This window comes from Cognatiyoonia koreensis (assembly GCF_900109295.1).
Lineage (GTDB): Bacteria > Pseudomonadota > Alphaproteobacteria > Rhodobacterales > Rhodobacteraceae > Cognatiyoonia > Cognatiyoonia koreensis.
This window is the reverse complement of sequence record NZ_FOIZ01000001.1, coordinates 1,132,472-1,244,996: the sequence shown is the minus strand read 5'-3', so window position 1 is coordinate 1,244,996 and position 112,525 is coordinate 1,132,472. Positions and strand designations below refer to the sequence as shown.

Annotated in this window: 112 protein-coding genes, 2 tRNA genes and 1 other RNA gene (2 of these 115 cut by a window edge); 56 read left to right on the top strand and 59 right to left on the bottom strand. The window is 55.9% G+C overall.

Annotation, left to right across the window (positions count from 1 at the left end):
* The 6 genes from eno to tyrS form a co-directional block, all read right to left on the bottom strand.
* Nucleotides 1-36: the 5' end (the start) of a phosphopyruvate hydratase gene (gene eno, locus BMY44_RS06230; RefSeq protein WP_089991623.1), read on the bottom strand. 1,239 nt of this gene lie to the left of the window's left edge; 36 of the gene's 1,275 nt are visible here — the first part of the coding sequence; the start codon lies at nucleotides 34-36; the stop codon falls past the left edge of the window.
* 42 nt (nucleotides 37-78) lie between these two features.
* Nucleotides 79-969, bottom strand: coding sequence for a DMT family transporter (locus BMY44_RS06225; RefSeq protein WP_089991620.1), 891 nt, complete (start codon nucleotides 967-969; stop codon nucleotides 79-81).
* 241 nt (nucleotides 970-1,210) lie between these two features.
* A complete protein-coding gene (locus BMY44_RS06220) occupies nucleotides 1,211-2,176 on the bottom strand; it encodes a CorA family divalent cation transporter (protein WP_089991618.1) in 966 nt (321 codons plus the stop codon).
* Entirely contained in the window at nucleotides 2,169-3,017 is an 849-nt protein-coding gene (locus BMY44_RS06215; protein ID WP_089991615.1) for a PhzF family phenazine biosynthesis protein, read from the bottom strand. The genes BMY44_RS06220 and BMY44_RS06215 overlap by 8 nt, the downstream gene beginning before the upstream one ends.
* A gap of 87 nt (nucleotides 3,018-3,104) precedes the next feature.
* Nucleotides 3,105-3,857 (bottom strand): GNAT family N-acetyltransferase, encoded by a 753-nt coding sequence (locus tag BMY44_RS06210; RefSeq protein WP_165611791.1) that lies wholly within the window; start codon nucleotides 3,855-3,857, stop codon nucleotides 3,105-3,107.
* Between the two features lie 159 nt (nucleotides 3,858-4,016).
* Nucleotides 4,017-5,267, bottom strand: coding sequence for a tyrosine--tRNA ligase (tyrS, locus tag BMY44_RS06205; RefSeq protein ID WP_089991608.1), 1,251 nt, complete (start codon nucleotides 5,265-5,267; stop codon nucleotides 4,017-4,019).
* A 62-nt stretch (nucleotides 5,268-5,329) separates the two neighbouring features.
* Here tyrS and BMY44_RS06200 point away from each other — a divergent pair, with 62 nt between their 5' ends.
* Nucleotides 5,330-6,442, top strand: a complete 1,113-nt coding sequence (locus tag BMY44_RS06200; RefSeq protein ID WP_089991603.1) for an anhydro-N-acetylmuramic acid kinase — start codon at nucleotides 5,330-5,332, stop codon at nucleotides 6,440-6,442.
* 20 nt (nucleotides 6,443-6,462) lie between these two features.
* Here the strand turns inward: BMY44_RS06200 and BMY44_RS06195 are convergent, their stop codons facing one another.
* Nucleotides 6,463-8,025, bottom strand: a complete 1,563-nt coding sequence (locus tag BMY44_RS06195) for a trimethylamine methyltransferase family protein (RefSeq protein WP_089991598.1) — start codon at nucleotides 8,023-8,025, stop codon at nucleotides 6,463-6,465.
* Nucleotides 8,026-8,465: 440 nt separating this feature from the next.
* Between BMY44_RS06195 and BMY44_RS06185 the strand changes: the two genes are divergently transcribed.
* Nucleotides 8,466-9,092, top strand: a complete 627-nt coding sequence (locus BMY44_RS06185) for an outer membrane protein (RefSeq protein ID WP_341349646.1) — start codon at nucleotides 8,466-8,468, stop codon at nucleotides 9,090-9,092.
* Nucleotides 9,093-9,143: 51 nt separating this feature from the next.
* Here BMY44_RS06185 and BMY44_RS06180 read toward each other — a convergent pair whose 3' ends face one another.
* The 4 genes from BMY44_RS06180 to soxR form a co-directional block, all read right to left on the bottom strand.
* Nucleotides 9,144-9,938, bottom strand: coding sequence for an isocitrate lyase/PEP mutase family protein (locus BMY44_RS06180; protein WP_089991592.1), 795 nt, complete (start codon nucleotides 9,936-9,938; stop codon nucleotides 9,144-9,146).
* On the bottom strand, nucleotides 9,935-10,975 hold the full coding sequence (locus tag BMY44_RS06175) for a bifunctional transcriptional activator/DNA repair enzyme AdaA (protein WP_089991589.1): 1,041 nt from the start codon (nucleotides 10,973-10,975) through the stop codon (nucleotides 9,935-9,937). Before BMY44_RS06175 ends, BMY44_RS06180 begins: the two co-directional genes overlap by 4 nt.
* Before the next feature lie 88 nt (nucleotides 10,976-11,063).
* Complete coding sequence (locus BMY44_RS06170) at nucleotides 11,064-12,233, bottom strand: pyridoxal phosphate-dependent aminotransferase (protein ID WP_089994632.1); 1,170 nt, start codon at nucleotides 12,231-12,233, stop codon at nucleotides 11,064-11,066.
* A gap of 31 nt (nucleotides 12,234-12,264) precedes the next feature.
* Entirely contained in the window at nucleotides 12,265-12,696 is a 432-nt protein-coding gene (gene soxR / locus BMY44_RS06165) for a redox-sensitive transcriptional activator SoxR (RefSeq protein WP_089991585.1), read from the bottom strand.
* A 224-nt stretch (nucleotides 12,697-12,920) separates the two neighbouring features.
* On the opposite strand from soxR, the gene BMY44_RS06160 reads away from it, so the two are divergent.
* Entirely contained in the window at nucleotides 12,921-13,313 is a 393-nt protein-coding gene (locus BMY44_RS06160; RefSeq protein WP_089994630.1) for a VOC family protein, read from the top strand.
* A 26-nt stretch (nucleotides 13,314-13,339) separates the two neighbouring features.
* Here the strand turns inward: BMY44_RS06160 and BMY44_RS06155 are convergent, their stop codons facing one another.
* A complete protein-coding gene (locus BMY44_RS06155) occupies nucleotides 13,340-13,675 on the bottom strand; it encodes an MmcQ/YjbR family DNA-binding protein (protein ID WP_089991582.1) in 336 nt (111 codons plus the stop codon).
* On the bottom strand, nucleotides 13,672-14,553 hold the full coding sequence (locus BMY44_RS06150) for a DMT family transporter (protein WP_089991579.1): 882 nt from the start codon (nucleotides 14,551-14,553) through the stop codon (nucleotides 13,672-13,674). The genes BMY44_RS06155 and BMY44_RS06150 overlap by 4 nt, the downstream gene beginning before the upstream one ends.
* Nucleotides 14,554-14,653: 100 nt before the next feature.
* Here BMY44_RS06150 and BMY44_RS06145 point away from each other — a divergent pair, with 100 nt between their 5' ends.
* The 5 genes from BMY44_RS06145 (at nucleotide 14,654) to BMY44_RS06125 (ending at nucleotide 19,571) form a co-directional block, all read left to right on the top strand.
* On the top strand, nucleotides 14,654-15,172 hold the full coding sequence (locus BMY44_RS06145; RefSeq protein ID WP_165611790.1) for a DUF1697 domain-containing protein: 519 nt from the start codon (nucleotides 14,654-14,656) through the stop codon (nucleotides 15,170-15,172).
* Between the two features lie 136 nt (nucleotides 15,173-15,308).
* A complete protein-coding gene (gene cysS, locus BMY44_RS06140) occupies nucleotides 15,309-16,736 on the top strand; it encodes a cysteine--tRNA ligase (RefSeq protein WP_089991572.1) in 1,428 nt (475 codons plus the stop codon).
* Nucleotides 16,737-16,741: 5 nt separating this feature from the next.
* Nucleotides 16,742-18,358, top strand: a complete 1,617-nt coding sequence (gene cimA / locus BMY44_RS06135; RefSeq protein ID WP_089991569.1) for a citramalate synthase — start codon at nucleotides 16,742-16,744, stop codon at nucleotides 18,356-18,358.
* A complete protein-coding gene (locus BMY44_RS06130; protein ID WP_089991566.1) occupies nucleotides 18,355-18,804 on the top strand; it encodes a hypothetical protein in 450 nt (149 codons plus the stop codon). The genes cimA and BMY44_RS06130 overlap by 4 nt, the downstream gene beginning before the upstream one ends.
* Nucleotides 18,801-19,571, top strand: coding sequence for a squalene/phytoene synthase family protein (locus tag BMY44_RS06125; RefSeq protein WP_089991563.1), 771 nt, complete (start codon nucleotides 18,801-18,803; stop codon nucleotides 19,569-19,571). Before BMY44_RS06130 ends, BMY44_RS06125 begins: the two co-directional genes overlap by 4 nt.
* Here BMY44_RS06125 and BMY44_RS06120 read toward each other — a convergent pair.
* From BMY44_RS06120 to cobA, 4 genes are all read right to left on the bottom strand, one after another.
* Nucleotides 19,568-20,230 carry a hypothetical protein gene (locus tag BMY44_RS06120; protein ID WP_089991560.1) on the bottom strand — a complete coding sequence of 221 codons (663 nt, stop codon included), beginning with the start codon at nucleotides 20,228-20,230 and terminating at the stop codon, nucleotides 19,568-19,570. The genes BMY44_RS06125 and BMY44_RS06120 overlap by 4 nt on opposite strands.
* On the bottom strand, nucleotides 20,230-21,483 hold the full coding sequence (locus BMY44_RS06115; RefSeq protein WP_089991557.1) for an MFS transporter: 1,254 nt from the start codon (nucleotides 21,481-21,483) through the stop codon (nucleotides 20,230-20,232). The genes BMY44_RS06120 and BMY44_RS06115 overlap by 1 nt, the downstream gene beginning before the upstream one ends.
* A 40-nt stretch (nucleotides 21,484-21,523) precedes the next feature.
* Nucleotides 21,524-22,774 carry a cobyrinic acid a,c-diamide synthase CobB gene (locus BMY44_RS06110; RefSeq protein WP_089991554.1) on the bottom strand — a complete coding sequence of 417 codons (1,251 nt, stop codon included), beginning with the start codon at nucleotides 22,772-22,774 and terminating at the stop codon, nucleotides 21,524-21,526.
* Between the two features lie 64 nt (nucleotides 22,775-22,838).
* Nucleotides 22,839-23,690, bottom strand: a complete 852-nt coding sequence (cobA, locus tag BMY44_RS06105) for a uroporphyrinogen-III C-methyltransferase (RefSeq protein WP_089991551.1) — start codon at nucleotides 23,688-23,690, stop codon at nucleotides 22,839-22,841.
* Nucleotides 23,691-23,788: 98 nt separating this feature from the next.
* Here cobA and BMY44_RS06100 point away from each other — a divergent pair, with 98 nt between their 5' ends.
* The 9 genes from BMY44_RS06100 to pgi all read left to right on the top strand — a co-directional run bounded on the left by BMY44_RS06100 (nucleotide 23,789) and on the right by pgi (nucleotide 32,273).
* Nucleotides 23,789-24,832, top strand: coding sequence for a cobalt-precorrin-5B (C(1))-methyltransferase (locus tag BMY44_RS06100; protein ID WP_089991548.1), 1,044 nt, complete (start codon nucleotides 23,789-23,791; stop codon nucleotides 24,830-24,832).
* Entirely contained in the window at nucleotides 24,829-25,557 is a 729-nt protein-coding gene (locus BMY44_RS06095) for a cobalt-precorrin-6A reductase (RefSeq protein WP_089991546.1), read from the top strand. Before BMY44_RS06100 ends, BMY44_RS06095 begins: the two co-directional genes overlap by 4 nt.
* A complete protein-coding gene (locus BMY44_RS06090; protein ID WP_089991543.1) occupies nucleotides 25,554-26,183 on the top strand; it encodes a DNA-3-methyladenine glycosylase family protein in 630 nt (209 codons plus the stop codon). The genes BMY44_RS06095 and BMY44_RS06090 overlap by 4 nt, the downstream gene beginning before the upstream one ends.
* Nucleotides 26,184-26,251: 68 nt before the next feature.
* Nucleotides 26,252-26,920: an alpha/beta hydrolase gene (locus BMY44_RS06085; RefSeq protein ID WP_089994629.1), complete on the top strand. Its 669-nt coding sequence runs from the start codon at nucleotides 26,252-26,254 to the stop codon at nucleotides 26,918-26,920.
* A gap of 54 nt (nucleotides 26,921-26,974) precedes the next feature.
* Nucleotides 26,975-27,748, top strand: coding sequence for a GGDEF domain-containing protein (locus tag BMY44_RS06080; RefSeq protein WP_089991540.1), 774 nt, complete (start codon nucleotides 26,975-26,977; stop codon nucleotides 27,746-27,748).
* A gap of 135 nt (nucleotides 27,749-27,883) precedes the next feature.
* Complete coding sequence (locus tag BMY44_RS06075; protein ID WP_089991537.1) at nucleotides 27,884-28,468, top strand: HNH endonuclease; 585 nt, start codon at nucleotides 27,884-27,886, stop codon at nucleotides 28,466-28,468.
* A 72-nt stretch (nucleotides 28,469-28,540) separates the two neighbouring features.
* A complete protein-coding gene (zwf, locus tag BMY44_RS06070) occupies nucleotides 28,541-29,998 on the top strand; it encodes a glucose-6-phosphate dehydrogenase (RefSeq protein WP_089991535.1) in 1,458 nt (485 codons plus the stop codon).
* Between the two features lies 1 nt (nucleotide 29,999).
* Nucleotides 30,000-30,671 carry a 6-phosphogluconolactonase gene (gene pgl, locus BMY44_RS06065; RefSeq protein ID WP_089991532.1) on the top strand — a complete coding sequence of 224 codons (672 nt, stop codon included), beginning with the start codon at nucleotides 30,000-30,002 and terminating at the stop codon, nucleotides 30,669-30,671.
* Entirely contained in the window at nucleotides 30,672-32,273 is a 1,602-nt protein-coding gene (gene pgi / locus BMY44_RS06060) for a glucose-6-phosphate isomerase (protein ID WP_089991529.1), read from the top strand. It begins immediately after the preceding gene.
* Nucleotides 32,274-32,276: 3 nt separating this feature from the next.
* On the opposite strand, the gene BMY44_RS06055 is transcribed toward pgi, so the two are convergent.
* Nucleotides 32,277-32,744, bottom strand: coding sequence for an acyl-CoA thioesterase (locus tag BMY44_RS06055; protein ID WP_089991527.1), 468 nt, complete (start codon nucleotides 32,742-32,744; stop codon nucleotides 32,277-32,279).
* Complete coding sequence (locus BMY44_RS06050; RefSeq protein WP_089991524.1) at nucleotides 32,741-33,091, bottom strand: RidA family protein; 351 nt, start codon at nucleotides 33,089-33,091, stop codon at nucleotides 32,741-32,743. The genes BMY44_RS06055 and BMY44_RS06050 overlap by 4 nt, the downstream gene beginning before the upstream one ends.
* Nucleotides 33,092-33,329: 238 nt before the next feature.
* Between BMY44_RS06050 and BMY44_RS06045 the strand changes: the two genes are divergently transcribed.
* Nucleotides 33,330-35,663 carry a S8 family peptidase gene (locus BMY44_RS06045; RefSeq protein ID WP_089991521.1) on the top strand — a complete coding sequence of 778 codons (2,334 nt, stop codon included), beginning with the start codon at nucleotides 33,330-33,332 and terminating at the stop codon, nucleotides 35,661-35,663.
* A 67-nt stretch (nucleotides 35,664-35,730) separates the two neighbouring features.
* On the opposite strand, the gene BMY44_RS06040 is transcribed toward BMY44_RS06045, so the two are convergent.
* Nucleotides 35,731-35,804: transfer RNA gene (locus BMY44_RS06040), tRNA-Gly, on the bottom strand.
* 133 nt (nucleotides 35,805-35,937) lie between these two features.
* Here BMY44_RS06040 and BMY44_RS06035 point away from each other — a divergent pair.
* Nucleotides 35,938-36,450, top strand: coding sequence for a hypothetical protein (locus tag BMY44_RS06035; protein ID WP_131801581.1), 513 nt, complete (start codon nucleotides 35,938-35,940; stop codon nucleotides 36,448-36,450).
* Nucleotides 36,451-36,526: 76 nt separating this feature from the next.
* Nucleotides 36,527-36,778 (top strand): hypothetical protein, encoded by a 252-nt coding sequence (locus BMY44_RS06030; protein ID WP_089991516.1) that lies wholly within the window; start codon nucleotides 36,527-36,529, stop codon nucleotides 36,776-36,778.
* On the opposite strand, the gene BMY44_RS06025 is transcribed toward BMY44_RS06030, so the two are convergent.
* The gene (locus BMY44_RS06025; protein ID WP_089991512.1) at nucleotides 36,746-38,788 is read right to left on the bottom strand and encodes an ASKHA domain-containing protein; all 2,043 of its coding nucleotides are present in this window, start codon (nucleotides 38,786-38,788) and stop codon (nucleotides 36,746-36,748) included. The genes BMY44_RS06030 and BMY44_RS06025 overlap by 33 nt on opposite strands.
* A gap of 105 nt (nucleotides 38,789-38,893) precedes the next feature.
* Entirely contained in the window at nucleotides 38,894-39,583 is a 690-nt protein-coding gene (locus BMY44_RS06020) for a hypothetical protein (protein ID WP_089991509.1), read from the bottom strand.
* A 124-nt stretch (nucleotides 39,584-39,707) separates the two neighbouring features.
* Here BMY44_RS06020 and guaB point away from each other — a divergent pair, with 124 nt between their 5' ends.
* The 3 genes from guaB (at nucleotide 39,708) to BMY44_RS06005 (ending at nucleotide 44,798) form a co-directional block, all read left to right on the top strand.
* The gene (gene guaB, locus BMY44_RS06015; protein WP_089991506.1) at nucleotides 39,708-41,156 is read left to right on the top strand and encodes an IMP dehydrogenase; all 1,449 of its coding nucleotides are present in this window, start codon (nucleotides 39,708-39,710) and stop codon (nucleotides 41,154-41,156) included.
* A 28-nt stretch (nucleotides 41,157-41,184) separates the two neighbouring features.
* Nucleotides 41,185-42,366 (top strand): RsmB/NOP family class I SAM-dependent RNA methyltransferase, encoded by a 1,182-nt coding sequence (locus tag BMY44_RS06010; RefSeq protein WP_089991502.1) that lies wholly within the window; start codon nucleotides 41,185-41,187, stop codon nucleotides 42,364-42,366.
* 86 nt (nucleotides 42,367-42,452) lie between these two features.
* Complete coding sequence (locus BMY44_RS06005) at nucleotides 42,453-44,798, top strand: ATP-binding response regulator (protein WP_242650492.1); 2,346 nt, start codon at nucleotides 42,453-42,455, stop codon at nucleotides 44,796-44,798.
* A 57-nt stretch (nucleotides 44,799-44,855) separates the two neighbouring features.
* Here BMY44_RS06005 and BMY44_RS06000 read toward each other — a convergent pair whose 3' ends face one another.
* The 3 genes from BMY44_RS06000 to BMY44_RS05990 are packed head-to-tail and all read right to left on the bottom strand — an operon-like array spanning nucleotide 44,856 to nucleotide 48,208.
* Nucleotides 44,856-45,827, bottom strand: a complete 972-nt coding sequence (locus BMY44_RS06000; protein ID WP_089991499.1) for a glucokinase — start codon at nucleotides 45,825-45,827, stop codon at nucleotides 44,856-44,858.
* Between the two features lie 9 nt (nucleotides 45,828-45,836).
* A complete protein-coding gene (locus BMY44_RS05995) occupies nucleotides 45,837-47,162 on the bottom strand; it encodes a GH1 family beta-glucosidase (protein ID WP_089991496.1) in 1,326 nt (441 codons plus the stop codon).
* 14 nt (nucleotides 47,163-47,176) lie between these two features.
* Entirely contained in the window at nucleotides 47,177-48,208 is a 1,032-nt protein-coding gene (locus BMY44_RS05990; RefSeq protein ID WP_089991491.1) for a substrate-binding domain-containing protein, read from the bottom strand.
* A gap of 250 nt (nucleotides 48,209-48,458) precedes the next feature.
* Between BMY44_RS05990 and BMY44_RS05985 the strand changes: the two genes are divergently transcribed.
* The 5 genes from BMY44_RS05985 to BMY44_RS05965 all read left to right on the top strand — a co-directional run bounded on the left by BMY44_RS05985 (nucleotide 48,459) and on the right by BMY44_RS05965 (nucleotide 54,972).
* Nucleotides 48,459-49,724 (top strand): ABC transporter substrate-binding protein, encoded by a 1,266-nt coding sequence (locus BMY44_RS05985; RefSeq protein ID WP_089991488.1) that lies wholly within the window; start codon nucleotides 48,459-48,461, stop codon nucleotides 49,722-49,724.
* A gap of 101 nt (nucleotides 49,725-49,825) precedes the next feature.
* Nucleotides 49,826-51,055, top strand: a complete 1,230-nt coding sequence (locus BMY44_RS05980) for a carbohydrate ABC transporter permease (RefSeq protein ID WP_089991485.1) — start codon at nucleotides 49,826-49,828, stop codon at nucleotides 51,053-51,055.
* On the top strand, nucleotides 51,055-52,209 hold the full coding sequence (locus BMY44_RS05975; RefSeq protein ID WP_089991482.1) for a carbohydrate ABC transporter permease: 1,155 nt from the start codon (nucleotides 51,055-51,057) through the stop codon (nucleotides 52,207-52,209). The genes BMY44_RS05980 and BMY44_RS05975 overlap by 1 nt, the downstream gene beginning before the upstream one ends.
* 12 nt (nucleotides 52,210-52,221) lie before the next feature.
* Nucleotides 52,222-53,868 (top strand): alpha-amylase family glycosyl hydrolase, encoded by a 1,647-nt coding sequence (locus BMY44_RS05970; RefSeq protein WP_089991479.1) that lies wholly within the window; start codon nucleotides 52,222-52,224, stop codon nucleotides 53,866-53,868.
* Between the two features lie 12 nt (nucleotides 53,869-53,880).
* Nucleotides 53,881-54,972 carry an ABC transporter ATP-binding protein gene (locus BMY44_RS05965; protein ID WP_089991476.1) on the top strand — a complete coding sequence of 364 codons (1,092 nt, stop codon included), beginning with the start codon at nucleotides 53,881-53,883 and terminating at the stop codon, nucleotides 54,970-54,972.
* Nucleotides 54,973-55,057: 85 nt separating this feature from the next.
* On the opposite strand, the gene BMY44_RS05960 is transcribed toward BMY44_RS05965, so the two are convergent.
* From BMY44_RS05960 to BMY44_RS05950, 3 genes are read right to left on the bottom strand one after another with little or no spacing between them, the layout of a single operon-like run.
* Nucleotides 55,058-56,125 carry a methyltetrahydrofolate cobalamin methyltransferase gene (locus BMY44_RS05960; RefSeq protein WP_089991473.1) on the bottom strand — a complete coding sequence of 356 codons (1,068 nt, stop codon included), beginning with the start codon at nucleotides 56,123-56,125 and terminating at the stop codon, nucleotides 55,058-55,060.
* A complete protein-coding gene (locus BMY44_RS05955; RefSeq protein ID WP_089994625.1) occupies nucleotides 56,122-57,054 on the bottom strand; it encodes a methylenetetrahydrofolate reductase in 933 nt (310 codons plus the stop codon). The genes BMY44_RS05960 and BMY44_RS05955 overlap by 4 nt, the downstream gene beginning before the upstream one ends.
* Before the next feature lie 35 nt (nucleotides 57,055-57,089).
* A complete protein-coding gene (locus tag BMY44_RS05950) occupies nucleotides 57,090-57,386 on the bottom strand; it encodes a virulence factor (protein WP_089991470.1) in 297 nt (98 codons plus the stop codon).
* 238 nt (nucleotides 57,387-57,624) lie between these two features.
* Here BMY44_RS05950 and BMY44_RS05945 point away from each other — a divergent pair, with 238 nt between their 5' ends.
* Both BMY44_RS05945 and BMY44_RS05940 read left to right on the top strand, forming a co-directional pair.
* On the top strand, nucleotides 57,625-58,737 hold the full coding sequence (locus BMY44_RS05945; RefSeq protein WP_089994622.1) for a Ppx/GppA phosphatase family protein: 1,113 nt from the start codon (nucleotides 57,625-57,627) through the stop codon (nucleotides 58,735-58,737).
* Between the two features lie 15 nt (nucleotides 58,738-58,752).
* Complete coding sequence (locus tag BMY44_RS05940; RefSeq protein ID WP_089991467.1) at nucleotides 58,753-59,466, top strand: RlmE family RNA methyltransferase; 714 nt, start codon at nucleotides 58,753-58,755, stop codon at nucleotides 59,464-59,466.
* Here the strand turns inward: BMY44_RS05940 and BMY44_RS05935 are convergent.
* From BMY44_RS05935 to BMY44_RS05920, 4 genes are all read right to left on the bottom strand, one after another.
* Nucleotides 59,456-60,253 (bottom strand): ABC transporter substrate-binding protein, encoded by a 798-nt coding sequence (locus tag BMY44_RS05935; protein ID WP_089991462.1) that lies wholly within the window; start codon nucleotides 60,251-60,253, stop codon nucleotides 59,456-59,458. The genes BMY44_RS05940 and BMY44_RS05935 overlap by 11 nt on opposite strands.
* Nucleotides 60,250-60,993: an ATP-binding cassette domain-containing protein gene (locus BMY44_RS05930; protein ID WP_089991459.1), complete on the bottom strand. Its 744-nt coding sequence runs from the start codon at nucleotides 60,991-60,993 to the stop codon at nucleotides 60,250-60,252. Before BMY44_RS05930 ends, BMY44_RS05935 begins: the two co-directional genes overlap by 4 nt.
* The gene (locus BMY44_RS05925) at nucleotides 60,983-61,693 is read right to left on the bottom strand and encodes an ABC transporter permease (protein ID WP_089991456.1); all 711 of its coding nucleotides are present in this window, start codon (nucleotides 61,691-61,693) and stop codon (nucleotides 60,983-60,985) included. Before BMY44_RS05925 ends, BMY44_RS05930 begins: the two co-directional genes overlap by 11 nt.
* A 66-nt stretch (nucleotides 61,694-61,759) precedes the next feature.
* A complete protein-coding gene (locus tag BMY44_RS05920; RefSeq protein ID WP_089991453.1) occupies nucleotides 61,760-62,518 on the bottom strand; it encodes a DeoR/GlpR family DNA-binding transcription regulator in 759 nt (252 codons plus the stop codon).
* A gap of 161 nt (nucleotides 62,519-62,679) precedes the next feature.
* Here BMY44_RS05920 and glpD point away from each other — a divergent pair, with 161 nt between their 5' ends.
* The gene (gene glpD, locus BMY44_RS05915; protein WP_089991450.1) at nucleotides 62,680-64,227 is read left to right on the top strand and encodes a glycerol-3-phosphate dehydrogenase; all 1,548 of its coding nucleotides are present in this window, start codon (nucleotides 62,680-62,682) and stop codon (nucleotides 64,225-64,227) included.
* A gap of 20 nt (nucleotides 64,228-64,247) precedes the next feature.
* A complete protein-coding gene (gene glpK / locus BMY44_RS05910) occupies nucleotides 64,248-65,741 on the top strand; it encodes a glycerol kinase GlpK (protein WP_089991447.1) in 1,494 nt (497 codons plus the stop codon).
* On the opposite strand, the gene BMY44_RS05905 is transcribed toward glpK, so the two are convergent.
* Nucleotides 65,732-66,331 (bottom strand): sulfotransferase family protein, encoded by a 600-nt coding sequence (locus BMY44_RS05905; protein ID WP_089991445.1) that lies wholly within the window; start codon nucleotides 66,329-66,331, stop codon nucleotides 65,732-65,734. The genes glpK and BMY44_RS05905 overlap by 10 nt on opposite strands.
* A gap of 194 nt (nucleotides 66,332-66,525) precedes the next feature.
* On the opposite strand from BMY44_RS05905, the gene recA reads away from it, so the two are divergent.
* From recA to BMY44_RS05890, 3 genes are all read left to right on the top strand, one after another.
* Complete coding sequence (gene recA / locus BMY44_RS05900; RefSeq protein WP_089991442.1) at nucleotides 66,526-67,611, top strand: recombinase RecA; 1,086 nt, start codon at nucleotides 66,526-66,528, stop codon at nucleotides 67,609-67,611.
* 139 nt (nucleotides 67,612-67,750) lie between these two features.
* Entirely contained in the window at nucleotides 67,751-70,402 is a 2,652-nt protein-coding gene (alaS, locus tag BMY44_RS05895) for an alanine--tRNA ligase (RefSeq protein ID WP_089991439.1), read from the top strand.
* Entirely contained in the window at nucleotides 70,399-70,686 is a 288-nt protein-coding gene (locus tag BMY44_RS05890; protein ID WP_089991436.1) for a DUF1330 domain-containing protein, read from the top strand. Before alaS ends, BMY44_RS05890 begins: the two co-directional genes overlap by 4 nt.
* A gap of 12 nt (nucleotides 70,687-70,698) precedes the next feature.
* Here the strand turns inward: BMY44_RS05890 and BMY44_RS05885 are convergent, their stop codons facing one another.
* From BMY44_RS05885 to BMY44_RS05860, 6 genes are all read right to left on the bottom strand, one after another.
* Nucleotides 70,699-70,998, bottom strand: a complete 300-nt coding sequence (locus BMY44_RS05885; protein WP_089991433.1) for an SCP2 sterol-binding domain-containing protein — start codon at nucleotides 70,996-70,998, stop codon at nucleotides 70,699-70,701.
* Nucleotides 70,999-71,073: 75 nt separating this feature from the next.
* The gene (typA, locus tag BMY44_RS05880) at nucleotides 71,074-72,894 is read right to left on the bottom strand and encodes a translational GTPase TypA (RefSeq protein WP_089994620.1); all 1,821 of its coding nucleotides are present in this window, start codon (nucleotides 72,892-72,894) and stop codon (nucleotides 71,074-71,076) included.
* A 169-nt stretch (nucleotides 72,895-73,063) separates the two neighbouring features.
* Nucleotides 73,064-73,702, bottom strand: a complete 639-nt coding sequence (locus BMY44_RS05875; RefSeq protein WP_207510486.1) for a DUF4328 domain-containing protein — start codon at nucleotides 73,700-73,702, stop codon at nucleotides 73,064-73,066.
* A 166-nt stretch (nucleotides 73,703-73,868) separates the two neighbouring features.
* Complete coding sequence (locus tag BMY44_RS05870; protein WP_089991428.1) at nucleotides 73,869-75,077, bottom strand: NADP-dependent isocitrate dehydrogenase; 1,209 nt, start codon at nucleotides 75,075-75,077, stop codon at nucleotides 73,869-73,871.
* Nucleotides 75,078-75,183: 106 nt separating this feature from the next.
* A complete protein-coding gene (locus tag BMY44_RS05865) occupies nucleotides 75,184-75,483 on the bottom strand; it encodes a thiamine pyrophosphate-dependent enzyme (protein ID WP_089991425.1) in 300 nt (99 codons plus the stop codon).
* A 75-nt stretch (nucleotides 75,484-75,558) separates the two neighbouring features.
* Nucleotides 75,559-75,635: transfer RNA gene (locus BMY44_RS05860), tRNA-Ile, on the bottom strand.
* Between the two features lie 101 nt (nucleotides 75,636-75,736).
* On the opposite strand from BMY44_RS05860, the gene purM reads away from it, so the two are divergent.
* The 3 genes from purM to rnd all read left to right on the top strand — a co-directional run bounded on the left by purM (nucleotide 75,737) and on the right by rnd (nucleotide 78,650).
* On the top strand, nucleotides 75,737-76,780 hold the full coding sequence (purM, locus tag BMY44_RS05855; protein WP_089994617.1) for a phosphoribosylformylglycinamidine cyclo-ligase: 1,044 nt from the start codon (nucleotides 75,737-75,739) through the stop codon (nucleotides 76,778-76,780).
* Complete coding sequence (purN, locus tag BMY44_RS05850) at nucleotides 76,777-77,367, top strand: phosphoribosylglycinamide formyltransferase (protein WP_089991422.1); 591 nt, start codon at nucleotides 76,777-76,779, stop codon at nucleotides 77,365-77,367. The genes purM and purN overlap by 4 nt, the downstream gene beginning before the upstream one ends.
* A 125-nt stretch (nucleotides 77,368-77,492) precedes the next feature.
* Nucleotides 77,493-78,650 carry a ribonuclease D gene (rnd, locus tag BMY44_RS05845; protein WP_089991419.1) on the top strand — a complete coding sequence of 386 codons (1,158 nt, stop codon included), beginning with the start codon at nucleotides 77,493-77,495 and terminating at the stop codon, nucleotides 78,648-78,650.
* A gap of 7 nt (nucleotides 78,651-78,657) precedes the next feature.
* Here rnd and BMY44_RS05840 read toward each other — a convergent pair whose 3' ends face one another.
* Nucleotides 78,658-79,128: a hypothetical protein gene (locus tag BMY44_RS05840; RefSeq protein ID WP_089991416.1), complete on the bottom strand. Its 471-nt coding sequence runs from the start codon at nucleotides 79,126-79,128 to the stop codon at nucleotides 78,658-78,660.
* A gap of 121 nt (nucleotides 79,129-79,249) precedes the next feature.
* On the opposite strand from BMY44_RS05840, the gene BMY44_RS05835 reads away from it, so the two are divergent.
* On the top strand, nucleotides 79,250-79,660 hold the full coding sequence (locus BMY44_RS05835) for a SufE family protein (RefSeq protein WP_089994614.1): 411 nt from the start codon (nucleotides 79,250-79,252) through the stop codon (nucleotides 79,658-79,660).
* 7 nt (nucleotides 79,661-79,667) lie between these two features.
* On the opposite strand, the gene BMY44_RS05830 is transcribed toward BMY44_RS05835, so the two are convergent.
* The 3 genes from BMY44_RS05830 to BMY44_RS05825 form a co-directional block, all read right to left on the bottom strand.
* Complete coding sequence (locus BMY44_RS05830; protein ID WP_089991411.1) at nucleotides 79,668-80,294, bottom strand: DUF1638 domain-containing protein; 627 nt, start codon at nucleotides 80,292-80,294, stop codon at nucleotides 79,668-79,670.
* Complete coding sequence (locus BMY44_RS18165) at nucleotides 80,291-80,455, bottom strand: hypothetical protein (protein ID WP_165611789.1); 165 nt, start codon at nucleotides 80,453-80,455, stop codon at nucleotides 80,291-80,293. The genes BMY44_RS05830 and BMY44_RS18165 overlap by 4 nt, the downstream gene beginning before the upstream one ends.
* Nucleotides 80,456-80,518: 63 nt before the next feature.
* Nucleotides 80,519-81,223 carry a corrinoid protein gene (locus BMY44_RS05825; protein WP_089991408.1) on the bottom strand — a complete coding sequence of 235 codons (705 nt, stop codon included), beginning with the start codon at nucleotides 81,221-81,223 and terminating at the stop codon, nucleotides 80,519-80,521.
* 136 nt (nucleotides 81,224-81,359) lie between these two features.
* Here BMY44_RS05825 and BMY44_RS05820 point away from each other — a divergent pair, with 136 nt between their 5' ends.
* Complete coding sequence (locus tag BMY44_RS05820) at nucleotides 81,360-82,439, top strand: PA0069 family radical SAM protein (protein ID WP_089991405.1); 1,080 nt, start codon at nucleotides 81,360-81,362, stop codon at nucleotides 82,437-82,439.
* 5 nt (nucleotides 82,440-82,444) lie between these two features.
* Here the strand turns inward: BMY44_RS05820 and bmt are convergent, their stop codons facing one another.
* The 3 genes from bmt to BMY44_RS05805 all read right to left on the bottom strand — a co-directional run bounded on the left by bmt (nucleotide 82,445) and on the right by BMY44_RS05805 (nucleotide 85,701).
* Nucleotides 82,445-83,458 (bottom strand): betaine--homocysteine S-methyltransferase, encoded by a 1,014-nt coding sequence (gene bmt, locus BMY44_RS05815; protein WP_089991402.1) that lies wholly within the window; start codon nucleotides 83,456-83,458, stop codon nucleotides 82,445-82,447.
* Nucleotides 83,430-85,277: a phosphatidylglycerol lysyltransferase domain-containing protein gene (locus tag BMY44_RS05810; RefSeq protein ID WP_131801580.1), complete on the bottom strand. Its 1,848-nt coding sequence runs from the start codon at nucleotides 85,275-85,277 to the stop codon at nucleotides 83,430-83,432. Before BMY44_RS05810 ends, bmt begins: the two co-directional genes overlap by 29 nt.
* Before the next feature lie 109 nt (nucleotides 85,278-85,386).
* Nucleotides 85,387-85,701 (bottom strand): DUF1476 domain-containing protein, encoded by a 315-nt coding sequence (locus tag BMY44_RS05805; protein WP_089991396.1) that lies wholly within the window; start codon nucleotides 85,699-85,701, stop codon nucleotides 85,387-85,389.
* Nucleotides 85,702-85,833: 132 nt separating this feature from the next.
* On the opposite strand from BMY44_RS05805, the gene purC reads away from it, so the two are divergent.
* The 6 genes from purC (at nucleotide 85,834) to BMY44_RS05775 (ending at nucleotide 93,982) form a co-directional block, all read left to right on the top strand.
* On the top strand, nucleotides 85,834-86,595 hold the full coding sequence (gene purC / locus BMY44_RS05800; protein WP_089991393.1) for a phosphoribosylaminoimidazolesuccinocarboxamide synthase: 762 nt from the start codon (nucleotides 85,834-85,836) through the stop codon (nucleotides 86,593-86,595).
* Between the two features lie 14 nt (nucleotides 86,596-86,609).
* Nucleotides 86,610-86,843: a phosphoribosylformylglycinamidine synthase subunit PurS gene (purS, locus tag BMY44_RS05795; RefSeq protein ID WP_089994612.1), complete on the top strand. Its 234-nt coding sequence runs from the start codon at nucleotides 86,610-86,612 to the stop codon at nucleotides 86,841-86,843.
* The gene (gene purQ / locus BMY44_RS05790) at nucleotides 86,840-87,508 is read left to right on the top strand and encodes a phosphoribosylformylglycinamidine synthase subunit PurQ (RefSeq protein WP_089991390.1); all 669 of its coding nucleotides are present in this window, start codon (nucleotides 86,840-86,842) and stop codon (nucleotides 87,506-87,508) included. The genes purS and purQ overlap by 4 nt, the downstream gene beginning before the upstream one ends.
* Nucleotides 87,509-87,552: 44 nt before the next feature.
* On the top strand, nucleotides 87,553-89,307 hold the full coding sequence (locus BMY44_RS05785) for a sensor histidine kinase (protein WP_089991387.1): 1,755 nt from the start codon (nucleotides 87,553-87,555) through the stop codon (nucleotides 89,305-89,307).
* Nucleotides 89,308-89,317: 10 nt separating this feature from the next.
* Nucleotides 89,318-90,655 carry a sigma-54-dependent transcriptional regulator gene (locus tag BMY44_RS05780; protein ID WP_089991384.1) on the top strand — a complete coding sequence of 446 codons (1,338 nt, stop codon included), beginning with the start codon at nucleotides 89,318-89,320 and terminating at the stop codon, nucleotides 90,653-90,655.
* Nucleotides 90,656-91,411: 756 nt separating this feature from the next.
* Nucleotides 91,412-93,982 carry an Rne/Rng family ribonuclease gene (locus BMY44_RS05775; RefSeq protein WP_089991381.1) on the top strand — a complete coding sequence of 857 codons (2,571 nt, stop codon included), beginning with the start codon at nucleotides 91,412-91,414 and terminating at the stop codon, nucleotides 93,980-93,982.
* Between the two features lie 129 nt (nucleotides 93,983-94,111).
* Here the strand turns inward: BMY44_RS05775 and BMY44_RS05770 are convergent, their stop codons facing one another.
* Nucleotides 94,112-94,333 carry a sulfurtransferase TusA family protein gene (locus tag BMY44_RS05770; protein ID WP_089991378.1) on the bottom strand — a complete coding sequence of 74 codons (222 nt, stop codon included), beginning with the start codon at nucleotides 94,331-94,333 and terminating at the stop codon, nucleotides 94,112-94,114.
* 93 nt (nucleotides 94,334-94,426) lie between these two features.
* Here BMY44_RS05770 and BMY44_RS05765 point away from each other — a divergent pair, with 93 nt between their 5' ends.
* The 4 genes from BMY44_RS05765 to BMY44_RS05750 all read left to right on the top strand — a co-directional run bounded on the left by BMY44_RS05765 (nucleotide 94,427) and on the right by BMY44_RS05750 (nucleotide 98,425).
* On the top strand, nucleotides 94,427-95,182 hold the full coding sequence (locus tag BMY44_RS05765; RefSeq protein ID WP_089994609.1) for a cytochrome c biogenesis CcdA family protein: 756 nt from the start codon (nucleotides 94,427-94,429) through the stop codon (nucleotides 95,180-95,182).
* A gap of 58 nt (nucleotides 95,183-95,240) precedes the next feature.
* Entirely contained in the window at nucleotides 95,241-96,548 is a 1,308-nt protein-coding gene (locus BMY44_RS05760) for a hypothetical protein (protein ID WP_089991374.1), read from the top strand.
* A complete protein-coding gene (locus BMY44_RS05755; protein WP_089991371.1) occupies nucleotides 96,545-97,921 on the top strand; it encodes a cytochrome P450 in 1,377 nt (458 codons plus the stop codon). The genes BMY44_RS05760 and BMY44_RS05755 overlap by 4 nt, the downstream gene beginning before the upstream one ends.
* A gap of 225 nt (nucleotides 97,922-98,146) precedes the next feature.
* On the top strand, nucleotides 98,147-98,425 hold the full coding sequence (locus tag BMY44_RS05750; RefSeq protein ID WP_089991368.1) for a hypothetical protein: 279 nt from the start codon (nucleotides 98,147-98,149) through the stop codon (nucleotides 98,423-98,425).
* Here BMY44_RS05750 and BMY44_RS05745 read toward each other — a convergent pair.
* The 8 genes from BMY44_RS05745 to ssrA all read right to left on the bottom strand — a co-directional run bounded on the left by BMY44_RS05745 (nucleotide 98,407) and on the right by ssrA (nucleotide 103,800).
* The gene (locus tag BMY44_RS05745; protein ID WP_089991365.1) at nucleotides 98,407-98,640 is read right to left on the bottom strand and encodes a ribbon-helix-helix domain-containing protein; all 234 of its coding nucleotides are present in this window, start codon (nucleotides 98,638-98,640) and stop codon (nucleotides 98,407-98,409) included. The genes BMY44_RS05750 and BMY44_RS05745 overlap by 19 nt on opposite strands.
* Nucleotides 98,637-98,816, bottom strand: coding sequence for a DUF4169 family protein (locus tag BMY44_RS05740; protein WP_089991362.1), 180 nt, complete (start codon nucleotides 98,814-98,816; stop codon nucleotides 98,637-98,639). Before BMY44_RS05740 ends, BMY44_RS05745 begins: the two co-directional genes overlap by 4 nt.
* The gene (gene fumC, locus BMY44_RS05735; protein WP_089991359.1) at nucleotides 98,813-100,204 is read right to left on the bottom strand and encodes a class II fumarate hydratase; all 1,392 of its coding nucleotides are present in this window, start codon (nucleotides 100,202-100,204) and stop codon (nucleotides 98,813-98,815) included. The genes BMY44_RS05740 and fumC overlap by 4 nt, the downstream gene beginning before the upstream one ends.
* A 70-nt stretch (nucleotides 100,205-100,274) precedes the next feature.
* Complete coding sequence (locus tag BMY44_RS05730) at nucleotides 100,275-100,751, bottom strand: SspB family protein (protein WP_089991356.1); 477 nt, start codon at nucleotides 100,749-100,751, stop codon at nucleotides 100,275-100,277.
* 70 nt (nucleotides 100,752-100,821) lie between these two features.
* A complete protein-coding gene (gene chrA, locus BMY44_RS05725; RefSeq protein WP_089991353.1) occupies nucleotides 100,822-102,081 on the bottom strand; it encodes a chromate efflux transporter in 1,260 nt (419 codons plus the stop codon).
* Nucleotides 102,074-102,631, bottom strand: coding sequence for a chromate resistance protein ChrB domain-containing protein (locus tag BMY44_RS05720; RefSeq protein WP_089991349.1), 558 nt, complete (start codon nucleotides 102,629-102,631; stop codon nucleotides 102,074-102,076). Before BMY44_RS05720 ends, chrA begins: the two co-directional genes overlap by 8 nt.
* Before the next feature lie 106 nt (nucleotides 102,632-102,737).
* Nucleotides 102,738-103,391 carry a DUF1194 domain-containing protein gene (locus BMY44_RS05715; RefSeq protein ID WP_089991346.1) on the bottom strand — a complete coding sequence of 218 codons (654 nt, stop codon included), beginning with the start codon at nucleotides 103,389-103,391 and terminating at the stop codon, nucleotides 102,738-102,740.
* A gap of 59 nt (nucleotides 103,392-103,450) precedes the next feature.
* Nucleotides 103,451-103,800, bottom strand: a transfer-messenger RNA (tmRNA) gene (ssrA, locus tag BMY44_RS05710).
* Nucleotides 103,801-103,892: 92 nt separating this feature from the next.
* Here ssrA and BMY44_RS05705 point away from each other — a divergent pair.
* Nucleotides 103,893-105,896 carry a matrixin family metalloprotease gene (locus BMY44_RS05705; RefSeq protein WP_089991343.1) on the top strand — a complete coding sequence of 668 codons (2,004 nt, stop codon included), beginning with the start codon at nucleotides 103,893-103,895 and terminating at the stop codon, nucleotides 105,894-105,896.
* A 12-nt stretch (nucleotides 105,897-105,908) separates the two neighbouring features.
* Here BMY44_RS05705 and BMY44_RS05700 read toward each other — a convergent pair whose 3' ends face one another.
* From BMY44_RS05700 to BMY44_RS05685, 4 genes are all read right to left on the bottom strand, one after another.
* A complete protein-coding gene (locus BMY44_RS05700) occupies nucleotides 105,909-106,262 on the bottom strand; it encodes a DUF4345 family protein (RefSeq protein ID WP_089991340.1) in 354 nt (117 codons plus the stop codon).
* A 3-nt stretch (nucleotides 106,263-106,265) separates the two neighbouring features.
* Complete coding sequence (locus BMY44_RS05695) at nucleotides 106,266-107,093, bottom strand: aminoglycoside phosphotransferase family protein (RefSeq protein WP_089991338.1); 828 nt, start codon at nucleotides 107,091-107,093, stop codon at nucleotides 106,266-106,268.
* A gap of 61 nt (nucleotides 107,094-107,154) precedes the next feature.
* On the bottom strand, nucleotides 107,155-108,198 hold the full coding sequence (locus BMY44_RS05690; protein ID WP_089994607.1) for a type 2 periplasmic-binding domain-containing protein: 1,044 nt from the start codon (nucleotides 108,196-108,198) through the stop codon (nucleotides 107,155-107,157).
* A gap of 66 nt (nucleotides 108,199-108,264) precedes the next feature.
* Nucleotides 108,265-109,002, bottom strand: coding sequence for a FadR/GntR family transcriptional regulator (locus BMY44_RS05685; RefSeq protein WP_089991335.1), 738 nt, complete (start codon nucleotides 109,000-109,002; stop codon nucleotides 108,265-108,267).
* Between the two features lie 118 nt (nucleotides 109,003-109,120).
* Here BMY44_RS05685 and BMY44_RS05680 point away from each other — a divergent pair, with 118 nt between their 5' ends.
* From BMY44_RS05680 to acuI, 5 genes are all read left to right on the top strand, one after another.
* Nucleotides 109,121-109,813 (top strand): DUF2182 domain-containing protein, encoded by a 693-nt coding sequence (locus BMY44_RS05680; RefSeq protein WP_423219746.1) that lies wholly within the window; start codon nucleotides 109,121-109,123, stop codon nucleotides 109,811-109,813.
* Nucleotides 109,814-109,889: 76 nt separating this feature from the next.
* A complete protein-coding gene (locus BMY44_RS05675) occupies nucleotides 109,890-110,534 on the top strand; it encodes a DUF1326 domain-containing protein (protein ID WP_242650545.1) in 645 nt (214 codons plus the stop codon).
* Between the two features lie 23 nt (nucleotides 110,535-110,557).
* Nucleotides 110,558-111,034, top strand: a complete 477-nt coding sequence (locus BMY44_RS05670; protein WP_089994604.1) for a DinB family protein — start codon at nucleotides 110,558-110,560, stop codon at nucleotides 111,032-111,034.
* A 250-nt stretch (nucleotides 111,035-111,284) separates the two neighbouring features.
* Nucleotides 111,285-112,385 carry a dimethylsulfoniopropionate demethylase gene (locus BMY44_RS05665; protein ID WP_089991328.1) on the top strand — a complete coding sequence of 367 codons (1,101 nt, stop codon included), beginning with the start codon at nucleotides 111,285-111,287 and terminating at the stop codon, nucleotides 112,383-112,385.
* 17 nt (nucleotides 112,386-112,402) lie between these two features.
* Nucleotides 112,403-112,525: the beginning of an acryloyl-CoA reductase gene (gene acuI / locus BMY44_RS05660; protein ID WP_089991325.1), read on the top strand. 861 nt of this gene lie beyond the right edge of the window; only the first 123 of its 984 coding nucleotides appear in the window; the start codon lies at nucleotides 112,403-112,405; its stop codon lies off the right edge, out of view.

The window sequence follows — 112,525 nt, the reverse complement described above, 5'->3', positions numbered from 1 at the left end:
AATTTCACGGGCGTGGATATCGATAATTGTGCTCATGGGAGAGGCTCCGAATAATATTTGGCCGGGTGGTTGCAGCCCCTATAGCGTGGCTTTGCGGCGGTGTGAAGCGCGGCGCACACGTGCCTCGCGCCAGAGAGAGAACAAGCCAGATCCAACGATGATAGCTGCACCAAGCAGCATTAATGCATCAGGGCGTTCGCCAAAGGCGATGATGCCGACGATCAGCGCAAAGACAAGCCGCGCGTAGCGAAAGGGGGAAACGATTGCGACATCGCCGATCCGTGTGGCAGCAACAATGGCGTAGTAGGCGGCGATCCCGATGAATACTGCTGCAAGCAGGCGCAATCCATTGGCACTATCAGGACGCACGTTCGTTTCGCCAGTGATGGCCAATAGCAGAAAACCGGTCGGCACAAGCGCAAGAAATGCATAGGTCGATATTTGCACAGATGTCACACGCGGTGGAATTCGGCGGGTCAGCACGTCGCGGGCACCAAGGCCAATCACCCCCATAACTGCGAAAAGGGCGTTCGCATCGAAACCATCCAACCCCGGCCGCAAAACCAGAAGCACGCCGCCAAAGCCAATTACAATCGCAAGCCAGCGCTTCCATCCGACCGCCTCTCCGAGGAAAAGCGCGGCACCTGCGGTTACGACAAGCGGTGTCGCTTGCAAGATCGCAGACGCAACCGAAATATCGATCAATGACAAGGCCGTAACAAAACCGACCGTGCCGAAAATCTCGCAAGCGGTGCGCCCCAGCACGGCCCCATCCAGCAGGTCCCGCGACCACATTGCGTGGCCACGCACGATGCCAGCGAAACCGAACAAAAGGCCGCCACCAAGCCCAAGCACCCAGAGAATCTGCCCGATGGGCAGGGCACCGGACATCTGTTTGATGAACATGTCCTCGATTGCGAAACCGAGCATGGCAATGACCATCAGGATGCTGCCACGTGTGTTGTCCATTGGGTTCGCCTAATCTGCCTGCTTCGCGCATAGCGCGCTTGGCTCGTGATGAAAACAGGTCATGAATCCCTGACTATGCGCAGCGATCTGATTGCGCGAATGTTTGTGTATTATCAAAGGGGATTTGTCAGATGAGATTTGTGATACTGGGTGTTGGCTGGTGTGTAGCCACAATGCTTGCGGGAATGGTTGCTGCGGATTCTGCTGCGCCATTGGTGGCAGATTTGATCGTGACGCTGGACTAGAACCAGCGGATCCACCGCAAGATCAACATGAGGATCACGCCCAAGGCAACCATTCCGGCGCAAAGCGCATAAAACCCCCATTCCCACGTTTGCCCCGGCATACCGCCGAGGTTGACACCGAACAGACCGGTCAGAAAACCAAGCGGTAAAAATATCGTTGCGGCAACGGATAGCAGATAACCGTTGCGGCCCAACCGCACCGTCTGAACCATGTCGAGGTGGTCGGACAGGGCGTTCAGCCGGTCCCGGACTTCCGTCAATTCATCAACTGCCCGTGCGGCGCGGCTGGCACTATCACGAAATCGCAATGTCATGAGTGGCGGCAGCAATGGTGATTGGACTGCCGTCAGACCGTCCAGTGCATCCCTCAAGGGGCCCAGATGACGGCGCAGCTTAATCACGGACCGGCGCAAGGGCGCGAGATCGGACACAGCATCCTTCCCGCGATCATAGACGCCTTCCTCCATTTTGTCGGCGACGTCTTCTAATTCGAACGCGGCATCTTCGACACGTGACAGGTTCAATTCGATCACGCGCGCCAGCATCCGCGTGCTGGACGGGGGGGCATCGTTTTCGTCGATCTGACGCTGCACATCATCCATCAGAAAATTTCGTTGGCGGCGTACCGTCAGGATCAGATCAGCCGTCATCCAGATCCGCAGCGATACCATATCAGCAGGCTCGTCGCCGGCGTTCAGATTGATGCCGCGCAGTGTCACAAGCAACCCATCATCGTGACAGGCCACGCGGGGGCGCGTCTTCTGCGCCAGCAATGTGCGTGTTGCAGCAATTGGTAGATTGGCCTCGGCCCAGTGGTCCAGATGGCTCGAGGCCAGATCAAAATGCAGCCAGCGATAGGCCGCTCTGGCGGCAGGTTTTGTGTGCACGTCCGGCGCTTTGCGGGCCGTTCCGTCGGCGAAAACATCAAAGGCGCAAAGCGGGGTCGGGTCGGTGTCAGGCAAGGAAAGAACCCTTCATCGTCAGCACAGCCTGACCGCTGATCTCAACTTGCACCGGATTCCCGAACGTACGTGCAAGGATGCGCGACGGGCGTCCCATATCGACACCTTGTGTAATCGTCAGATCCTGATCCGCACCCAATGTTTCGTGCAAAAGCGCAGCTAATGTAGCAGCAGCCGACCCCGTGGCCGGATCCTCGGGGATATTGCTCAGGGGCGCGAACATCCGTGCGTCGATGTGGGACCCATTGCGGACATAGGCCAGCACTGCACAGCTATTCGTGGTCGCATTTTGGGCAACTGCCTGGCGCATTGCCCCGACGTCCGGTGTGCATGCGGACAGGGCCGCGAGGTCGGAAACCTCTACTAGGGTAAACGGCGTTCCTAAGCTGGCTTCGATGGGCGGATGGGTGGCAAACGTGATGTGATCACCCTCAAGTCCAAGACAGGCCGCGATCAGGTCTGAATGGGGCTCGCTAAGGCGCTGAAGCGGGGCTGAGGTCGTGAAAGTGATCATCCCGTCTGCGCTCGTGCAAGGGATCGGGCCGACACCCAATTCAAGGATCATGTCCCCTTGATGGCCAAGGTCAAGAAGGGCTTGGGCCGTTCCGATGGTCGGGTGTCCGGCGAACTGTAGCTCACTTGTTGGCGTGAAGATCCTCACGCGTGCCGTGTGCTCCGGCTGTTCCGGTGGATAGACAAATGTCGTTTCGGAAAAATTGAATTCGGCGGCTATGGCCTGCAACTTGTCATCGGGCAGGCCGGATGCATCAGGAAACACGGCAAGCTGGTTGCCGCCAAACGGGCGGTCAGTAAAGACGTCGTAAACGACAAAGGCAGTCATGGCGAAGTGTTCACACTGTTATTGGTTCTGCCATGACCTTGCACGATGGCACAGCAAATGACGAGTGGTCAGAGCGAAATTCCGACATCAAAGGAACGGGATCTTGATCCACGTGCCGTCTGTCATTGTGATCTGCGCACCGGCCCCAAGTTTGAAGCGGGCAAGACCTGGAAGACGTTGCCGATCGATCTGGCCCAGTTCAATCTGCGAGACGCCGAGCCTTGCAAACCGTTTTGCCGCCTGCATCAGCATGACGTGATGCGCATTCGCCTTGCGGCCGGTGTCTGACGTCCAGCCGACATGGTAGGTCGCAGCACTACCGTGCCGCAGAAACATCATTGCAGCGATCGGCGTCCCACGCTGTTTTGCCAAGCTGATGGTGACATTCTGAGGGTCAACCTGCGCAATCGCGTGAACCAGATCTGGCGGCAAGGCGCGGTAACCCTTTTGCTTTTGTGCTGCGCGATCCACAGCAAAGACCCAACAATCCTTGTCTGGCGAGAAACGCCGATGCGTGATGTCCATATCGCTACGGACGCCCTTGCGATATGCGTTACGCCATTTGCCGCTACATTGCGCCAGTTGCTCGTCAAGATCACCATGAGTTCCTAGAATTGCAATCTCGGCAGATGCCATCATTTGACGGAATCCAGCGCTTCGCAACACCTGCCGACCGGTGTTCTGTGCATTCATGATGTGCAGTCGGATATCACGCAAAGCGGCGATCCGTTCTTTTTCGGTGCTGTCACTCGCCCAGACAGGCCCGCGTGACGCAAAACCGAAAGGGCCGAACGGACCAAATTTGCGCCTGATGATCAACACCTCTCCTGCTGCGCCCATTGGCTCAACCGCAGCGTCCGTTCCTAGGTGGCGCAGGGCAGTCGCAAAAACATGTGATTGCCACAAGGGTACAGCGCGATTATCGCAAATTACGGAAGGACGCATTAGCATGATGGCAGGCTATTTGCCGGCTTGCTAATTCAAGGTTAATAAGTCGGCTTAATCCAGGCGCACCAATGCATGTCGTTTCTTGCCCGCACTCAGCTTGATCGGCTCTGCCAGCATTGCGGCATCGACCATCATACCTGCGTCAGAAAGCGCCTCGTCATTCAGCTTGGCACCGTTTTCCGCAATCAGACGCTTGGCTTCCTTGCCACTGTTGGCAAGGCCGGATTTAACGATCAATTGCACGATAGACATGCCATCACCAAGGTCGGCTGGCGAAAGGCTCAAAGTTGGCAAGTCGTCACCTATGCCACCTTTCTCGAAAACCTCGCGGGCCGTGGTCTCCGCCGCTTTCGCCGCTTCAACTCCGTGCAGCAACCCTGTGACTTCATTTGCCAAAATGATCTTCGCTTCGTTGATTTCAGACCCCTCCAGCGCGCCAAGACGATCGCATTCTTCAACCGGCAGCTCGGTGTAGAGCTTGAGGAACCGGCCGGTATCGGCGTCGGTTGTGTTACGCCAGAATTGCCAGAATTCATACGCGCTGCACATGTCCGCATTCAGCCAGACGGCACCTGATTGTGACTTGCCCATCTTCTTGCCATCTGACGTGGTCAAAAGCGGCGAAGTCAGCCCGTAGATTTCCTGATCCAGCACGCGGCGGGTCAGATCGATACCGTTGACAATATTGCCCCACTGGTCCGTTCCCCCCATCTGCAACAGGCAGCCATATCGCCGATTTAACTCGAGAAAGTCATAGGCCTGGAGAATCATGTAGTTGAATTCAAGAAACGACAGCGATTGCTCGCGATCCAGTCGCGACTTCACGCTTTCGAACGACAACATCCGGTTGATCGAAAAATGCCGCCCGATATCGCGCAGAAAGTCGAGGTAGTTGAGCCCGTCGAGCCATTCCGCGTTGTTGACCATCGTCGCATCTGTCGCGCCATCGCCATAGGTCAGGTAGGACGCAAAGACCTTTTTGATCCCTGCGATGTTGGCGTCAATCTGGGCCGCGTCAAGAAGCGGACGTTCATCCGCCCGAAAGGACGGATCGCCGACTTTTGTCGTCCCGCCACCCATCAGTGTGATCGGCTTGTGTCCGGTCTTTTGTAACCAGCGCAACATCATGATCTGGATCAGTGAACCCACATGGAGCGACGTCGCTGTCGCATCAAAGCCGATGTAGGCCGGAACAACGCCACGGGACAGCGCATCATCAAGCCCCTGATAGTCTGTGCAATCGGCCAGAAAGCCGCGTTGCATCATCACATCGATAAATTCGGACTTCGGGTGATAGGTCATGTCTTGTTCCTCGGCACGTGTCGATGCACTCTATACGCACCCCGCTTGAGAAGGGAAAGAGTATGAAAATAACAGGGCCGGTGCGGGCATTGGGGACGATGTCGGGCACATCACTTGACGGTGTGGATGCGGCAATCATCGTCACCAATGGAGTCACGATCGAAAGCTTTGGTGCATCCGATTATCGCCCCTACAGTGATACAGAACGCGACGTGATCCGGGCCGGTTTCGGACAATGGGGCGATCTACCGGAGGCAGCTGAAATCGTCGAAACAGCGCACGCGCAACTGCTGAATCGCATGGAACCATCCGATCTGATCGGGTTTCACGGTCAGACGGTCGCACATGATCCGGGCGGTCGCGGCACGCACCAGATCGGCGACGGGCAAGTTCTGGCAGAGATTTTGCAGACGCCTGTGATCTGGGACTTTCGAAGCGCAGACGTGCAGCTGGGCGGGCAGGGTGCGCCGCTTGCACCGTTCTATCACTTTGCACTGGCCAAATGGATGAAAGCGGATGCACCGGTTGCGTTTCTGAACCTTGGTGGTGTCGCCAATATCACATGGATCGATCCACGCTGCGCGCGCCCTGAACAGGACGGTGCCCTGTTGGCGTTTGACACAGGGCCCGCGAATGCACCGCTCAACGATCTAATGCAGAACCGTCTGGGGCAGGACTGTGACAGGGAAGGCGCGCTTGCGGCGCGCGGCAGTGCGGATGAATCGATCCTCAGGGATTTCCTTGCTGATCCGTTCTTCTATCGCATGCCACCGAAGTCGTTGGATCGAGACTATTTTGCGCATCTGTCGCGCGCTGTATCGGATTTGTCTGATGCTGACGCCGCAGCGACGCTCACGGCCGCCGTTGCGATGAGCGTGAGTGACGCCATGCAGCATTGTCCAATTCCGCCAGCTACCGTTTGGGTTGCAGGCGGCGGGCGCAAGAATCCCACCATGATGCAGATGCTGTCCGCAACGCTTGATATGCCCGTGCGTCCTGTTGAGGATGCAAATCTTGACGGGGATATGTTGGAAGCGCAGGCCTTCGGTTATTTGGCAGTTCGTGTGGCGCGCGGTCTGCCGACGTCATGCCCGGGCACTACAGGTGTCCGGGCGGCCGTATCGGGTGGGACAAAGTCCGTACCTGGCAAGCTGGCACAAGTTGTCGGCGGATAATGCCCAAACGGATCACATCGTCAGGTGGCAAGGTGGATATTGAACCGCTTCCGCAAGACCGCATCGGTTTCCGGATCGAAGCGGGCGGCTGATACCTGTGACAAGATCTGTTCCTTCTTCGATATCGCTTGTGCGATCAGGTCAGGCTTGCCTTTTTCTTCCCATTCCTTTGGCGAAGACCGATCGGCGGTTTCGGGATAGACATACTCTGTCTGCATCAGCGCCAGCGTTTGGTCCGAGCCAAGATAGTGACCCGGCCCGCCCATGCAGACAGACTTCATCGTCTCAAGACCCAACGTTTCCTCGTTGACCTCGATGCCGCGCACGCATCGCATCGCTTGACCCAAAAGGTCATCGCCAAGGATCAGGCTTTCCAAGCAGAACCCCAAAAGCGAGGCATGCATCCCCGCCGCTTCGTAAACCATATTCAAACCCGAAAGGCCCGCCATCACGTTCGAACACATCTGTTCCCATCCGGCTTGCATATCAGGCAGCTTGGCATCCGCAATTCCAGCGGCGGCACCGCCTGGTAGCCCGTAAAACTTGTGCATTTGCGCGCATCCTGCCGTCAGCAGCGCCTGTTCGCCTGATCCGCCTGACATGGCCCCAGTACGCAAGTCGGATACAAATGGCCACGTGCCGAAAATCGCCGTGTGACCGGGGGCGATACTGTTGACATAAACCACACCGGCCAGACATTCCGCCACGGCCTGGACGATTGCTCCGGCGATTGGGGCAGGGGCCGTTGCCCCGGCTTGACCGGCTGACAAAAGCAAGACTGGCATGCCTCCGGCGATGCAGGCCTCCATTACAAGGCAGGACTCTGTGGCAAACTTCATTGGCGGAACAACAAAGCAGTTGGAATTGCTCAGAAATGGGCGGGCACGCCAAGCAGCCTCTCCTCCGGCGATGACATGCAGCATCTCCAGACAATCGGGCACGAAATCCGGCTCTGTGAACGACGTGCCGACATGTTTCTTTGTCCCCGCACAGCAAGCATAGATCGTGTTGTAATCCATCTCACGATTTTCAGGGATATCGCGACAGACCATAGGGCGTTGCAGAAAGTGGATATTGTCGAGCTGATCGACGATGCGAGCAGCATCATGCAGGTCTTGCACCCCACATTCGCGGTAGTTGCGCCCTTGCACATCGACCAAGTGCACAGCCGCGCCAGCGGTGCCATAGTGCACGCGGTTGCCGGACAATTGCAGATCGTGTTTCGGGTCGCGCCCGAAAAGCGTGATGTCCTTGGCCGCAATGGCCAGCATGTCCTCGACGAGCGCGCGCGGAAAGCGGATGCGGTTGTCATCGCCAAGAACCGCCCCGGCTTTCGTCATGTAAGCGATGCCGGATGACGGGGCATCTGCAAGGCCAATCGTTTCAAGGGCGGTCAGCGCTGCTTCATGGATAGCGGCGACATTGGCGTCGGTCAGGGGCTTGTACCGCCCGCCTGACATGCCAGCCCGGATTGGGCGCATGTCCTCTGCCAGTGGGGCAGCCCGCGCTGCAGTGCGCGCGGCGCGACCGCCAGAGCGAACGGGGCGGCCTGCGCGTGGAGTCGGTGGTGTCTGGTCATTCATGGTCAGTCTCGGGGAATAGGAAGCGTGAAGGGTTCAGCACGCCAGTTGTGGTCGTCCCCGTGCAGCACGGCCCCTGCGCGCACCGATGGTGCGGTCGACACACGTGATCTTGATCAGGTCGATTTCCATCGCACCCCCGTCATTTGTTTTAGTGAACGGTAGCAGCATCCTTGCGTCTTGCCTGTTTGCGACGCGGAGTCGGTTTTGGCTGTTTTGTTTTCAAGGGCTGTCATGCGCGATGCGCGGGCAGGTGCCAGACGTAGATCACGCTGCGCGTAACATCGCTGATTGTGGTCGGTTTGGGCGTTGTTCCGCCGGTCAAGCCATTGCACCATAACATATTTTTGCCCGAGGCGTTCACGCCTGCGTGAAGCGGTTGAAGCCCAAGGGGGCAAGCCCATATGTCAGATCCGATGCAACCATCAACCTTGGAGTACACGATGAATATGCACGCAAAAACCCTGACTGCGACTGCCGCCGCGCTGGCGATGGTCGGTTTCGCTGGCGCAGCGAATGCGGGCGGCCTGGCCGAACCAGTGGTTCAACCCGCCCCCGCACCGCTGCCTGCACCTGTTCCGGCACCGGTGTCCTATGGCGGCGACTGGGGCGGCTTTTACGCCGGTGGCCAATTGGGCTGGGGACAACTTGATTCCGACGCCTTTGGAGACGCTGACCCTGACGGTGCGCTTTACGGTGTTCACGCCGGTTATAACTACGATTTCGGCAGCTTCGTTCTTGGTGCCGAACTTGATTACGATGCCACCGACATCAGCGATGATGCGACAGGCATTGATCTGGACAGCGTGGCCCGCTTCAAGGTGAAGGCCGGTTATGACGCAGGACGCTTCCTGCCATATGTCACCGCCGGTATCGCCCAAGCGACGACAAGCGGTGCACTGGATGCGGACGACGACGGGCAGTTTGCCGGTGTCGGCGTTGATTACCAGTTCAACGACAGCATCCGCGTCGGTGCAGAGGCGCTGCAGCACCAGTTTGATGATTTCGATGGATCCGGTGCTGACATTGATGCAACCACGATCGCCGCACGCGTGTCCTACACATTCTAACTACAAAACGCGCGGGAGGCCTGTATGCGCGTCCCGCGCGTTACCAATTTTCTAACTCAGAAACTGGTCGATCTCGTCGCCTGATACTCCATTGCTCAAGGGCGTGAAATCACCGCCAAGCATCGCCTGACCTGCGTCCTTGATGGCTTTGTGCGTCACGCGTGCAAGGGATGACCCAATCGACAGCCTTGCAACGCCTGCCGCGGCAAACGCCGCACGATCCTGCTGGCAATACTTCCCCGCAACAAGCGCATTGACCGGTTTGTCAGTCGCTTCAACGATCCGCTTCAATGCCGTCATATCGGGCGGTAGCGGCGCATAAAGGCAGTCTGCGCCTGCGTCGGAAAATGCCTGCAAACGCCTGATCGCCTCATCCGTATCATAGTGGCCCGTCATGATTCCGTCTGTCCTCGCGGTCAAGACAAAGTCTGCGGATAATGCGCGGGCGGCTGCAGCGGCAGCTTTGATCCGTTCCACTGCCAGATCAAACTCGTAAAAACCGCAATCCGGAAAGGTCGTGTCTTCGATGCAGATACCGGCAAGCTTGATTTCGGCAGCAAGCCGCACGGTTTCGGCGCAAGTTTCGGGGTCGTCACCAAAACCGTTCTCGAAATCACCCTGTACGGGAAGCGGCGTCGCGCTGACAATCTGTTCTGCGTGAGCAAGCGCTGCATCCCGATCAAGCGTGCCGCCATCCGGCAAGCCCAGCGTATAGGCATGTGCCGCAGAAGAGGTGGCAAGCGCCTGCGCACCCAGCTTATGCATCATCTTGGCAGTTCCCATGTCCCAGACGTTGATCATCAGGAGGGGATCGCCGGGGCGGTGAAGGTCGCGGAAGGATGTCATGGCTTTGCTTTCAGTTCGGTTTCAAGAAGTTTCTGTTTACGCCACAGCCCGCCGCCATAACCCGTTAGCGATCCATCTGCGCAGATCACGCGGTGGCACGGGATCAGGATCGCAATCTGGTTGGCACCGTTTGCACGGGCGACTGCGCGGGTTGCATTTGGCTGGCCGATATCATGTGCCAACTGACTATAACTGCGCGTTTCGCCAGCAGGAATGTTTATCAAAGCTCTCCAAACCGACTTGGTAAAGGCAGAGCCATGCAGTGCAAGTGGTATCGTTGGCAGTGCTTTGCCTGCGAAATAATCGGAAAGCGCCGCCTTCGTGGCTTCGGTTGGGCCCGGGGATCCGAAGCCAATTGTGCCTTTCGTCATCGACAACAGGCGCTTCATCTCGGTTGGCAACGCCTTGCGATCGAAGAATTCAAGCAAGTGCAGATGTGTCCGGTCGCTGACGGCGATCATCGCACCAATCGGTGTGTTGATGAAATCGGCTTGCAACAGGGCATCCTTGCGAAAAGTGGCCGGTGCCATCCCAAACCGTTTGGCAAAAGATGCGCGAAAGGCGGAACCGGACTCGAACCCGGCCAGAAGTTGCGCATCAATGACGCTGCCATTGTCCGCAAGTGCGTTGAATCCCAGCGCAAGGCGCTGTTGGCGGGCCATCTCAAGAAATGTCATGCCAAATGCGCGTTTGAAACCTTTACGGGCTGTTGATGGGTCCACATCCAGTGCGGCGATATCTGCTTCTGTCCAGCGATGCGCTGGACGGGCGTTCAGCGCATCAAGAAGCTTTTGCACGGTCGGGTCTGTGCTGGACAACGGATGACAGCGCTTGCAGGGACGAAACCCCGCGTCAAGTGCTGCGGCTTGGCTGTCAAAGAACGTGCAGTTTTCGCGTTTCGGTTTGCGTGCTGGGCAGGTCAGACGACAAAATACGCCGGTCGTACTGACACCGACAAATGCGCGTCCATCATAGTGATGATCGCGCGAAAGAAGTGCGTCGTATAAGGTTTGATCGGGCGGCAACTCAAAAAGCATGGTCAGAGTTTAGCCCGCATTGCGTGGTCCTGCCGCCTCAAATCGGGCATCGATTCCAAAAAAAATACGCGCAGAATGCGAAAAGCCGTCACGCAAGTGAATGCGCAAATCCGATCAGCGTGTCCAGCGCGCGTACAAAAGCCGCATCGTCGATGGTAAGCGCAACGCGGATATGGCCTGCCGCTGCTTGGCCAAAACTTTCGCCCGGCATAACCGCAATCTGGTGTGTATCAAGCAAGGCGTTGGCGAATTCCTCTCCCGAAAGACCAGTCGCCCTGATATCAAGCATGATATACATCGCGCCATCCGGCGGGACTGATTTCACGACATTCTGGTTGGCCAGCGCCTCGAGCGTCATGGCGCGCCGCCGCCGGAACGGTTCAGCGATCCTCTCTTCAAGTTCCGGACCCGCGTCCAATGCAAAAAGGGTGGCGTCCTGAATGAATCCCGGCACGCCATAGGTGGTGTGGGTGGCAAGTGTAATCAGATGGTTGATCACGTCTGCTGGGCCGCAGACCCACCCGCAACGACTGCCTGTCATCGCGTGGCTCTTTGACATGGAGCCGACGACTAACGTGCGTTCAGACATACTTGGCAGACTGCGCGGCGAAATGTGACGACCACGCCAGACCTGCGTGTCATAGACCTCGTCAGAAATCAGCCAAAGGTCATGGGCGACGCTTACTTGCGCGATATCCTGCATGGTCTCCGGCGTATATACCGCCCCGGTTGGATTGTTCGGCGAATTGATCAGCAACGACGTTGCAGCGGCGGCATATGGCGCGATATCGGTCGCCCGTGGCTGAAACCCGTTGATGGGATCGGTGTGAACGGCTTGTGGTCGTGCGCCGACGGCGCGAAGCGTGCCGGGATATGTGGCATAATACGGGTCAATGAACAGCGCAGTGTCGCCTTCATCGCAGACCGCATGGTGCGCGGCAAAGAGCGCTGCCTGACCACCAGGTGTAATCAGAATGTTGTCGCGCGTTGTTGGCACACCGGATTGCGCCGAAATCCTTTCCGCAACCTTGTCACGCAAGGCACCGATACCGGGTACCATGGCATAACCTGTGTGTCCGCCACGCGCACTTTGCGCCATGGCGTCAAGGATCGCCGGGTCTGTGCGAATGTCATGTTCGCCAATGGTCAGTTCGGTGACCTTGATCCCGTCAGCGATCATCTGGCGCGCCTTGTAAAAGACGTCCCATCCGTCGGAACCGCCGCCTGTAAGGCCGGTAATACGTGTCGATAGTTTCATGACCGCAGGGAGCATGCGCATGCCAGGAACGTCAACCCATCAGATTACGCGGACCTGGTCCATCTTGTCCCTTGATGTCGTCAGGATTGTAAAGCTTGCAGACCTGCAAAGACAAACACCCGCAACCGATACATCCATCCAGCGTATCACGCAGTTTCTCCAGTGCTGCGATCCGTGCGTCAATGTCGCTGCGGAACGTCTTTGAAATGCGGGTCCAGTCCGCCTTGGTGGGGGCCTTGTGAATGGGGAGTTTTTCAAGATGACCTGCAATTTCAGACAGTGGAAAGCCTAATTTTTGCGCCGCCATCACAAACGAAAGCCGCCGGATGTCGTGCCGACCATACCGCCGGTGCCCGCCTGCGTTGCGCAAGGGATGGACGATCCCGTGCTCTTCGTAAAACCGGATCGCAGACACCGCGAGTCCGGTGCGTGCCGCGATATCTCCGATGGTCAGACCCGACATGAAAAACCTCTTGATCTCAAGTTAACTTGAGGAATGAAAAAGGATTCGCAACAAAGAATCCAGAGGAGAAACACCATGTCACCCCGCTATTGCGCATCACCGTCAGTCATGAACACCTTGCGCCGTGATGGCATCGGCTGTGGGCACGATCTTGAATGCGGCTGCTTCTTCGCACCGCGCACAATTCGCCCGTTAATCTTCAAGCGTTTGAAAAGGAACACGAAATGAGTGAGCTGGAACACGTCAACGTCACCGTCCCCGATCCCAAAGCGACGGCTGGGATGCTGATCGACCTCTTCGGCTGGCACATCCGGTGGGAGGGGCCATCAATGGAAGGGCAGGGCTACACCGTCCATGTTGGAAGCGAGAAGAGTTATGTCGCGCTATATACCGGACCAGGTCCGCAAACAGTTCCCAAGAAAGATGCAAGCTATGTCACCCGCGGCGGGCTGAACCATCTGGGCGTTGTCGTGGATGATCTGGACGCGGTCGAAACAAAAGTGAAGTCCCTCGGTTTCGAACCAACATCACATGCTGATTATGAACCGGGTCGGCGATTCTATTTCACCGACGCGGACGGCGTCGAAATCGAAGTGATCAGCTACGACAAGGTGTAAGGTCCGAACCTGGCAGATAATAATACCTACGACGCCAGATTATCGCGAACCTTCTTTGGCAGGCTCTTCGCTATGATCTCGTATGAAACGCGAATCCGGTGTTTGAGTTCGTCGTCGGCCGCGTCAAAGCTCACCAATACCCAGCTTTTGTGGAAGTAGGGCGCTTTGGTCGCGGCCCCCGCGTCAATCAACATTCTGGCGGTATCAATGCTGTCGGTCTTGACGCAAACACCGTCGATCCGATCACCGAAACAGGCAAACATCTTGCCGCCGGCTTTCCAGCTATCAAGTTCGGTTGTCGGGTCTGATGCGGTCGCACCGGGATAGGCGGCACAAATTGAATCAACGGTTTTGCGGGTCATTGTCGCTGTCCTTTGCTGGGCCAAACCTCAAGAACGCCTGCCAGCAAAACCAGACCACCGCCTACGATTTCAAGCGGGGTGATGCGTTCCCCGGCGATGATCGCAGCCGAAGCAATGCCGACAAGCACTTCGCTCATCAATAGCATTCCGACACGCGCCGGGTCGAGCCGCGCGGTTGCCCACATCAAAAGTGGAATAGAAAACGCCCACCAGATTGCGCCGGTGATGGCCGACAGGGTGATGACCTGGGTCAGCGCGTTCAGTTCCATATGTGCTTCCGGTAAAATGGCTCCGCATGCGAGCGCGGCAACGCATCCGCCAAGCGCAAAAACGAAAGCGGCATCGACAGGCGCGACTTCGGGGCGGGCTCTGATTCCTGTCGACCCAAGCGCCCAAAACAAGCCTGACGCCAAGCCCAGCCATTCACCGGTGTTGCGCGGAATGGGCCAGTCGCCTTTCGCGCCTAGTATGACAAGTAACCCAAGCAGGCCGATGCCCATGGCGATGATCCGAAGGCGGGGCGTATCCCAGCCAAGCAGAAACCGTGTCAGCAGGGTGCTCCACACTGGCGTCAAATAAAATAGCAGCGTGACTAGCGCGACGCGCCCGTAGATGAATCCGACGGAATAAAGCGTAAATGCCGCCCCGCCGGTCGCAATGGCCAAAAGGGCGAGCAGATCGGTTTTGCGCCATCGTCCGTCCCGAAACGCAAACCGCATCAACACCACGACCGCACAACCAGTCGCAGCGGCTGTGCCCCAGGCCCCTTCCAAACCGGCCGCCGCAATTCCACGGACGGGCCACCAGTAAAATCCCCAAAGCACACCGATCGTCAGCACGATCAAGGTCGCGGTTGCGTCAGTGCCGTATCGCGTCATTGGGTGGTGCGGTATGTCACGGTGTCCGGCCAAAGTCCTTGATTGCCATGTATTCAGGTTGTCGGTTCTGTGCTATGCCGTCAATCAGAGAGGATGTTTAATGCAGACCTTTGTTGCGCTCTTGCGAGGGATCAATGTTGGTGGTCGCAATATGCTGGCCATGGAAGACTTGCGTGCGATTTGCGAAAAACTGGGCTGGCAGGATGTGCAAACTTACGTGAACAGCGGAAATGTCGTGTTCCGTGCCGAAGGCGGTGCCGAAGCGCTTGCCGCCAAACTGCACGCAGCTTTGCCCATCGATGTCGCTGTTCTGGTTCTGCGGGCCTCGGAATTAAAAGCCCGGCTCTCGCATTGCCCGATCAAGCCTGAATCCGGGAACCTGCTTCATGCCTATTTCTGTCTCGATGCCCCGGATGTCGATCAGGACGTGATCGCCCACTACAAACGTGATGAAAAGGTCGTCATCAAAGGCCATACCGTCTGGCTCTATACGCCGGGCGGCTTCAGCAATTCACTCTTGGCCGAAAAGTTCGACAAGGCCATTACCGGCACGACCTACACTGCCCGGAATCTGAACACGATCCGCAACCTTGTAGACATGTGTCCGGTTGAAGGTTAAAACGGTCGCATGAAAAAGACCTGCATCACCATTTGCTGCATTATTCCCTGCTGACATCCGTCGCGGGCCGCTTTTTCACGTTTCATCCCTGAACTGATCACGCTAAGCCCGCAGGCAAACCCTGTGCGTGAGAGCTATGACCACAATTCGATTTCAGAATACCAAGACCCGCCGCAAAGAAGACTTTGTGCCTTTGGACCCAACCAATGTGCGCATGTATCTCTGCGGGCCGACGGTCTATGACCGCGCGCACCTCGGAAATGCACGGAACGTCTTGCTGTTCGATGTCTTGTTCAGGCTTCTGAAAGAAGTCTATGGCGATGAACATGTGACCTACGTGCGCAACTTCACGGACGTGGACGACAAGATCAACGCTCGTGCAGCCGAAAGCGGGCGTGACATCGGGGACATTACGGCCGAAACGATTGGCTGGTATCATGCCGATATGGATGCGCTCGGGGCGCAGCGCCCGACCAATGAGCCGCGCGCAACCGCCTATATCGCACAGATGATTGCCCTGATCGAAGATCTGATCGCTGGCGGTCATGCCTATGAGGCCGAAGGTCACGTGCTTTTCGCTGTCGAAAGCTATGAAAACTACGGCGCGCTTTCTGGCCGTTCGATTGACGACATGATCGCCGGTGCCCGTGTCGAAGTAGCACCCTACAAACGCAATCCGATGGACTTCGTAATGTGGAAACCGTCAGGGGATGGCGTGCCGGGATGGGATAGCCCATGGGGTTATGGCCGTCCGGGTTGGCATATCGAATGCTCTGCCATGGCGTTCGACCTGCTTGGACCTTCCTTTGACATTCACGGCGGCGGGAACGATTTGATGTTCCCCCACCACGAAAACGAAATCGCGCAATCGGTCTGTGCCGGTCACGATTTCGCGCAGGTCTGGTTGCACAACGAAATGCTGCAGGTCGAGGGCAAGAAGATGTCCAAGTCGCTCGGCAATTTCTTTACCGTCCGCGACCTGCTCGATCAGGGTGTGCCGGGTGAGGTCATCCGCTTCGTTTTCTTGTCGACCCACTATGGCAAGCCGATGGATTGGACTGCGAAAAAGCGCGACGAAGCAGAAGCGACGTTGCGCAAGTGGTACGGCATTCTGCATGGCCATGGTTTCGGTCCGGACTTGATCCGCGCCTTGAAGGCTGACGGCAAGTGGCAACCGGACGGCGAGTTTATCGGCGTGTTGGCCAATGATCTGAATACGCCGGGTGCAATTGCGCGGTTGCATGTTTTGGCCAAAGGCAAGACGCCGGTCGATCTGGCGGGTTTTGCCCATGGTCTGGAAATGATGGGACTGGTCAACGATTGGGCCGCGATACCGATGTTCAACGGCGGTGAAGGCGGCGAAACTGTCGTTCCCCAAATCGCGGCAAAGGTCGATGCATTGCTTGCGGCGCGCGCAACTGCGCGGGCGGCAAAGGACTGGGGAGAGGCCGACCGTATTCGCGACATCCTGAATGCAGCAGGCGTTCAGGTAACCGATGTTGGCGGGCAGGCAGCGTGGTCACCGGGTCCGGATTTCGATGCGGCCCAGCTGGAGGAAGAGTAAGCGCGATGAAAGAAAGGCTTTCTCTTTTCGACACAACCCTGCGCGATGGCCAACAAACACAGGGGGTTCAGTTCTCGACAGCTGAAAAACACCAGATCGCGATGGTGCTTGATGAGTTGGGTGTTGATTATATCGAAGGTGGTTGGCCCGGTGCCAATCCCACGGATAGCGAATTCTTTGCCGATGCGCCGAACACCCGCGCAACGATGACGGCATTCGGGATGACCAAACGGTCTGGCAGATCGGCCGAAAATGACGATGTTCTGGCCGGTGTCATGAACGCAGGCACACCGGCTGTCTGCCTTGTTGGAAAGGCCCATCCGTTTCATGTGACAACGGCGCTAGGTATCTCGCTGGAGGAAAATCTCGACAATCTCGAAGCCTCTTTTGCCCATATCGTCAAAAATGGGCGCGAGGCCCTATTCGATGCTGAACACTTTTTTGACGGCTACAAATCTGACCCGGATTACGCTGTGAAATGCGTGCACCGCGCGTACACAGCCGGTGCACGGTGGATTGTGCTATGCGACACCAACGGCGGCACGTTGCCACAAGAAATTGGGGAGATCGTAAAGGCTGTCATCGCGTCCGGTATCCCGGGCGATCATGTCGCGATCCACACGCACAACGATACCGAAAATGCTGTTGCGGGTTCCTTGGCGGCGGTCCTCGCCGGAGCGCGGCAGATCCAAGGCACGCTGAATGGTCTTGGAGAGCGCTGCGGCAATGCGAACCTGACATCGATCATCCCGACACTCTTGTTGAAAGAACCGTTTGCCAGCCAATTCGAGACGGGCGTGACCAAGGACGCATTGAAGGGCATGCGCCGTGCGTCGCGTTTGCTGGATGACATTCTGAACCGGGTGCCAGCGAAACAGGCCCCTTACATCGGATCATCCGCATTCGCCCACAAGGCAGGTTTGCACGCCTCGGCAATCCTTAAGGACCCGACCACCTACGAGCACATTGATCCCAAGGCGGTCGGCAACAGCCGCATTGTTCCAATGTCCAATCAGGCCGGACAATCAAATTTGCGCGAACGGCTCGCGCAGGCGGGACTTTCGGTCGAAAAGGGCGATCCAGCGCTTGCGCGCATTCTGGAGCGGATCAAGGAGCGCGAAGCACAGGGGTATTCCTACGATACCGCCCAAGCGTCGTTCGAGCTGCTGGCACGTGAAGAACTGGATGAATTGCCGGCCTTCTTTGAGGTGAAACGCTATCGCGTCACGGTCGAGCGGCGCAAGAACAAGTATAACAAGATGGTATCGGTGACCGAGGCCGTTGTTGCCGTGAAAGTCGGCGGCGAACGGATGTTGACCGTATCCGATAGCGTCGGACCGGATGGATCGGATCAAGGGCCGGTCAACGCACTTGCCCGTGCCTTGGTCAAGGATCTGGGGCCTTACCAAGACATCATCGACGACATGCAGCTTGTCGACTTTAAGGTGCGGATTACAAACGGCGGTACAGAAGCTGTAACCCGCGTCATCATTGACAGCGAAGACAAGGACGGCAACGGCTGGTCCACGGTGGGTGTGTCTGCAAACATTCTGGATGCTTCGTTCGAGGCACTTGTGGACGCGATCAACTGGAAATTGATCCGGGACGGGGCGAAGGTATGAAGGGGGCGGTGTTTCTTGCCGTCCTGTCGCTGGGTGCCTGTCAGCAAACCGCCGAGATTCCATTGCGCCCAGAAACTGGGGGATCGCTGACATTTGGCTGGAGCGGTGCGTTTGGCGGAGGAGGTCTGCTGACGACGATCTATGAAAATGACCAGATGTATCGGCGCTATCCGGGGTCAGTTTCTCGGGATGGACGAACTGAATGGACACAACTTCCGGCCGGAAGCTTCAATCAGATTGCAAGTCTGGCGGAGGCCCAGCTTGCGGTTTTGGCCACTCTTGATACTTCGGGTGAGTGCATGGACGCAGGCATTGAACAGCTTATCCTGATTGCTGCCGATGGAACCAAAAACTCCTATGCAAATAGCTGCCCCGAAGATGCTGCACAAACGGCGTTTGGACTTCTGGACACAGGGATTCAAGAGATTGAGGGTGCCGATCGGTGAGCCTGAACGCCTGCGCGACCATCGTCGAGAAGGGCGATCCTGAACGGTTTCGCGCGGCCATGGCCGCCCCTGTTTCTGCACGGCGCCTTTTATTTCCCCTTTATGCCTTCAACATCGAAGTCACCCGCGCCCCTTGGCTGACGCAAGAGGCGATGATCGCCGAAATGCGCCTGCAATGGTGGCGCGATGCGCTTGAAGAAATCGGCGGTCAAGGCCAGCCACGCAAGCATGAAGTCGTTGATGCACTGGCCGAGGTTCTCGACCCGGAAGGGGCCGCGTGCCTTGATGCGCTGATCGCTGCGCGGCGTTGGGATGTTTATTCTGATGCGTTTGAGGATGAGGATCATCTGACACAGTATCTGGATGCCACGTCGGGTAACCTGATGTGGACAGCCGCCCGACTTCTGGGAAATGCGGACGAGGGTGTCGTACGGAATTTTGCATTTGCGAGCGGTACTGCGAACCTTTTGCGCGCGGTGCCGGATCTGGAAGATCGCGGTCGCAAGCCGCTGTTGGATGGCACGCCAGACGGTGTGCGCAGCTTTGCCAAGCAAGCTTTGACCCGATGGCGCAGTGCGACGGCAGAGCGCGCAAAGGTTTCATTCGTGTCCGGTGCTGCATTGCTTGCTGGTTATCGCGCCAAGCCCGTGCTGCAGCTTGCAGCCCGCGATCCAAAGAGCGTGGCTGACGGGTCGCTTGATGCCGGCAATCCTTTGGGCGATGCCTTGCGCTTTGCAAACGTGTCGCTGCGCGGGTGGTGGCGCTAAAGCTCTTTCAGCGCCCGTTTGAGGGCCTTTGCCGGACGCGCGCTAAGCCATTGCAGGGCGTCTTTCGGGTCCATGCTGTGTTTGTTTAGGAAATAGGCCAGCGCAAATGCCCGCGATTCCTGTGTCATGTAGCCTGACCATCCCATCTGCGCCGGACCTTCCAATGCGAAAATGCCAAAGCCGTGCGTGATGCAATGCAGGTCCGTCGAGAGTTCGTGCGCTGGTTCGCCGCCTGGCATCTCCGATATGAAAGGCCCAAGCCGGTGATGCATCAGTTCGTGCGTCATGGTGTTGATGAAGGCGAGGGGGCGATGCATCATCTCTGCGTCGTAGAGGATCAGCGCGCCATCGTCGTCTTCCAGATACAATCCGCCAGTTTCGCCCAGGCTTTGATAGCTGTGCCGGTATTCGCCCGACAGTCGGTTTAGCGGTTCGACAGGAATCTCACGCACGGGAATCTGCCTGCCGATGTCATTCGCGATGGTTTGCGCGACGGCCTGCGTCTGCCCACCCGGTGCTGAAAAGAAGGTTTTGGTTGGCGTCACCAGCAGTCGCGTCAGTGACCAGCTTGCGCCGAATTGTCCGTCTGCCCAGTCGAAACTGTCTTTGATCCAGTCGCGCAAGTCCGCGCTGATCGAGGGTTTGGCCCGCCCGAACATCAGGCAGTCTGGCGTGGCCGCAATGCAAGCCAGATGAGTGACGCTCCGGCAAGTGTCAGGAAAGGTAGCATCGCATAGTTTACTGCCGACCAGCCCGCAACGACGGCTTCGGTTCCCGTGGCGTCTGCCGCGCAATTCATCAGCCCGCCCGATGCAAGCGATGCAACCGTCACCATGCCGAAAACGATCAGATCGTTCATCCCCTGCACGACCCCGCGTTCGGATGGTGCATGGGCATTGGTCAGCATCGCAGTCGCACCGATAAAGCCGAAGTTCCAGCCGACCCCGAGGAGGATCAGTGCTGCATAGAAGCTAAAGAGCCCGGGAATGCCGTCTTCGCTGAATTCTACCCCCATGAGCGCCGCAAAGCCTGCAGCGGCAAGTATCAGCAAACCGATCGCGACGATTCTCTCGGTACCGAAACGCGCGATCAGGTGGCCGGTGAAGAACGACGGCAGGAACATCGCGATGACATGTGCCGAGACGATGTCGTTTGCCCTGTCCGTTCCGAACCCGCAGCCCACAACGGCGAGTGGTGTCGACGTCATCATCAGGTTCATCAGCGAATAGCTGACCATGCCGCAGATGATCGCGACAACGATCTGCGGGTCCTGCAGGAGTTGGCGGCGTGTGCGTGCTGGCGTGTCATAGGTGACGGGCGCGGACTTTGTCCCCTTGGGCAGGTCGAGTGCGAGGAACAGCAACATGCCGACAAGGTTCAGACCCGCGACCGCAATGTAGCTGCCCAAGAACGGCACGACGTAGGCATCCTGCACCAGTTTGTTCAGCTGCGGTCCGAGGATTGCGGCCATCAAACCGCCCGCCATGACATAGGAAATCGCTTTTGGCCGGAAGGCTTCGGTTGCCGTGTCTGCTGCGGCGAAGCGGTAAAAGCCCTGCGCCGACATATAAATTCCGGTCAGGTACGACCCGAGTAACAGGATCGGGAAAGACGCAACGAACAACCCGTAAGCTGCAATCAAGGCGCCGCCAGCGCCGGCCAGGGCACCGATCACAAAGCCCGCCCGTCGGCCGTGCCTTTGCATCAATGGTGACATCCACGGCGCCGTTGTCATTGATCCGAAGATGATGAAACTGATTGGAAGCGTTGCAAAACACGGGTTGCCGGCAAGTTGCGATCCGGCCAGCCCGCCAATCACGAATATCATCGGCATCTGCGCCCCGAGGATGGCTTGCGCCATCACCAGCACGGCGACATTGCGTTTGGCGCGGGTATCGTCGATTTCGCTCATGGAGAGTTGGGTAGCTATCTCGCCCGCCGCTGGCAATAGGCTAGCGCACGCGGTCGATAATATGGGCGAATGAGCCGCAGACTTTTCCGGCAATCAGGCCCATCGGGTCGCGTGCGGCACCTGCGGCATCCTGTGCCGTAAAGAGCGGTGTCCCGTTGGCCCTGAGCGTTGTTGCGTAGTGAAATTCGTGGCCGCGCCAGTTGCCCGCAAAAGGTCCGGTGGTTGCTTGAAGCTGGCGATACCCAAGATGACGGCGTGGTTTGGCAAACGAGGTTTCAAGATCAAGGAGCCCCGCCATCGCGTGGCTTTCCCCATTGGCGTCTGTCAGGGTTTTGCCGAGCACCATATACCCCCCGCATTCGCCGTAAATCTGCGTGGTCGCGGCGGCGTCTTTTATGCTTTGCAGGAAAGTGTGGTTCGTGGCGAGTGTTCCGGCATGGAGTTCGGGATAGCCGCCGGGAAGGTAAATCAGATCTGCCTGTGGGGCAGGATCATTGTTGAGTGGTGAGAACAACTGCAGCGTCGCGCCTGCATTTTGCCAATCGTGCAACAGATGCGGATAGCAGAAGGCGAAAGCCGCGTCTTGTGCGATGGCGATGATTTGTGCCGGTGGGTCTGGCGGCGTCTGCGGTGTCCCACTCGGTGCAATCAGCGCGGGCAGGGCAGCAAGATTGCAATGCGTCGTGATCAGATCGGCCGCTCTGTCGAGAAATGAGCCCAGATCAGTGTGCTCTTGCGCCTGCACAAGGCCCAAGTGGCGGGACGGATGGTGCAGCGCGGGATCGCGTGGCACGATCCCGATGATATTTGTGTCAGGTAAAGCTGCGCGCAGCATGTCAGCGTGTCGCGCGGACCCAGCGTTGTTCAGGATCACGCCTGCCACACGAGTCGCCGGATCGACAGTTGAAAACCCGTGGATGACGGCTTTGATCGATTGCGACATCCGCGCGACGTCGATCACAAGTACCACCGGAATATCGAGGATGCCTGCCAGCGTCGCAGCTGACCCTTCGCCATTTGCGGCACCGTCGAACAGACCCATGGCCGCTTCGACGATCAGCGGTGTGTCGCCTTGGGCCAAACTTCGGATCCGCGCGGGCGACATCGCCCAGGCGTCGAGGTTCAAGCAGGGCTGGCCTGTTGCTGCCGCGTGGAAATGAGGGTCGATATAGTCCGGCCCAGATTTCGCACCGCGAACAGCGATACCCGTTCGTGTCAAAGCGCGCAGGATGCCGAGCGTCACCGTCGTTTTGCCGCTGCCGGATGCGGGAGCTGCGATCAGAAAGCTCATCGCGGGTGGCCGGTGTTGGATGCCTCCGGCGGAAGTTTGATTGGACAAAGAAAGATGATGGCACTCACGCGGATTCGGCGGGCCGCCCTCTGTTGAGCGGGTCGAGGTTGCGGGGGGCCTGTCCGGCGGCCTGACTTTGCCAATCGAGCACTTGCCGCATCAGCACCGACCCACCGACGCAGATGATCGCGGGCGGTTCCATACCGGATTGCGCGATATCATCGACCACCTGACCGAGTGTTGTTTCGAGCACTTTCTGATCTGCTGTCGTTGCCGTTGTCACGACGGCAATCGGTTCGCTGAGCGGGCGGCCTGCGGCGATCAGTTTGGCGGCGATCTGGGCGATGTGTTTCATTCCCATGTAAATCACGATGACTTGCGAGCCTTTCGAAATGCTCGCCCAGTCGAGTGATCCGGGTGTGTTTCCGGACTGGTCATGGCCGGTCACGAATGTGACGGACTGATTCACGTCCCGGTGTGTAACCGGGATGCCGGCATAGGCCAGCCCGCCGATGCCCGCCGAGATACCCGGAATGATCCGGATCGGGATCTCGTGCTGGACCAGCGTTTGTGCTTCTTCCCCGCCGCGCCCGAAGACGAAAGGATCGCCCCCTTTGAGCCGCAACACCCGTTTACCTGCGCGCGCCAGATCCACCAATCGCAGTGATATGTCGCGTTGTTTGGCGGATGGTTTGCCACCCCGCTTGCCTGCGTAGATATGTTCTGCCTGCGGGGCCCATGAAAGGATGTCTTCCTGCACGAGCGCGTCGTAAATCACCACATCCGCCTGTTGCAGCGCATTGAGCGCGTGCAGCGTCAAAAGCCCAGGATCGCCGGGGCCGGCACCGCAAAGCCAGACCCAGCCGGGTTCCAGCCGGGGCCATATGCTGTGAGGAAGTGTCAATCCGCGTGTCATGCTTTCCTTATGGCGTTCTTCGCAGTCTATGGAAAGACGGCAAACGACCTGCGGTTTCGCATTGGCGGCATCCGATTGCGTGCCTATAGTCCGCCGCGATGACACGCAGACCTTCCGGCGAATTACGCCGTGGCTGGACCACGGGCGCATGTGCGACCGCCGCGACCAAGGCGGCGCTCATGGGCCTGTGGACGGGCACCATCCCGGATCGTGTCAGCATCACCCTGCCGCGTGGCGAATGCCCGCAATTTGAAGTCATACACAGCGCGCTTGGTGCAGATTGGGCCGAGGCGGGAATCGTCAAGGATGCTGGTGATGACCCTGATGTCACGCATGGTGCAACGATCATTGTTCGAGTCTGTCCATCCGATGGCGGTGTCGTCTTTCGCGCTGGCGAGGGCGTGGGCCGCGTTACCAAAGCCGGACTGCCCATTGCTGTCGGCGAACCAGCGATCAATCCCGTGCCCCGCGCGATGATGGACGAAGAAGTCGCGGCACTTGCCGCTGCGTTGGGCCGTGCACCTGATGTCGCCATTACGGTTTCTATTCCGGGGGGTGCGCAGATTGCGACCAAAACGTGGAATCCCCGCCTTGGTATCGAGGGTGGTCTGTCGATCCTTGGCACCACCGGCATCGTCCGCCCGTTTTCCTGTGCCGCTTGGATTGCATCGATTCATCGCGGGATCGATGTTGCCCGTGCGAATGGCTTGACGCATGTCGCAGGCTGCACCGGCGCCACGTCGGAGAAGGTTGTTCAGCAGCTTTATGGCCTAAGCGATCATGCCATGCTGGATATGGGCGATTTTGCGGGCGGCATGCTGAAATATCTTGCCAAACATCCGGTGCCGCGTGTCACCATCGGCGGCGGGATCGGCAAGATGACGAAACTTGCCCAAGGGGCTGTCGATCTGCATTCCGGCCGGTCCCAGGTTGATTTCGACCTGCTGGCTGACTGGCTGGAAATGCCCGCACTGCGCGATGCCAACACGGCCTTGGAGGCTGTCGGGATTGCCGGCGACCGCATGGCATCTGTCGTGGCGGAACGGTCCCGCGTTCACGTGGCGGCGATGGTCCCGCAAAGTGTTGTCGATATTGTCGTGATTGATCGTGAAGGTCGCATCTTGGCGAGGGCCGGCGGGTGACTTTGCTGCTTTTGGCCGGGTCGGGTGAGGCCAAACGTATTGCATGGGCGTTGACCGACTCTGGTTTGAACGTGATTGCGTCGCTGGCAGGGGCAACACGCTCACCGGACCCTTTGCCGGTGCCAACCCGTATTGGCGGGTTTGGCGGAGAGGCGGGCTTTCGTGCCTATCTTGCCGAAGAACGGATCACGGCTGTCCTGGATGCAACGCATCCGTATGCCGATCGTATCACAGAGCGCACTGCACGTGTCTGCAAGGACCTTGGTTTGCCCTATCTTTACTGCTGTCGTCCGGGTTGGGTGCCCGAGCCGGGGGATGACTGGACTGAAATTGCGCGTGAAGAAGATGCTGCTGCACATATTCCGGTCGGGGCGACGGTGTTTCTTGGCACAGGTCGCCAGACTTTGGAGCGGTTTGCGAATCTTGAAGGCCGCCGCGTGATATGTCGCCAGATCGATCCGCCAACTGCGCCGTTTCCATTCGAAGGCGGGGAATACCTGATTGGCCGTCCGCCGTTTCCTGTAGCCCGCGAAAAGGCGCTGTTTCGCGCGTTGGGCGTCGAGTGGCTCGTGGTGAAGAATGCGGGCGGTGTGCCAAGCCGGACAAAGCTGACTGCTGCGGGAGATCTGGGCATCCCGGTGCTGATGATCCGCCGTCCTGCATTGCCGGACGCGGATGTGGTGCAAACCGTGGATGCGGCCGTTGCGTGGGCGCGGGGCCGATGAAGGACCGTGTCATCAAGGGTGATGCTTGCGTCGCGGAAGGGGCGGCATGGCTTGCGCGGAAGGATCGCCGATTTGCTGCTGTTTTGCCAGCGCTTGCGCCGTTGCCATTACGACTAAGACCCGACGGTTTTGCGCAATTGCTAAGCGCGATTGTCAGTCAGCAGGTCAGCGTTGCATCTGCAAACGCAATCTGGGGCCGCTTGGAAGCCGCTGGTATGGTGACACCGGACGCTGTCGCCGCAACGTCGGAAGATGAGCTGCGCGCACTTGGATTGAGCCGCCAGAAGGCACGGTATGCCGCTGCATTGGCGCAGGCTGGGATATCATTTGACAAGCTACCGGAGCGCCCCACCAAAGAGGTGATCCAGACATTGACAGCCGTCACGGGTATCGGTGTCTGGACTGCCGAAATCTATGCGATGTTCAGTCTGGGGCGCGCCGATGTCTTTGCGCCGGGCGACCTGGCCTTACAAGAAGCCGCTCGCGTGCTTTTCGAACTGGAGCGGCGTCCGACGGAAAAGGAACTGCGGCATATGGCGCTTGACTGGTCGCCTTGGCGGTCAGTCGCGGCGCGTCTTCTCTGGGCTTATTACGCGGCGCTGAAATCGCGCGAGGGTGTGCGCTGAGGGACGCGATGATTGCAACCATCGCGGTCAGCAGATAGGGCTGCTTGGACGTTGGAAAGGATATCGAGATGACACGTGCTTTGGTCGCAGGCCGCAAGGAACCTTTGTCCGGTGAGCTGCGCTCTGCCGTCATTTTTCTGCACGGTTATGGTGCGAACGGGGCCGACCTGCTGGGGCTGGCGGATCCGCTGGCAGAACATATGCCGGACACGTTGTTTTTGGCCCCCGACGCGCCGGAGACCTGTGCAGGTGCGCCGATGGGATATCAGTGGTTTCCGATCCCGTGGATCGACGGGTCATCGGAAGAGGAATCACTGGCCGGGCTGCAGCATGCCGCGGACGATCTGAACGCATTTCTTGATGGTGTGATGATTGATGAGGATCTGTTGCCCGAACAGGTGATGATCGTGGGCTTCAGTCAGGGCACGATGATGGCGCTGCACGTATTGCCACGTCGCGAAGACCCGGTTGCGGGCATCGTCGCCTTTTCGGGCCGCTTGCTGGAACCAGAATCGCTGCCTGAGGAGGCCGTGAGCAGACCGCCGGTCCTGCTGATCCATGGGGATATGGACGACGTGGTGCCGCCACAGTCGTTACCCCAAGCAGCAGAGGCCTTGCAGCAGGCGGGTTGGAAAGAAGTTTATGCCCATATAATGAAGGGGACGGGCCACGGCATTGCGCCCGACGGCTTGCAAGTCGCGCTTGCCTTCATGCGCGACCGGCTGGGGCTGGGTTAACCAAATTTCAACATCGGTGCGCCATGTTTTCGTTCATCTTTTGAGGGAAAACATGTGGAACGCTTTGTCGGTCTTGTCGCGCCCATGGGGCGAATGGACTTTGCACTAAAGATGATCGTGATCATGTTGATATGCGGTGCCTTGAACTATCTGCGGGATATTCTGGCGCATCCGGTGACCCATGACGATTATTGGAACAATCTATTCGAGGCAACGTTCGTCGCCCTGCCAATGGCAACTTTGGGCCTGATGCTGCTTTCCCATATGAAACAGCTGCAAACGCAGCTTTATCGTGAAGCCACTACGGATTCGCTGACGCAGTTGCCAAACCGGCGCTGGTTTCTTGACCGAGTAGGTGCACTGCCCGTTGGCCAGCACGTATTTGTCATGCTTGATATCGATCACTTCAAACGCATCAATGATACCCACGGGCATGATCGTGGCGATACATGTCTGCAATTGTTCGCACGTCACATGTCAGCACATCTGAATGTGGGCGATTTTTGTGCGCGTTTCGGTGGAGAAGAGTTTGCTGTCTTGCTGAAGGACACAGAACTTGCAGAGGCTGAAATCATCGCAAAAGCACTGACGCAAGGGATTTTTCTGCAAATCGACCAAAGCACTTGCGAACGGGTGACGGCCTCTGCTGGTCTCGTAATCATTCAAACCGATTGCCGATTTGACGAGGCGCTGAAGCGCGCGGATCACGCGCTTTACCTGGCCAAAGCCAACGGGCGGGCGCGGTTCGAGCATCTGCGTGCGGGTGCCTACGAGGAAGCATGCCGTCAGGCACCTCGGTTGGAGCGACGAAAGGCCGTGTCGGCCTAGCCTTTAGAGTGCGACATCTCGCACAAAAATTGAAGATTGCCCTTTGGCAACCACCAGATATAGTCCTCTCAAGCGGTCGGAGCGGGGCTCTCGCTCTGATGCCTCATACGGCGACAGAGTGAGGACTTTTTGACGATGGACGGTGACTTTCGATCAGATTTTGTACGTGAACCGGGTGCGCTCAAACACTATCCCGCGCTTGTGTTGAATGCAGACTACCGGCCTTTGTCTTATTACCCGCTTTCACTTTGGCCCTGGCAGGATGCCGTAAAAGCGGCGTGGCTGGATCGCGTCGATATCGTCAGCGAGTATGACGAAGTGGTTCACAGCCCATCGACGACAATCAGAATTCCATCAGTTGTCGTTTTGAAAGACTACGTAAAACCACAAAAACGCGTGGCTTTTACTCGCTTCAACCTTTTTCTGCGTGATGAATTCTGCTGCCAGTATTGTGGCGCGAAGGGCGATTTGACGTTCGATCATGTCGTGCCCCGGGCAAGAGGCGGCATAACATCCTGGGAAAACGTTGTTGCGGCCTGTAGCCCTTGCAACCTTAAGAAGGGCAGCAAGCTTTTGCCCCAAACCAGCATGGGCCTGCGCCGCAAGCCGCGCCAGCCGCATGCGGAAGAGCTGCGCAACATGGGGCGCAAGTTCCCGCCCAACCATCTGCACGAAAGCTGGATGGATTTCCTGTACTGGGATGCCGAATTGCAGGCATAGTCGCCTTGGCGCTAGACTAATTCGGCGCGTCTGTTAGATAGGCGTCGTTAGCGCTAACGAAGGGGCTTTGCTATGGTCGCACGCGTCATACCTGTTGAAACGTTTGATCTTGTCATATTTGGCGGAACCGGGGATCTGGCGCGTCGCAAGATCCTGCCCGGTCTGTTTCGACGCTTTCTGGCGGGTCAGATGCCGCATGACAGCCGCATCGTCGGGGCTGCGCGGTCCGATCTGGATGCGGCCGGATACCGCGAGATGATCAAGGACGCGATCGCCGAATTCGGCGGCTCGGAAAAGAAGGAAACCGGCCAGATTGACGCCTTCCTTGCATGCCTTCAATACGTGCCGATTGATGCCAAGGGCGATGGCGGCTGGGACGACATGGCCAAACTGGTGCGCAAGGATGTGGTGCAGGCGTTCTATTTTTCTGTTGCGCCATCTCTGTTCGGCGATCTGGCCGAGCGTTTGCATAAATACAAGATTGCCAACAAGAAAAGCCGGATCGTCGTGGAAAAGCCGTTTGGTCGGGATCTGGAATCTGCCGAGGCGTTGAACGCAACCCTTGCCGATCATTTCCGCGAAGATCAGATATATCGCATTGATCACTACCTTGGCAAAGAGACCGTGCAGAACCTGATGGCTGTCCGGTTTGGCAATATCCTGTTCGAGCCGCTGTGGAACAACCACTATATCGACCACATCCAGATTACCGTCGCAGAAACCGTCAGCGTGGCAGGGCGTGGCGCGTATTATGACAGATCTGGTGCGATGCGGGACATGGTTCAAAACCACCTCATGCAGCTTTTGTGTCTGATCGCGATGGAACCGCCGAGCCAGTTCGGCGCGGATTCCGTGCGTGACGAAAAGCTGAAGGTCATTCGCGCTTTGCAGGGTGTCGATCCACACCATATTGTCCGTGGCCAGTATGATGCGGGCAAGGGCACCACGTCGTATCGTCAGGACGCTGAAAACGAACGCAGTTTCACCGAAAGCTTTATCGCCATGAAGTGCCATATCGCCAACTGGCGTTGGGCCGGCGTGCCGTTCTATTTGCGGACCGGCAAGATGATGAAGGCCCGCAGTTCCGAGATCACGGTTGTGTTCAAGGAAATCGGCCATTCGATTTTTTCGGAGAACGACAACGCGCATCGCAACATCCTGTCGATCCGGTTGCAACCTAACGAAGGTATGGACTTGCAGGTCACGATCAAGGAACCGGGGCCGGGTGGTATGCGCCTTGTAGATGTGCCGCTTGATATGACCTTTGCCGAGGCACTGGGAGATAGCGATGTCGAGGTGACCGATGCTTATGAACGTCTGATCATGGACGTGATCCGCGGCGATCAGACCCTGTTTATGCGTGGTGACGAAGTCGAGGCTGCATGGGCCTGGACAGACCCGATCATTGAAGGTTGGGAAGCACGTAACGATGTTCCGAAACTTTACGATCCAGGGTCGTCTGGTCCGGAAGATGCGCTAATGCTGCTTCACCGTGATGGAAGAAAGTGGCGCGAAATCAAAGGGGAATGAGATGAAGTTCATAGATTATCCCGATAGCGACATGATGATGATGGACCTTGCCAATGTCTTGGCGGGTGAGCTTGAGAATACGCTTCTGACTCATGATTTTGCGTCTTTCGCTGTACCGGGCGGTACAACTCCGGGACCGATTTTTGACGTCCTTTGTGCGGCAGACCTCGATTGGTCCCGCGTGCATGTCATGCTGACAGACGAAAGGTGGGTGCCTGAGACTTCAGATCGCTCTAACACGCGTCTGTTGCGAGAGCGGTTGCTGACAAACCGTGCGGCAAAGGCTGTCTATGTTCCGCTATATGCTGACGCGGAAACGCCGGAAGAAAAGCTATCCGAATTGTCCGACGCGCTGGCACCGGAGTTGCCGATCTCTGTTATGTTGCTGGGCATGGGCGCGGATATGCACACGGCGAGCATTTTTCCCGGAGCCGACCAGTTGGATCACGCGTTGAACGGCGACGATTTGTTGGTCGCCATGCGTGCGCCCGGCGCGCCCGAACCCCGCATTACCCTGTCAGCAAACGTGTTGCGGGGGGCGATGAGCCGTCATCTTGTCATCGTTGGCAATGAGAAACGCGCGGCGCTGGAGCGCGCGCAAGGCATGTTGCCCGAAGAGGCACCGATTGCAGCGATTTTACCAGGAACAACAGTCCATTGGGCGGAGTCTTGAATGCTATTTGATGCGCTGGAAAAACACCATGATACGGTTCGCGATCGCCGGTTCGAAACCCTTCTGGATGGCACCCGTGCAGAGGCGTTTTCTGCCACCGCCGGCGATCTGCGGCTTGATTACGCAAAGACGAATATCGACCCGACAGGGCGCGAACAGCTGATTGAGTTGCTGAACGCCACCGGCTTTGTCGCAAAGCGCGAAGCCATGTTTACGGGTGAGCCGATCAACGAGACTGAAAACCGCGCTGTCTTGCACACCGCGCTGCGTAATCTCGATGGCGACCCGGTCGTTGTGGATGGCGCTGATGTCATGCCAGAGGTGCTTGGCACATTGAATGAAATGCGCCATTTTGCGAAGGCTGTTCGGGAAGGCACGTATCAGGGGCAGGGTGGCAAGATCACCGATGTCGTCAACATCGGCATTGGCGGATCCGATCTGGGCCCGGCGATGAGTGTCAAGGCTTTGGCCCCGTATCACGATGGTCCGCGCTGTCATTTTGTCAGCAATGTCGATCCAGCCGATATCGCTGCGGTGCTACGCAGCTGCGATCCAGCTACGACGCTTGTGATCGTTGCATCGAAAACCTTTACCACAATCGAGACCATGACGAACGCGCGCACGGCGAAGGCATGGATGGCAGAGGTTGTTGCCGATCCGGGGGCGCAATTCGCAGCACTTTCCACCGCAGAAGACAAAACTGCCGCATTCGGGATCGCACCGCAGCGCGTGTTTGGTTTTTCGGATTGGGTTGGCGGACGTTATTCAATGTGGGGGCCAATTGGCCTGTCGATGATGATTGCGATTGGACCTGATGCGTTCGACGCTTTCCTGCGCGGCGGGCAAGCGATGGATCAGCATTTTCGCGCCGCAGAACCTGTTGAGAATCTGCCCGTCATGCTGGCGCTTGTTGGGTTGTGGCACAATCAGGTATGCGGTTACGCAACTCGTGCTGTTTTGCCTTATGATAATAATCTCAGTCGCTTACCGGCCTATCTTCAACAGTTGGAGATGGAGAGCAACGGTAAGGGTGTCAGTATGGACGGGGCCGATTTACCGTTTCATTCGGGTCCTGTCGTTTGGGGCGAACCGGGCACGAATGGGCAGCACGCGTTCTATCAACTGATCCACCAAGGCACCCGCGTGATCCCGTGCGAGTTTCTTGTTGCCGCGCGTGGCCATGAAGAAGCGTTGCATCATCAGCACCAATTGCTTGTCGCGAATTGCCTTGCGCAATCCGAAGCGCTGATGCGCGGACGCGATCTGGATGAGGCGCGCAGCAAGGTCGCCGACAAATTCGATGGCGCAGAGCTTGAGCGGCAAGCCCGACATCGCGTCTTTACCGGTAATCGTCCATCGGTGACGTTGGCTTATCCGCAGCTGACGCCCTTTGTTTTCGGTCAGATCATCGCGCTATATGAACACCGGGTGTTCGTGGAAGGCGTTGTACTGGGGATCAATTCATACGACCAGTGGGGCGTTGAATTGGGCAAGGAACTTGCCACCGCGCTGCAGCCTGTTGTCGAGGGTACACAAAGCGCTGATGGCAAGGACGGGTCGACCGCGGCACTTGTCGGTTTCCTGCAAAAGCACGGCGTCTGACGCTTAGGCCTGCACAGCGCCGTCGCGGTCGCGCAGACTGTTTTTCAGGTCATCCGTCAGCGGTCGTTTGCTGTTGTCATTGTTCAGCGAAACGATGACCGCATCGCCCGTCGTCGTCAGTTGCCCGTTCACCCAAACGCCGTAATTCATCGTGAAGCTGCTGGCCCGCATTTCGACCGTGCGGCCAGTGAGTATGTAGGGGTCATTCATCTTGACTTCGCGGTGGAATGACAGCCCTAGGCTGCGCAACACCAGTTTTGGCGGTTTGGTTGCGTAATCAAATAGCCCGTAGTCCTGAAAATAATTGATCCGCAGGTTTTCGAACCAACGCAGATAGGCGGCGTTGTTGACGTGGCCGAGCACATCAATTTCGCCGAACCGCACGCGATCCGAAAATCCATAGGACCATGGGGCAGGGATGTCGGCCGCCCGGAGGGCATCTGCATCAAGTGGCACGAGGAATGGCGTCATATCGCGGCGGTCACGATGATTTCGACCTTGTATCCTGTCGTGGCCAGCTTTGCCTCACCCGTCCAGCGGGCCGGGGCGTTTCCGGGGGCGACCCAAGCATCCCAGACGGCATTCATGTCCGCGAAGTCCGTGGCCATGTTCGCGCACCAGATCTGCGCTGTCAGCAGGCGGGTCTTGTCAGTACTGGCTTTTGCCAGAAGTGCGTCGATTTTTTCAAGAATAGCCTGCGTCTGGGCCGTCACGCTTCCGCCTTCGGCACCGACCTGACCGGCCAGATAGGCAATGCCATTGTGGATGACGCATTGGCTCATCCGGGTGCCAGAGTCGAGCCTTTTGATATCGGACATGAAGAGATTCCATCTGATGGGTGTGAGGTTTGGCGGACCGTATCGCTGCGACCGGCGCGTGACAAGCAGTGCCGCTGGCGGCTGTATCCTTTGTCAAGCCAGCGAACCATGACTTGCTGATTCGGGATTTGGGGCATAGTTTGGTGCTACTATTTTTGAACCTGCGTGCGCAGATTTTCTTTGTATTTTTAAATTTTTCCCAGGTCTGCGGACGCCTCTTTTTTTATTGGAGGCTTCAATGCCAGAGACACATAATGTCCATCCCCCACGCGTCATTCTACGCATGGACGACGAAATCGTCACAAAGACTCAGAAGAACCCTGCGAAGGTTCTTGCGGAGGCTCATCCAGCACGTTGGCGTGCCTTTACGAACAATTACGGTGAAGTCAGGCTGACCCGGTCCCTGCAGAAGATAAAGCCCGGCAAAATTCGAGAAATGCAGAAGATCGCGACCGCCCGTGATCCGATGTACAAACCCGCCAACTTCGAGGCGTTTTTTGATGTGACTGTCGAAAAGGTTGAGAATCTTGAAAAGATGGCCGAAGCCTTGCGCGGCTGGCCCGGTGTCCGGTCTGTCGACATTGAAATCATTGGCCCGGACCCGCTAGTCAATCAGGGTGATGATCCCCGCTTTCCAAACCAAGGCTATCTGGCTGCCGCGCCCAACGGCATCAATGCCCCGTTTGCATGGGCCTTGCCCGGCGGCGACGGTGCTGGCCAGAACTGGATCGATATCGAACGCGGCTGGACCCTGGATCACGAAGATCTTGTTGGCAATGCGCCGACCCTGATCCACGGCAACGTGCGAGACGGTAGCCGGGATCATGGCACAAAGGTTCTGGGCGTCGTCAGCGCGGTCGACAACACCATTGGCTGCGTCGGTATCGCCCCGAAAATCAACAGCGTGCAGGTGGCATCCTATTTCGGGTCGACCATTCCGGATGCGGTTCTGACGGCGGCGGATGCCTTGTCCTTTGGTGACACCATGCTGCTGGAAATCCAGACGACGGCCCAGTTCACCCCCGGTGGTCTGCCGACGTATGGCCCGACCGAAGTCATCGACCTTAATTTCGAAGCGATCCGTTTGGCGTCCGCAATGGGTATCATTGTCGTCGCTGCGGGTGGCAATGGCACTGACAATGGCGGGCTTCCGGCGCTCAATCTTGACACATACACGAAAGGTGGCCTGCAAATCCTGAATCCGGCCAGTCCCGATTTTCGTGACTCAGGCGCGATCATCGTTGCTGCTGCAACATCAGCGGCACCGCATACACGGATGTCATGGTCGACCTTCGGGGCGCGCATTGACTGCTATGGCTGGGGGCAGAACGTCAACACCACTGCATCGAACAGTTCAGGGGCGACAGACCTCTATTCGACATCCTTTGGTGGTACGTCTTCTGCATCTCCCATCGTGACGGGGGCCGCGTTGTGCGTTCAAGGTGTGTACGAAGCACAGAACGGGTTCCGCCTTTCGCCCGGCCAGATGCGCCGTATCCTGAGTGATCCGACAATCAACACGCCACCGGCAGCAACGGAAACCACAGCCATGGGTGTGCTGCCCGATCTTGCCTCGATCCTGGGTGGGCAATTGCAGCTGACCCCTGACGTCTACCTGCGCGATTTCGTTGGCGATCTGGGGGAACCTCACACGGGGTCAATCTCGGCCTCACCGGACATAATTGTCCGCAACGCCGCAGTCGCCAATCCACAGGCTGCTTTTGGTGAAGGCAGTGGTACGGAAATGCTGAACAACCTTGGCCATACTGTCACATCGGGACAGGACAATTTCATTTATGTCCGCGCCCAGAACCAGGGGAGCGCCGCGGCAACAGGGGCCAGCACTGCGATTTTCTGGTCTCCGGTATCGACGATGTTGACGCCTGATCTGTGGAACCCGGTCGGCACGATCCCGATGCCTGATATTCCGACGGGCGAGGTGCTGACCTGTGCCGATGCGCTGACTTGGCCTGCAGCACAGATACCGGGTGAAGGTCATTATTGCTTCATCGGTCTGCTAGACCATCCGCTTGATCCCGCACCCGTTCTGGCGGATTTCGAGGAATGGGACAATTTCCGGACCTTTATTCGCAACAACAACAATGCGACTTGGCGAAATTTCAACGTCGTGGATGTTGATCCATCATCGCCCAGCGTCGATCCGATGCCGTTCCTTGTGAACGGTTGGCTTGACCGGCCATTGCCGATGCGCGTTGAGATGCAGGTGAAAATGCCCCGCAAGGCGGAGCTTTTGCTGGAATTGCCCCTGCGGTTCCTGCGCGATATGAAGGCCGATCTGAACATTGTCGACGTCGATCAGCGCAAAGGTCTTGTCCTTGCCAAGTTGCCCAACAGTGGGCGTTTGCTGCTTGGGATCGGCGACATTCCTGCCAAAGAGCGCTATCAGATGAAGCTGAGTGTGAAGCTGCCCAAAGGTGCCAAGGGCCGCATAGGCCAGGTCATGGTGCGCCAGCTGTTCAAGGGCGAAGAGGAGGTCGGCCGCGTCACATGGTCATTCCAGGACGCCGCGATCCGAAAGGAGCTGGACGACAAGGTCGCCAAGCGTGGCTAGTCATCACTTGCACTAATAGGTCCCGTTTTGCCACGGGGCCTGTCATGCGTTTGAATGGATTGTCTGATGGAGCGGGTAACGGGAATCGAACCCGTAACTGAAGCTTGGGAAGCTTTCGTGATACCTTTTCACCATACCCGCATCGCCTTCTCGGGGATACGCGCCGTCACGAAAAGCGTCAATGACCTTTGTCGTGCCTGGGGCGGGCATGCGATGCGAAAGTTCGCTGGTATGACGGAATGACGTGTCACGAAGCCACCTGCCGGACGTTCCGATGAATTCACCCTATGCGAACATGGAAGAGCGCCAGTCATGGCGCAAAGGCGTCAGCGAACAGCATCCGATGAGCGTGCGCGATTTCCATCGCAAGAAATATCCGATCTCGCCGGACATGAAGTTCGCCACTGCGGGCAGTTGCTTTGCCCCCCATGCGCTGATGGGGAAGCTGCGTCGCAGTCAGAAAATCAGCGCGCTGGTGACATCCCATCCGGTGCTGCGCAAGCACTTGCGACATACATCGGGCGGCAGGAAGCACATTGATTTCGACGCCTATGATGTGTTCGTAACCGTTGGCCTGACGATCAAAGTGCAGACGGCTTACGACCTTTTTCCGAACCTATCGGCCGCTTTCTTTTGGAATGCCGGAAGGAGTTACGCCCATTTCGGAAGACGCATTTCGTGCTGCTGTTGTGGACCGGTTCTTGCATACGCCCGGTGCGCGCATTTTGCGGGCGTTGTCAGAGCAGAAGCGCCCGGTGCTTTACGTTCCGTCCCCCGTACCCAATGAGTATTATCTTGCGCAGGAGGGAAACAGCTAGGCTCAGGGTGCCGATGGCGCACGTGCGCTGAAGTGGCTGAATAGCGTGAGCGTTTCGGCATGGAACGAGGTGATCACACCATTCGGCGCGAAGATTTTGCCGCAACCTGAGGATACCATTGCTGACACGGGTCTTTCAGACGGACGGTTTCGGTCCGGCGCAAGAGGGTTGTGGGGCGAGGACGACGAGAACCGGGATGCGACCCACCTGAACGTTGATTATGGCAAGATCATCTTGGCACAAATCAATGATGCACTGCGCGATTTACGCGCGCCGGCGTCTGCGTCTTCCGCCTGATGCAGGATCGCCTGATCCACTGTTGTGGTTCACGTCGGGCAGGCTGACGATCGACCTCAGGATCGGAAACGGTTCTACCGCATTGGGAATTGCAGAGGCGTTGACGAAATGCTCTTGAAAGCGGGGTTCGATGGCGGTTTCAATCTTGTGGATCTCATGGACCGTGTCTTCGATTTCTTTCCGCGCATCGCGGTTGAGAAGCGCGATGCGCGCACCGGTTCCTGCAGCATTCCCTGCAGAGCTTACCTTGTTAAGCGGCGCGTCCGGGATCATGCCAAGAACCATCGCGTGTTTGGAACTTATATGCGCACCAAAGGCCCCGGCGAGTACAATCCGGTCCACCTTGTCCACGCCGAACTTGTCCATCAACAGGCGCGCCCCCGAGTAGAGTGCTGCCTTGGCCATTTGAATTTCGCGGATGTCCCGATTTGTCACCGTGATCTTTGGCCCGCCGGTTTCGGTTCCGTCGTGGACAAGAAAGCTGTAGGTGCGTCCATCTTGAAAGCAGTTTGGTGATCCTGTCTGTTCCGGTGATCCGATCAGCCCCGGCGCGTCAACGATACCGGTCATGCGCATTTCGGCGACCATTTCGATGATCCCCGATCCGCATATACCTGTAATCCCGGTTTGGGCGGTCTGCGTTTCAAAATCAGGATCGTCGGACCAAAGATCACAGCCGATTACCTTGAAGCGTGGCAGCTTAGAAACCGGGTCGATTTCGACGCGTTCGATTGCACCCGGGGCGGCACGCTGGCCACTGCTGATTTGCGCGCCTTCAAATGCTGGACCTGTCGGCGACGAACAGGCGAGGACTTTGTCCTTGTTGCCCAAGATAATTTCAGCGTTTGTCCCGACATCGACAATAAGCACGAGGTCTTCGGATTTGTTCGGTGCCTCTGAAAGCGCGACCGCAGCCGCATCGGCCCCAACATGGCCCGCGATGCAAGGCAGGATGTAGACCCGTGCAGCCGGGTGCAGATTGAGATCAAGCTCGATGGCACGCAGGGCCAGCGCTTCTGATGTCGCCAAAGCAAAGGGGGCCTGGCCAAGTTCGAACGGATCGATCCCGAGGAAAAGGTGATGCATGACCGGATTGCACACAAAAACCGCATCAACGATGAGGTTGCGGTCGATTTCCGCTTCCGAAGCAATCTGCACGAAAAGACTGTTCATCCCTTCGCGCACAGCGCGCGTCATTTCATCCGCGCCGGACGGGTTCATCATTGAATAGCTGACACGGCTCATCAGGTCTTCGCCAAACCGGATTTGCGGATTCATCACGCCGGATGAAGCCACGACTTCGCCCGATTGGAGATCGCAAAGATGCGCGGCAATGGTGGTTGAACCGAGGTCGACCGCCAGCCCATAGATCGATCCTTCGTAATAGCCGGGCCATACCTGCATGATCCGGGGGCTGAAGGTGTCATCGCCAAGGTGGATTGCGCAGGTTACTTTCCATTCGCCTTTGCGCAACGCCGGTTGCAGCGAACGTAACACGCCAAGATCAGCTTCGAGTTCGGGCAGGTCCCATTCGGCGCGCAGCGCTTTGATCAGGCGTTCCAGATCACCGGACGGGTCGTGCATATCCGGTTCATTGACTTCAACGTAGTAAAGTCGTGTTGACGGGTTCATGACGATTTCGCGCGCTTCGGCCCGTTTGCGCACGACTTGCTTGTGAACCTGGCTTTCGGGAGGCACATCGACCACGACATCACCCTGAACCGTGGCCTGGCACCCAAGACGCCGGCCTTTCGCGAGGCCGCGTATGTCGTCGTAACGCTGTTCCACTTCGTTCCACGGGGACAGCGCATCATCGGCAACAGTGACGCCGTGCTTTGAGAATTCACCGTAGGAGGGGCTGATCTGGCATTTGGAACAGATGCCGCGTCCGCCGCAGACAGAATCCAGATCGACCCCAAGCTGTCGTGCAGCCGCCAGAATTGGCGTGCCGATGGGGAAATGCCCACGCTTACCCGAGGGCGTGAAAATGACGAGGGGGTCAGTGGTCATGAAGCCTGCCTGCTTTTGCTTGGCATGAATGTAACGATGACATGCCCATAGGAAAGGTCAGAAGACGTCATATTAATTATGAGCAGCGGCATTCCGGGCAAAGATTTAGGCAAAAAAATCAACGCCAAACAGCCAGACGATCAAAGGGATTGGCAGCACAGCGATGAGCAGCGTCAGAAACACTGCGGGCCCGCTGAAAAGCCGGCTTATCCCGGCTGTCATCATGATGCCGCCGCCGCCGCCAATTGCGAAATTCCCCGGCACGCTGAGAAGCACACCGATCGTTACATAGCGATAGCGTGTTGCAATTGGTGCGATCCAGTCGGGTAAATTATCGTTCAATCTTGCGAGCAATGTATCCCTTGGTTCTTTCTTTATCCTGAGCACTAATGCGCAGGCATTCATCATGCGCAGATCGCGAAACATCGTAATCAGCCAGTCAAGCGAAACACGCTGGCCAATCCAGAATGCAAGAAAGAGCCCTAGCACAGTCGCTGCATAGACGAAGGGTGCCATCACCGGACCTTCGATCATCATCAGCGCAATCCCGATTTCAACGGCCGGCACGAAAGGGATAGCAATCAGAAGCGCGTAGGCTGCGATGCTAATCGCAATGAGCCAGATCATCGCACTGGCCTGCGCATCTGTATCCAATGTGCCGATCCACGTATAAACTACGCCGAAAATCCAACGGACCAACAACGCGATGCCGATCACGGCAATCAGCCGGATTGCGATCCGGGGGAGGGCCTTGTGCCAAGGCGTTGGTGGCAGATCAAGCGGCTGATGGGACATGATACCCGACCCTGCGCTTCTTTGTGGCCGGACACAACGGTGTAACAGGTCAGTTTGGCCTTTCAGGCAGGTCCGAACCATGCAATAGGGACGTGCCAAACGATGCCCTCCAAGGAGACCGAACATGGAGATTCGAGAGGCCCTCACCTTTGATGATGTTTTGCTGGTTCCGGCGGCGTCTTCCGTGCTGCCATCGACGGCCGATACACGGACCAACGTGACCAAGTCGATCAGTATGAACATACCCTTGCTGTCGTCAGCGATGGACACGGTGACAGAGGCCCGTATGGCAATCGCGATGGCACAGGCCGGTGGGATGGGGGTCGTTCACAAGAACCTTGATATCGAAGCGCAGGCTCGGGAAATCCGTCGTGTCAAACGCTTTGTTTCGGGCACCGTCTACAATCCAATCACGCTGACCCCTGACCAGACCCTTGCCGATGCAAAGGAGTTGATGGAGCGTTATCGCGTGACCGGTTTCCCCGTGGTTGGCAAGGAAGGGCGCGTTGTCGGTATCGTCACCAATCGCGACATGCGCTTTGCGACTGACGATGCAACACCGGTTTCTGTCATGATGACATCTGACAATCTGGCGATGTTGCAGGAACCCGCCGACCTTGATGAGGCCCGTTCTTTGATGCAGGCGCGCCGCATTGAAAAGCTTCTTATCACCAATGGCGATGGCAAGCTGACCGGTCTGCTGACCCTCAAGGATAGTGAGCAGGCCGTCTTGAACCCGCAGGCCTGCAAGGACCATCTGGGACGCCTTCGTGTTGCGGCGGCGACCGGTGTAGGTGATGCCGGTTACGAACGCTCGCAAGCGCTGGTTGACGCGGGCGTTGACATGCTTGTGGTTGACACGGCGCATGGCCATTCCGATGGCGTCGCAAAGGCGGTCGAGCGCGCCAAGATGCTGTCGAACGAGGTGCAGGTAGTTGCGGGAAATGTGGCCACGGGCGAAGCAACCCGCGCGCTTATCGGGTCGGGTGCAGATGGCGTCAAGGTCGGGATTGGTCCCGGGTCCATCTGTACGACTCGCATGGTCGCCGGTGTTGGCGTTCCGCAGCTGACCGCGATCATGGACAGTGCCGCGGCAGCCGGCGACGTCCCCGTCATTGCCGATGGCGGTATCAAGTTCTCGGGTGATTTCGCCAAAGCGATTGCTGCCGGTGCGTCTTGCGCCATGGTTGGGTCCATGATCGCAGGCACCGATGAAAGCCCAGGTGAGGTGATCCTTTATCAGGGCCGGTCCTACAAATCCTATCGCGGCATGGGCAGTCTTGGTGCCATGGCACGCGGATCCGCTGATCGGTACTTTCAGAAAGATGCCGCAAGTGACAAGTTGGTACCCGAAGGTATTGAAGGACAGGTACCTTACAAAGGCTCTGCTGGGACCGTGTTGCATCAGCTTGTCGGCGGCCTGCGTGCAGCAATGGGATACACGGGCAACGCCACAGTTGCCGAGATGCGCAAGAATGCGACCTTCGTAAAGATCACCGGTGCGGGTTTAAAGGAAAGCCACGTGCACGACGTTCAGATCACGCGCGAAAGTCCGAATTACCGTGTCGGATAATAACGTTCTGTTCGTTCTGGTGTGATGCATGACACCTGCCGCCCGCTACGCTGCAGCTATCGACGTTCTTGACGCGATCCTGTCGGGGGCTGTCGCTGAGCGCGCGATTACGCAATGGGCACGATCCAACCGCTTTGCCGGATCCAAGGATCGCGCGGCAATCAGAGATCATGTTTTCGACGTGTTGCGCGCCAAACGATCGCTTTCTGCGATCGGTGATGCGCAGACCGCGCGGGGCATGATCCTTGGACTGTTGCGCCGCGATGGAATCGCGCCAGAGACGGTGTTCGGTGCGGGCGATTATGGGCCCTCCGCATTAACGGATGCGGAAAGCCGTGCGCCCAATGTCGACATTAACGCCCAAACTGCCGAGATGTGTGACTTGCCAGATTGGCTTTGGCCTGATTGGCAGGAAAGTCTGGGTGATCAGGCGGTCGCGGCAGCGCGCATCCAGCAAAGGCGTGCTGGCATTTTCTTGCGGGTCAATCTTCGCAAGACTGATGTCGAGGCCGCAAGAATCGCTTTGGCGGAGGACGGCATTTCCACCCATGTCGTGCCGGAGGTTAAGACATGCCTGCAAGTTACTGAAAACGAAAGACGTATCCTGCAAAGTCATGCCTATCTCAACGGCTGGGTCGAACTGCAGGATACGGCTTCGCAGATGGCCATGCTTGCGCTGAATGTGCCGCAAGATGCCCGTGTTCTGGATTATTGTGCGGGTGGTGGTGGCAAAGCGCTTGCGCTGGCCGATATTTACGGGGCTTGCGTCACTGCCCATGATAGCGATCCACGGCGCATGGGTGATCTTGACGCAAGGGCCAAGCGGGCAGGCGTGACAATCGTTCAGCGCAACACCGACGCGCTGTCGAAAGAACCGCCATTTGACGTCGTTCTCTGCGATGCGCCTTGCAGCGGCAGCGGCACGTGGCGCCGCACGCCCGAGGCAAAGTGGGGACTGACTTCAGATAAATTACATTACTATAATGAGTTGCAACGCGAAATTCTTGCAAAATGTGCGTCTTTAACGACGTCTACCGGTGTGCTGGCCTACGCAACGTGTTCGGTTTTGCGTGCCGAGAACGATGAGATCACCGCGCAGTTCTTATCCAATCATCCAGACTGGCGGTCCAGATCTGTCCTCCGCTTGTATCCTACGGAACTTCACGATGGTTTCTACCTGAACGTGTTTACACCAAAAAACACACGTTAAGGTAGCATTTTGCCCGAAGATGCGATTTAACCGCGCATTAAGACTTGTGCCGTTAGATGCAAACACGGGAAATAAAGGAACGCGCGTTGGATCCAGATCAAAGGCAACTGCGACGTTTGCTTGATCGGCAAACGCCCAAACCACATGCGGCTGCAATCGCGGGGATCGCGCTTGCCTGTGCGATCGGGGCGTATTGGACGACGGCGCTCATATTCAAGGTCGCGTTGCTCGTGTTTGGTGGATCACTTGGTGCGATCGCGCTTTTCCAAGTGATGCGCCAGCGCAAGGAAGACAGGCAATCTTACGCCGCACTCAAGCAACAGAATATGATCGACGAAGCTGTGCAATCGCTGGTTGCCCATGACTCAGACATCATTTTTCTGACTGATCTGGATGGGGACATCCGATTCAGTAACGCCGCTGCCTCTGCCAAGTTCGGTGACTTTGATGATACGCATCTATCGGCGGTCTTTGGCCGGATCCTGGCACATCCGGAAGCGATTTTGTTTCGCCTGCAAGGACGGGCTGCGCGTGATGGGGCTGCAAAGGAAGATGTTGTCACCCGAAATGGCCAGTTCCGTCTGTCAGTCGTACAAGTTGGCGATGCGTCCTATCTTTGGCGGGTCGACGACCGCGGGGATGTTGCCCGAAGCACTGTCAGGGCCACTGATGCGCTGACATTGCCAATGATGACGGTCGGAAAGAGCAATGCGATCCTGTACCTTAACGATGCTTTCCGAAATCTGTTGGGGTATCGTCCGAAATCATTGCGCGAAGTGTTTGACGATTTACCGGTCGACTCCGGGAACACCGTGCGGATCGTGACAGAGGATGGCCCTGCACGCGTCATCACCGGTGTCGTGGATGGCGGCACAGGTCGACGGGAAATCTATCTTCTTCCGGCACAACCCTCCGGAAACCCGATTGGTCCACGCCCATTACATGGTGGCTGGGATGCGATTGAGGATCTGCCTGTCCCACTGCTCAAAATCGGCGAAGGGGGCGTAGTTCTTGCGTCTAACCGCGAAGCCCGCACGTTGTTTGGCCTGAAGGAAACCGATGGCATGAAAGTCAGCGATATTCTGGACGGTTTGGGTCGTCCTGTGAACGACTGGATCAGGGAGGCGCTTTCAGGCCAGGGCGGGCATGTGTCCCAGTTCTTGCGCGGTCGTGGCATCAAGCAGGAGACCTTTGTTCAGGTGACTTTGAACCTGGCCAAAGGGTCTGAAGGCACGCATCTTGTCGCGGTTCTGAACGATGTAACCGAATTGAAGACGTTGGAAGCGCAGTTCGTACAAAGCCAGAAAATGCAAGCGATCGGACAGCTGGCCGGCGGCGTGGCACATGATTTCAACAATCTCTTGACGGCGATATCCGGTCACTGTGACCTTTTGCTGTTGCGACACGATCAAGGGGATCAGGACTATAGTGACCTGATCCAGATCCATCAGAACGCCAATCGCGCCGCCAGCCTTGTTGGTCAGCTTCTGGCCTTCTCGCGCAAACAGAACCTGCAGCTGGAGCGGATCGATCTGCGGGATACACTGTCTGACTTGGCGCATCTGTTGAACCGGCTTGTGGGCGAAAAGGTGACGCTTGTCCTCAATCACAATCAGGAACTCGCCTCGATCAAGGCTGACAAACGTCAGCTGGAACAGGTAATGATGAATCTCGTCGTCAACGCGCGTGATGCAATGCCGCAGGGCGGCGAAATTCATGTGGTTACCGAAAATCTGACGCTCCAAGAAGAACTGGAGCGGGACCGTGCAACAATCCCTGCCGGGGAATATGTTGTCCTTAGAGTAATTGATGAGGGTGAGGGGATCGCGCCGGAGAAACTGCCAAAGATTTTCGAGCCGTTCTACACCACCAAACGCACTGGTGAAGGAACCGGGCTTGGCCTGTCCACTGTCTACGGCATCGTGAAGCAGACCGGCGGTTTCATTTTTGCCGAAAGCGCACTTGGGCAGGGAACCGAGTTCGAAGTCATTTTACCCGCCCATACGCTGCCGGTTGCGGAACGCGCGCCAGTTCTGATCGACCCGCCTGAACCCGTTGCTGCAACTGGAGATGGGGTTGTCCTGCTGGTCGAAGACGAAGCACCCGTCAGAGCCTTTGCATCGCGCGCGCTGAGCTTGCGGGGTTACACTGTGCTGGAAGCGGACTGCGCAGAAACAGCGCTGTCGCTGCTTGCCGATCCTGACCTTGAAGTCGATATTTTCGTTACCGATGTGATCATGCCGGGAAAGGATGGTCCGACCTGGGTGCGCGAGGCCTTGGAAAGCCGACCCGACACGAAGGTGATTTTCGTGTCCGGTTATGCCGAGGACGCCTTTGGCGACGAAAGCGAACACATTCCGAATTCAGTGTTTTTGCCAAAGCCGTTTTCGCTTAACCAATTGACGACAACGGTACAGGCCCAGCTACACTAGCGTTCGCGTGTAGCAAAGAAGAGCCTGCGCGGGGCAGTTTTTGCGGGCGCGAAAAACCTATCCAAGCAGCTCCATCAGATGCGATGCAGAGCCTGTGAGCGCCGCATAATCGTCTTCGATAACGTGCACAGCGAAATTCCCCATGAAACCGGCAAATCGCCCTTTGTCGCGGAAGGCTTCAGCGAAACCGAAGCTATTCAAGTGCGGCGCAAACGCACGGCTGACGCCGCCCACAAGATAAACGCCACCGAAGGGCAATTGGATCAGCGAGAGGTTACCAGCCACCGTCCCCAAAATTCGGGTGAAAATGCCTGCGGCCTGGATGGCGCGCGCATCGCTTCCTGCTGCGCAGGCTGCCATGATATCTTGTGCTTTCGCCTCGCGCGGGTCCTTTGCTTCCATCCCGAGGAATGCATAGACCCGTTCGAGGCCGCGCCCGGAAAGGACATCTTCGACCGCTGGAAACCCGTGGGCATTGGACACGAATTGACAAAGCCGCAGTTCTTGTTCCGTGCGGATCGGCAGGTTGGCATGTCCGGATTCCGATGGTGGCACAAGGCGCCCGTCGGTTGTGTTGAAGACCGGTGCCGCATTGAAACCGGTGCCAACGCCGATCACGAGCCGCGCGGCATGTGCATCGCCAGCCGGTCCGGACACAATCGTGCGGACATTGTCAGGCGCAAGGTGACCCAAAGCATGGCCTTGTGCTTGGAGATCGTTCAGGATCGCCACGGTTTCGGCCTGCGTCGCGCGCGCAAGCGTTTCCCGGTCGATCGCCCAATCAAGGTTCGTCATCGAAGCACGCCCATTGCGGACCGGTCCGGCAACAGCGACGCAGGCCGCTTTGGTGTTCACGCCGCCTTCGTCCTTGATATATTGCCGCAGAACCGTTTCAAGCCCGGGGAAATCTGCGTTCGCATAACGGCGGATCGTCTTGTCCAGCAGCTTGCGACCATCCGCCAACGCGACCCGCGTATTCGTTCCACCGATGTCGGCGACGAGGCTGAGTGTGTTCGGCGGATGTGACATGGTTTATCCTCAGCGCGCGAGTGCGGATTTGAGCAGGTGATAGGACGCTTTCGGTGTGCGCTTTAACGTGTCGAAATCGACATGCACAATCCCAAAACGCTTTTCGTAACCAAATGCCCATTCGTAGTTGTCGAGCAGGGACCAGTAGAAAAACCCCTGTACGTTTGCTCCGTCCGCGATTGCACGGCGCGTCGCATTCATATGCGCCGTGATAAAGCTTTCGCGGACCGGATCAAAGACTGAACCGTTCTCCACCTTGTCATCCCACGCCATCCCGTTTTCGGTGACATAGATCGGCATGTCGTCAACGTAGTCACGTGCCATGCGAGTCAAGAAACCGTGCAGACCGTCCGGATAGATTTCCCAGCCCATCTGCGTCTTGTCACCTGGTCCTTCATGCCCCACTGCGTGCGGCCAGACATCGGCTGGTGCTGCGCTCACTTTGTGACGGGTGTAGTAATTCACACCGAGCCAGTCGATCGGCTGACTGATTTCGGCCATGTCGTTTTCCCAGTTTTCCGGCATATGGGGGCCGAAGCCTGCGAGCGCTTCCGCGGGGTAGGCGCCCTTGGTGATCGCTTCGATAAACCAGCGATTATTAATGGCGTCTGTGGTGGCTGTTGCGGCCAACGCCTCGGCAGTATCGTCGACTGGCTCCGTATGATCGAAGTTCAGCACGATCCCGCAGTTCTTCATGCCCAGATCGCGCAGTCGGGTCATGGCAGCACCATGCGCTTTCATGACGTGGTGCATTGCGCGGCTCGCACTGCGGATATCCTTGAGACCGGGCGCGTGGTGTCCAAGGAAATGCGAGAGATATGCGACGCACCAGGGTTCGTTCAGCGTTGCAATCGCATGAACCCTGTCGCCAATCCGGTTGGTGATGATTTCCGTGAAATCCGCGAACCACGCGGCGACGTCCGGATTGGTCCACCCCCCAAGATCCGCGAGCGCTGAAGGCATTTCCCAATGATAAAGTGTTTGGAAGGGTTTCAAGCCACGTTCAAGCATCGCGTCGACAAGCCGGTCATAGTAGTCGAGGCCTTCTGCGTTGGGTGTCCCACGTCCTTCGGGCAGAACACGCGCCCATGACGTTGAAAACCGATAGGCGTCCATCCCTGCGTTACGCAGCAGATCTAGGTCTTCGGCGTAGCGGTGGTAATGGTCGCAGGCAATCGCACCGTCCTCTGCGCGCACAACGTTCCCCGGACCTTTTGCGAACGTGTCCCAATGTGTTCGTCCTGCTTTGCCAAATGAATGGCCTTCGATCTGATATGCTGCGGTTGCCGCACCGAACTGAAAACCGGCGGGAAAATCGCTTCGGGAAAATGTCATCTGGTTTTCTTTCGTCAGGAGGAGGGGGCAGGGCCTGTGGATTGACCTACCATGAGTTCGGCTTCGAGCAACGTCGTTGTCAGCGGCGCCTTTGGGTGCGCGATCTGGTCAAGCAGCATTTCAGCGGCCCGCCGTCCGGCTTCACGCACAGAGGAACGCGTTGCCGTGAAGATTGGCACATCTACACCGTTTTGCAGGTATGACAGGTTGTCATCATGCGTCACGACAGACACATCGCGCCCCATGACAATACCGCGTTCTTCGATTGCGCGCCGCGCCCCAAGCGCGAGGATCATCGAAGAGCAGACGATTGCCGTTGCGGGACTGGACTGGTCAAGGAACTGCTTTGTCCGTCGATATCCAAAATCTTCGGTCATCTCGTCGCTTGCCATAAGGGTGGGGTCAATCGAAAAACCATGTGCGCTCAGCGCGTCTTCGAAACCGCGCCGGCGGCGATGCGCAAAGTCCATTTCCTCAAGCCCGTTCAAAAGGGCAATCCGGCGATGGCCAAGATCAATCAGAAAATCGGTCGCTCGTTGAAAGGCCCGACGGTTGTTCACATCGAGCCAACTGTAAGGAGTGGAAACACCGCTTGCGCGCCCGTGAACGACAAATGGAAGTCCGATTTCCTGCAAGAGCGGGATGCGCGGGTCTTCCATGCGCGGCCCATGAACCACGACACCATCGACCGCACGTCGGGATTTCAAGCCACGATAGACAGTCGCCTCGTCATTAGATCCATCCATGATCGACAAGATCATCTCGTAACCATGACGCGCATAGGTTTCACCCGCGCCGGCGATAAAGTCGCCGAAGATCGGATTCACCATTTCGTGCTTGGACGCCATGGGTATGACATGTCCGATCGCGAGCGCCTTGCCAGTGGCCAGACCTTTCGCGCGTGTGCTGGGCGTGTAATTGTATTGCTGGGCTGCGGTCTGCACCCGAATCCGCGTCGCTTCCGACACTTCGGGGTACCCGTTGAGGGCGCGACTCACCGTTGTCTGGCTGAGTCCGAGGTTCTGAGAGAGTTCCTTAAGGTTCATATCCGGCTGAATTCAAAGCGCTTTTAGTGTTTATATCTCGGTGCCCATTTTAAGCATGGAAATGGCATCGTAATCGTTTCAGTACTGTTATTTCAGAGAATATCAAAGTTTTTTCTGCCGGAAACTGCGTAGTTGACAGGCGCGAGGGAATACGGGAAGCTAAGTCAGCTTCAAAGCGCTTTGGCTTGATTCCGGGTGCAAGAAGGGAAAGCGTGGGCTATGTTGGGTCCACATTTGGGAGGATATTCTAATGAAGATGAAACTGTATGCCACAGTGGCAACGGTTGCTTTGGGCGCAGCTGCCCAGGCGGAACAGGTGACAGTATTTGGCCCATGGCTTGGGCCCGACCAGGAAACGGTCGAAAAGGTACTGGCCGACTTTGCCGAAAAGTCCGGTCATGACGTCCGCTACGTCGGGTCTGACAGCTTTGAACAGCAGATCATGATCGACGCCGAAGCGGGCTCTGCCCCTAACGTGGCGGTGTTCCCGCAGCCGGGTCTGGCGTCAGACATGGCGAGCCGTGGTTTTCTGACACCACTGAAGGACGGCACCGGCGATTGGGTCAACGAGAACTATGCGGCGGGTTCGTCATGGGTCGATCTGGGCACATATGCGGACGAGAACGGTGAAGATAACCTTTATGGTTTCTTCTACAAAGTCGATGTGAAGTCGCTGGTCTGGTACAGCCCAGAGAACTTTGAAGACGCAGGCTATGAAATCCCTGAGTCGATGGAAGAGCTCAAGGCGCTGACAGATCAGATCGTCGCAGATGGCGGCACACCTTGGTGTATTGGTCTGGGTTCCGGTGCCGCAACGGGTTGGCCGGCGACTGACTGGGTTGAAGACATGATGCTGCGCACGCAGTCTCCGGAAGTCTATGACGCTTGGGTTGCGAACGAAATGCCGTTCGATGCACCAGAAGTCGTGGCTGCGATCGAGGAATTTGGCGCATTCGCGCGCAACGATGACTATGTTGCCGGTGGTGCAGGTGCTGTTGCATCGACAGACTTCCGCGATAGCCCGAAGGGTTTGTTCAGCTCGCCGCCACAGTGCTACATGCACCGTCAGGCGTCGTTCATTCCTGCCTTCTTCCCTGAGGGAACAGTCGTGGGCGAGGATGCTGACTTCTTCTACTTCCCAGCTTACGCAGAAAAAGACCTAGGCGCGCCTGTACTTGGTGCTGGCACACTGTGGGCTATCACGAACGAGAATGAAGCTGCACACGATCTGATTGCCTATCTCCAAACCACGGATGCGCATGAAATCTGGATGGCCGAAGGTGGTTTCCTGACACCACTGAAAGGCGTCGACAATTCGAAGTTCGCAGATGAGGCAACTGCCAAGATGAACGACATCTTGCTTGCCGCGACAACGTTCCGGTTTGACGGTTCCGACCTGATGCCTGGCGGTGTTGGTGCAGGATCGTTCTGGACTGGTATGGTGGACTATGCCGGTGGCAAGGACGCCGCCGAAGTCGCAGCTGGTATCCAGTCTTCTTGGGACTCGCTCAAGTAATCTTGCAAGACTTACGGCCTCCACTTGGGTGGGGGCCGTTTTCGATGGGCTGACGGAGGAGCCTGTCGCTGAAATCTCATACGTTCGGGGGGGGACGCACGATGGAAGCTGCACTACTAGGTCTGATTACCATTGTTGTCGGTGTTGGCGGTTGCCTCGCCTATTTTTATCTTTCGAACCAGTTCCTTGATCATGTGCTGTTCCCCGCAAAGGGCGAGAACGCAGGTCGGAACATCAACCGCGCAAATATGATCCGGCCCTGGCTGTTTTTGGCCCCTGCGCTTATCGCCCTTGGGCTTTACCTTGCTTACCCCGTTGTCGCGACGCTGTGGTATTCTGTCACGGAACGTCAGACGATCAACGGTGAAAGCGTGAATGTCTTTGTCGGCTTCGCAAACTATTCACAGATGTTCGGCGAAGAAAAATTCTGGGAAGCCATGCGCAATAACATGCTGTGGCTGATTATCGTGCCTGCCGCGTCGACCGCATTTGGTTTGCTTGTCGCGCAGTTGACCGACCGTATCGCATGGGGTTCGATCGCCAAGGCGCTGATCTTTATGCCCATGGCGATTTCGTTCGTTGGTGCTGCCGTCATTTTCAAACTGATTTACGACACCCGTCCGGTCGACCAAGCGCAGATCGGCGTGATGAACGCGGTCTGGCTTCAATTCGAAGGTGGCAGTGGATCGTTCATTTTCCTGCGTCTGATACCGGGCCTGCTGATGTTCAGTGCTGCGGGTGCGGCTCTGTTCGTTGGTTACAGCCTATTCAGGTCGATCATGGAAAAAGGCGGTGTTGTTTTGCGCGGACTTGCGATTTTGATCCTTGTCATCATCGCGATCCAGTTTGTTCGCCTTGGTATTGGCGCGTTCACGGCTGTCCACCCGTATGGTGAACCGCAGCAATGGCTGACAATTCCGGGCTGGAATTCATTCTTGCTGATGGTTGTTTTGATCTGGATCCAGACCGGTTTTGCAATGGTGATCCTGTCTGCTGCGTTGCGGGGTATTCCAGAGGAAACGATCGAGGCCGCTATCGTCGATGGAGCAAATCCGTTTCAGGTATTCTTCAAGATCAAGATGCCGCAAATTGCCGGAACCATCGTCGTGGTCTGGACGACGATCACGCTGGTTGTTCTGAAGGTCTTTGACATCGTGTTTGCCATGACCAATGGCCAATGGGAAACACAGGTTCTTGCCAACTACATGTTCGACAAGCTGTTCCGTGCCAATGACTGGGGGGTCGGATCAGCATCCGCGATGATTATCATGCTGCTGGTCAGTCCGATCCTGATCTGGAACGTCTATAACGCCCGCAAGGAGATGAAGTAATGGATAGCATTGCTGGAACGAAGTCGGGCCTTCAGTGGGCAGTTCAGATCTCGGTCGTCCTGTTGGTGATGCTCTGGCTATTTCCGACCGTCGGTTTGTTTGTGTCCTCATTCCGGACCGCTGACCAGATTTCCGGTTCGGGCTGGTGGTCCGCGCTGTCCGCGTCCGAACAGAATGCGACATTGCGCGCCGCTGACCCGGATGACGAGGGCGTACAGGTCCAAGAAGACGGCGTTTATGTCATTCGCGGCAATCTGTACGGGGAGGCCGGTGCCGCTGAGATCAACGCCTGGGGTACGTCGTCGCGTGACATTGGCGCGTATCAGCCCGGTGAAACGGCTGATCTTGGCGATGGCGCGACGATCACGGTGGAGGTCAACGGCGATTATGTCCAGACGAGTCCCGTAGAAATGTCGGGACGTGGTCAGCGTGTCTTTGTGACGGCGGTTTCTCCGCCGGAGTTCACGACGGCCAATTATCGCAACGTCCTGATCGATGGAAATTCAAGCGACAGTATGGCCAAAGCGTTTTTCAACACGCTGACGGTGACAATCCCGGCAACGATTATCCCGATCGTTATCGCCGCCTTTGCTGCCTACGCATTGGCATGGATGGATTTCCCGGGCCGTGCCTTGCTTATTGCGACTATTGTGGGCCTTTTGGTCGTCCCCCTTCAATTGGCGCTGATCCCCCTGTTGAAGCTGCATCTCGAGATTGGGATCGGGAAGGGCTACTTGGGTACCTGGCTTGCGCACACCGGCTTTGGCTTGCCGCTCGCGGTGTATCTGCTGCGAAATTACATGGTCGGGTTGCCACGTGACATCATCGAGAACGCCAAGGTTGACGGTGCGACAGATTTCCAGATCTTCACGAAGATCATTCTGCCCCTGTCATTCCCGGCACTTGCGTCATTTGCGATCTTCCAGTTCCTGTGGACGTGGAATGATCTTCTTGTCGCCAAGGTGTTCCTGATCGACGCGACCGGTCAGACGACGGTCATGACCAACCAGATTGTGGAACTGCTCGGAACGCGTGGTGGTAACTGGGAAATCCTTGCGACGGCTGCTTTCGTTTCGATTGCGGTGCCGCTGGTGGTTTTCTTTGCAATGCAAAAATACCTTGTGCGCGGTTTGTTGGCCGGCTCTGTGAAATAAGGACGAACTTCGATGAGTGTGGCCGTGGCCCAAGCAATGGATAATGCCGTCGAAAAGGACTGGTGGCGCGGTGCGGTGATCTATCAGATCTATCCGCGCAGCTATCAGGACAGTAACGGTGATGGCGTGGGCGATTTGCTGGGGATCGTGCAGCGTTTGCCCTATATCGCTTCGCTTGGAGTCGATGCGATCTGGATATCGCCGTTCTTCAAGTCACCGATGAAAGACTTCGGCTATGATGTCAGCGACTATTGCGACGTCGATCCGATGTTCGGGACGTTGGCCGACTTTGATGCAGTCGTCGAAACAGCGCACCGCTTTGGCGTCCGCGTGATGATCGATCTGGTTCTATCGCACACATCTGACCAGCATCCGTGGTTCAAGGAAAGCCGCGCCGACAAGTCGAATGCCAAGGCTGACTGGTATGTCTGGGCCGATCCGAAACCGGATGGCACGCCGCCAACAAACTGGTTGTCCATCTTTGGCGGGTCCGGCTGGCAGTGGGATAGCAACAGGGAGCAGTATTATCTGCATAACTTCCTGACATCACAGCCCGATTTGAATTTCCACACCCCAGACGTTCAGAACGCATTGCTGGACGTTGCCTTGTTCTGGCTTAATCGCGGGGTGGATGGTTTTCGGCTGGATACGATCAATTTCTATTTTCATGATGATCAGTTGCGGAACAATCCCGCACTGCCACCGGACCAACGAAACGCCACGATCGCACCATCGGTGAATCCCTATAACCATCAAGAACACCTGTACGACAAGAACAGGCCCGAGAACCTTGCGTTCTTGCGTCGTCTGCGCGCAGTGATGGAACCGTTTGGAGCAGCTGCGGTTGGCGAAGTGGGTGATGCCCAGCGCGGGCTTGAGATCATGGGTGAATATACCGCCGGCGATGATCTGATGCAGATGTGCTATGCCTTCGAATTCTTGTCCAAAACCCAGCCCACTGCGAAGCGGATCGTTGAAGTGATGCAAGACGTTGACCGCGTCGCTGCCGATGGTTGGGCCTGCTGGGCCTTTTCAAACCACGATGTCGAACGCCATGCGTCGCGCTGGAACCTCTCTCCCGCGGCCCAGCGCATGTTTGCGACATTGATCATGTGCCTGCGTGGGTCTGTTTGCCTGTATCAGGGCGAGGAATTGGGCCTTCCCGAAGCGGATGTGCACTTTGATGATCTTCAGGACCCCTATGGCATTGAGTTCTGGCCGAAATTCAAAGGACGCGACGGATGCCGCACGCCCATGGTCTGGCAATCGGATAACCAGAATGGCGGTTTCTCGGACACACGCCCGTGGTTGCCGGTCGCATCAGAACATCTTGGCCTGTCAGTTGAGGCGCAAGAAGATAATCCCGCCGCCCTGCTGCACCACTATCGCCGAGCGATCCACTTCCGACATACACATCCGGCCCTCTCTATCGGGGCACATGACGGTCTGAAGGCTGCGGGTGATGTCATCTATTTTACGCGATCTCACGATGGGCAGAACATATTCTGCGTGTTCAATATCAGCGATACGCCATCCGATTTTGAACTGCCTGAAGGAAATTGGACGCCGATTGGCGCAGAACTGGGCAGCGCCCATGTCTCTGCGGATGGAAAACTGCATCTGGGGCCATGGCAGGTATGCCTGGCACTTCAGCAATAAGAGGGGGAAACGATGGCCGATCTGTTACTCAAGGATGTCGCGAAGACATACGGTGGGACGGTTGATGTCCTCAAGGATATCAATCTGGATATCAAAAAGGGCGAACTGATTGTATTCGTCGGTCCTTCGGGGTGTGGCAAGTCCACGCTGCTGCGAATGATTGCAGGGCTTGAAAAGATTACCGGTGGCACACTTGAGATCGATGGCGTGCTTGTGAACGATGTGCCGCCCGCACAGCGCGGTATCGCGATGGTTTTCCAGTCTTACGCGCTTTATCCGCATATGACTGTCCGCGATAACATGTCCTTTGCCTTAAAGCTGGCCAAGAAATCACAGGCGGAAATCGACGAGGCTGTTGGGCGGGCTGCGAAGATCCTGCAACTTGACGAGTATCTCGATCGCTTACCCAAAGCCTTGTCAGGCGGTCAGCGCCAACGTGTCGCCATTGGCCGGTCGATCGTGCGCGATCCAAAGGTTTATTTGTTCGACGAGCCGCTGTCGAACCTGGACGCGGCACTGCGCGTTGCCACGCGGATCGAGATTGCGCAGCTGAAGGAATCAATGCCTGACAGTACGATGATCTATGTTACCCACGACCAGGTCGAAGCGATGACGCTTGCCTCTCGTATCGTCGTATTGGCGAACAAGGGCATCGCACAGGTCGGAACGCCGCTTGAACTATACGAGCGTCCCGAGAACGAGTTTGTCGCGCAGTTCATCGGATCACCTGCAATGAACCTGTTGTCCGGAGAGATTGTCGACACTGGTCCAACGACCGTGATCAAGCTTGATGCTGGCGGGATGGCGCAGTCAGCAGTCCCAACACAGGCCGCTGACAAGGGTCTGAAGGTGAACATCGGCGTGCGTCCCGAAGATATGCTGGAGACAACCGGCGACAATTACCTGTTCGAAGGAAAGGTGAATATCACCGAGGCCCTGGGCGAGGTCACATTGCTGTACTTTGACAAGGTCGGAGACAACAATGCAGTTATTGGAAAACTGCCGGGCATTCACGGTGACCTGCGCGGAAAGTCCGTGCGCATGATGGCGACACCTGAAAAGGTCCAGGTTTTCCACAACGGGAGATCGCTGTACTATCGGTGAGCTTTGTGGCGTAATTATCTGAAAAGTATAAAAATTTATGGTCGCGCCAGAGTACTCTTACTCTGGCGCGATTGTTTTTCGGTTTCTAGGCGCGGCGGCGGCGACCCGTGCGTTGGCGCCCTTCACCTTCCTTGACCGGTGGGCGGTTGAAGCGGATCCATTCCCCACCACCCGCATCGTTGTCGGTCAGAAAGTTGGCGGCCCGAATGGCTTCCATTTCGGAGCCAGCTTTCGGTTTCGTAGATCCCATACTGAAAAGCGTGACGAATGTTTCGTCATCAATGTCTTCGGGCAGAATGATACCGGCGGCCGCAATTTCTGCCTTCTTTTCCGCGATCTTCAATGGTCCGATGGGCAGGGCCACGGGATTCATGATGGCCGAGGTCATTCCTGCGGTCATAGCCATCGGCAGGAACGCGTTGTTGATACCGTGACGGTTTGGCAGACCGAAGCTGATGTTGGATGCACCGCATGTCGTGTTCACGCCAAGTTCTTCACGCAGGCGGCGCACCAATGTAAAGACCTGCAGACCGGCTGTGCCCATGGCACCAATGGGCATGACCAGCGGATCAACGACGATGTCATGCGCCGGAATGCCGAAATCGGCGGCGCGTTCGACGATCTTCTTGGCAACCGCAAAGCGGACGTCCGGGTCTTCGCTGATGCCGGTGTCGTCGTTCGAAATCGCGACGACAGGGACGTTGTATTTCTTGACCAGTGGCAGGACGAGTTCCAGACGCTCTTCCTCACCGGTGACAGAGTTCAAAAGCGGGCGCCCTTCAGCAGCGGCCAGACCGTTTTCAAGTGCACCTGGGACAGAGCTGTCGATACATAGCGGGCAGTCAGTGATTGCCTGCACCCGTTGCACCAATTCGCGCATCAAAGTCGGTTCGACGAAGTTGTTGTCAGCATAGCGCGGATCTTCTGCCATCTTGTTGGAGAAAACCGCACCGGAGTTGATATCAAGGATATTCGCACCTGCTGCGACCTGCGCCAGTGCATCGGCTTCGACGCGGGAAAAGTCGCCACGCTCAAGCTCTTCGTTCAGGATCTTGCGCCCGGTCGGGTTGATCCGTTCACCGATGACGCAGAAAGGCTGATCAAACCCTATGATCGCGGTCTTTGTTTTTGATTCGACGACGGTACGGGTCATACGGCTACTTTCATGGGTTGGGTTGAGGCACCGCCGTTGGCGATGGCCCATTCTGCATTGGTCTTGATCCCACCAAGCGGGAAAAAGTGAACCCGTTCGATATTGAAGTCGGGGTTGGCGGCCTTGTGCGCGGCCAATTCGGTCAGTACGTCGGTTGGTTCATAGGGCAACAGAAGTTTTGTCACATCCATCGCGCGTTTTTGCAGCACTTTGAGCGATGGGCCAACACCGCAGGCGATGGCAAATTTGATCAGTGTCTGGAGTTTTGCAGGCCCTGCGATGCCGATATGGATCGGAAGATCGACGCCAGCGTCCTTGATCGCATCTGCCCATGCAATGATCGGCCTGGCCTCGAATGCAAATTGGGTCGCGAGTGCCATTTCAGCGTCTGTCGTCTCGTTGAACTTGGCCTTCCAACGCAGCGCGTCCATGACGTTATTGTCCGAACCGTCCGGGTCGATGTCCTTGTTGCCTTCGGGATGTCCGGCAACGTGGAGCCGTTTGAAGCCTGCCTTGTCAAACAGTCCGGTTTCAAGAAGTTGCATGGACGAATGAAAATCACCGTGTGGGCTTGTGACACCGCCGGCCAAGAGCAGGGCCTGTTCAACATCCGCCTCGCCTTGATAACGGGCGATCCAGTCGGCAAGCGTCGCTTCGTCCTTGATGATGCGCGCAGGAAAGTGTGGCATGACCTTAAAGCCGTCGTTGTTCAGGCGTTTGGCAGTCGCAACCATCTCTTCGATCGGCGTGCCTTCGATGTGGGCGATGTAGACGCGCGTTCCCGCTGGCAACAGCGCTTTGAAGTCTTCGACTTTCTCAGCCGTCCGCGGCATCACTTCGATGGAATAACCGTCAAGAAATGACTCAAGGTCCGGGTTGACTGGCTGACTTACCGGGGCTGCTTTCTTCTTGAAAGGGAGCAGGGACATGATGGCCTCCATAAGGCGGGAAGGGGGGTGCTGGGTCACGCCCAGCCGTCGTTCGCAATCAGTGTTTTGATCTTGTCTTGGTCGTATTCGGCGTCGATCCGGGCGACTTCTGCGGCTGCCACGTCGGCATCTTCTCCGTCGACTGAAAATGGATCGGCTTTGCGGAAACCTTCAAGATAGGCGTCGCTTTCAGCTGCACCGGATTTCATAGCGGCGCGGTCGATCGCTTGCTCGAAACGTTCCGGCAAGGGCATCTTCGTGCCACGACGACCTTTGCCGACGATGACCTGCGCCGGCATGTCGCGCCAATAAACGATCGTGACGTCAGCCATTGATTCCTCCACGAGACTTGCGACGTTTCTAGCACCCGATTTCGTCCGTCAGTGTCGATTTTCGACATGACAGAAGATACGAGCGACTGCCGCTTTTGTCTGCCAGAGCCAAACCCGGAGTCCAATCCGAAAATCCTGCATCAAAGTACTGAGATCATTTCAAATGGGTCATTACGCCGCTTGCCAGATTGCAGTCCTGCACATACTCTTTGACCAACTCGAAATGGAGGGCGTGCAAATGGCGCCCAAGCGTCCAACTGGTGCGGGCGCGTTCCCGAAAGCGGTCGATAGCCCCGCGCCGACACCGCCCGATCCGGCGGCGCTTTATGCAGCGCTTGATCTGGGCACAAATAGCTGTCGCATGCTGATTGCCCAGCCCAAGGGCAGCCAGTTTCATGTGGTCGACAGTTTTTCCAAGTCTGTCCAATTGGGGCAGGGGTTGGAGAGTACCGGAAAACTGTCGCGGGCGTCGATGAACCGCACGATTTCCGCAATGCGCATTTGCAAGCAAAAACTGGAACGCCACGGCGTTCGACGTATGCGACTTGTGGCAACAGAGGCCTGTCGTCGTGCCAAGAATGGGAACCACTTTGTCCAGCAGGTGCGTCGCGAAACGGGTCTGAACCTTGAAATCATCAAGCCTGAGGAAGAAGCCCGTCTGGCTGTCGTGTCATGTGCACCGCTTGTCAGTACCAAGACAGAGCAACTACTCGTCGTCGATATCGGTGGTGGGTCCACTGAATTGGTCTGGATCGACCTGTCCCATGTTCCAGCTCGTGAGCGCCCGCGCGCTATCATGAGGCTCCATGCCGGTTTCGTGGCTGATCCGGGTCCGTTTGCGGCTGCAAAAGTCGTGGATTGGATATCGGTCCCGTTGGGTGTTGCGACACTGCGGGACCAGTTTGCAGACGTAGAAGATGACTCTGCGCGGTTTGCGCTGATGAGTTGGTTCTTTGAAGAGAATCTTGCCGAATTTTCGCCTTACGCCGCAGAACAGGTTCGTGAAAACTTCCAGATCGTCGGCACAAGCGGAACTGTCACCACCGTCGCGGCCTCGCATCTGGGGCTCAAGCGGTATGATCGCACGAAGGTGGACGGGCTGCGAATGACATCCGATCAGATTGACGCCGTTATCCGGGATTACCTGTCGCTGGGCGAGAAGGGGCGCAAGGCAGATCCGCGCATTGGAAAGGACCGCCAGGCTTTGATCATGTCCGGATCCTCGATCCTGCAGGCCTTGATGCGCATCTGGCCGACAGATCGTCTTTCTGTCGCTGACCGTGGACTCCGCGAAGGATTACTGTATGCGCAAATGTCGGCGGATGGCGTACTTGAAGATGCGCCTTACTGAGAAGCGGACGATGCAATGGTCAAGAAACCGACAAAGAATACATCCGGCCGCGGCCAGCGTGACCTGAAGGTCAAGGTCAAATCGGCGCGTGGCCGTACCAATTCGTCAACCCGCTGGTTGCAACGTCAACTGAACGACCCCTATGTCAAGCGGGCCCAGACGGAAGGCTATCGCGGCCGGGCCGCCTTCAAAATTCTTGAATTGAATGAAAAATTCAACTTTCTTGTGGCTGGTGCACGGGTCGTAGATCTTGGTTGCGCACCGGGTGGCTGGTGCCAAGTCGCCGTGCCGAAGGTCAATTCACTCGGGACCCGCAAGGGCAAATCCATTGGCAAGGTTGTTGGTATTGATCTGCAAGAAGTGGACCCAATTCCCGGGGCGGATATCTACCAGCTGGATTTTCTGGATGAAGGTGCGGATGAACAGGTGATGGCATGGCTTGATGGGCCAGCCGATGTTGTGATGTCTGATATGGCGGCATCTTCTTCTGGCCACAAGCAGACTGACCATTTGCGTATCATCGCGCTTTGTGAGGCGGCGGCCTATTTCGCCTTTGACGTTCTTGAAGAGGGCGGCACCTTCGTGGCCAAGGTGCTTGCAGGCGGTGCAGAGGGTGAATTGCAAAAGCTTCTCAAGAACCGCTTTGCGAAAGTCGTGAATGTTAAACCGCCATCTTCCCGGTCAGACAGTTCTGAGAAATTTGTCGTTGCGACCGGATTCAAGGGGTAGCGTTGGGAAAGAACACTTGTTCGCCTCCAATGCGGAATTCCGAAATTGCAGCCTGACCCGTTTCACCCAAAAGCCAGTCTCGCAAGATCGCAGCGTCAGTATGGTTCGCGTTCGGGCAATGGGACGGATTCAACGTCACGATACCATACTGGTTGAAGAGTAACGGATCGCCGGCCACCAAGATATCGAACCCTTGCTTGTTCGCGTATCGAACCCATGTCGCACGGTCCGTTATGGTATAGGCCCCAAGTCCGACGGCTGTATTCAACGTCGCGCCCATGCCGGACCCGGTTTCCAGATACCAGCTTCCGCTGTTACGTGCGGGATCAAGCCCGGCCAAGTTCCAAAGCGCCATCTCTGCCTGATGCGTTCCGCTATCGTCACCGCGCGAAACAAACGTCAGTTTGCGAAGGTCCAGCACCTGAAGCGCTTTGAGGATACTTGCAATTCCGCCAATTGCGGCTGCGTCCTGTGTCGGTCCGACGACGACGAAGTCATTGTACATAAGCGCGTCGCGTCTGGTACCGTAACCAGCCGCAATAAATGCCAGTTCGGCATCTTTCGCATGCACAAGTAGCAGGTCGCCATCGCAGTTCTGCGCGTTCTTGAGGGCCTGACCCGTTCCGACGGCAACGACATGAACGTCGATCCCTGTTTCCTTTGAGAAGGGCGGAAGAATGGCGTCATAGAGGCCGGAGTTCTGTGTGCTGGTTGTCGATTGCAGTATGAGCGGTTCTGCCATTGCAGGTGCTGCCAAGAGCATCGCAACAAGAAATAAGCGGATCATAAAAGCAGATCACCCTGCAAGTAGTGCCGCGCCGCGCGAGACTGGGGTGCGTCGAAGAAGCTTGTGACCGACGCGTGCTCTGTCACCCGTCCCTTGTGCAGAAAGGCGATGTCGTCGCAGACTCTTGCTGCTTGCGCGCGGTCATGTGTGACGAAGATCACTTTTACGCCGCTTGCCGCGGTGGCCCGCGTCAGCCGTTCGATCGCGGCCGTTGCTGCCGGGTCGAGGCTCGCTGTCGGTTCATCAAGCAACAGGAGCCTTGGATTGCTTGCCAATGCGCGGGCAAATGCCAGACGCTGCTGTTCCCCGCCCGACAAGGTGCGCGCCGGTGCCTCGGCCTGCCGCGTCAGTTCGGCAATCACGAGCAATTCCGCAAGTCGACCGCTGCGTGCAGGCTTTGCAACACCGGCAATCCGCAGCGCGTGGGTCAGATTTGCTTTGACGGATCGCCGGAGCAGAACCGGCTTTTGAAAAACGAGTGCAGGATCGCCGAGGTGTGGCGCGATCTGGACCACCCCGGAGTTTGGCGAAATCAGACCGGTCAGCACGCGCAGCAAGACCGACTTGCCTGCTCCGTTTGGTCCGATCAGGCCTGTTATGCCTTTTTCGCCCAAGGTAAGGGAAAGCTTGTCGAGCACGCTTTCACCGTTGCGCTGCAGACAGATGTCGACAAGGCGGATGCCTTCTGATGTGTCCGTCCCGGCAGGTGGGAACCGCAGGATTTGTGCATCACCGGGCATGGACATGACCCAGCATACGTGGCCGCAAACCAATCGCTGCCGCGTTAATCAACAACGACAGTCCCAGAAGGATGATCCCAAGTGCCAGTGCCAGCGCCAGTTCGCCGCGTGATGTCTCCAGCGCGATGGCGGTCGTCATAACGCGTGTAACGTGGCTAATGTTGCCGCCGACGATCATAACTGCGCCCACTTCAGCAAATGCACGCCCCAGCCCTGCCAGCGCTGCAGTCATGAGGGCAGGGCGCGCCTCTACCAGCAACGTCGTGATTTGCTGCCATTTACTGGCACGCATGGCGAGGAGCGTCTCTCCGTGTTCTTGCATCAGATCAGTTATGGCCGAACGGGTCAGCGCAGTGATGATGGGTGTGACCAGCACGGTTTGCGCCACAATCATCGCGGTCGGCGTATAAAGCAGATCAAGAACGGCCAAGGGTCCGGCCTGACTGAAAAGCAAATACAGCATCAGTCCAACGACGACGGGAGGAAACCCCATGGCTGCATTCGTCAATATGACGATCAATTGACGGCCAGGGAACCGCGCAACGGCCAGAAATGCCCCCAGCGGCAAGCCTAACACACAGGATACAAAGACTGCAGAAATGGTAACCTGCAACGACAAACCAATGATCTGCAGAAGGTCTGCATCACCTGACAGGATCAGGGCAAAAGCGTGTGAAAAGGCAGCGGCAAAGTCTTGCATAACATCGTTTTAGTACCTGAAAGGGATTCGCGGAACGCGAAAGCGACTTGGATGGTCAGAGTTACGTCATGCGACATGTAGGTTGGTGCGCCAATCGGAAAGCCTATTCACCATGCGCTCCATCGGGACACCGTCGGTCACGAGATGCGTGATTTCTGACAGAGAAGCGATCCTGACGGGGGCCTTTCGCGTCAATTTGCTTGCGTCAGCGACTACCATGCTGGCGCGCGCTGCGTCGATGATCTGGCGGCTGACGCGCACTTCCTCTGGGTCGAAATCGAGCAGATCACCATCCGGATCAATCGCAGATGCCCCGATGATTGCATAGTCGACCTTGAATCTTGCAATCGCAAGGGCGGCGAGATCGCCCACAAGCCCGCCGTCTGTGCGCCGCAAATGACCGCCGGCAACGACCACTTCGCAGCTTTGATGGTTGGCAAGAATATTTGCGACATTCATGTTGTTGGTCACGACCAGCAATTCACGATGATCCGACAACGCGCGCGCGACCGCTTCGGTCGTTGTTCCGATATTCAGAAAAAGGGTAGCACGATCGGGGATCAAACTTGCCGCTTTGCGGGCGATGCGTTGCTTGGCGTCACGGTTCAGGCTGCGTCTGTCATCATATCCGATGTTGCGCACCCCAGAGGGAAGAACGGCCCCGCCATGTACCCGTTCCAGAAGTCCGGATTTGCATAGCTCGCGCAGATCACGGCGAATGGTCTGGACGGCGACGCCGAGGCTTGCTGCCAAGGGTGTTGCAGGTGCCTTTCCCGTCTTGCGCGCATGTGCAAGGATCGCCGTGTGCCGTGCATGGGTATTCATATGTTCGGGTTAGGGTAAATACGAACATTTGTCGATAGAATACTCTTTGAAATAAAGAGATCTTGTATGTTCGTCCGAAAATTTACGCGCATTCGGTGCTGCTGCAATTGCCTTTCTCATCCTGACGCCGCACACGGTTTGCAAAGCAGAGAGATATCATCATGAACGCAGATTTTGACCTATTCATCATCGGTGGCGGTATAAACGGTGTCGGTGTTGCGCGGGATGCGCAGGGCCGTGGTTTGCAGGTTGGGTTGGCCGAAATGAACGATCTCGCTTCGGCGACATCTTCGGCGTCGACCAAGCTATTTCATGGCGGACTGCGCTATCTGGAGTTCTTCGAGTTTGGATTGGTGCGCAAGGCTTTGATCGAGCGGGAAGTGCTTTTGAGGGCTATGCCACATATTTCGTGGCCAATGCGGTTTGTTCTTCCTTACCACAAAGACATGCGTTTCGAGGGGGACACGCCGACTTCGAAATTGCTGACGACATTCATGCCATGGATGAAAGGGCGAAGACCGGCGTGGCTTATTCGTCTGGGGCTGTTTCTGTATGACAATCTGGGCGGGCGCAAAATCTTGCCGGGCACGCGTACATTGCATCTGCCGGGGAGCAAGGTTGGCAAGCCGCTGAAAGGCAAGTTCAAGAAGGCTTACGAGTATTCCGATTGCTGGATCGAGGATTCACGTCTTGTGGTGCTGAATGCCCGTGATGCTGAGTTGCGCGGTGCCAAGATCATGACGCGCACGAAAGTCAAAGAGGCAACGCGCAAAGACGGTGTCTGGCATATCACGATCGATGGTCCAGACGGTATGAAAACCGTGACATCGCGCGGGCTCGTCAATGCGGGCGGTCCCTGGGTCGAAGATGTCATCCGCAATGTTGCACGCCAGAATGCGTCTGAAGGCGTCAGGCTGGTGCGTGGGTCCCATATCGTCACGAAAAAGCTCTTCGATCATGACAAGAGTTACTTCTTTCAGGGCGAAGATGGGCGGATCATCTTTGCAATCCCTTATGAGACCGATTTTACATTGATCGGGACCACGGATGCCGAACATAACAACCTAGCCGAACGCCCTGTTGCAACGCAGGAAGAGCAGGATTACCTGCTTGCCTTTGCGAACCAGTATTTCGAACAAACGATCCATAAGTCGGACATTGTGTGGACGTATTCTGGTGTCCGTCCGCTGTATGATGATGGTGCAAAGTCCGCAACAGCTGCAACACGGGACTACGTGCTATCGCTGGATGATAACGGCCCGCCGCTGCTGAACATCTTTGGTGGAAAGATTACGACCTATCGCAAGCTGGCAGAGAACGTGATGAAGAAGCTGGAACCTATCTTGGGTGGTCAGGGGCCATGGACTGCCGAAGTCCCTTTGCCGGGTGGCGATTTCCCGGTGTCGCAGGTTTCAAAGATCATTGCAGAGCTGCAGGATAAATACCCCTTTTTGTCAGTGTGTTGGGCGACACGGTTGATCCGCGCTTATGGTACGGATGCAACTCTTATTCTGGGAGACGCTAAATCCGCAGTTGACCTTGGAGAGGATTTCGGCGCGACGTTGACCGCTGCAGAAGTGCGTTGGTTGATGAACGAGGAATATGCCGTCACTGCTGAAGATATCGTCTGGCGCCGCTCAAAATTGGGGCTACGGTTGAGTTCGGATCAGATTGCAGCGCTTGATGCATTCATGGCGAAAGCGTCATAAACAGACGGGGGAGGAGAACGATGACCTATATTCTCGCGATTGATCAGGGCACCACGTCCAGCCGTGGCGTCATTTTTGATGCGGACATGAAAATTGTCACGACGGCGCAGCAGGAATTTGATCAGCATTTCCCGAATTCCGGTTGGGTCGAACACGTTGCTGATGATTTGTGGTCTTCAACCGTTGCGACAGTATCCGGCGCGATTGCGAAAGCGGGGATCAAACCGGGCGAGATCAAGGGAATTGGTATCACAAACCAGCGTGAGACGACTGTCGTCTGGGACAAGAAGACCGGCAAGGCAATTCATAATGCAATTGTCTGGCAGGACCGACGCACTTCAGAGATGTGTCAACAGCTTAAGGCTGACGGCTTTGAGCCAGAGGTGACTGAAAAGACAGGGCTTTTGCTTGATCCGTATTTTTCAGGCACGAAGCTGAAGTGGATCCTCGACAACGTCGACGGCGCGCGCGAAAAGGCCGAAGCTGGCGAACTCTTGTTTGGCACGGTCGATAGTTTTCTAATCTGGAAGCTGACTGGCGGTAAACGGCACTTCACCGACGCCACAAATGCTGCACGCACCATGCTGTATGATATCCGCAAGGGGCAATGGAGCGAAACGATCTGCGAGAAATTCGGTATTCCAATGGGCATGTTGCCGGACGTTCTTGACTGCGCGGCCGACTTTGGCACGACAAACGCTGATATTCTCGGTGCCGCTATTCCGATCCTTGGTGTTGCCGGTGACCAGCAAGCTGCCACCTTGGGACAAGCCTGTTTTCAGCCGGGCATGTTGAAATCGACGTATGGCACGGGTTGCTTTGCACTGCTGAACACAGGCGATACGCTTGTCACCAGCCAGAACCGCCTGCTTGGCACAATTGCTTATCAGTTTGATGGCAAACCGACCTATGCGTTGGAGGGGTCGATTTTTATCGCCGGTGCGGTCGTGCAGTGGCTACGCGACGGTTTGGGGATCATTCGCGATGCGAAAGAGACCCAACCACTTGCCGAGAAGGCAGACCCGACTCAAGAGCTGTATCTGGTGCCTGCTTTCACAGGAATTGGTGCTCCGCATTGGGATGCTGATGCGCGCGGCGCGATCTATGGACTGACCCGCGGGTCCGGGCCTGCGGAGTTCGCCCGTGCGGCCTTGGAAAGTGTTGGTTTCCAAACTCGCGAGCTACTGGAGGCAATGAAGAACGACTGGCAAGGCGCTGAGGAAAAAGCAGTTTTGCGCGTTGATGGCGGCATGTCGGCATCTGACTGGTCGATGCAATTTCTATCGGACATCATCGGTGCCCCTGTCGACAGACCTGAAGTGCTTGAGACGACTGCCCTTGGGGTCGCGTGGTTGGCGGGAATGCGTGCGGGAATTTATCCTGATATGGAAGCGTTCGCTGCGAACTGGGCCTTGGATCGCCGGTTCGAGCCAGAGATGGACGCGGAAACTCGTGAGCGTCGCTATGCAGGTTGGCAGGATGCAATCCGCAGAACGCTGACCTGTCAGGACTGACCCGCCTCCCATATTGCGAACTCACCATCACATTTGTCGCGTAGTTTCGCCTCCACGTCAGCAGACAGTGGTGTGTCGAGGGCGGGTGAAACGTTGCGCTTGTTGAGCGTGATCGACTGGCCAAGCCGTTCTTCGAAGAACGCAACGGCCTTGTCGATGGCCTCATAGCGAAACAGATGACCGACACCGATTTGATCGCCGTCAATGGTAAGAAAGCGGGCCTGTGATCCGACATTCGCGAACGGCGCAGGTTTACCTTTGCAGTATTCAATTACGAAATCATCAAAGGTAACATTGCGGGTCGAGTTGGGATGCCCGATGAGTTCTTCGCGGTACCGATAGCGGTACCAACTTGAAAGCCAGGCGATCGGATGCCGCACAAGTGCGACCGTTTCCATTTCATCCACGCCGCCTGCTTGTTTGAAATAGGGACGCAGGAATCGCCTGTAGCGATAGCAGGGCGCGTGTTTTAGCTGCGGAGGATTTCGGATAACCAGCGCGGCATATGGTGCCAGCGCGCCTTCCAAGGCGGTCGATCCTGTTTTCGGTACGGAAAACAGCACCAGTCTTTCATCCCAGAAAACAAGCATTTAGCGCAGCCTTTGTCAGTTTCTTGCAGACGATCCTATGCCATCAACCCTTTCTTAACCACCTTTGTCGGATGCTCGATCTGTAAAATTTTAGTTGCAATGTTCTCTTTTTGGTCTCATATCGAAATGAGAACAGAAAAAGAACACAGCAGTGATTGCCGCCCTGACAGGGGCGTGACATAAGGACAGGACACATGGCAACGGCAGAACTCCTCAAAATGGCAGACAAGAAAACATCCGATAAGCAAAAGGCGCTAGATAGCGCGCTGGCGCAAATCGAACGTCAGTTCGGCAAAGGGTCGATCATGACGCTTGGCGGCGATAACGCGATGCGCGACATTGAGGCGACATCGACCGGGTCGCTTGGTCTGGATATCGCGCTTGGCATTGGTGGTCTGCCGAAGGGCCGGGTCATCGAAATCTACGGACCTGAATCCTCCGGTAAGACAACGCTGACGCTGCATGCGATTGCGGAAGAACAGAAAAAAGGCGGGGTTTGCGCATTTGTTGACGCAGAACACGCGCTTGATCCGCAATACGCCAAGAAGCTGGGCGTCAATCTTGATGAATTGCTGATTTCGCAGCCCGACACGGGTGAACAGGCGTTGGAAATCGTCGATACGCTTGTGCGCTCAGGTGCTGTCAGCATGGTCATTGTGGATTCGGTCGCTGCACTGACGCCAAAGTCCGAACTTGAAGGCGACATGGGCGACAGTTCTGTCGGCGTACATGCCCGGCTTATGAGCCAGGCGATGCGCAAGCTGACTGGTTCGATCAACCGTTCGGGTTGTATGGTCATCTTTATCAACCAAATCCGCATGAAGATCGGCGTTATGTTCGGGTCTCCCGAGACCACGACAGGCGGAAACGCGTTGAAATTCTATGCTTCTGTTCGTCTGGATATCCGTCGCATCGGCGCCTTGAAAGACCGTGATGAGGTTGTCGGGAACGCAACCCGTGTGAAGGTGGTCAAGAACAAAGTCGCACCACCTTTCAAGCAAGTCGAATTCGACATCATGTATGGCGAAGGCATATCAAAGACTGGTGAATTGCTGGACCTTGGCGTGAAGGCCGGGATTGTCGAGAAGTCCGGCGCATGGTTCAGCTACGGCGACGAACGGATTGGGCAGGGCCGCGAGAATTCCAAGCTGTTTCTGAAGGAGAATCCAAAGATCGCAAATGAGATCGAGGATAAAATTCGTGCCGCGCACGGCCTTGATTTCGACATGAGCGATCAGGATGAAAGTGGCGACACTGATGATGACCTGGTGGAAGTCTAGCCAGTCATTGGCGTGAACGAATAGAACAATGATGGAGGGGCATGCAATCATGCCCCTCTTTTCGTTTGTCTCCACTGTGGACAGTCCGCAGGGCGAGGGCTATTTCTGCCGCGAACCACAACGCATCTGAAAGCCCGCCATGACAAGTCTTTCCGACATCCGGTCAACGTTTCTGAACTTCTTCGAGAAGAACGGACATGAAGTCGTCGCATCAAGCCCGCTGGTGCCGCGCAATGACCCTACGCTCATGTTCACTAACTCGGGCATGGTTCAGTTCAAAAACCGCTTTACCGGTGTCGAAAGCGGTCCCTTTCAGCGCGCCACCACGGCACAGAAATGCGTTCGGGCAGGCGGTAAGCACAACGATCTTGATAACGTTGGTTATACCGCGCGGCACCATACCTTTTTTGAAATGCTCGGCAATTTCAGCTTCGGCGATTACTTCAAGTCCGAGGCGATCCCGTACGCTTGGAACCTGCTGACTCAGGATTTCTCGATCAACAAGGATCGGTTGCTGGTCACCGTCTACCATACTGACGACGAGGCGGCCGACATTTGGAAGAAAGTTGGTGTCCCTGATGATCGGATCATCCGCATCGCGACGGATGACAATTTCTGGCGGATGGGCCCGACTGGCCCATGTGGCCCTTGCACGGAAATCTTCTATGATCACGGCGACAGCATTTGGGGTGGTCCGCCTGGATCGGACCAAGAGGATGGCGATCGGTTCATCGAGATCTGGAACGTTGTGTTCATGCAGAATGAGCAGTTCGAAGATGGAACGATGAAACCGCTCGACATGCAGTCCATCGATACCGGGATGGGTTTGGAGCGCATCGGCGCGTTGCTGCAGGGCAAGCATGACAACTATGACACCGACCTGATGCGTGCGTTGATCGAAGCGTCCGCAAATGCGACGTCGACCGACCCCGACGGAGATGGCAACACGCACCATCGCGTGATTGCGGACCATTTGAGATCGACCTCGTTCCTGATCGCAGAAGGAGTTTTGCCGTCAAATGAGGGCCGCGGCTATGTGTTGCGTCGCATTATGCGCCGCGCAATGCGCCACGCCCATTTGCTTGGCAGCAAGGACCCCGTCATGCACCGGTTGGTTCCCGAATTGGTCAAACAGATGGGCACGGCCTATCCGGAGCTGGGTCAGGGCCAGCGCCTTATCGAAGACACGCTGTTGAACGAGGAAGTGCGTTTCAAGACGACGTTGGATCGTGGCCTAAAGCTTTTGGATGACGAGTTGAGCAATCTGGAAGGTGATGTCGATCTGCCGGGCGAAGCCGCGTTCAAACTTTATGACACCTATGGATTTCCGCTTGATCTCACGCAGGATGCACTGCGCGAGAAGGGGCGCAATGTCGATGTAGCCGGATTTGAGGCTGCAATGGCTGAGCAGAAAGCGAAGGCCCGTGCCGCCTGGTCAGGCACCGGAGCAGAGGCTGATGCGACCGTTTGGTTTGATATCGCTGATGCCCACGGTGTGACCGACTTCCTGGGTTATGACACATTGACGGCAGAGGGGCAGGTCCTTGCACTTGTGAGCGACGGTGCTGAGGTGAATTCTGCTGATGGCATTGTCCAGATCGTTTTGAACCAAACGCCATTCTACGCCGAGGCCGGCGGTCAGGTTGGTGATGCGGGCCTTATCAAGACCGAGACAGGAACCGTTGCAGTCACCGACACAAAGAAAGTGGCAGGTGTCTATATCCATATCGGTGAAGTCACCGAAGGGCGCGTGTCCAAGGGGCAGGCCGCAGCGCTATCCGTGGCCGCAGACCGTCGTACGGCAATTCAGGCGAACCATTCGGCCACGCATCTGTTGAACGAAGCCTTGCGCGAAGCCTTGGGTGATCATATCGCGCAACGCGGATCGTTGAATGCACCGGATCGTTTGCGGTTCGATTTCAGTCACACGAAGGCGCTCACGCTGGACGAGTTGGATGTGATAGAACGCGACGTAAACGCATTGATCCGGCAGAACACGCGGGTTTCTACCCGTATCATGACACCGGATGATGCGCGCGCACTTGGCGCGCAGGCGCTGTTCGGCGAGAAATACGGTGATGAGGTCCGGGTCGTGTCAATGGGGCGCAAGGAAGGATCGGGCAAAGGGACAGACGGTCAGACCTATAGCCTTGAACTGTGTGGTGGAACGCATGTGTCTCAACTTGGAGAGATCGGCGCATTTGTCTGTCTTGGTGACAGTGCATCGAGTGCCGGCGTTCGACGGATCGAAGCGCTGACAGGGCAGGCGGCGCTGGACTACTTGCGTCAGCAGGATCATCGATTGGCTGAAGCTGCCCTTGCGCTGAAGGCACCGGCAGCAGAGGTGCCAGATCGCATCAAAGCGTTGATGGATGAACGCAAGGCGCTGTCGAACGAAGTGGCGCAATTGCGCCGTGAGCTTGCGATGGGCGGCGGCGGCGTGTCTGAGGACGAACCCGAGACCGTTAACGGCATAAAATTTCAGTCGAAAGTGTTGCAAGGCGTCACTGGTAAGGATTTGCCGTCGATCATTGACGAAATCAAGTCATCCATCGGAAGCGGTGCCGTCCTATTGATTGCAGACGCAGGTGGTAAGGCAGCCGTCGCCGCCGGCGTAACCGATGATCTGACGGATCGCCTTTCTGCAGTCGATATGTTGCGCGCTGCGACCCCGGAACTGGGTGGAAAGGGCGGCGGCGGTCGTCCTGATATGGCTCAAGGCGGCGGTGCATCAGCAAAGAACGCAGAGGCGGCCATAGCGGCTGCGAAAGCAGTATTGGAGGCACTATGACAGCATTATGGATTGCCCACGTCACGGTGACGGATGAGGCGGCTTACGGCGAATACGCAAAGCGGGCGACTGTCGCCATAGCAGATCACGGCGGCGTATTTCTTGCACGTGGCGGAAAATACGAACAGTTGGAAGGTCCTGACCGGCCACGTAACGTGGTTGCCCGGTTCCCAAGCCTTCAGGCCGCACATGATTGTTATTATTCGCAAGCCTACCAAGAAGCGCTTGGCTTTGCCAAAGGGGCAAGCCAGCGCGAATTGAGTATTGTGGAAGAAATCGCCTAGTTTTCCGGCGACTTAGCTGTCCGAGCTCAGGATTTCCCCGATTTTCAGGGCACGCATCGGGTTTCCGTCGACCTTGAGCTTGCGTAGCATAAAGGCCGTTGCCGGGTTCAACTTGCCCGTTGCGATATCGTGGAACACCTGCGCCTTGGCAGTCAGCGTAATATCGGCCGGCGCGTCACTTTCAACGGCTCCGGTTTCATCAACAAAATAGGTCGCCAGGTCCGGCATTTCCAGACGAACGCTGCCTTTGACACGGCCCTTGGCCCGTGCGGTGATGAGATCACGCATCTCGTCCGTCGTCGCTATGGTCATGTCGATTCTCCCTGCCTCAGGAGACTCTAGGCCATAGCGCAGAGGCGTTTTCCACCGTGACGTTGGGATTGAAGACTATCCGGCCGCGCGTGACTGCCGTTTGCGCTCGTGCGGATCGAGGTAGCGCTTGCGCAGGCGGATCGCGTTTGGCGTGACTTCGACAAGTTCGTCGTCATCAATGTAGGCGATGGCCTCTTCGAGAGACATGCGAACCGGGGTTGTCAGTCTGACGGCTTCGTCTGTGCCGGACGCGCGGACGTTTGTCAGCTTTTTGCCTTTGAGCGGGTTCACTTCAAGGTCGTTTTCCCGGCTGTGTTCGCCGATGATCATTCCAGTGTAGACTGCTTCTTGCGCGCCGATGAACATCTTGCCGCGGTCTTCCAGGTTCCAAAGTGCGAAGGCAACAGATGTGCCGTTTTCCATGGAAATCAGAACGCCCTGACGCCGTCCCTGAATCTTGCCCTTGTAAGGTGCCCACCCGTGAAACAGGCGGTTCAACACGCCTGAGCCACGCGTATCGGTGAGGAATTCCCCATGATAGCCAATCAGGCCACGGGACGGCACGTGAGCGATGATCCGCGTTTTGCCGACGCCTGCCGGGCGCATTTCGACCAGTTCACCTTTGCGCGGGCCGGTCAGTTTTTCGACGACCGAACCGGTGTATTCATCATCGACGTCGATGGTGGCTTCTTCGATGGGTTCCATTCGTTCGCCGTCAACTTCGCGATAGATGACTTGCGGACGCGAGATTGAAAGTTCGAACCCTTCGCGACGCATGTTTTCGATCAGAACACCCATCTGCAATTCGCCACGACCGGAAACTTCGAACGCGTCGCCGCCGGGGGTGTCAGCAATCTTGATTGCGACGTTGACTTCAGATTCCCGCATCAAGCGTTCACGGATGACGCGCGATTGAACTTTCTTGCCGTCCTTGCCAGCCAGTGGGCTGTCATTGATCCCGAAAGTCACCGTGATGGTCGGCGGGTCAATTGGTTGGGCTGGAATCGCTTCATCGACGGAAACATCACACAGGGTATCGGCCACGGTCGCCTTGGTCATGCCAGCGATCGTGACGATGTCACCGGCTTCGGCGACGTCGATAGGCTGTTGCATCAAACCGCGAAATGCGAGGATTTTTGACACGCGGAACTGCTCGATACGTTCACCGTCGCGCGTCAGAGCTTTGATCGTTTCACCCGCCTTGAGCGTGCCTGATTCAACACGTCCCGTCAGAATTCGACCGATGAACGGGTCAGCCGACAGCGTTGTGGCGAGCATTCTAAAAGGTTCATCCTTGTGCGCGATCTGCTTTGGTGTCGGCACATGCGCCAGAACCAAGTCAAACAGCGCGTCGAGGTTTTCGCGAGGTCCGTCCAGTTCTGCGTCGCACCATCCGGCGCGGCCAGAGGCATACATGGTTGGAAAATCGAGTTGATTGTCGTCGGCATCCAAGTTTGCGAAAAGATCGAATACTTCATCGATTGCGCGATCCGGTTCGCCGTCAGGTTTGTCGACTTTATTGACGACAACGATCGGGCGAAGGCCCAAGGCCAATGCCTTGGATGTTACGAATTTTGTTTGCGGCATAGGCCCTTCGGCGGCGTCAACAAGCAGAACGACACCATCGACCATCGACAGGATACGTTCGACCTCACCACCGAAATCGGCGTGACCAGGCGTATCCACGATATTGATACGCGTTCCTTTCCATTCCACCGAGGTACACTTGGCAAGAATGGTGATGCCGCGTTCGCGTTCGATGTCATTGCTGTCCATCGCCCGTTCGGTAATGGCTTCGTTGTCGCGGTAAACGCCGGACTGCTTGAGCAATTCGTCCACAAGCGTGGTTTTGCCGTGGTCAACGTGCGCGATGATCGCGATATTGCGGATGTCCATTTCGGGTGCCTCAAATGGGAGTTTGTGCGCGCGATAGCGGGTCTGAACTGCAAAGGCCACCCCCTATTGCGCAAACCCATCGCCAAGGAAACACAGGTGCCGACTTGCGCCTTAATACCGAGGCGTTTGAGCGACCATTGGTCGGGGCTGTCAGGTTTAACGACGCAGCTTAGGCAAAAACGTCACTTGCACTGGTCTGGGCTGCTGTCACCTCGTCGATAATGCGCCAGAAAAGATATATCGGGATCAGCCATAAGAGCGCGATTACGGCGGTCAACCTGTTGCCATTGATGTAGTCTTCCGGTGTCGAGAAGGGGTCCGTCCCGATATTTGACGCAGCGGAGTCTGCAATGTTCAGGACAATCCACAACAGCCACCAGACAGTCAGCCATCCAGGGATACTGCTTCCCGGGGTGCGATTCAGACCAACCGAACCTTCCCAGATCTCCTTCATTGCCGTGAAAGGTTTGAAAAGGTTCATGATCGGAACGAAATACCAGCCTACTGCCCAGCCGGGCGACACTCTGTCAGGTGCCGGTGAGGCTATCGCCGCGTTCTTGCTTGCCAAGTATATCCAGCGTCCATTTACAGAAAAGCATCCGATAAAGGCGATGAGAAAGAATATTCCAAGACCAAGCAGGACATCATCTGCACGCAAAAGAGCCGTCTGGTCCGCGTTCGGGTCATTCAGATATGTCCGGTAGACTGAATTGTACCAAAGCAAGACTGCCGCATAGATGACGTTTACAACACCGTAAATGACCGTCGATATCTTTGCCGCACGGCCAATTGGATTAAGGTCCCGCATTTGCATCATCATCTTTCGCCTGTGTAGCCTTCGGGTCTTTTGCCGATGGATAGTGGCCCGCGAAAGGCGAAAACATGAATGTTTTTGGTATGTAGCTTGCGTGATGGCGAAAGAACAAACGGCCCCGCGATGCGAGGCCGTTTGAATGGATACGTGCTTGAAACGCTTACATCGCTGCGTTCAGGTTTTCGTCGATCTTTTCAAGGAAACCTTCGGTTGTCAGCCATTTCTGTTCTGGGCCCACCAAGAGCGCGAGGTCTTTGGTCATGTGACCGCTTTCGACCGTATCTACGATGACCTTTTCCAATGTTGTGGCGAACTTCATCAATTGTTCATTGCTATCGAGTTTCGCGCGGTGCTTCAGGCCACCGGTCCACGCAAAAATAGACGCGATGGAGTTTGTCGAGGTTGCCTGACCTGCCTGATGTTGACGGTAGTGCCGCGTCACTGTGCCGTGCGCTGCTTCAGCTTCCACGATTTTTCCATCGGGCGTCATCAGTTGCGAGGTCATGAGGCCAAGCGAACCGAAGCCCTGTGCGACGGTGTCGGACTGTACATCGCCATCGTAGTTCTTACAGGCCCAAACGAATTTTCCCGACCACTTCATGGCTGCGGCGACCATATCGTCGATCAGGCGATGTTCGTATGTGATACCTGCAGCTTTGAACTTGTCTGCGAATTCTTCTTCAAAAACTTTCTGGAACAGATCCTTGAAACGTCCGTCATAGGCTTTCAGGATCGTGTTCTTGGTAGAAAGGTAAACAGGCCAGCCAAGGTTCAGGCCGTAGTTCATCGAAGCACGGGCGAAGTCGATAATCGAATCATCGAGATTGTACATACCCATCGCGACACCGGCGGACGGCGACTTGAAAACCTCGTGTTCGATGACTTGACCATCGTCGCCGACGAACTTCATCGTCAATGTGCCGGGGCCGGGCATCAGGAAGTCTGTTGCCTTGTATTGGTCGCCGAATGCGTGACGGCCAATGACGATCGGATCTGTCCAGCCGGGGACCAGGCGCGGAACGTTTTTGCAGATGATCGGCGCGCGGAACACGACGCCGCCGAGGATGTTGCGGATCGTGCCGTTTGGTGAACGCCACATCTTCTTGAGGCCGAATTCCTCGACCCGATCTTCGTCCGGTGTGATTGTCGCACATTTGACGCCAACACCGTATTTCTTGATCGCTTCAGCGGCGTCAATCGTGATCTGGTCGTTGGTTTCGTCGCGGACTTCCATCCCGAGGTCATAGTATTTCAGATCAATGTCCAGGTATGGCAAGATCAGCTTGTCTTTGATGAACTGCCAGATGATGCGGGTCATTTCATCGCCGTCGAGTTCGACGACCGGGTTTTCTACCTTGATCTTTGACATGGGATTCCCTTTGCGGTTGTGGCTTTACCGGTGCCATAAAACAAAACCCTCATCGGTGGAAGAGGGTTTTGTATGCGATTGTATACTTTGTGCCTCGGCCGAAAGCTTACGCAGGTATAGCAGCACCCAGACATCCGCGTGCGTATTCGATATCGCCAGGTGTCGCGTTTCCATCGCGCACGCGCCAAAGCCGCAGTACGTCGCTGGCAGGCAGCCCCAGATTCGCAGCACCAGCAATCGCATCATCCAGCGACATCGCACCGATTGCCGATCTTGTCGCAGGATCGACTGTGCAACCCGCCGGAACGGGTGCTGCGACAGGGACAGGAGCCGCCACTGCAACCGGGGCTTCTGGCGTACAGGCCGCAAGGAGCGGCACGAAAAAGGCGGTTGCGTAAATGCGCATGTCAAAATCTCCTGTTGGTTTGCGGTCAGACTATGCAGAGTCGCAACGGCTGCCAATGGGGAAATGGGGATCGGATGGTAGGCCCGGCAGGACTTGAACCCGCAACCAAAGCGTTATGAGCGCTCTGCTCTAACCAATTGAGCTACAGGCCCCCGCGCATCGGATTAGCAGACAGGCTGGTCGGGTCAAGATCAGACTGGCAAGGCGCTGCATCATGCGTTACGGGAGGCCCAAACTTTCTGAGGGGATCGCAATGACCATTAAGAATGGCCTGACCTATGCCGATGCAGGCGTGGATATTGATGCTGGCAATACATTGGTAGAGCGCATTAAACCTGCGGCGAAACGTACTGCACGCCCCGGTGTGATGGCAGGGCTGGGTGGCTTTGGGGCGCTTTTCGATCTTAAGGGTGCGGGGTATGTAGACCCCATTCTGGTTGCGGCAACTGATGGAGTCGGTACGAAATTGCGCATCGCGATTGACACCGGAAATGTAGATACCATCGGCATTGACCTTGTTGCGATGTGCGTCAATGACCTTGTGTGCCAGGGTGCAGAGCCGCTTTTCTTTCTGGATTACTTTGCCACGGGCAAGCTTGATCTTGCCGATGCGACGCGGATCATCAACGGCATCGCTGCTGGCTGCGAAGCATCTGGTTGTGCGCTGATCGGCGGCGAAACGGCCGAGATGCCGGGAATGTATCACGACGGCGACTTTGATCTTGCAGGATTTGCAGTCGGTGCAATGGAGCGTGGTGCTGATTTGCCGGCGGGCGTGACTGAGGGCGATGTGTTGCTAGGGCTTGCATCGGACGGTGTGCATTCCAATGGTTATTCGCTCGTCCGTCGGGTTGTGGAGTTGTCGGGCCTGGGCTGGGATGCAGATTGCCCCTTTGACGACGGGACCTTGGGAGCCGCCTTGCTTGCTCCGACGCGGCTATACGTCAATCAGGCGCTGGCGGCTGTGCGGGCAGGGGGCGTGCACGGTCTAGCGCACATCACTGGCGGTGGCCTGACCGAGAATCTGCCGCGTGTGCTGCCGCATGGGTTGGGGGCAGTGATCAATCTGTCTGCCTGGACACTCCCGCCCGTTTTTCGGTGGATTGCCGAAACAGGCGGTATGGCCGAAAGCGAACTGCTCAAAACCTTTAACGCTGGCGTCGGTATGGTTGTTGTCGTTGCGAAAGATGAGGCAACTGCATTGACCCAGTTGCTGGAAGACGCGGGCGAGACCGTTTATCGCCTTGGCAGTGTGACGAAAGGGGAAGGTGTCAGCTATTCAGGCACCTTGCTGTGACCAAACGCGTTGCGATCCTGATATCGGGCAGCGGTTCCAACATGGTGTCATTGGTCGCGGCGATGACCGGTGACTTTCCGGCGCGCCCGGTTCTCGTGCTTTCAAATAAGGCCGAAGCTGCAGGTTTGCGCAAAGCAGAAGCACTCGGCGTTCCAACGGTGACAGTGGCACACCGCGACTATCCAAATGACAAACCAGCGTTCGAGCGCGCAATGCATCATGCGTTGCTGGCAGCGCAGCCGGACGTCATTTGCCTTGCAGGTTTCATGCGGGTTCTGTCAGCAGAATTTGTTTCGGCATGGTCCGGCAAGATATTGAACATCCACCCATCGCTTTTGCCAAAGTACAAGGGCCTCAATACCCATGCGAGGGCTCTCGCGGCGGGTGACACCGTTCATGGCTGTACCGTTCATGAAGTCACCGCCGATCTTGATGATGGGCCAATTCTTGGTCAGGCGAGCATTGACGTCCGCGATAATGACACGCCCGAAACGCTTGCTGCCCGTCTTTTGCCGTATGAGCATGAACTATATCCGCGAGTCTTGCGACGTTTCGCAGATGGTGATCGCACGTTGATGATGCTCTAGGCAGGACTGATACTGCCTTCCCTCGACATCCTCGATTTGCTGCGTTGCCTTTTCAACCGCCAAGAGATTGCGTATCAGAGGAAACCTTGTAGACAAACAAGGCAAAACATATTGAACAGGCACGCATGCACACCATCACGACGACCGAAGCCCTTGCCGCTTTCTGCGCTGAGGCTGCGAAAAGAGACTATGTCACTGTCGACACGGAATTCTTGAGAGAGCGGACCTATTATTCCAAGCTTTGCCTTGTGCAGCTTGCGTATCAGGATGATGCGGCGAGTGATGCTGTTCTTGTTGACCCGCTTGCAGATGGACTGTCACTCGAACCGCTCTACGATCTTTTTCGCGATCCCGGCGTCGTGAAGGTCTTTCATGCGGCCCGCCAGGACCTTGAAATCTTTTTTGTCGATGCTGGGGTCATTCCTGCACCATTGTTTGACACGCAAGTGGCGGCGATGGTCTGTGGTTTCGGAGATCAGGCAGGTTATGAAACGCTTGTCCGCAAGATTGCAAAGGCTTCGCTGGATAAATCATCGCGCTTTACCGACTGGTCACGGCGGCCATTGACTGACGCACAGATGACTTATGCGATCGGTGACGTCACACATCTGCGCGACGTCTACGAATTTCTGTCCTCCGAGCTACGCAAGACAGGTCGGCACAAATGGGTCGCCGAAGAAATGGACGTTCTGAACGATCCTGCGACCTATCGCGTTGATCCTGAAGATGCCTGGAAGCGCGTGAAGACGCGCACGAATTCCGGTCGCTTTCTGGCTATCGTGAGGGAACTTGCCAGATTCCGCGAAAAGTATGCACAAGAGCGCGACGTGCCGCGCAGCCGCGTGTTCAAGGATGACGCATTGGTCGAACTTGCATCCACTAAACCGCAGACTGAGAAAGACTTGTCACGCGCGCGTCTTTTGTTGCGCGAGGCACGACGGGGCGAAATTGCGGAGGGCATTCTTTCGAGCATCAAAGCCGGTCTGAGCGTGCCGAACGATGATCTGCCTAAGCCAGACAGGTCGCGTGAGAAACTACAGGTCAACCCGGCGATTGCAGATATGCTGCGCGTTCTTTTAAAGGCGAAAGCCGATCAGGAAGGTGTTGCCCAAAAACTTGTCGCGTCATCGCAGGACCTTGACGCTTTGGCCGCAGGAGAGCGCGGATTGCAAGCTTTGAAGGGCTGGCGCAAAGATGTTTTCGGCAAGGACGCCCTGGAGCTTTGCGAAGGCAAAGTCGCACTTGCAGTGCAGGGTGCCCGCGTGATCACGGTCGCCCGCTGAGTGCATCTTAGCGCGTAGACGATGCCGAGTTACGTGCTGCCTGAACAACGATCCGTTGGATACCGGCAAGTTCTGCATTGTTGAAAGCGCGCGCCGCAGTGATGGTCTGCGTGCCGCTTGCTGAAGCCGGGATTTCAACACGAAACGAAAGTGTGAGCGTTCCACCGTCCTGCGCAACTGGCACAAGCTGGGCATTGAAAGCGCCGACGGGCACAGCGCCGCTCGCAGTTACAATGCCGCCATTTGGGCTACGATCGATGCGAAGCGAAGTTACCGTATCTACGGGCACACGCCCGTCGACGACGCGGTTCAAAGCATTTGCCGTCACCAAGGGGCGCAAATTTCCGTTTGCGTCCACCGGGGCAGCAACCGTTGCCGCGCCGAACCAGTTGAATGGGTTGAAGCGCGATTCTGCAATTCGGCTGCAGCCGCTGATCGCCAAAGTTGCGCAAAGCAATAAAGGAAGGGTTGGGCGCATCCGCAGGGCCTTTCATTCGTCTTCACAGTTGCTTAACGGAAGATCGGCTGGCTGAAAAGCTCTGCACTGGACGTTTGCAGCAGCGCCACCTAAGTCAAGGTGACAAACGATGGGGTTCCTTATGGCCACTGCTGCATTTGAAGAGTTAGCCGATGATTTTGAATTCCTCGAAGATTGGGAAGATCGCTATCGGCATGTGATCGACCTCGGGAAGGCGATGCCACCTTTGGAAGATGCATTCAAAGTGCCTGCAACCAAAGTAGACGGCTGCGCCTCGCAGGTATGGCTGGTGCCTGACATCACGGACACGACGTTCAGTTTCCGCGGCGATAGTGATGCGATGATCGTACGTGGTCTCATTGCAGTATTAGCAAATCTCTACAATGGCTTGGACGTCAAAGATGTCCTGGAAGTCGATGCCCATGCGGAACTTGGTCGCTTGGGGCTGCACGACCATCTTTCAGCGCAGCGCAGCAACGGTGTCCGTGCGATGGTCGAGCGGATAAGGGCTGTGGCGCACGCGGCCGCGTAAGGCGCGTTCAAAGCTTTGACAGCGTGGTTTCGAGCTCACCGTAACCGGTGAATCGTCTTTCAAAAGTCAGGCCAAGACGCTTGGCACATTCCTTCGCTTTGGTTGTCAGATCCCGATCATCGGTCTGCGCCTGATAAACCAACTTTTCGTAATTCCCGAAATACATCTCTAACAGTTCTGGATGCCGGTCCAGCCCAAGCGGTTTCCAAACGAAGGCATCAAACTGCCTCACCAGAAAATCGGTTAGGTAAAAGGCAGTCATTTCATCTTTTGCAGCGAAAACGTCGTTGCCTTCAAAGAAGCTATAGCAATGTGGTCCGGCAACCATTTCTACGTCTAGTGCGTCACAGAGTGCCTGCAACTGCCCACCGGTTCCGCAATCCGCATAAACAACGAAGACGTTATCGTAAGAGCCACGGAATTTCAGTACAGCCTCTTGGACTGCCGGGACGATGCGGCCGGGTTTCACGTGCAGAATGGCAGGCAGGCAATGCAGATCGAGATGATCCCAACCGAAGGTTTTTTTCAGCGCAATGATTTCATGCGCGAGTGCACCACATGCCAGCAACAAAATGCGGCCTTTGCCTTTTGCAGCAAGGCCGTCAGTTGTCAGCTGTGTGTCCGTCAGTGTCATTTGCGTGCAAGCACCAGCCTCAACAGCATTGCACCGACGATGAAAAGACCCCCGCCGATGACGGTTTCAAACGGCGTTGCGAAGCCTGTGATGATGGTAATCGTCAGACCTGCCGCACAGATCACACCAATCAACAGAAGGGTATAGTGCAGTACCGGCATCGTGATCCTCTTTCTGTTTAGGGTGTCCATCCAACATGGGGATGTTCGCCTAACTTTCCAAGGTCAGCCAGCAGCCATCTGGTTGTGCTTGCGACCAACAAAGTCTTTTGCCGTCTCAACAGCAACGGCAGCATCCCGGCAATATGCGTCGGCACCGATTGCCTTGCCGAATTCTTCGTTTAATGGCGCGCCGCCAACAAGTACGATGTAATCATCACGAATGCCTTTTTCGACCATCGTGTCGATGACGACTTTCATATAGGGCATCGTGGTCGTGAGCAGGGCGGACATGCCGAGGATGTCTGGACCTTCGGCCTCAAGCGCCTCGAGATAGCTTTCAACGGCATTGTTGATGCCAAGATCGACAACCTCAAATCCCGCACCTTCCATCATCATGGAAACGAGGTTCTTCCCGATATCATGGATATCGCCCTTCACCGTACCGATCACCATCTTGCCGACACGTGGGGCACCTGTCTCGGCCAGCAGCGGCTTGAGAATTTTCATCCCGCCTTTCATGGCGTTTGCGGCAAGCAGAACTTCGGGAACAAAGAGAATACCGTCCCGGAAATCAATTCCGACGATCGTCATGCCACCAACCAAAGCTTCTGTCAGAATGCGGTATGGTTCCCAGCCGCGTTCGAGCAGAATGTTGACGCCTTCTTCGATCTCTTCCTTCATTCCGTCGTAGAGATCGTCGAACATCTGCGCGACAAGGTCTTCATCGTTGAGTTCGGACAGAATGATGTCGTCTTCGGCTTCAGACATTGCAAAGCTCCTTGTTCGCACGTTCTTCAAGCTTAGTGCGCTATTGCACGTTAAGTCACGCGACAAATTGCGACATTCACCGTTTCGACACCGACGTGCGCTTGCCAATGTTCTTGTTACGTTCTAGTGATTGTACATGGATTTTCCAACGCGCCCTCAGCATCGCACTATCGGGCGTGCAGCCGGATCAAATCCAGCTGTGCGCTATGATCGGGTTACAACAGCCGACTTTGATGACGGTTGGGAAAAAGATGATCCTTTGCCGGTGTTGCGGACGTCAGTCGCTGATGAGGTTCCGCGAAAGATTATCACGCGAAACACTTCACCCGATCTGTCTTTTGATCGGTCGATCAATCCTTATCGCGGCTGTGAACACGGATGCATTTACTGCTTTGCGCGCCCTAGTCACGCATACCTCGGCCTGTCTCCGGGGCTTGATTTTGAAACGCAGCTTATCGCGCGTCCAGATGCTCCAGCAATTCTTGAACGGGAGCTTGCGAAGCGGTCATACCGACCGCGCACAATTGCAATCGGAACGAACACGGATCCGTATCAGCCAATCGAGAAAGACAGGCACATCATGCGCGATCTTCTTGCCGTCTTGGCAGCGCACAATCATCCTGTTGCTATTGTCACGAAAGGTGCGCTGATCACCCGCGATATCGATATACTCGGCCCGATGGCGCAAAAGGGACTTTTGCGCGTAGGCATTTCAGTCACCACGCTTGATCCAAAAACCGCGCGCCTGATGGAGCCGCGCTGCCCCGCACCAAAGCGACGGCTTTCCGTTATTCGCGCGCTGAGCGACGCAGGCATTCCCGTCAGGGCAATGGTGTCTCCTGTCGTTCCTGCGCTAACTGACCACGAGTTGGAGTCGATCCTTGAAGCCTGTGCAGAGGCAGGGGCAATTGCTGCCTCTTCGATCGTATTGCGCCTGCCACAAGAGGTTTCGGGTCTGTTCCGCGATTGGATCGCAGCGCATTATCCGGATCGTGCTGCGCGGGTGATGGCGCGGGTCCGCGAATTGCATGGCGGCAAGGATTATGATCCGGAATTTGGCAAACGCATGACCGGGCAGGGCAAATGGGCCGAACTGCTGCAACAGCGCTTCAAATTGGCTTGTCGCCGACTTGGACTTGATCGCAGTTTGCCGCCTTTGCGAACTGACTTGTTCTGTGTTCCGCCAAAGGCCGGCGATCAGTTATCACTGTTCTAATGGGGTCAGGCGCGTCGACGTCCCCGGCGTGCCGCGCGGGTTGGCCCGCCACCGTCTGTTCCATCCGATTCAGATGAAAAGCCGCCAAGTGCTGATGTGATATCATCGTGTGAAGGGCGCGGCCCCGACGGGCGACTTTCAAGGGCTTTGCGCATCAGCTGCAAGTGATGCGGTGTCGTGCCACAACACCCGCCGATGATCCGTGCCCCGCTGTCCCTTGCCAGAACGGCATAGTCGGCCATCAATTCGGGTGTGCCGTCATAGTGGATGTGTCCATCGTGGTATTTCGGAATTCCGGCATTGCCTTTCGCAATCAGTGGGTAGGGCGGCTTTGCGTCTGTGAAGCCTTGAATGGTTCGTAAAAGATCAGAGGCGCCTGTGCCGCAATTTGCACCAATCGCAATAGGTGCGTGGTCGATTTTCGCAGCCTTCTTGGCGAAGTCCTTTGATGTAATTCCCATCATCGTGCGGCCGGCTGTGTCAAAGCTCATAGTGCCGCACCACGGCATGTCAGCGCGTTTGAAAGCTTCTGCCGCTGCGACGAATTCCTCGATGGCGCTAATCGTTTCCAGCCAGAGGACATCTGCGCCGCCAGCTTTCAGCCCTTCGGCCTGTTCGTGAAACATTTCGACGGCGATCTCATGCGTCAATGATCCCATTGGTGCCATGATCTCTCCTGTTGGCCCAACTGAACCTGCGACAATGACCGGATGGTCTGCCTTATCCGCTATGTTACGTCCAATTTCCGCGCCAGCCTTGTTGAGTTCGTGAACCCGCGACTGTGCATCATGAAGCTTGAGGCGCGATGCATTTCCACCGAAGGTGTTTGTTAAAAACAGGTCGCTTCCCGCTTTGACTGCCCCGTCGTATAGGGCGGCGATCCTGTCAGGATGGTCGACGTTCCAGAATTCTGGCGCATCGCCAGACGATAGCCCCATGTTGAAAAGATTTGTTCCAGTCGCACCATCGGCAAGGAGCCAATCGCGTTCGTCAAGAAGTTTGCTGAGCGCGTCGGCCATGTGTTTGTGTCCCTGCAGCCATGTCTGCTGCGATGCCACGCGCGCGAAACTTGCGCAATTGAAAACATCGCATGATCTTCATGACGAAGCGTTGATAGCGCAGGTTTTGGATCGGCCGGTGGATTTCCCACGCGATAGCGACTGCAGTCAGGCAGAACCAGATCGGATTACTTGCGGCATGATAGACAGGCCGCCATGTCGGGCCGAAGCTTTGCTTGAATTGCATCAGCCCCGCACGTCGCGCATTAAGTCGCTGCAGTTGGCCTGTGAAGGAGGGTACAGCACCTAGGCAGAGATTTGTGACGCCGTCATCCCTTGCCGTAGCAATCGCCGTTTCAATTGCAAGGTATATCGCCCCACAAGGGGTGTCGGCGACGTAGCGGATTAGATCGAGCGACCAGCCGGTTTTGCTATGATGAAATGTCACAAACCCAATGGGAATTTGGTCCCGTCTTATAATGAATATCCGTTGGTGTTTGATGTAATCCTGGGAAAAGCGCCCCATCGAGAAACCCATCTCACCACCATGTTCCTTCGCCCAACTTTCCGCGATTTCAGACATGGTTGTCTTATCGCAAGTTTCTTCTGTACAGCTTATCCCCGCCGCTTCGGCCTTTCGCAGTTTTCGGCGCAATGACTGTCGGTCACGCCCTGTAATAGAGAATGCCTGCGGGTTTATTTGCGCCTCTAACGCAATCCGCATGGACGTCCATCCGCACTGTCGCAGTTCAGCGGCCAGGTTGGGGGAACATTTGTAAAAAGCCCGTATACCTTGCTTAGCAGCTGTGCGGTTGGGTCCGAGCGCGTTGCCAAGTGCCACAAGCCCAACCGCTGTTTCAGCAATGTGCGCAGACCAGTTGGACCCTGAAGCAACGAATCCTGATTGGCGTGCCAAGCCCCATGCCGCTGGCATCTGTAGCCGCAGATCCGCTACCGGAGGACGCGCTTTGACCAGAACAAGAAGGGCCAGAATGAATGGCAACAGGACATAGGTCATACGATACGCTATCAGCGCCGCCACAAGGCTTTCGTCGGGTGTATTGGGCAGCATTGCAAATAGCGTCAGGTCAAACGCACCAAGCCCACCGGGCGCATTACTGATCAGTCCGGCACCGGTAGCTATCATAACGGCGGCAATGACTGGCACGACCGGAGTTCCATCGGGAAGGAACGCAACCACCACCAGCCCAGCAAATACCAAGTCTACTGCAGTCCAGAAGAGCAGGGCGAGACTGAGGCGCAATTGAATCGATTTGCGAACCGAGAGCCATATGAACAAACAAGCTCCCAAGGCCAAGCCAGGGATCAACGTCCAAGAAAAATCGAACCTCGAACTGATATCTTTGCCGACAACCCAGAAAGCAGGCGCAAGAAGCAACGCCCAGCAAAGCATGAACGATGTACTGACCGCTGCTGACAGTGCGATGACTTTTTCAATTTGCAGTCCGCGCAGTTGCCGCCAGCGCACCAAACCTGCAGTGACTGCCGTTAGCCCGATCGCCTGTCCGATCGCGATGGCGCAGATGCCGGTGCGGTGCGCGTGGCAAGCCGGAACACGCGTTTTCAAGACCTTGTGCCAGATGGTGTCATATTGGCCGAGTGCGAAGAAGCTGCATATCGTTGCGCCTAAAGCGCAAATCCACTGACCGAGACTGATCTGCGTGAACAACGTGCGAATATTTTCTCCATTCAATTCCCGGATATGTCCCCACAGCAATGCCATGCAAAATGCGGATATCGCCAACACGACTAAACAGCGTAGGAATTTGGGTACGCTTGGTATTTGGATAGGGCGCGCAATCATCGTTACCTCGTTCACGGCAGACTTTGGAGCTATGCGAGGGCAATGAATCTGATGTTAAGCGAAACGAGAAAGGCACCGCCGGACGGGCGATGCCTTCTTAAAATCAAAGCTAATTCTGAAAGATTTAGACTTCTTTCATGATCTGCTCTTTGGCGGTAACCATCAATTCCTTCATCTTTGTGCGGATCGTCTGTTCGGATGCCTTATCGCCAAGATCGCCGGACACTTTGCGGTAGACGTCTTCATCGCCAGCCTCTTCGAAGTCGGACGCGATCACTTCGCGTGCATAGGCTGTCGCATCATCGCCCGTTTTCCCAAGAAGGTCAGCCGCCCAAAGACCGAGCAGTTTGTTGCGACGGGCTTCGGCTTTGAATTTCATTTCTTCATCGTGGGCAAACTTGTTCTCGAAGGCGTTTTCGCGATCATCAAAGCTCGTCATGTCAGCAATCCTTTGGCTACCTGTTCAGTTACTTATGATATGCCCCCGCAAGTCCTTGCCCGCAAGAGGGGGTTGGATTATGAGGCACCCAACGCTCCATGATGATTGGTGCAAGCAAGGACGGGACACCCTATGGCACGTCGCAAGATGATCTATGAAGGCAAAGCTAAGATTTTGTACGAAGGCCCGGAACCGGGCACTTTTGTGCAGTATTTCAAGGATGATGCGACTGCTTTCAACGCCGAAAAGAAAGCTGTCATCGAAGGCAAAGGGGTTTTGAACAACCGTTTGTCCGAATTTTTTATGACTGGTTTGCAACAGATCGGTATTCCGACCCACTTCCTCAAGCGTTTGAACATGCGCGAGCAGTTGATCCGGCAAGTGGAAATCATACCGCTTGAGGTGATTGTGCGCAATTTTGCAGCCGGATCGATGGCAAAGCGGATGGGACTGGAAGAAGGGCTTCAATTACCGCGCCCGATTGTCGAGTTCTCTTACAAAGATGACTCGCTTGGGGACCCGTTGGTCCCGGAAGAATACATCGCTGCATTTGGATGGGCGAGCCAACAAGATTTAGACGATATCGTCAGCATGGCCCTGCGTGTAAATGATTTCATGTCGGGTGTGATGCTTGGTGTGGGAATTAAGCTGATCGACTTCAAAATCGAGATCGGGCGTGTTTGGGACAATGATTTCATGCGTTTGGTCGTCGCCGACGAAATCAGTCCGGACAGTTGCCGACTGTGGGACATTGAAACCGGACAGAAGCTGGACAAGGATGTTTTCCGGCACGATCTTGGCAATCTTGCTGACGCCTATACCGAAGTCGCAAAGCGATTGGGTGTCCTGCCCAGCAACGTGACGCACCGCCCCAAACCGACACTGATAAATTAAGCAGGATCAGCATGATGAAAGCCAAAGTTCATGTAATGCTCAAAGAAGGCGTTCTTGATCCACAAGGCGAAGCTGTCAAGCACGCCCTTGGTTCACTTGGGTTTTCTGGCGTCGAAAATGTGCGCCAAGGAAAAGTCATCGAACTGGATCTGGCCGACGGTACGACAGAGGACACAATCACCGAGATGTGCGAGAAGCTTCTCGCCAATACGGTGATTGAAAGCTATCGCATTGAGATCGCATCATGAAAGCGGCGGTTATCGTCTTTCCGGGGTCCAACTGCGATCGCGACATGGCTGTTGCACTGAAGGCAGCCGGGGCTGATGTCGAGATGGTTTGGCACAAAGATGCAGATTTGCCGGATCATCTGGATCTGGTCACTGTTCCCGGTGGTTTTTCATTCGGCGATTATTTGCGTTGTGGTGCGATCGCAGCACAAAGCCCGATTTGTAAAGCCCTGGCCCGTCACGTAAACCGCGGCGGATACGCGCTTGGCGTTTGCAACGGATTTCAGGTTCTGACAGAGACCGGCCTATTGCCCGGTGCATTGATGCGGAATGCCGGTTTGAAGTTTGTCTGCAAATCCAGTGCATTGAACGTGGTCACATCAAGTTCGCCATTTACTGAAGGCTATAATGCTGGGGACATTGTCAATTTTCCGATTGCCCATCATGACGGCAATTACACCGCTGATCCCCAAACACTGCAAGTTTTGAATGGCGAAGACAGGATTGCGTTCACATATCGCGACAATCCGAACGGATCTCTGGCCGACATCGCTGGCGTGCTGTCGGAAAACCGACGCGTCCTTGGCATGATGCCGCATCCCGAACGTGCGGTCGATGATGGTCATGGGGGCACTGACGGGCAGGCGCTTTTCCGCGGATTGATCGGCCAGCTTGCAAACGTCTGAGGCTTGCGCTTGTCGCAGGCGCAGGGCTCAAGTAATCTTCTGAGATGATTGGAAAGGCTGCCGCCACCACATTGAAACGTCCACGCAGTTGGCGCCTCCGTTTGGCTGTCATCGGTTTGTGCGCGTTGGGTGTGCTCGTGATCTACGTCACGAACCAGCTTTTGACCGAGAGATTCACGGAAACGACGCGGAACCGCGCAGACCTCCGTCTTACTTTGTTCGGCGGTGCGTTGAGTTCCGAGATGGAGCGAAATTCGATCGTTCCTCAACTTCTTGCGCGTGATCCGGAGCTGATTATTGCCCTTCGGTCAAAGGATTATACGCTGTCGACCGCACGATTGCTGTCATTTGTCGACGAAATCGGGGCAGCCTCACTGATGTTGCTAGATACAGAAGGTCGTGCGGTCGCTGCGACAGACCGGAACCGGCTAGGAGGCAATCACCGCACTGAACCATACTACGTCGATGCGTTGAGGTCTTCTGGTACGGGTTTCAATGTTTCGCCACGTGCAGAGGGCGGCTTTGCCTTCAGTTTTTCCCGCAAAATCGAAGACACTGGAACAACACTCGGCGTGATTGTGGTGCAGGTTGATCTGCAGAAACTGGAACGCAATTGGGCTGGTGTCACCGCCGCAACAATGGTGACCAACAGCGAAGGCATCATTGTTTTGTCGACAGAACCGCAGTGGCGCGGATTGAACGAAGAACAGGCGCTGCAACGCACGCCTGCTCCAACTGCGATTGAACGTGCGCTGCGCTCGGCGCAGGATTGGACAGCCATCCCGGCTGACACCTACGTGCAAGGAGAGGCCGTGCTGCGCCGCGAAGCGCTTGTCCAATGGAAAGGTTGGCGCATCGTCAGTTTCACCCGTTATTCGTCTGTCCGTGAACGTGTGAATGCGATTCTCGCGCTTGAAGTTATGGGGTTTGCGATCCTTCTGGCAGGACTGTTTTGGTTGTCCTCTCGTAAGGCCGCATCGCGTCTTGTTCTCTTTCAACGCGAGTCTGCGGAACTTCGCGCACTGAACCAGCGCTTGCAGCGGGAAATTGCCGAACGGGAAAAGGTCGAAAAAACGCTGGAAGTGGCCGAGCAGACGCTGGCGCAATCGTCCAAACTGGCGGCCTTGGGTGAGATGTCAGCCGCTGTCAGTCACGAGCTGAACCAACCGCTTGCCGCGATGAAGACTTACCTTGCCGGCGCACGACTTTTGCTGACTCGCAAACGCCCGGACGAGGCACTTTCTTCCTTTCAGCGGATTGACGATTTGATCGAGCGTATGGGGGCGATTACGCGGCAACTCAAATCCTATGCTCGCAAGGGATCTGAAGCGTTTGAGCCTGTAGATACAAGGGCTGCCGTATCATCAGCATTGTCGATGATGGAACCTCAGCTGAAGACGCGGCGTGTCGATATCACGCGCACGTTACCTGATGAGCCTGCCATGATCCTTGGTGATCGTTTAAGATTGGAACAGGTTATCATCAACTTGTTGCGCAACGCGCTTGATGCGACGAAGTCGGTGTCTGATCCAACGATCGACGTACTGGTCGCTGTGGGCGATACCGTGATTCTTACAGTGCGCGACAATGGGGATGGGATCGAGGATCTGGATGCGCTTTTTGAGCCGTTTTATACCACGAAGCAGCCAGGTGACGGAGTCGGTCTGGGGCTTGCTATATCATCGGGGATTGTGAACGACTTGGGAGGAAGGCTCACCGCGCGCAATGGTGCGAACGGGGGCGCAGTATTCGAAGTGCGGCTGCCGATCTTGCAGCCTGACGTCAAAGCGGCGGAATAGGAGTTTACCCATGAGTAAAGCGATGAAGATTGCGATTGTGGATGATGAAAAGGACATGCGCCAGTCAATCAGTCAATGGCTGGCCTTGTCCGGGTTCGATACGGAAACCTATGCCAGTGCAGAAGACGCGCTGCGTGGGGTTGGAAACGATTATCAGGGGATCGTGGTATCAGACATCAAGATGCCGGGGATGGACGGAATGCAATTCCTCAAAAAGCTGAAAGGTGTTGATAGCGCGCTTCCGGTTATCATGATCACCGGGCACGGCGATGTGCCAATGGCGGTCGAAGCGATGCGGATGGGTGCGTTCGATTTTCTGGAGAAGCCGTTCAACCCGGACAAGATGACCGAACTTGCGAAACGGGCGACCAATGCGCGCCGGCTGACATTGGACAATCGCGCATTGCGCAAGGAACTGTCGGACGGATCTGCCCTAATCAAGAAGCTGATCGGCCAATCGCCTCCGATGGAACGTCTGAAGGAGGACATTCTTGATCTGGGCCAGGCTGATGGTCATGTGTTGATTGAAGGTGAAACGGGAACTGGCAAGACGCTTGTTGCGCACGCTTTGCATGCTGTCGGCTCACGCTCATCAAAGACGTTCACACTGATAAGCTGCTCTGCCTTTGACGAAGAAACACTTGGTCGCCGGCTGTTTGGTCCGGCGGGCGAAGGCGAACCGATCCCAGCCATCGAAGAGGCACGCGGTGGAACGCTTGTTCTTGAAGATATTGAAGCGCTTTCCGACAAACTTCAGGCCAAACTGCTGACCGCGATTAACGATCAGGGAACACCGGCAGAAACACGCATCGTCGCGATTTGCAATCTGCAGGAGCAAGACAAGACATGTGAAAGCGTCTTGCGTCCGGACCTGTTTTATCGGCTGGCTGCATTGAAGATCGTCGTGCCACCGTTGCGCCAGCGCGGCGAGGATATTCTGACGCTGTTCACACGCCTGTCGGACCAGTTCGCGGACGAGTATGGATGCGATGCACCAGAAGTTTCCGCACAAGAAGCAGCACAGCTCTTGCAGGCACCCTGGCCGGGAAACGTTCGCCAGTTGATCAATGTTGCCGAGCGCGCTGTATTGCAAAATCGACGCGGTACCGGTTCGATTGCATCCCTGTTGATGGCAGACACTGACGATTCCAAGCCGGCGATGACGACAGAAGGCAAGCCGCTCAAAGAGTTTGTTGAAGCTTTTGAACGCATGCTGATCGACAACACGATGCGTCGTCACAAGGGTTCCATCGTCGCTGTCATGGAAGAGCTGTGCTTGCCACGGCGGACACTGAACGAAAAGATGGCGAAGTACGGATTGCAGCGGTCCGAGTATTTGGACGGATAATTGAAGTTGTGCTTACCCGCTGTGTGTACTCTTGGTACGTATCGACTGCGAAACATCGCGAAGGAATCTGCGTTTAGTGCAGCAAAAACAACGAGGTTAACTGCGCTAAACCCTTCCATTTAAGTGCTTGTTGTCCGCAGCGTTGCCAGCTGCGTTTCAGTGGGCGTGTTTTTCTTACGGATGTGGCGGTCGGGGAGGGGCATTGTCAGAATACACATACATGTTTTCTACAAAATAGCTTTGGTTAGCAACGACTGACGATGGGAGGCAGCATTTGAATGCATCATGCAAGCTGCTCCCTGTTGTTCATCAGTACGCGCAAATTGCGTTGAGAAGCATTGAAGAACATGGGTCAACCACTTTCCGATTGTAATCTGCCTCACCCCTCCCTTATGTAGAAGACACGGGAGTGCCGCGAAATGGATCGCTGTGACCTCGGTGAGATTCTCTGTTTTCGGAATCTGCGGGCACGTCCCGGTTGTCAGAAAAACCGAAAATAGCTGATTTGGGCGGTTAAACCGCTCGGAAGTACGCTCTGGACGCGCCGGGTTATAGGCGCACCGGGCCATGAACAGGTTCCAGACCCGGTTTGGAACCAAGGAAGAAACGCGATGCAAGGCACGCAGCCAGACAGGTCAGAGCTGACCGCCCTTCAGGGCAGGCTTTGGTCCAGCATGTCAATCGCCAACATCAGACATCAGCAGACGTCAAACGCGCCCCCCGGGGCTGGATCGTGCTGTGATGCGAACGGATACTATGCCAAAGAAAATGCTAATCGACGCGACGCACGCGGAAGAAACCCGCGTCGTTGTGGTGGACGGAAACAAGGTCGAGGAATTTGATTTCGAAAGCCAGTTCAAGCGACAGCTTGCTGGCAACATCTATCTAGCCAAAGTCACGCGGGTCGAACCCTCGTTGCAGGCTGCTTTCGTTGACTATGGTGGAAATCGCCATGGTTTTCTCGCTTTCTCCGAAATTCACCCTGACTACTATCAAATACCAGTCGCCGACCGCGAGAAACTGATCGCGGAAGAAAAAGCCTATGCCGAGAGCTTGAAGGCTGAGGAAGATGCGGCTGACGAAAAGCCAAAACCAAAACGTCGGCGCCGCACGAAAGCGAAAGCTGCGACAACGGAGTCAAACGAAACGGACGCAGTTGTTACCACTGACGTGGAGACGCCAGAGGAAGAGACCTCGGGCGACATCAAGGGTATGGAGACAATTGACCTTGGGGACGAAGATGCGCCCACAGCAGATCCGATTGTTGACCAGCCGAACGATGAAGATGAAAAACCCTATGTCGCAATGGACGATGCGGCCGAAAAAGACGACCGTATCGAAAGTGTAAAAGAAGACGACACTGACGAAGTACGTCAAGTGCGCAAACCGAGACCCAAGCGCTACAAGATCCAGGAAGTCGTCAAAGTCCGTCAGATTTTGCTCGTGCAGGTCGTAAAAGAAGAGCGCGGGAACAAGGGCGCTGCTCTGACCACCTATCTATCGCTTGCCGGTCGCTACTGTGTCCTGATGCCAAATACGGCGCGCGGTGGCGGTATCAGCCGCAAAATTACAAACGCACCGGATCGCAAAAAGCTGAAAGAAATTGCAAATGCGATGTCCGTCCCCGAAGGCGCAGGCCTTATCATCCGAACAGCTGGTTCCCAGCGGACCAAATCAGAGATCAAGCGGGACTACGAATATCTGCAGCGCATGTGGGAGCAGATTCGTGAATTGACGCTGCAATCCATTGCACCAGCGAAGATTTACGAAGAAGGCGATCTGATCAAACGGTCGATCCGCGATCTCTACAACAAAGAGATTGATGAAGTGATCGTCGCCGGTGACGAGGGCTATAAAACGGCAAAAGCCTTCATGAAAATGATTATGCCGAGCCACGCTAAGAACGTGAAGCACTACGCTGAGCAGTTGCCACTTTTTGCGCGCTACCAAGTAGAAAGCTATCTGGGTGGAATGTTCAATCCTACAGTCCAATTGCCGTCAGGTGGCTATATCGTCATCGGTATAACGGAGGCTCTTGTCGCGATTGACGTCAACTCCGGTCGGGCAACGAAAGAAGGATCGATCGAACAGACGGCGCTCAAGACCAACCTCGAAGCAGCAGATGAAGTTGCGCGACAGCTGCGTCTGCGCGACCTTGCGGGTCTTATCGTGATCGACTTCATCGATATGGACGAGCGTAAGAATAACGCCTCTGTCGAAAAGCGTTTCAAGGACAAGCTGAAGACTGATCGTGCCCGGATTCAGGTCGGTCGCATTTCGGGCTTTGGCCTGATGGAAATGTCACGTCAGCGCCTGCGTCCCGGCATGCTCGAGGCCACGACGCAGATGTGTACCCATTGCCATGGCACCGGGCTTTTGCGCTCCGACGACAACGTTTCCTTGTCGATCCTGCGCGCGCTTGAGGAAGAGGGTGTAAGAGGACGTTCCAAAGAAGTCCTCGTGCGTGCTCCGATTTCAATCGCGAACTTCCTCATGAACGCAAAACGCGAGCATATTGCTGATATCGAAGCCCGTTATGGCATGTCGGTTCGGATCGAATGTGATCCAACACTGGTTTCGCCAGATTTTGCTGTCGAAAAATTTAAGACCGCGACTCGGATTGTTCCAGAGGCAGCCCCCGTTGTCGGTTCGGCAGAATTGATGGAAGAGATTGCCGAAGCAGTAGAGGACGTCGTCGAGGAAGAAGAGGACCGGAACGAAGACGAGAAACCAAAGCGCAAGCGTCGGCGCCGTCGGCGCCGTCGGGGTGGCGGTAACGGCAATGGCAACGGTGATGCACAGTCTTCCGAAAACGAACAGCACCAGCAAGAGAGCGACGCGACACCCGAGACCGTGTCCGACGGTGCTGCACCCGCGGCTGATGCGCCACAGACTGAAGAACCTGTCGCTGAAAAGCCCAAGCGCACCCGGACACGCCGCAAGAAAGTCGAGACTGCACCGGTTGAGGTGGCTGAAGACAGTGTTGTGTCCAAGGAATCTTCGGATGAGGGGAATGCAGCGTCCGAAGCCGTAGAAGCAGGTGAAAAGCCAAAGCCCAAGCGGCGTTCGCGTAAGAAAGCGGAGCCAAAGGCCCCCGAGCCAGCCGCAGAGGCGGAACCGTCAACCGATGACGGCGCGCCTTTGAGCGAAGAGGAAGCAAAGCCCAGACGGCGGACCCGCAAAAAAGCAGAGCCAAAGGCTGAACCAGTTGAAGCAACGGTTGCGGGCAGCGAACCAGTTGTCGCCGATGCGAGTCCGACCGAGGAACCCGCTGCAGACGCGGACTCAAAGCCAAAACGCAAAGGTTGGTGGTCTTTGGGCCGCTAGTGAGACTTGCAGTGGTCTGATGTCAGAATTGAGTAGATGTGACGCTGTCTGTTGGACAGCGTCACTTCCCTTATCATTTATGTCTCACTCGCCGCGTAAATTATGATTGAGTGCAGATCCGACAGCTGATCAGGATTTGCGAATGACATAGACCTGCACCGATCCTTCATCGCTTTGCGACACCAGCTCGTTCCCTGACACTGCGCAGAAATGGGGAACGTCCACAATCGCTGCGGGATCATCGGCGCGCATGCGCAACAACTCTCCTGCAGCCATGGTCGAAAGACGTTTCCGTGCTTTCAGGACGGGAAGGGGGCACAGCAGCCCGACAGCATCAAGATCAGTTTCCATATCGATCACGTAGGGGCGATGTTACATCTTGTAAACATACCTGTGACTGTGAAAGGCGTGACGTGGTCGAATTCATCTTCTATGGAAGAGTCCATGTTCGAAGCCACGCAACTTCTTGACGCGACACTGATTCCGGCAATCCTGATTGCGATTGCCGCAGGCTTACTGTCTTTTCTCAGTCCCTGTGTCTTGCCGATCGTTCCGCCGTACTTGGCCTTCATGGGCGGCGTCTCTGTTGATCAGATGGAGGAGGAACGCGCGTCGCGCAGGCGTGTCTTCATCGCCTCGGCGTTCTTTGTCTTGGGACTGTCGACGATCTTTATTCTCCTTGGTTTCGCATTTTCAGCCATGGGACGCGTCTTGCTGTCTTATCAGGATTGGTTCGTCACGATTGCCGGCATCATTGTGATGATATTCGGTGCACATTTTGTTGGGGTGTTCCGGCTTGGATTTCTAGACCGGGAAGTCCGGATCGAAACCGGGGATCGCGGTGGATCAGCGCTTGGCGCCTATATTCTTGGTCTTGCATTTGCTTTTGGTTGGACACCCTGCCTCGGGCCCATTCTTGGCACGATCCTCGGTCTTGCGGCGACAGAAGGTGATCTGGTGCGTGGCACTACACTGCTTGCATTCTACGCTCTCGGGCTTGGGATTCCGTTTCTGCTGGTTGCAGCTTTTTTTCCCCGCCTCAAACGACCGATGGCGTGGATGAAACGCCACATGGAAAAGATCGAGCGGACTTCGGGGCTTTTGTTGTGGACGGTGGGGCTTTTGATGCTGACCGGTCAATTTACGGCCTTCAGCTATTGGATGCTTGAACAGTTTCCGGCCCTTGCAACCCTTGGCTAAGGCTTAATTTCGCCGAAATCTTGCATTAGACTGCAGCCAAACAAGTCGGGCAGAGCAGATGAACGCACCGCAACATGGCAAGGTCAGCAAGCGTCGGGTCTTTTATATCCCCGGATATGACCCGATTCATCCACGCCGCTATCGTGAGCTTTACCGCAAGGAATCTGCGGAACAGGCACGGATTTCGGACTATGAAATCGGGATCAAGCCGAAGCAGGGCGGCGATCTATACGGCTGGCATGTCGATGCGCTGATCGACGAAGACTATGTGCAAGCAGATATAGAGGTTCTGGTCTGGTCAGATATCGTCCGTGAAAGCATGTCAGGCAGCATCGCGGGAACATATTGGCAGCTTGTTCGTACAGCTTGGACATACGTTGCAAGTGGTGCCCTTCGCCGGCTCATGTGGTTGCGCAAAGGACCAGTCATTGCCGCGCTCTATCCAATTGGAATGCTTCTCCTCCAATTGCTTATTGCCATTGTGTCGGGTGCTGTTCTTTCGTCCGCCGTCGAATGGGTGCTTGTCCGTGCAGGTCGGTTTTTGAATGGCATGTTCGGGACTGGATTGGAGCGGCCAGTCGAACTCGCAGATTTCAATTACGTCTATGCGTTGATTGGAAACCTCCTCGTCTATGCCGTCTGGATCGGTGTCACGGTTTTCATCCTTAGATGGTTTAAATCGAAGGACGGAAGATTTTTCGCTTACTATCTGATGCATGACTATGCCTTCTCGGCGCGTTGGAAAGGGGCGAATCCGCCCCCGCTTGAAAGGCGCATGTCGGAGTTCGGAGAAATCATTGCGATTGCCCTGCAGGATGACGTCGATGAAGTGCTCGTCGTTGGGCATTCGTCCGGCGCACATCTTGCAGTTTCAATCCTGTCCGATCTGATCCGGGCAGGTCGCGTGCCAACAAAAGGGCCGAAGCTTGCGTTCCTGTCTTTGGGGCAGGTGGTCCCGATGGTGTCTTTTCTGCCATCGGCCAAACGGCTGCGGAATGATCTAAAGTTTCTCTGCATGCAGGACACGCTGACATGGGTAGATGTGTCCGCCCCTGGTGATGGTTGTTCGTTCGCGCTTTGTGATCCAGTGGTTGTCTCTGGTGTGGCACCGCAGGAAGGTCAGAAGTGGCCCTTGATCATTTCAGCAGCTTTTACACAGTCGCTGACGCCTGAACGCTGGCAAGAGTTGCGCTGGAAGTTCTTTCGGCTTCATTTCCAGTATCTATGCGCATTTGACCGTCCAAAGGATTATGACTATTTTCAGATCACGGCGGGGCCTTTGACACTTGCCGATCGATACCGCGGCCGTGCCCCGTCAAAATCAAGAATCGATGTGCCCGCATCCAAACACACGTCTATCGCATGACCGGACCGCCCAAGCCGACGCCGCGCCCTGACAAGGTATCGCTTTGGCGCTATATGAAGCTGTTTCGCGCCGACATCCTGTCAGCGCAGCCCGCGAAACTTTATCGCGCATGGATGGCTGAGTTCAGAACGCCCTTCTTTCGCAGTTATCTCATAAACGATCCCGCACTTGTCGACCTTGTTCTGAAAAAGCGCACTGATGATTTTCCAAAATCGGATCGTATTGGTGCCGGGCTGCGACCACTTTTGGGCAACTCGGTGTTCCTGACAAACGGCACACAGTGGAAGAAACAAAGACGCATCATTGACCCGGCTTTCGAGGGGGGGCGGCTGAAAGATACATTTCCTGCAATGTACTCCGCAGGTGAAGCTGCGGTTATGCGGATGGCCCCCCTAGCTGACGGGACACCGCAAGAGATCGAGGCAGAAACCAGTCATGCGGCGGCAGACGTTATTTTTCGGACATTGTTTTCAATTCCGATCGATCACGCCATTGCAACCGAGGTGTTTGATCAGTTCAAAGCGTACCAGCGTTCGCAGCCGATCCTGAATCTCGCGGCATTCGTCAGAGTTCCACGCTGGATGCCACGGTTCTTCAATTCACGTACGAAACAGACAGCATCTGCGATACGCAAACTAATCACAAAGCTGACCAAAGATCGTCTTGCGGCGATCGCGCAGGGGGATGCGCCGGATGATCTCGCAACAAAGATCATGACAACCACAGATCCAGTGACGGGCGAAACTTTTGATGCGGCGGAAATGGTAGATCAGGTCGCGATCTTCTTTCTTGCAGGCCATGAAACATCCGCGGCCGCACTTTCATGGTCCCTGTATCTTCTGGCGACACATCCAGATTGGCAGAACAAGCTGGCAGAAGAAGCGAAGGAACTGAGCAGTGATTTCGGCAGTGTCGCTAAATTGAAGCTGACCCGCGATGTGTTTCGTGAAGCGCTGCGGCTCTATCCGCCTGTTCCGATGATGGTACGAGAAACGACATGCCCCGAAACCCTTCGGGAAAGAGCTGTGAAGCCCGGCGCGCAGGTTGTGATATCGCCATGGCATCTGCACCGGCATAACCGCACTTGGGATAATCCGGACGGTTTTGATCCGACGCGCTGGCACAGTGAGAATGGAAAGACCTGCCAGCGCAACGCATTTATCCCGTTCTCTGCCGGGCCGCGCGTCTGTACAGGGGCGGGATTTGCAATGATCGAAGGCGTGCTGTTGATCGCAATGCTTTTACGTGCGTATCGGTTCGACGCGGTTGCAGACAAAGAACCGGTTCCTGTGGCCCACCTCACCGTGCGCGCGAGGGACGGGGTGTGGCTTCGATTCGTTCCGCGTGAACAGTCAGATGTTTCCATCACCTGAACGATCGACCTATTTTGGATCCGTTGTTTTCAGGAGTGAAACAAGCGGAAATAGGCATCAACATGATTGCCGCATTTCAGATCCGAACAATATTGAACGTAAACAACATGTTAACGTAGTTCTGCCAATCTTGCAGTTCAGAATGGGGCAACTTTGCGGCGAAACCTCGGATGGATTGTGTTATAAATCTTGTGTGGGGGCCGTTTTATTTGGGGAAACGGCTGAATGAATTTTGCTGGTACATCTATTTCCGAAATCGCGGGTGCGATGGGGCGGTCGTGGCGGAGCATGCGCGCGACGCATGAGATCACCGAAACGGATTTTGATCCGTATGATCCGGCACCTGCGCTGCGTTCGGACATTCAAGAACTGCTGAACACGGAAGTCGAAGGTTCTGATCCGTCCGAAACAACACCCGAGGCAGAAGCGCTTCGGGCCTCTGAAAAACTTGAACATGATACGATGTGCATCATTCGCGGTGCACTTTACCCGTCAGAAGGATGACGGGACTGTACATCTCGCAATACGAATAGCCTGATCGCAGAAGCGAGCCCAATATCGCCGCGATCTTCGTCAATTTCCGCGGCCAGTGCGTTGATCGCCTGGCCGCGATTTGTTGCGATCGTACAGAATTCTTTCCAGAACGCATCTTCAAGGGAAACGCTGGTTCTGTGACCCCGCAAGGTCAAAGACCGTTTTGCAGGGCGCTTGTCCGTCATTCTTCTTCGAACCGATGGCTGTTCAGAACTTGTTGCATTTTCTCGTTCTGCGTCGCTTCGAGCAGACGCTGTGCTTTCGTACGCCCGTGCCTGGCAGCGTTTGCGTCAGCCCTTGCTTTGTCGTCAGCCCGCATCTTTGCCTTGCGGGCCTTGTTCAGGTTGATCGGCGATGTCATTTCGGACCTATCATGTCCTCGGGGCGCACGACTTTTTCGAAGGTTTCTTCATCCACGAAGCCAAGCTTGATCGCTTCTTCCTTCAAAGTGGTTCCGTTCTTGTGTGCGGTCTTTGCGACCGTCGTTGCGTTGTCGTAGCCGATTGTCGGGGCAAGTGCTGTGACAAGCATCAACGACTCCCGCATCAGTTTGCCGATGCGATCTTCGTCGGCTTTGATGCCAGCGACACAATTGTCTGTGAATGCCCCGCAGGCGTCTCCAATGAGTTGCATGGATTGCAGAACGTTGTAAGCCATCATAGGTTTCATGACATTCAGTTCGAAATGCCCTTGTGAGCCAGCAAAACCGACTGCCGCGTCATTGCCCATGACATGCGCGCAGACTTGGGTAATGGCTTCGACCTGTGTCGGGTTCACTTTCCCCGGCATGATCGATGAGCCGGGTTCGTTTTCGGGCAACATCAGCTCACCAAGGCCGCAGCGTGGGCCGGAGCCGAGAAAGCGGATATCGCATGCGATCTTGTAGAGCGATGCAGCAACTGTCTTGAGGGCTCCAGACATTTCAACAAGGGCATCATGAGCTGCCAGTGCCTCGAACTTGTTGGGTGCTGTTACAAAGGGCAAACCTGTGATATCCGCCATATGCTTGGCAACTGTTTCGCCCCAACCTTTCGGCGTGTTCAAACCAGTGCCGACCGCTGTGCCACCCTGTGCCAGTTCATAGATGGCGGGGAGGGCGCTTTTTACGCGACGAATTCCCATGGCAACCTGATGCACATAGCCGCTGAATTCCTGTCCGAGAGTCAGCGGCGTCGCATCCATCGTATGCGTGCGCCCGATCTTGATGATATCCTTGAATTCATCTTGTTTCTGTTCCAAAGCAGCATGCAGTTTTTCAAGGCCAGGGATCAAAACGTCCTTGGCCGTCGTCGCGACCGCGATGTGCATTGCGGTCGGGAATGTATCGTTCGAGGATTGTCCCATGTTGCAATGATCGTTTGGGTGCACTGGATCTTTCGATCCAATTGTGCCGCCAAGCAGTTCGATTGCCCGGTTCGAGATGACTTCGTTCGCATTCATGTTGGACTGCGTCCCGGACCCCGTTTGCCAAACGACCAAAGGAAAATGGTCGTCGAGCTGGCCTGCGACGACTTCAGACGCAGCTTGAATGATCGCGTCTGCTTTTTCGGCATCCAGCTTTCCGCGTTCCTTATTTGCAATTGCGCAGGCTTGCTTGATGACCCCAAGTGCGCGCACAATTGCGACCGGCTGTTTTTCCCATCCGATCGGAAAATTCATCAAACTCCGCTGGGTCTGTGCGCCCCAGTAACGATCTGCGGGCACTTCCAATGGGCCAAAACTGTCGGATTCGGTGCGGGTGCTGGTCATGGGAGACTCCAATTGTATACGGCTGTATGCCGATTAGCGTTCAACTTTACCGACTGCAAGAAGGGAAAAGTTAGGATTTACGGAATTGATCGAGTGAAACGACTTCGGCATCTCCGCGCGCTGACTTCGTCTGTTCTTCGACCATTTCTTCCATCGGGGCTTCGGGAATATCATCGTCGATCTCGCCGCTGTCATCCTGCGTTTCGAAACGAAGCCCGAATTCGACAGAAGGATCAACAAAAGTCTTGATCGAGTCGTAGGGGATATAGATTGTTTCTGGCGCGTCTCCAAAGCTGAGAGTGACCGAAAATCCATCGTCGGAAACGTGAAGATCAGCAAACCATTCTTGCATTACGACTGTCATTTCACCTGGATAACGGTCGGATAGCCAATCGGCGATCTCGACATCGGGGTGCATCGTGTCGAATGTGATGAAGAAATGATGTTTTCCGGGAAGCCCGTCTTTTGCCACTCGTGTCAGGACATTCTGGATGAGACCGCGCATGGCCCTGTGCATCAGGTTTCCATAGTCAATTGAATCCGACATGGGACGCCTTACTCTCTTGCAGCTTCCGTTACCGACAGCATAGCGGTTTTGAATTGGGATGAAAGAGCGGTTAGAGCATTCCCACCAAAGACAAGATCAATGCAGTGCCCGCTGTAATTGCCAGCGTTGATACAATCCCAAAACCGCGCCAAAGAATCAGTGCACCCGCAAGAAGAGCCAGCGCGACGACCGCCCACTGCACTGTCACAAAGTCAGGACTTGAAATTCGTAGCGGTCCCACCTCGGCCTGAACGACATTCTGAAAAAACACATGCATCGCAAACCAGAGAGAGAGGTTTGCGATTACCCCGACGACTGCTGCCGTAATCCCTGACAACGCAGCCTGAAGCTTGGCTTGTCCTTCCAGCCAATCGATCAATGGTGCACCCGCAAAAATCCAGATGAAGCAAGGCACGAAAGTAACCCAAAGTGTCAGCAATCCTGCAAGCAGTGCCGTGCCGATCCCCCCTTGTGACAGACCAGCAAGCATAGCGACAAATTGCGTCACAAGGATCAGCGGCCCAGGCGTCGTTTCTGCAAGGCCAAGCGCATCTATCATCTCACCTGTCGTCAACCATCCGAAATCCCCGACGACAGTTTGCGTCATGTAGGCAAGTACTGCGTAAGCACCACCAAAAGTTACAACTGCAAGTTTTGAAAAATAGAGACCGACATCGACCAAAAAGGACGCCCCGAGGAGCCATGCCACAACAACCGGAGCGGCCCACAAGAGGCTACCGATACCAAGAACCTTGAAGAAATGCGTGGGGTGATACGGAGCAGGTTCGCTTACTGCGATAGTCTCCACCTTCGGCAACCAGATGCCGGCAAGTGCAGCAAGAAAGATCACCAAGGGATATGGTAGGTCTAGAACAAATAGGGCAACAAAAGAGAAAACGGCGATGCCATAACTGGCGTTTGTCTTGAGCGCCTTTGATGCAACTTTGCGCAGGGCGTTGATCACAATCACGACGACCGTGGCCTTGATCCCTGCAAATGCGGCCTGAACAACTGATAGGTCTGCATAGGCACCGTAAGCCAATGCCAAACCGAGGATGACGATCGCGCCGGGAACAAAGAACAAACATCCGGCAATGAGTCCGCCGATGTTTCCCTGTCTCCGCCAGCCTGCATATGTCGCCAATTGCATGGCTTCAGGCCCAGGCAGCAGCATACAAAACGACAAGGCCCGCAAAAACTGGCTTTCAGTAAGCCAATTCCGGTCTTCTACAAGTTCCTTGTGCATGAGTGCGATTTGAGCAGCAGGCCCACCAAATGACAAAAGCCCGATGCGCCCAAATACCGTAAAAAGCTCACCCGTCCTACGCATCGGCTCGACTGTTCAGTGTCGATTTATGATTTTCCACAAATCCGTCCCGCGTCCAGCGAAAAAGCGCATCGCAAAGCGGCAGGGCGGCACCAAGCTGCTGGTTGTCGTCCTTGTGCATTCCCGACAGGCCAACTGAAAGGGCAACCAATCCGGCGGCCTGCGGGCAAGCCTGATGTTGATTGGTATCCGTGGCCCTTACCACGGCAGCCAGCAGGTCCAGTGCCGGGCGCGACAGCTTGAAATCCGCAATGATCGTATCGGACGTGCAGCTGTCTCCTCTGTGGGTCAGCGTAACACCCGCCACATTGAAGAGAATCGCGGAAAAGCGTTCAGCGACGCCGGGCACTACTGCCGGTGGGACGGACATGATTTGCGCGTCAGGATTGATAAAGCGCAGGACAAGCCAAGCGCAGGCGATCCGGTCAATTTTGGGGCGGTGGCGCGTGACCCAGCGGTCCGTATCTTGCAGATGGGTGGCTGATAGTGCCGGTAAGCGCGTGCCGATCACACGCAACAGCTGCGTTGGTGAAATGTTGTTCAGGGTCGACATGGGGGCATCCTTGGAAAGACTCAGAAAGGATGCGAGCTTTGGGCCGCGGCCTCGCGAGGCAGTCGCTGGCCCCACGCGTTTAGGTTAGTGAGGGTGCCGCGTTGGGTCAACCGAACACCCGCGCCAATTCGCGCAGGAGCTTCATGCGTATTGCTTCAGGATATTCGCGGTGCGTTCTTGCTGTGATGACGAAACCATTCCGTGTGACAAGGCTGGAATTGTAAAAACCCGTGATAGCCAAGCCCATCGATTCGATCGCAATTCCATTGATCGTGACGCCGGCGCGTTCTGCTGCCGCGCGCGCTACGCGGACATCACTTCCTGAATTGGGTGTTCCGTCGCCGGAAACATCAATGACATGACGCTCGCAGTCCGGCACATCGTCGAATTGTTCTAAAGCATAAAAAATCGCTTCGGCAGGTGCAGTATCCGACAGGACGAAAGCGCGCTCGACAAGACGTGCCTGCGTTGCAAGTGCCTCTGCATCAAGTGCCGTGCGAATTCTGGTCCAAGGTATTGAAACTGTCTGGCGGTCAACGCCTGACCATTGAATGACAGTTATCGCCACTTCCCCCTGCACCATGACATCCACGATTTGCGGGTCTTGCAAGGCGTCCGCCATGCCATCGACCTGCAGGCGGTACTCGCCCGGGTCGACAGAGTTCGAGACATCTATAGTCAGGGCCAGCGCTGTATCACAAGCCGCTATTGGACCTGCAATCAGGCCTGAAACAAGGCCGAATGTCGCGAGAAGTTTCATTGCAATACCGTGCGCAGGACCGTCGGTGAATGCAAGTATTTCGGAAGTGAGGAGGGGAAAGTGCAGGTTTCTGTTGCCAGGTACCTGCGAACCCCGCCTGTGGTCGCTAAACCGCAGGAGTTAAGTTTTCAGTATTGGGTACTGCTTACGCAGCAACCGCAACTGGAGCATGGTTGTCATTTGCAACTATACATTTTGAACCGATAACGGTGGTATCTCACCGGAACAAAGCAAACCCCTTTAGACGTTCGTCGATCCTATTTCGGCCCCATGATCCCCAAATGAAGGATGTTTGGTGGAGCCGCCGGGTACCGCCCCCGGGTCCGATCCGCTTATTACGAGCGCGTTTATGTCCATAGTCCCTAAGGACATCTTCAATGTAGGCTCATGAGCGGTATCCTGCAAGGCCTGCGACATTTTGAGGGGTTCTATCGAGTCTGATTAGACATTCGGAAAGCGGCTAGCCATACAGGCTGAAAATTTTGCGACAGAAAGCCGACCATGCCTTCCAACGATATTGAATCCCTTCTTTTCAACGGCGGAGAGTTCAAATGGACTGGTGAAGCTCCAATCGGTACTGGCGCCGTGGTCACGTTCAGTTTTCCAACAAACCCGCCTGACTACTTGGACGCCGTCGATAGGTCCAATTTCGAAGCCATGAATGCAACGCATCGCAAACATGTGCGCACCGCGTTAGACGAATGGGAAAAGGCAGGCGGCATCACATTCGTCGAAGTCCCCGACGACGTCGGAGGAGACATCCGATTTCAGCTCTATGACATGTCCGGGCTGACAACGGGATTTGGCCAAGATCTTGCTGGTTTCGCCTATTTCCCGCCGAACCGAAGCCTTGATGAAGATGACATCGACGGCGATGTATTCATGAATTCGAACTTCTACAGCAGTGGCAGTTCAATGGCTCCGGGGCGTGACGGGTATTCCGTTCTGCTTCACGAAATTGGACACGCGATCGGCTTCAAACATCCGTTTGAAGGCACACCGACAATTGATCCTTCAAGAGACAACAGCGAATTTACAGTGATGTCCTATGACCGGTCGCATGATGATACGACATTGGGATCAGTCGACAAGGCAGCGCTGAAGTATCTTTATGGCACGAAAAGCTATGAGGCACGGTGGAGCGAGTCCTACGAAGCAGTGGTCACCAATGCGACGAACGGCGGTGATTTGATCTATGGCTGGCGCAACAATGATTTCGTACGTGCCGAAGACGGCAATGACACGATCTATACCGGTGACGGCAATGATCGCATTTTTGACGGAAAAGGTAATGATACGGTCTATGCGGGCGGGAGCGGCGATGATTACGTCCGCGTCGGGGGAGGTGCCGACAAGTTTTACGCGGATGGCCGCAATGACTTTATTGATTATATCGACAGCCCGAACGGCATACGGATCGATCTGGAGGCCAACTTTGCAGATGGGTCATGGGCGGCAAATGACATCATACGCGGTTTTGACGGAATCGGTGGCTCGCGTGAGGGTGACGATGTCATCTATGGAACTCTCGACGTCAATTTGATCAAGACCTATGGCGGTGATGACCGTGTCGATGGGCGCGGAGGCGGCGATCGAATCTATCTTGGCGATGGCGATGATTTTGTGCGGGCCTATGGTGAGGAGGGTCAAACCGCGCGGTTCTCGGATGACCGTTTCTACGGCGGCACGGGGTATGACTACATCAGCTATGTGTCAAGCTTTGAAGGCGTGCATATCAACCTTGCACGCGACACAGCTGCCGGTGGCGAAGCTGAAGATGACGTGATCCGCAGCTTTGAAGGCGTATCCGGATCTGCGACAGGCGATGATGTGATCTTCGGGTCGAGCGGACGCAATGTGATCAAGACTTATGGTGGCAATGACAAGGTTTATGGCGGCGCTGGAGCGGATCGGATCGAATTGGGGTCTGGTAATGACTACGTGCTCGCGGGCGGCGGACAAGAAACCTTCGCCGGAAGCAGCGGCGAGGACATGATCAGCTATATCAAGAGCAGCGGCGGCGTAAGGATCGACTTACGCGACAATGAAGCGTCACGATCATGGGCGAGCAATGACACGATCAGCGGATTCGAAAGCGCGTCGGGTTCGAACGCTGGCAAAGATGTCCTGCTGGGCACAGACAGCGCTAATATTCTAAAAGGCAATGGTGGGAGCGATAGCCTGTTTGGGCGTGGTGGAAATGACAGTCTTTATGGAGGCACGGGACAGGACTTCTTTGATCCGGGTGCTGGGAACGATATTGTGGTTGGCGGTCCCAACGGTGACACGTTCCATTTCGATAAGGGTGAAGACCGTGACCGTATCGTTGATTTTCAGAACAACATCGACACGCTGGAATTCGACGGCTTCAAAAGTGGGTTTGATCCGTTGGCATTTGCATCCCAAGTTGGCAATGATGTTCATTTCAATCTAGGAGAAGGGGATCGCGTCATCGTTGACGACATCACGATCCTGCAACTTGTTAATGACGTAGACGTTGTCTGATTGTCCGTTTTGTTAGGACACGGGCCAGTTCAGAGCGATTGCTGGCAAACCCACTGATATTTCGACGATAAAGTAAATCCACTTCTTGCGTGTTGGTCCATCGAGTATAATCGACGTCATCCGACCAATTGCGGCACCAGTCCAAGCAAACCCAATCATAGCGAAGCCAAGCGGCGTTCCAATTAGTAATGCACCGACTCCGAGACCGACGAATAGGCAACCGGCAGATGCACGGATTTCGGAGGTGCCCATGGTCGTATCACCGGGTTTCAAATCAAGCGCCGACATGGTGTAGTTTGGTGCCAACCAACCGAAGCAGCCCAAGCCGATCGACAGTGCGACGAAGATGTAGTTGAGAATTTCCATGGCTTAGTTTCCTTCACGGTCCCAGATATCAAGTAGGGGACCCATAATTGTTGGTTGCGTTTGCTCTTTGACCGCACCGTCCGCGGTCCACACCGTTGTCAGCGCACATTTCACGATGCCCCAGCCAATCAGTCGACGTTTCGAAACATCAAGCGCAGCAGCCGAAATGTCTGACATCGATTCAATCCGGTCTGGTCTGTATACGTCCGGGCTATGGAGTGGATTGAACAAAGCCTGAGAAAGTTCGTAAGCCGGATCCCCCAGCAACCCTTTCGCATCGAAAGCGACGGCACCACGTGCAGTCATCTTAATGTTGTCATGGTGCAGATCACCATGGAGTTGCGTGATTTCTGATTGTGTGCGTAGAAGCGTAACCGCGATGGTACTCGCGCGGGTGATGTGGGCTCGCAATTGGTCCGAACATTCCGGTGCGAAGCGCATCGAGAACAATTGCGACACCTGATCCACCCAAAGTGGGAGTTTCACATGCGCATTCCCCGCCTGCGCATGAAATGCTTTTGCCGCCGCCGCAAGCGCGATACCCGCCCCAAGATCGTCGCCGCCCCGGCTCCGGTCTCCAAGGGTTGGCCCTTCGAGCCATTCCATCAGAACCGCCCCATTCATCTGATTGTAAATGACTGGCGCGGTCTGACCTTTCATTGCCGCCAGAAGCGCAAATCCCGGACCTTCGTCTTTCATGTCACTATTGTGATAGCACTTGAGCGCGGCAATCTTTCCGTCGGCGCAGGTCACTTGCCAGATGTCGGCGATATCTGTCTGCGCCTTCAGGATCGGTTGCGCCAGATTCCAGTCTTTGATGACGGTGTGCATTGCGCTCCAATAAAAAAGACGGCCCCGTTTGGGACCGCCCTGAATTCTACGTCAAACGGACCTAAAAACCCGCTTTGATCAATTCGAATGTCTCGGCCTGGCGTTCACGGGCTTCGTTGGACATCGGAAGTTGGGCCAGAACAGGAACTTCGATTGGCTCCAAGCCGGCGGCCTTAAGTTCTTCAAGACCAACTTGCGCGTTCAGTGCGACCTTGTTGGCAGAGCCGTAGCCCGCGTACAAAAGGGGCACGACCGAAGATTCGCCCAGCATCGCATTCAAATAGTCGTATGCTTTGTCTTCGTTGCCCTGACCGTCCTTGAGATTGACGTATCCACACAGCCAAAGCGAAGATCCTTCTGTCGCTTCGCGCTGGAACGCAATAGGGCGACCTTCTTCGACCATTGTCGGGTATGTTTCGTTCCAAGCCCAACTGACCAGGACTTCGCCAGATGACAAAAGCTGTGCCAGTTCTGCTGGATCGGTCCAGTATGTGCGTAGGTTTGGATGTACTTCACGCAGCCAGTTTGATGCGGCCTCGAACTGCTCGTCGGTTGCATTCGTCCAGTCAGCGACGCCAGTGGCCAGATATGCCAGCGCATAGGCGTCATCAACATTGTCAGGCAGCGTCATGCGGCCTGCATAAGCCGGGTTCTTGAAGACCTCCAGCGATGCGACATCTTCGGCAGGAACTTCTTCGGGGTTGTATGCAATCGCAGTAGAGCCAAAATCTGTCGGAATAAAATAGACGGCTTCACCTGCGGCAACATCGGTTCCTGTCAAGTTCGCATCAAGTTCAGCGTATGAAGTAATCTTGGATGTGTCCCAAGGTTCGAGAATGCCGCTTTCGCTCCACTTCGTGACGGACCCTGCGCAGATATGGGATACATCCGCTTCAAAGCCGGAACGGATCTTTTGAAAAGCTTCGTCTTCATCACCAAAGAACGAGAAGGACGGGCTGGCCCCATGCTCTTCGGTATAGGCCACATGAAAGTCAGGGTTTTCAAAACCAGGGTAGTCAAAAACTAGCAAGTCCGTGTCTTGCGCGGCTGTTGCAGAGGCAAGCGCCACAAGGGACGCGGCGCCAAGTAAGGCGGCAAATTTCATCATCCAATCTCCCGTTATGGATAGTGTGCAGCGAACGTTATGCCGACCAGTAGAGGCCCACAAGTCTCATTCGCTCGCACGAGCATTGCGCGCTGCAAAAACGTTCTGTGCGAGTTCATTCGTATAGGCTGCAAGTTCAGCAAGATGCGTATCGGTTGCGGCCGCATTCTGTTTTTCGATAGCATCTACAATCGCTGTATGCAGGGCAATAATTTTTTCGCGCGAGCGGGCCGAGAAAGTAATCATGTTCATCAGCGGTTGCATCGCCTCGACGGCCCCCGCCAGCTGATACGACAAAACAGGATTGTGTGCCGCATCCACCAACGCCCTGTGAAAGGCGACATCACTGGCGCAGAATGCCTCGTCCGTCAGGCCTGGTTGCGCTTGCCGGTACGTTTCGGTCCGCATTGTCGCCAGGTGATCCGCCGTGCGGCGCATAACAGAAAGCGGGGCGCATGCGCGTTCGAGCGCATAGCGGGCTTCGCACGCTGTCGCAAAACTTACTGTGTTCATCGATAGGAGCAGGGTGGACGTCGTGATTTGTTGTCCGTGAGCCTGTGCGTAAGTCAAGCGATTGACAAAAGCACCCCCTGTGGCACCACGCTGCGTCCGGATCAGAGATTGCGCCCCTAACCGTTTGAGTGCCTCGCGTACGGTTGACCGGGACACTTGAAACTGATCAGCCATTTCGGCCTCTGAGGGCAGGCGTTCATCGACCGGCAGATCACCTGAAATGATCGCAGCTTTGATCTGTTCTGCAATCTGTGCGGACAGATCGGCGGGATTCGTGGGATCAATTTTCATTTGTCAGACATTTAATTGTCTGACATATCATTTTGCAAGCAATGACTCGGTTGGGAGGACCGTTTTGCAGCAGCTTATCCGCACATCTCTTTGGCTGGCGTTTTTCGGGCTCATCCTTATGGCGTGGGCAATGATGTACATGATGAGCACATCTATGGGCCTTGATCTGGTCGGTCGGCCTTCCGGCATGGTTATGAACGATGGCAGCATGACTCGTTTTGGCGGGTTGTTTGCAATGTGGGCAATCATGATGGCCGCGATGATGCTGCCAACGATGGTACCTACGCTGAACACATATGAACGGCTCATGGTCAGCGCTGATGGCACTCGGTCAGGTTGGATCGGCGTTCTCATCGGCTACTTCGTGGTCTGGGTCGGTTTTGCGGCGCTTATCGCTTCGGTGCAACAAGGTTTGTTGATGCTGGGTGCAATTGACATGCTTGGGATTGCAACATCGAAGTGGCTGTCCGTCGGGTTGCTTTTCGTGGTGGGCGGGTTCCAGTTCACGCGCACGAAAGAGGTCTGCCATGGCGTATGTCATAGCCCAATGACATACTTCCTTGGCCATTGGCGGACAGGGTTTGCCGGCGGACTGCGGATGGGCCTTGGGCTTGGTTTTTATTGTGTGGGTTGTTGTTGGGGATTTATGGCGCTTGGTTTCGTTGGAGGCGTAATGTCCCTCTTATGGATGGGGCTGGCGACGTTGTTCATGATCTTTGAAAAGCTACCGGATATCGGGCATCATCTGACAAAGCCTGCGGGGGTCGTTCTGATCCTTGCTGGCAGTATCTTGGCCTTTTGGCCGCTTTAGAAGGGACATACAAGTGGCTGACAAGACAAGAAAACCCGCTGACAAGATCGCTATTTCGCAGCGGATCGACCAACGCATGGACAATCCCAAGCGACGCAAGCTGCAGCCGACCGACTGGGCCATCAAGGGTGAGCTGTTTCTCAACTGCTCATGTACCCTGTTTTGCCCATGTGTTGTTTCACTTGGCGCGCACCCACCGACAGAGGGGCATTGCCACGCATGGATGGCCATCGCGATTGATGAAGGACATTTCGAAGGCGAGGACCTTGGTAGCCTGAACGTTGGCCTTTTGGTCGATATCCCGGGCCGCATGGCGGAAGGAAACTGGAAAGTCGCGGCATATGTCGATGAGCGCGCGACGCAGAAGGCCTATAACGGAATTCTCAAAATCTTCAGCGGGCAGGCAGGAGGCACGACAGGTCTGTTCACGATGCTGGTATCGGAAATAATCGGTGCCGAACGCGAGAAGGTCGAGATCGTCCGTGAGGGCACCAAACGCGGCATTTATATAGGCCGCAAAATTCAGGGCGAGATCGAAATGATGAAGGGTTCCGATCCCGATCATCCGGTCATGGTGTCCAATTCGAAGTATTGGATGGGCCCCGACATCATTGCAGCTGCTGGCACGAAATCAAAAGTGCGCGACTATGGCCGTGTCTGGGACTTCGGCGGGAAGTCAGCCGAAGTTTGCCCGATCGATTGGAAAGGCCCCAAACCTTGATCGATCCGGCATTTTGTCAACTGATGGCGCGTTATAATACGTGGCAGAACAGCGGTTTACGAGACGTTGTTGATAAAATGTCTGATGCTGAATTGCGCAAGGACCGGGGTGCGTTCTTTGGGTCTGTGATGGCGACGCTGAACCATCTGCTTTGGGGTGATATGATCTGGATGAGCCGCTTCGACATGGGAGAGGCACCCCCCGGTGGCATCACTGAAAGCGTTCATCTGACGCCAACCAAAGCCGTCTGGGCGGCCGAGAGATTCCGCATGGACGGACGCATCACAGAGTGGGCACGGCACCTCAAGGCAATCGATCTGGCTGGCGATCTGAATTGGACCAATACCAACGGCGAGGCAAAGACCGATCGGATGTGGGTCTGTGTGACCCATTTCTTTAATCATCAGACACACCATCGTGGACAGGTACATGCGATGTTGACCGCTGCCGGCCAAACACTGCCAGCAACAGATATCCCAGCACTTTTGGACCGTCACTGATGCCAGTCGTCTTAATCCTTCTTGCGCTGATTGGTGCATACTTTATTTGGCGCGCCTCCAAGCCAAGCTCTGTCTCTGGGTCCGGACCGCAAAGTAGGATCATGCACCGGGGCCAGTGCAAATGGCTCCCAACCGGGAACGACACTGTGTCACTGGCGGAATATTACTGCAAAACCTGTAAAGTCACTGCTTATGCTCAAGGCGGCACGCCCCCGAAAGAGTGCAAGAAAAACCTGAGAGGAAGCCTTTGATGGCAAAAATCGCTCCGTCCCGGCGTATCCGGCGCACACCGTTTTCTGCTGGCGTCGAAGCTGCCGGTGCCAAAGGCTACACTGTCTATAATCATATGCTTTTGCCCACGGTATTTGACAGTGTTGTCGAGGACTACCACCACCTTAAGAAAGCCGTTCAAATCTGGGACGTTTCATGTGAGCGCCAAATAGAATTGCGGGGTCCTGACGCAGGGCGCCTTATGCAGATGCTGACCCCGCGTGACTTGCGTGGCATGCTCCCGGGGCAGTGCTATTACGTTCCCATCGTTGATGAGACTGGTGGTATGTTGAATGATCCGGTTGCGCTCAAGCTATCCGAGGATCGTTGGTGGATTTCAATTGCCGACAGTGATCTACTGTTCTGGGTCAAGGGCCTTGCCTATGGCTATCGACTTGACGTTCTGGTCGATGAACCCGACGTGTCGCCGCTTGGTGTGCAGGGCCCACTCGCCGATGACCTGATGGTGCGCGTATTCGGCGATGCGGTGCGCAGCATCAAATTTTTCCGTTTTGGCTGGTTTGACTTTAATGGTGTCAGCATGGCTGTTGCGCGCTCGGGATATTCTAAGCAAGGCGGTTTCGAGATTTACGTTGACGGTACGGAAAACGGAATGCCGCTTTGGCATGCGCTGATGGAAGCTGGCAAAGACTTGGATGTCCGTGCGGGATGTCCGAACCTGATCGAACGGATCGAAGGCGGTTTGCTGTCCTATGGAAATGATATGACTCGCTGGAACACACCTCATGAATGTGGACTGGGCCGCTTCTGTTCGACCCAAACTGCGATTGGATGTGTCGGGCGCGATGCGCTATTGCGAGTTGCAAGGGAAGGGCCGAACCAGCAAATCCGGCCGATAAGCGTGAGCGGTGATTTGCCGCCGTGCGATCGTCCGTGGCCATTGATGGCAAAGAACAAGAAAGTCGGGCAGGTGACCTCTGCTGCCAAGTCGCCCGACTATGGAACCAATGTTGCGATCGGAATGGTACGCATGACACATTGGGATGCGGGAACCGAGCTTTCGGTCTTTACCCAAGACGGAACGTTCAACGCAGAAGTTCAAGAGAACTTCTGGATCTAGAATTGAAGGGAGTGGCCATGTTCAAAGCATTGGTTGTCGAAAAGAACGACGAAGGTAAGACCAGCGCATCGGTGCAGGAACTGAGCGAGGATCAACTGCCGGCCGCCGAGGTGACAGTGAACGTCGCTTACTCGACCGTC

Bases quoted from the DNA above. Each gene is read 5' to 3' on its own strand.
- BMY44_RS06225 (WP_089991620.1), bottom strand. From the start codon at position 969: ATGGACAACACACGTGGCAGCATCCTGATGGTCATTGCCATGCTCGGT.
- BMY44_RS06215 (WP_089991615.1), bottom strand. From the start codon at position 3,017: ATGACTGCCTTTGTCGTTTACGACGTCTTTACTGACCGCCCGTTTGGC.
- BMY44_RS06210 (WP_165611791.1), bottom strand. From the start codon at position 3,857: ATGGGCGCAGCAGGAGAGGTGTTGATCATCAGGCGCAAATTTGGTCCG.
- tyrS (WP_089991608.1), bottom strand. From the start codon at position 5,267: ATGACCTATCACCCGAAGTCCGAATTTATCGATGTGATGATGCAACGC.
- BMY44_RS06200 (WP_089991603.1), top strand. From the start codon at position 5,330: ATGAAAATAACAGGGCCGGTGCGGGCATTGGGGACGATGTCGGGCACA.
- BMY44_RS06195 (WP_089991598.1), bottom strand. From the start codon at position 8,025: ATGAATGACCAGACACCACCGACTCCACGCGCAGGCCGCCCCGTTCGC.
- BMY44_RS06185 (WP_341349646.1), top strand. From the start codon at position 8,466: ATGAATATGCACGCAAAAACCCTGACTGCGACTGCCGCCGCGCTGGCG.
- BMY44_RS06180 (WP_089991592.1), bottom strand. From the start codon at position 9,938: ATGACATCCTTCCGCGACCTTCACCGCCCCGGCGATCCCCTCCTGATG.
- BMY44_RS06175 (WP_089991589.1), bottom strand. From the start codon at position 10,975: ATGCTTTTTGAGTTGCCGCCCGATCAAACCTTATACGACGCACTTCTT.
- BMY44_RS06170 (WP_089994632.1), bottom strand. From the start codon at position 12,233: ATGAAACTATCGACACGTATTACCGGCCTTACAGGCGGCGGTTCCGAC.
- soxR (WP_089991585.1), bottom strand. From the start codon at position 12,696: ATGTCGGGTCTGACCATCGGAGATATCGCGGCACGCACCGGACTCGCG.
- BMY44_RS06160 (WP_089994630.1), top strand. From the start codon at position 12,921: ATGAGTGAGCTGGAACACGTCAACGTCACCGTCCCCGATCCCAAAGCG.
- BMY44_RS06155 (WP_089991582.1), bottom strand. From the start codon at position 13,675: ATGACCCGCAAAACCGTTGATTCAATTTGTGCCGCCTATCCCGGTGCG.
- BMY44_RS06150 (WP_089991579.1), bottom strand. From the start codon at position 14,553: ATGACGCGATACGGCACTGACGCAACCGCGACCTTGATCGTGCTGACG.
- BMY44_RS06145 (WP_165611790.1), top strand. From the start codon at position 14,654: ATGCAGACCTTTGTTGCGCTCTTGCGAGGGATCAATGTTGGTGGTCGC.
- cysS (WP_089991572.1), top strand. From the start codon at position 15,309: ATGACCACAATTCGATTTCAGAATACCAAGACCCGCCGCAAAGAAGAC.
- cimA (WP_089991569.1), top strand. From the start codon at position 16,742: ATGAAAGAAAGGCTTTCTCTTTTCGACACAACCCTGCGCGATGGCCAA.
- BMY44_RS06130 (WP_089991566.1), top strand. From the start codon at position 18,355: ATGAAGGGGGCGGTGTTTCTTGCCGTCCTGTCGCTGGGTGCCTGTCAG.
- BMY44_RS06120 (WP_089991560.1), bottom strand. From the start codon at position 20,230: ATGTTCGGGCGGGCCAAACCCTCGATCAGCGCGGACTTGCGCGACTGG.
- BMY44_RS06115 (WP_089991557.1), bottom strand. From the start codon at position 21,483: ATGAGCGAAATCGACGATACCCGCGCCAAACGCAATGTCGCCGTGCTG.
- BMY44_RS06110 (WP_089991554.1), bottom strand. From the start codon at position 22,774: ATGAGCTTTCTGATCGCAGCTCCCGCATCCGGCAGCGGCAAAACGACG.
- cobA (WP_089991551.1), bottom strand. From the start codon at position 23,690: ATGACACGCGGATTGACACTTCCTCACAGCATATGGCCCCGGCTGGAA.
- BMY44_RS06100 (WP_089991548.1), top strand. From the start codon at position 23,789: ATGACACGCAGACCTTCCGGCGAATTACGCCGTGGCTGGACCACGGGC.
- BMY44_RS06090 (WP_089991543.1), top strand. From the start codon at position 25,554: ATGAAGGACCGTGTCATCAAGGGTGATGCTTGCGTCGCGGAAGGGGCG.
- BMY44_RS06085 (WP_089994629.1), top strand. From the start codon at position 26,252: ATGACACGTGCTTTGGTCGCAGGCCGCAAGGAACCTTTGTCCGGTGAG.
- BMY44_RS06075 (WP_089991537.1), top strand. From the start codon at position 27,884: ATGGACGGTGACTTTCGATCAGATTTTGTACGTGAACCGGGTGCGCTC.
- zwf (WP_089991535.1), top strand. From the start codon at position 28,541: ATGGTCGCACGCGTCATACCTGTTGAAACGTTTGATCTTGTCATATTT.
- pgl (WP_089991532.1), top strand. From the start codon at position 30,000: ATGAAGTTCATAGATTATCCCGATAGCGACATGATGATGATGGACCTT.
- pgi (WP_089991529.1), top strand. From the start codon at position 30,672: ATGCTATTTGATGCGCTGGAAAAACACCATGATACGGTTCGCGATCGC.
- BMY44_RS06055 (WP_089991527.1), bottom strand. From the start codon at position 32,744: ATGACGCCATTCCTCGTGCCACTTGATGCAGATGCCCTCCGGGCGGCC.
- BMY44_RS06050 (WP_089991524.1), bottom strand. From the start codon at position 33,091: ATGTCCGATATCAAAAGGCTCGACTCTGGCACCCGGATGAGCCAATGC.
- BMY44_RS06045 (WP_089991521.1), top strand. From the start codon at position 33,330: ATGCCAGAGACACATAATGTCCATCCCCCACGCGTCATTCTACGCATG.
- BMY44_RS06035 (WP_131801581.1), top strand. From the start codon at position 35,938: ATGAATTCACCCTATGCGAACATGGAAGAGCGCCAGTCATGGCGCAAA.
- BMY44_RS06025 (WP_089991512.1), bottom strand. From the start codon at position 38,788: ATGACCACTGACCCCCTCGTCATTTTCACGCCCTCGGGTAAGCGTGGG.
- BMY44_RS06020 (WP_089991509.1), bottom strand. From the start codon at position 39,583: ATGTCCCATCAGCCGCTTGATCTGCCACCAACGCCTTGGCACAAGGCC.
- guaB (WP_089991506.1), top strand. From the start codon at position 39,708: ATGGAGATTCGAGAGGCCCTCACCTTTGATGATGTTTTGCTGGTTCCG.
- BMY44_RS06010 (WP_089991502.1), top strand. From the start codon at position 41,185: ATGACACCTGCCGCCCGCTACGCTGCAGCTATCGACGTTCTTGACGCG.
- BMY44_RS06000 (WP_089991499.1), bottom strand. From the start codon at position 45,827: ATGTCACATCCGCCGAACACACTCAGCCTCGTCGCCGACATCGGTGGA.
- BMY44_RS05995 (WP_089991496.1), bottom strand. From the start codon at position 47,162: ATGACATTTTCCCGAAGCGATTTTCCCGCCGGTTTTCAGTTCGGTGCG.
- BMY44_RS05990 (WP_089991491.1), bottom strand. From the start codon at position 48,208: ATGAACCTTAAGGAACTCTCTCAGAACCTCGGACTCAGCCAGACAACG.
- BMY44_RS05985 (WP_089991488.1), top strand. From the start codon at position 48,459: ATGAAGATGAAACTGTATGCCACAGTGGCAACGGTTGCTTTGGGCGCA.
- BMY44_RS05980 (WP_089991485.1), top strand. From the start codon at position 49,826: ATGGAAGCTGCACTACTAGGTCTGATTACCATTGTTGTCGGTGTTGGC.
- BMY44_RS05975 (WP_089991482.1), top strand. From the start codon at position 51,055: ATGGATAGCATTGCTGGAACGAAGTCGGGCCTTCAGTGGGCAGTTCAG.
- BMY44_RS05970 (WP_089991479.1), top strand. From the start codon at position 52,222: ATGAGTGTGGCCGTGGCCCAAGCAATGGATAATGCCGTCGAAAAGGAC.
- BMY44_RS05965 (WP_089991476.1), top strand. From the start codon at position 53,881: ATGGCCGATCTGTTACTCAAGGATGTCGCGAAGACATACGGTGGGACG.
- BMY44_RS05960 (WP_089991473.1), bottom strand. From the start codon at position 56,125: ATGACCCGTACCGTCGTCGAATCAAAAACAAAGACCGCGATCATAGGG.
- BMY44_RS05955 (WP_089994625.1), bottom strand. From the start codon at position 57,054: ATGTCCCTGCTCCCTTTCAAGAAGAAAGCAGCCCCGGTAAGTCAGCCA.
- BMY44_RS05950 (WP_089991470.1), bottom strand. From the start codon at position 57,386: ATGGCTGACGTCACGATCGTTTATTGGCGCGACATGCCGGCGCAGGTC.
- BMY44_RS05945 (WP_089994622.1), top strand. From the start codon at position 57,625: ATGGCGCCCAAGCGTCCAACTGGTGCGGGCGCGTTCCCGAAAGCGGTC.
- BMY44_RS05940 (WP_089991467.1), top strand. From the start codon at position 58,753: ATGGTCAAGAAACCGACAAAGAATACATCCGGCCGCGGCCAGCGTGAC.
- BMY44_RS05935 (WP_089991462.1), bottom strand. From the start codon at position 60,253: ATGATCCGCTTATTTCTTGTTGCGATGCTCTTGGCAGCACCTGCAATG.
- BMY44_RS05930 (WP_089991459.1), bottom strand. From the start codon at position 60,993: ATGCCCGGTGATGCACAAATCCTGCGGTTCCCACCTGCCGGGACGGAC.
- BMY44_RS05925 (WP_089991456.1), bottom strand. From the start codon at position 61,693: ATGCAAGACTTTGCCGCTGCCTTTTCACACGCTTTTGCCCTGATCCTG.
- BMY44_RS05920 (WP_089991453.1), bottom strand. From the start codon at position 62,518: ATGAATACCCATGCACGGCACACGGCGATCCTTGCACATGCGCGCAAG.
- glpD (WP_089991450.1), top strand. From the start codon at position 62,680: ATGAACGCAGATTTTGACCTATTCATCATCGGTGGCGGTATAAACGGT.
- glpK (WP_089991447.1), top strand. From the start codon at position 64,248: ATGACCTATATTCTCGCGATTGATCAGGGCACCACGTCCAGCCGTGGC.
- BMY44_RS05905 (WP_089991445.1), bottom strand. From the start codon at position 66,331: ATGCTTGTTTTCTGGGATGAAAGACTGGTGCTGTTTTCCGTACCGAAA.
- recA (WP_089991442.1), top strand. From the start codon at position 66,526: ATGGCAACGGCAGAACTCCTCAAAATGGCAGACAAGAAAACATCCGAT.
- alaS (WP_089991439.1), top strand. From the start codon at position 67,751: ATGACAAGTCTTTCCGACATCCGGTCAACGTTTCTGAACTTCTTCGAG.
- BMY44_RS05890 (WP_089991436.1), top strand. From the start codon at position 70,399: ATGACAGCATTATGGATTGCCCACGTCACGGTGACGGATGAGGCGGCT.
- BMY44_RS05885 (WP_089991433.1), bottom strand. From the start codon at position 70,998: ATGACCATAGCGACGACGGACGAGATGCGTGATCTCATCACCGCACGG.
- typA (WP_089994620.1), bottom strand. From the start codon at position 72,894: ATGGACATCCGCAATATCGCGATCATCGCGCACGTTGACCACGGCAAA.
- BMY44_RS05875 (WP_207510486.1), bottom strand. From the start codon at position 73,702: ATGCGGGACCTTAATCCAATTGGCCGTGCGGCAAAGATATCGACGGTC.
- BMY44_RS05870 (WP_089991428.1), bottom strand. From the start codon at position 75,077: ATGTCAAAGATCAAGGTAGAAAACCCGGTCGTCGAACTCGACGGCGAT.
- BMY44_RS05865 (WP_089991425.1), bottom strand. From the start codon at position 75,483: ATGCGCATTTACGCAACCGCCTTTTTCGTGCCGCTCCTTGCGGCCTGT.
- purM (WP_089994617.1), top strand. From the start codon at position 75,737: ATGACCATTAAGAATGGCCTGACCTATGCCGATGCAGGCGTGGATATT.
- rnd (WP_089991419.1), top strand. From the start codon at position 77,493: ATGCACACCATCACGACGACCGAAGCCCTTGCCGCTTTCTGCGCTGAG.
- BMY44_RS05840 (WP_089991416.1), bottom strand. From the start codon at position 79,128: ATGCGCCCAACCCTTCCTTTATTGCTTTGCGCAACTTTGGCGATCAGC.
- BMY44_RS05835 (WP_089994614.1), top strand. From the start codon at position 79,250: ATGGCCACTGCTGCATTTGAAGAGTTAGCCGATGATTTTGAATTCCTC.
- BMY44_RS05830 (WP_089991411.1), bottom strand. From the start codon at position 80,294: ATGACACTGACGGACACACAGCTGACAACTGACGGCCTTGCTGCAAAA.
- BMY44_RS18165 (WP_165611789.1), bottom strand. From the start codon at position 80,455: ATGCCGGTACTGCACTATACCCTTCTGTTGATTGGTGTGATCTGTGCG.
- BMY44_RS05825 (WP_089991408.1), bottom strand. From the start codon at position 81,223: ATGTCTGAAGCCGAAGACGACATCATTCTGTCCGAACTCAACGATGAA.
- BMY44_RS05820 (WP_089991405.1), top strand. From the start codon at position 81,360: ATGGATTTTCCAACGCGCCCTCAGCATCGCACTATCGGGCGTGCAGCC.
- bmt (WP_089991402.1), bottom strand. From the start codon at position 83,458: ATGGCCGACGCGCTCAGCAAACTTCTTGACGAACGCGATTGGCTCCTT.
- BMY44_RS05805 (WP_089991396.1), bottom strand. From the start codon at position 85,701: ATGACGAGCTTTGATGATCGCGAAAACGCCTTCGAGAACAAGTTTGCC.
- purC (WP_089991393.1), top strand. From the start codon at position 85,834: ATGGCACGTCGCAAGATGATCTATGAAGGCAAAGCTAAGATTTTGTAC.
- purS (WP_089994612.1), top strand. From the start codon at position 86,610: ATGAAAGCCAAAGTTCATGTAATGCTCAAAGAAGGCGTTCTTGATCCA.
- purQ (WP_089991390.1), top strand. From the start codon at position 86,840: ATGAAAGCGGCGGTTATCGTCTTTCCGGGGTCCAACTGCGATCGCGAC.
- BMY44_RS05785 (WP_089991387.1), top strand. From the start codon at position 87,553: ATGATTGGAAAGGCTGCCGCCACCACATTGAAACGTCCACGCAGTTGG.
- BMY44_RS05780 (WP_089991384.1), top strand. From the start codon at position 89,318: ATGAGTAAAGCGATGAAGATTGCGATTGTGGATGATGAAAAGGACATG.
- BMY44_RS05775 (WP_089991381.1), top strand. From the start codon at position 91,412: ATGCCAAAGAAAATGCTAATCGACGCGACGCACGCGGAAGAAACCCGC.
- BMY44_RS05770 (WP_089991378.1), bottom strand. From the start codon at position 94,333: ATGGAAACTGATCTTGATGCTGTCGGGCTGCTGTGCCCCCTTCCCGTC.
- BMY44_RS05765 (WP_089994609.1), top strand. From the start codon at position 94,427: ATGTTCGAAGCCACGCAACTTCTTGACGCGACACTGATTCCGGCAATC.
- BMY44_RS05760 (WP_089991374.1), top strand. From the start codon at position 95,241: ATGAACGCACCGCAACATGGCAAGGTCAGCAAGCGTCGGGTCTTTTAT.
- BMY44_RS05755 (WP_089991371.1), top strand. From the start codon at position 96,545: ATGACCGGACCGCCCAAGCCGACGCCGCGCCCTGACAAGGTATCGCTT.
- BMY44_RS05750 (WP_089991368.1), top strand. From the start codon at position 98,147: ATGAATTTTGCTGGTACATCTATTTCCGAAATCGCGGGTGCGATGGGG.
- BMY44_RS05745 (WP_089991365.1), bottom strand. From the start codon at position 98,640: ATGACGGACAAGCGCCCTGCAAAACGGTCTTTGACCTTGCGGGGTCAC.
- BMY44_RS05740 (WP_089991362.1), bottom strand. From the start codon at position 98,816: ATGACATCGCCGATCAACCTGAACAAGGCCCGCAAGGCAAAGATGCGG.
- fumC (WP_089991359.1), bottom strand. From the start codon at position 100,204: ATGACCAGCACCCGCACCGAATCCGACAGTTTTGGCCCATTGGAAGTG.
- BMY44_RS05730 (WP_089991356.1), bottom strand. From the start codon at position 100,751: ATGTCGGATTCAATTGACTATGGAAACCTGATGCACAGGGCCATGCGC.
- chrA (WP_089991353.1), bottom strand. From the start codon at position 102,081: ATGCGTAGGACGGGTGAGCTTTTTACGGTATTTGGGCGCATCGGGCTT.
- BMY44_RS05720 (WP_089991349.1), bottom strand. From the start codon at position 102,631: ATGTCGACCCTGAACAACATTTCACCAACGCAGCTGTTGCGTGTGATC.
- BMY44_RS05715 (WP_089991346.1), bottom strand. From the start codon at position 103,391: ATGAAACTTCTCGCGACATTCGGCCTTGTTTCAGGCCTGATTGCAGGT.
- BMY44_RS05705 (WP_089991343.1), top strand. From the start codon at position 103,893: ATGCCTTCCAACGATATTGAATCCCTTCTTTTCAACGGCGGAGAGTTC.
- BMY44_RS05700 (WP_089991340.1), bottom strand. From the start codon at position 106,262: ATGGAAATTCTCAACTACATCTTCGTCGCACTGTCGATCGGCTTGGGC.
- BMY44_RS05695 (WP_089991338.1), bottom strand. From the start codon at position 107,093: ATGCACACCGTCATCAAAGACTGGAATCTGGCGCAACCGATCCTGAAG.
- BMY44_RS05690 (WP_089994607.1), bottom strand. From the start codon at position 108,198: ATGAAATTTGCCGCCTTACTTGGCGCCGCGTCCCTTGTGGCGCTTGCC.
- BMY44_RS05685 (WP_089991335.1), bottom strand. From the start codon at position 109,002: ATGAAAATTGATCCCACGAATCCCGCCGATCTGTCCGCACAGATTGCA.
- BMY44_RS05680 (WP_423219746.1), top strand. From the start codon at position 109,121: ATGGCGTGGGCAATGATGTACATGATGAGCACATCTATGGGCCTTGAT.
- BMY44_RS05675 (WP_242650545.1), top strand. From the start codon at position 109,890: ATGGACAATCCCAAGCGACGCAAGCTGCAGCCGACCGACTGGGCCATC.
- BMY44_RS05670 (WP_089994604.1), top strand. From the start codon at position 110,558: ATGGCGCGTTATAATACGTGGCAGAACAGCGGTTTACGAGACGTTGTT.
- BMY44_RS05665 (WP_089991328.1), top strand. From the start codon at position 111,285: ATGGCAAAAATCGCTCCGTCCCGGCGTATCCGGCGCACACCGTTTTCT.